Here is a 115,343-nt window from a genome sequence, read left to right as displayed (position 1 = left end):
CCCAACTCACCAAACGCCGGTTGGTTCAACCGCAGGCGCTCGCGCTCTTCTTTCAATCGATCACCAAAAGTACTCATATAAACACCAAAAAAGCTTGACAAGTACTCAATCGAGTACCACAATGTACGCAACTGAATTACACAACGGAGCTTATCACATGAAAGCAGCAGTCGATAGAGACGCGGCGCTTCACGCGCTACGAAAACAAGGCAGTACGCTCAAGCAATGGGCAAAAGACCAGGGCTACGGCTATCGCAATGCATCCAATGTTATTCGGGGCACTAGCCGCGCGCACTTTGGCGAAGGCCGCGAGATTGCGGAGAAATTAAACAAATTGATTAAGGAGGCAGCAAATGCTTGAACCGGAAATTGATTTAGGAATTGGTGCGGCACCAATCGCCAACGGCGAGCTGGATATGGAGTTGCCGCCAGTGCGTACCTTTGTTGATGGCGAGTTGGTGAATAGCGATACCCTCATGCCCGCTAATCAAACGGATGCTGAGCGCAACCAGCTGGAAATCTGCTTGGCAGACTTTGGCATGGCCGCCTTGACGGTTGAGGAATATGTGGCCGTCGGCACCGAGGCGCTGAACAACAGTTTGATGCAGGCCTGCAAAGCGGGTGCGGCGTTTTGGGCGGCGCAGGAGTCGTTAAAAATGTCGAGTGCGCCGGGCGCACTCGTTACATTTCAACAGTTTATAGAAAATCATGGCTTGACCAAGGAGCGAGTCTACGAGTGCATCCGCTTGGCTAAATACTACGCCAGGCTACCGGAAAGCCAACGTGCCAAAGCGCTAAAGCTGGGCAAGAAGCAAGTATTGCTACTCGCCAAGATGCCGCAGGAGGTGATAGACCGCGTCGCCGAAAACGGCACCGATGTGCTCGACGAAGCCGAAACCATGACCTACGACCAACTGCGCGACCTGCTGAAAACCGCCGAGCGGCGCAATCAGCAATTGAATGCAGAGGTTGAGCACCGCGACGCCCTGATCGACAAGTTCAAAAAGCGAGACAACCGCGACTACGAGTTTCACTGGAAAACCCACACGGTCCGCGAAGAATGTTTGGCGTATCAAGCCGAATGCGAAGTGGCCTTAAGCAGCCTGAAAGCGGTGTTTACCGGCGAGTTGAGCGACGATCACATCGCCGAAAAAAACCTGCGCATCGAGCAGATATGGATAGCCGCCAACGTCATTGCCGCCCGCGCCGGTGCATTGGTAGAGCATATCCGCTTGCAAAGTCTGACCGATCTGCCGAATGCCATTACCGGTTACCACATGCTCACCGACGACGAAGCGCAGCGCTGGCTGTTGGATTACCCGCTGATCGAGCGCAAACACGAAGCGGCCAAGGCCAAGCGTGAAGATGCCAGGCCCAACCGCGTCGGCCGGCCCAGCAACAAGGGCAAATGAGGGTATGACCCATGCGCAACACCAACCCACTCGTACAAAGGATGGACAGTAATAGCCCCGCCGTGCGGCCCACTGCTCAGGTTATCGCGCTACGCCAGCGCGACCCCTGGAAAGAGGCCAACGACAGCCAGCGCGCGGTCGCCACGGCGCGGTTCGACATCGTTAACACGGTGTTGGATATGGAGCGCAACGGCTTTAGCGCCAATAAGGCTATCGAGACACTTTTGGCCCGCGCGGAAACCGGCTCCTTGCATGCCTACCTACAAAACGCCATGAAAACCGCCGCCAAAGCCAACCGCACGGCACCCACACGTAGCGTGTTGTTCGAGTGGCTGAAAGTGGTCAACGCCGGTGGCGGCAGAGTCGATCTGTTGGAGCAACACAAAGGCCGGGTCGTCACCGAACAACCCGCTTGGTGGGGGCCGGCGCTGGAATATTTCAACCAGCCCAGCAACCCGGAAATGTCGGTGGTGTGGCGGCAACTGAGCGAGGTGGACGGCTTTGCCTGCACCTACGACCAAGTGCGCAACTACTTGAGCAGCGTGCCGGCCATGCTGGGCCGCCACAGCCCGGCGCGGATTGGTCGGCGCTTGTACCGCTTGACCGAGAAGGCCTATATCCGCCGCTGCACCGAGCGCGCCTTGCCGGGTGACGTCTACGTGGCCGATGGTTACATGGCCGACATCTACCTGGTCAATCCCATCGACGGCAAGTTTCCTTGGCGGCCTGAGCTGACCGTGGCGATGGATATGCGCAGCCGCTTTATCGTGGGTTGGCGGGCTGACGAGCACGAAGGCACCACGGCCGTGCAGAACTTGTGGGCAGAAACCTTCGCCCGCTGGAACCACGTACCGCTGTTTCTGTACGTGGATAACGGCTCCGGCCATAAAAACAAGCTGATGAGCGATGACATGACCGGCTTTTATGCTCGCCATAACATCGAGGTGATACACGCCATCCCTGGTAACCCGCACGGTAAAGGCTGGATCGAGCGTTTCTTTGTCGAGGTGAAACGCGACTTTTTAAAAGCCTGGCGGCCGGCGTTTTACTGCGGCGACGACATGAGTGACGAAGCCCGCGCCGACACCCTTAAGTCAGTCAAGGCCGGCCAGCTGCAAGCGCCGACATTGATGGAGTTTGCCGAGGCCTTTAACGCCTGGATAGACCGCTATGTGCAACGCCAGCATCCGGAGAACAAGCAGGTTAGCCGCGCCCAGCTATGGGGCGAATTGTCGCCGCTGCCGCCACATGCCGACCTGCTGGAAATGAAGCGCCAAGCGGTGGTGCTGACCGTCAAACGGGCCAGCATCACCCACAACAAGCGTCAGTACGGCCATCCGGACCTGCACGCCTACAACCACATGCAGGTGGTGTTGGAGTACGACCTGATGGACAACCGCGTGGCGGTGGTCCGCACCCAGGACGGCCGCTGGATCTGCGACGCGGATTTGATCAACGCCATCGACGCGGTGGATAAAACCCGCCTGGAAGAACGCCGCGATAAGCGGGTGGTGGATCAAGCCAAGCGCATCGAGAAAAAGCTGGACGAATTGAGAGTCCGCGCCGGCCTGGTTATCGACGCCGACGCCGTCGCCAGCGACGCGCAAACCTTGTTAGACCAAACCCCGGCGCTGCCGGAAACCATTGAGATTGATCTTTTTAACTTTGAGTAGGTAACCCCATGAGCACCAACACCATTACCGACGCCTTCCGCGTCAAACCCAAGCTAGTGGACCAACTGGCAATCGATCGCCTTTGGATTGTAATCACCATGAATGTCGATAACCACGAGGTGGTATCGCTGGATTACCAAAATGCCTTTGCTGAATGTTTGCGAACTGCACAAACCAAGCCGATGCATAAAGGACGAATCGAGCGCTTCATGAGCAAACTGGATCGCGAATTTCTGACGAAAACCAATGTGACTAACCTCATCGATTTTTACGATGACGCGGATAAATACATTAATACCCTCCGCGACGAGGAAGGCCGGTTATTTCTATGAGCACCTACCCCGAGCACTACACGCCGGACGACATAAGCCAAATCGAGCTGATTAAAGCGTGGCTGTCCGAGCGCGACTACAAACAAGCGGCATTGGCCCGGCTGGCACGCGTATCGTCCAGCACGCTGAGCCAGATCCTCAGCGGCAGCTACGCCACCAGCCCCAGCAAGATGCTGGTCAACGTCGCTAACGCCATGAAGCACGCCGACGACACCGCCAGCGATGCCTTGGCGCCGGTGGAAACCAGTGTCTTTAGATTGGCGCTGACTGCCTGCCAAATGGCCCGCCGCTACCGCAACTTTGCGGTGCTGAGCGCCTTTGTCGGCACTGGCAAGACCTTTGCCGTCAAGCATTACCAACGCACCACGCCCAACACCTACTTGATCGAGGCCACGCCGACCATGACCGTGCAAAGCCTGATCAAGTTGATGGCGCGCACGGTGGCCGGGTATGAAGGCAAAGGCAGCATCGACGACAAGTTTCACGCCGTTATTGCCAGCGTTAAAGATACCGACAGTCTATTGATTGTAGACGAGGCCGACACGCTAACGCCGCATGTGCTGCACACCCTGCGCCGGTTACGTGACCTGGCCAATATCGGCATCGTGCTAGTCGGTACCCAATATCTGACCGGCATCATCAAGCCAGAGCTGGGGCAGTTCCACCAAATCCGCAGCCGCACCGGTTTCTGGCCGGAAACCATCAAGGGCATCACCGCCGACGACGCCGGCGCTTTGGTGCAGGCCGCGTTTGGTGATGAGGATGTGACGGACGACGTGGTCAAGCGCCTGTATGCCTACAGCAAAGGCAGCGCGCGGATGCTGATCGAGGGCTTGGTCGCCGCGATCCAGCAATTCCGCAACGGCCGCGAGTTGAACGTGGCCCTGGTGGATGCAGTGGCCAAGCAGGCGCTGTGTTTGCAATCGGTGGCGTAGGGGGATTTATGAGTATCAAAACTATCAATCCACCCAAATTGAAACGCGACTGGAAGGGTTGCCGCATCCGGCTGACAAGAGACGCCGCCAACGCCTTTTGGCTGGTAAAAGCCGGAACGCTGGGCACGATCACTAATCAAGGTCCAAAAGGTAGCGACGTCACGTTTGATTGGTGCCCATGCTGCTGCATACAAGCCAGGATATCCCGTTTGCGCCGGGATGCTCTGGAGTTTATCGAAGAAGAGCAAATCGAGCCGCCACTGCATACCTATGCCGAGAGGTATCAGTTTTTACGCACTCGCTCGCTCGACACGATTGAGCAAGGGGGCGTCTTTGCCGGGCTGACGCCGGAAAACGTGGTGCTGAACGGTAAAGACCTCGATTTCGAAATTGATTGTGCCATAGCAAAGGAAAAGGAGGAAGCGTGAGCATCGTCATCATCACCCTACGCGACACGCCCGACGGCGTGGAGATTAACCGCTCTGAAGTGCCGGAAGTCGGCGAGGTCAATACGCCGGCCATACTCTTAGGCGCGGCCATGTACGCCAACGTTACCCAATACCTGGAGCGCCACCCGCAGTACGGCAAACAGGCCTTACCACCCAAGCAAATCCAGCAGCTGCATTAGGAGAGTCAACATGAAAACAGTTAAACCCCAAAGCCGGATTAAGAGCGTAGAAAATTTAGTGACACCCGGAGAGGCCGCCCAGCTGGCTCGTCGCTTGCCAGATGCCAACCTAATCAACGCCCGTAAAGAGCATCGCGAAGCGACCCGTGCCAACTTGCATGCCAACAAACAGCGCATGGAAACCGACCGATCAAATCGGCTGATCGCGCTGAATAAGACGATTGTCCAGCAAAACGCAGAGTTGCTGGAAAAAGATTGGCAGCTATTCACAGCCCGAGCCACCGCCTTGATTGCCGTGCTGACGACGGTTTTTATTTTGTACCGCTGGCTGGCTGCGCCGGTGATTGCCATGGCCGGCTTGGAGTGCCGATTGTGAGCAACGCTTGCGCCATTCCCTGCCCTTACTGCGGTAAGGACGTGGACATCGTCCAGGCCCTGGAAATGGTAGCCGGCAACGAGTGGACCGGCCTGCTCAACGGCTTGCCGATCAGCCTGGTCGGCGCGCTATTGCGCTACCTAGAGTTGTTCAAGCCCAACAAGCAGGAACTGCGCTGGAGTCGCCGCTTCGCATTGACCAAAGAGATTGCGCCGATGATCAAGGACGCGCAAATCAAACGTAACGGCATTGCCTACTCAGCACCGGCCGGCATTTGGGAAGCGGAGATGATGAAACTGGTTGTCAACCGTCCCGAATCGTTAGTGCTGCCGCTCAAATCCAACGGCTACCTGCTGAGCATGATCGCCGGGCGCGGCGAGCGGGCGGCAGCCAAGCTGGAGCAAGACAAGATTGAGCAGGCCCGCAACCGCGGCAACGTCGGCGGCGCGGCGAAATCGGTCGCCGAGCTGGCCGCTGAGGCGCAAAAGAAAACCAAGTCCAAGCCGCCGGCTAACTGGAAAGGCGGCGTGGCACCGCTTGACACCTCGTAGGGTACGCACCGCGTACCAAACAATCACCTCAACGGTACGCAATGCGTACCCTACCCATAGGAGCCCAACATGGCCAAAAAACACAAAGCCCCGGCAGCCGGTTACGTCTGCCAAACCAAAGAAGACACTCAGTCAACGATCTGCGAGCTGGGCTTGGTACAACGCGAGCTGACGCGTGTTGAAACCGAAATCAACGACGAAATCGCCGCGATTACCGACAGCCGCAAAGTGCAAATCGAAGCGCTGAAAACCCGCATCGATAGCCTGCTGACGGGTATTCAAACCTGGTGCGAGGCCAACCGCGCCGATCTATGTAAGGACGGCGGCAAAACCGCCAACTTGATTACCGGCGAAGTGAGCTGGCGGCAACGTCCGCCCAGCGTGTCGATTCGCGCGGTGGATAAAGTGTTGGAGACCCTGAAAGCGCTCAAGCTGGATCGTTTCATCCGCACCAAGGAAGAGCCTAACAAAGACGCGATGCTGGCCGAGCCCAAAGCGGTATCCGGCATAGCCGGCATCACCATCGTTAAGGGTGTGGAAGATTTTGCCGTCACGCCGTTCGAGCAGGAGGTGGCGTGATGCAAACCACCCAAGAACGCATTCAAGACCTGCGGACGCGCGCGGAAAAGCTGCGGACCTCTGCTGATCATGCCGATAGCCGCGCGGCGTATAGCGCCGATATGCAGGCCGCGCAACGGTGCGACGCCGAAGCCGATGAGTTGGCGGCGTCTTTAGAGAGCCGTGATGACTGACTTGGTCAAGCATTACCTCCAACAGGTCGGCATCGCCAAACGCTGGGCAGAAAAAACGCTGCCCGGCTGGGACGATGACATGCACCGCATCGTATTGCAGCGCCACGGCGCGATTGAGGTGGAAGGCCGGGTATCGGCTAAAAGCCTCAACGTGCCGCAGCTGGCCAGCGTGCTGGACGACTACACCGCACGCGGCTGGACACGCCGTAAAACGTATCAGCCGTCTACGTCAAGCCGTCCTATGGTCGTATCGCCGCAGATCAGCATGATTGTTAAGCTGTGGGGCAAGTTGGGCCACGCCGGCAGGGTGAATAATGCCAGTCGCCAAGCCCTGCTGGCGTTCTGCGCGCGTCAAACCGCGCACAACGTCCCCGACCTGGACAGCCTGACCGACGCCGAGCGGCAGGCCATCATCGAAGCACTCAAAGCCTGGATGGCAAGATAGCAATGGACCGCCCCGACGTCTCCCACGAACTGTTAGCCACACTGCCGCCCGTGTTGCGGGCGATAGTGCGTGCGCTCGGCTACGGCCGCGCGCAGGAATGGCTGCGGGACTGGGGCGGCCAAGTCGTCAACCTGCCGAAATACCACACCAATAAGCTGGGCCTCAGCGACGAAGAGTTACAACGTCTGCGCGCCGAACTAGCGCCACACCTGGATAGCAACGACCGCGTCAGCTTGCCTAAGATCGACAAGCTATGGACACGGCATCGCAACGCTTTGATCAACGCGAATAAGGATTGGCAAAGCGCCGCACAGCAAGCGCGGGCTTATCACTTGACCGTGCGCATGATTACCAACATCCGCCGCGAAGGCGACGGCGACGAGCGGCAGATGAGTTTATTTGATTGACCGACCATGCCGAGGATGACCTCGCAATGGTGATGAACAAGCCCCTCGGGGGCAATGGCTCCAGCGGGCGGTGAGCTACTAACAAAAACACCCGCAATCGACCCGGCGCACTACCTCCCGCCGGTGCATCGATCGGCATGGCCCCACGAGACGGGGCTTAGTTTATAATTATCGCAATCAATAGGAGCGCATCATGTCTGACAAGTCGCAGCTAATAATCACATCCAAAGCCGTTGGCCCCGATGCCGGCCACTGGGGACTGTTCAAGAATGCAGAGTTGCTCGCCGAAGTGTTCCGCGAGACGAATACAGGGTGGAGCTGGCGAGTCAGAAACGGCGAAGTATGGCAAAGCGGCTTTGAGCCGAGTCGAATCGATGCGCTCAACGCGGCCTATTTTTCATGCCTGGATGCTGGAATTATTGAAAAGCCGCTCTAATCGAAATACAGCCCCTCTAAGCCCCAAAAGCCAATCTCCCGCCATAACGACCCGTCCCAAAAATGTTTAAACGCGCCTTAGCGTTTTTAAACGGGGTTTTGCCGCTATTCCAAATGGATTAGTTAGCAATACTCATTCGAGTACTAACCTGTTTCCCCAGGAAACATTTCCAGCCTGAGCAAGCCCATCTAAAACCCGGACAATCGCCTCAACTGATTTGTTGAGGCCGCCATGTCCAAACCTGCTGTCAAAGTCGCTTCCCTTGCGTTTGAAATCGCTGCTACCGGTACTGTGCCGGCGGAAGCGCATTTGCTGCCGGTTGGTCCGTTCCGTGCCGCCGATGGCCGGCCGGAAGATTGCGAAGCCTGGTTGTTAGACGCCACGATTGCCGCCAACGTGATTCAACGTCTGCGCGACCGTAAGAACGACACGCTGATCGACTACGAACACCAATCTCTGCGCGCCGAATACAACGGTCAACCCGTTATCGCCGCCGGCTGGTTCCACGATATGGAGTGGCGCGACGGCAAGGGCCTGTACGCCATCGGCGTGGACTGGACGACCACTGCCAAGCAACGCATCGCCGACAAAGAGTACCGCTACATTTCCGCCGTTTTCTATTACTACAGCGCCACCGGCGAAGTGCTGGACGTCATTTCCGTTGCGCTGACCAACACGCCCGCCATCGACGGCCTGGACGGTCTGGACGATGACGACGGCCTGGCCACCCTTTCCAAACGCTTTTCTTTACCCGCTCTCAATCCGGAGACTACCGACATGCCAAGACCCGAAGAAGAACTGGCCGCGCTGCGCGTGACGCACGCCCAAATTGAAACCGCGCAGGCGGCATTGACCGCCGAACGCGACACGCTGAAAACCCAGGTTGCCGCGTTGACAACCGAGCGCGACACCGTGACTGCCGAGTTGGCTGCTTTGAACAAACAGCTCAATGAGACTAAAGCAGCTACCGAAGCGCAACAAAAAACCGACCTGATTACCGCTGCCTTGACCGATGGCCGCATGGCTCCCGCGCTGAAACCGTGGGCCGAAAAACAAACCCTGGCGGCTTTATCCGAATTCTTGGAGACCACCGCACCGTTGCCGATCACCCAGCGCCAAGCCGGCGACGGACATACCACCGGCACAGCGGCATTGACCGCCGAGCAAAAGGCTGTTGCTGAAAAAATGGGTGTGACGGAAGAAGAATTCCTGGCCACTCAGAAAAAACACGCCCGCTAACTGCCGGCACCGTCATTCAAACTAGGAGCACACGATGCTGACACAAGCGCAAATCGACGCGTTAAAAACCTCGCTCCAGGCCAATTTTGACAAAGGCCTGGTCAATACCCCGAGCAACTGGGCAAAAGTGGCTCAGCTGATGAAATCCACCAGCAAGAACACTACCTATGCCTGGTTAACCCAATGGCCGTCTTTCCGCAAATGGGTCGGCTCACGCTTGCATAAAGCTATCGCCGAAAAAGCCTACACCGTATTCAACGACAAATACGAGGCCACTATCGACGTACAGCGCACCGACATCGAGGACGATGACTTTGGCCACTACGCCAATAGTGCCACCGGCCACGGCAAAGCCGCTGTGCGGTTGATGGATGAATTGATCTTTGGCGCCTTGCTGGCCGGCTGGTCTACCAATTGTTATGACGACCAGTTCTTTTTTGATACCGATCACCCGGTGTATGCCAACACTGACGGCACCGGTGCGGTAACCGCTACCTCGAATATCCAAGCCGGCGCGGGTGCGCCCTGGTATCTGTTTTCCGATGCGGCTCCAGCGCTGTTCTTGCAAGAACGTGTACCGCCACAACTGGAAGCCATGGGCGCGGGCACAAGCAATTATTTTGAAAACGACGTGTTTAGTTTTGGTGGCCGCTGGCGCGGTGCGGCGGCGTATGGCTTCTGGCAATGCTGCTATGGCTCCAAAGCCACCTTGAACGCGACCAACTTCGACGACTTATACAACCGCATGCTGGCGCAAACCGGAGACGGTGGCGTGAAGTTGGGCACCGTGCCTACCTTGCTGGTCTGCGGCCCCACCAACCGGGTGGCAGCGGAAACCCTGCTGGCTAAAGAGATGATCGGCAACGGTGAAAGCAACACCAACTACAAACGCGTAGATCTGCTAGTCACCCCTTGGGTGGCGTAACGCCTGATTGATACTTTGCCAACCCTCTCTGCATGGAGAGGGAAACCGATTTGATTGGAGACTGACATGTTAAAACTGTATTGCCGCGTAAACCCACGCACCGAACTAGAGAAACGCGACCGAGCCGGGCTGCGTTTTACCCGCAACTGGCTGGAGCTGGATGGTGTGGACGACGCCACCATCGCCGCGTTGCAAGAAGACCCTTATCTGGAAGTCAGCGACTCGCCCACCGTGTTGGTGGAAGTAGCGGCTACGACTCAAGCCGGCGCGATTGAAACTGCGCAAGACCCGAATAACACACCCGAGAGCGAAGCAACGGATGATGGATCGACTGGGGAGATCGCGGCGGAAGGATCCGATACCGGTACCGCCTCCCCGGTGACCAATGAGGATTCCAATGATGAACAAAACCCGCTTGCTGGCGAATCTGTTAATGCTGCCGCTGTTGATGATGAGACCAGTACCGCAGCCACCGCCGATTTATCGGGCCTATCCACTGCCGCCGCTGCGACAGACACGGATGGCAGTAACACGCAAACCGAAATTCAAAAAGAAACGCCGGTGCTAGAGCGCGCGGCGGTAATCAAAGGCGTGATTGAAGTGTTGAATCCCAACTTTGCCGAAAACTGGCTGGCTGACGGTCGCCCATCAACGAAAGCGATTGAGTTTCTTCTTGGTGCGCCTTTGTCTCCGGTATCCGCCGCTGAGCGCGACGCTATTTGGGCTGAAATCCAAGCCGCCCGGAGCGCTGGCTAATGCCCTTCGCCACCCGCGCCGATCTGCTAGCCCGTACCAACGCCCGCCGCTTGTTTCAATTGGCGGTGCCTGCTGACGTGGCTATGCCGCCCGATGCCTCCTTGCGGCTTGCCATCGACGGCGGCGATTTGTCCGGCTACACGCCGGGCGAGCAAGCGGCGCTGGGTTTGGCATTAGATGCCATCGACACGGCCTTGGCCGATGCCGACCAAGTGTTGATCAGTGCTGGTGTGCCGGACGGCACTCAAACCAGTTTGCTGGCGCGGATGGCTTCGACCATTGCCCTGTTTTACCTGCAAGGCGCGGAACGCATGACCGCCGAAGTGCAAAAGGCCTACGACGGCGTGATGGACATGATCAAGATGTTCAAACGCGGCGAGCTGGACTTAGTGCCATCGCCGCCGCCTGGGCCGCTTGATCCGGTTATTTCCGAAGACCTGGTGCAGTTCGACAGCGCCGCGCGCCGTTATGGCAGCACATCCACCGTGATTGAGGACTGGTAATGATCTCGTTAACGCCGGTTATTCAGCATTTGCATAGCGCTCCGGCCGGGTTTACTCGGCCTTGGTTTCGCGATGTGGGAGGCGCTGCTGAGTATGCGCAGGCGTTTGCCGAGGCGTTGCCGCTGCCGGCCTGCTGGCTGGTACGTGCTACCGATAATTCCAAAACCGTTGATAACGAAGGCCGTGCGGAAGACATGACGCTGGCCTTTGACGCGATTGTCGCTATCGAAAACATCCGTACCCAGCGAGCTGGCGAAACCGACGACGTGCTGCTGGCTTACCGCCACGCCGTGCGCCAATTGCTGCAAGGCTGGGAGATTGAAGCCGACATCCGCCCGATCCAGTTCAAGGGCGGCAAGGTGTTGGAATACACCGCACAAGATATTTACTGGGCCGATCGCTACATGTTCAACGCCCTGATCACCAATTATTTACCCGATCCCGGCCCTTACTCTGAGCTGGTTTACACAGGAGCACCCGCACTATGACCGTATCATTTGACTATGTCCCGCAGGCGTTACGCTATCCGGGTGTGTATATCGAGATTGACGGCAGTCAGGCCGGCCTGGGCACAGACATTCCGGCAGTATTATTAGTCGGCCAAAAATTGGCGGCTGGATCTGCGGTGCCAGGCGAGATTACCCGCATTAGCTCAGTTTTCGACGCCCAACAAAAGGCCGGCGTGGGCTCCATGCTGGCCCAAATGGCGGCCCGCTATCGGGCGGTGGATACTAATTTTGATTTGTACATGTTGCCGTATGCCGATAACCCGGCCGGCGTGGCGGCGACCGGTACAATTACCGCAACTGCCGCAGCGACCGCCGACGGCACCTTAGCATTATATATAGCCGGCAAGTTGGTCAGCGTGGGCATCACAAGCACCATGACTACCGCGCAGATCGCCACCGCGATCGCTGCCGCGTTTACCGATGCCGATATTCCCGTGACCGCTGCCGCTGTGGCTAGCGTGGTGACATTGACCGCCCGCCACAAAGGCACCTGCGGCAACAACATCGATATGCGCTTGAATTTGTACGGTGAGCTTAAACCAACTGGCCTGGGTTTGACCCTGGCCGCGATGTCCGGCGGCTCCGGCGATCCAGCTCCCGGCAATTTGCCAACGCTGCTGGGCGTCAATCGCCGCTATCGCTACGTGGCGCTGGGCATCAACGATGCCGCGACATTAGCCGCGTGGTTTACCGAGAGCCAGCGCCGCTATCAGCCGCCGGTCCAAGCAGGTTTTCGGCTGTTTACGACACACAGAGGGGATTTTGCAACGGCATCCGCTTTTGGTGAGACCAAAAACTACGAGCATTTTGCAGACGTCAGCCTGGAGTTAAATCCCACCAGCACCTGGGAGGCAGCGGCGATTATTACTGCGGCGGCCGCCCCTCGCATGTGGAACAACCCGGTCGAATCGCTGGAGGGTACGCCGCTGCCTGGCATGATTGGCGTGACCTACCATGAATGGACTAACAGCAATAGCCTGTTGTTCAAAGGCATGTCGGTAATCGAGGTGGGCACGGACGGCAGTTGCTACATCAAGCGCCTGATTTCGATGCATCAATATAACCCTGATGGGTCGCCGGATGACGGCTATCTGGATATTAATATGGCTGAGGTAGCTGACCGAACCCGCGAAGAGCAAATTAAGGCCGCCAAAAAAGCGTTTGTAGGTACGGCCGCCGCCGAGAACAACGAAGGCTATAAGCCCGGTCTGAGAATTACGACCGTCGATTCCGTCACCGCGCTGTTGCTGAGCCTATATCAAAACAGGTTAATGCGCGAACTGGGCTGGGTGCAGAAATACAAGTATTACAAAGAAACGCTATATGTCGAGCAAGATCCGGACAACCCAAGCCGTTTCAATTTCGTCGATCATCCGGTGTATTTGGTGCCGTTCTACATCCTGGCCGGCCGCTCGCAGTTTTTGAAGCGGGTCTGATCATTTGCTTAGGGTGGGCACGCCGTTTGTGACCACGCGGACACGAATTAAACACGATTTACAGGAGCATCAAACATGGCCCAATTAAATAATATCCGCACCGTCTCGGTGCCGTCCATCGGTAAATTGCCGCTGTCATCACCGCCTGGCACGTTTACCCCATCAGGCGAAACTCGCGACCACAAGCCCGGTCGCCTGCCAGAAGATGGTGGCTATATGACCAACAGCAAGCCGGCAATGCTTGAGCTGAACATCAACCTGCAAGCCGGCGTGGACATCGATGCTATCAACGCGATTGAAGGTGAAGACGTGACGATCCGCCTATCCAGCGGCCAGGTGTACATGATGTCGCAAGCATTTCGATCCGGCGATCCCGCCGGCTGGGGCGATGGTGAAAGTAAAATCACCATTATGTCTAATATTTCTGAGCGGATTGCGTAGGGGGGATATATGAACAAAAATGCGCGCCAAATATGGGAATACGACAGTCTAGCTAAATTTAATCAAGTTGGTGGAGCTGTCGGGCACGGCGAGGGCCTGCTGATATGTGGTAACAAATTATACAAGTCAAACGGCATTCAATTGATTTCTCTATTTGAATCACATGCTATCTCTATTGGCGCGTCCGGATTTTTTGGCATGGCCCAAAATTTGGGCGTCAACGGCACGATGCATTTGACGTGTCGAGCACCCGGTGACTATTCGCATGTGCAGCTTATCATCCTCGGGCAAAATTGTAGTTCGATATCCGCATCGGCAGCGCCCAGCGCGGTATTTGGCAGCGGTGCGAGCGCTGGTATGCAGCCTAAGGATGCCGGCGGGGTCGCTATTGCGCCGACGTTGTTTACGTTCGGCACGACCGATGTCAATGATTTGAATAACCCTGGCGGTGGATCTGCAACCGGAGCAATTTCAAATCAGTCAGGCGGCGTTGGCACGTATCCAGCTGTGGCCGGCGCGAAACAAGGGTTTGTAGCAACCGATTGGTTACCGTTGCAATCGCTGAATCGATCAGACGGCGGCAGTAATCCGCTGACCATGTTTCGCTGGCAAGCACCATTCGACATCCCGGTCGGCAATCGCACGCCAGGCTGGCGGAACAACGGATTGACGTTAGCCGATATTGACATTGTCGAGCCAGAATTGCGGCAAACGTATGCTGGGGCATCAACAGTCAATGTAACGACGTTAAATATGGCCTCGTTCGCGGGAACATCGGGTGGCACGGTTCCGGTACCTGCTAACAACGCGCATTTTGCTGTTGCAATACCGAGATATATTTTAAAAACTGCGCCGCACTTTAGTATCGGCAGCGTCGGCGACTCGACGTCCGTCGGCTACAACGGCGGGTTTGGTCAAATATATGGACCCGGTCGGATTGCACGGGATATTTTAATAGGTCTCGGATATAGCGCGACATTCGCCGAGCTGGGTTTAGCGACCGACTTATCAGAGAATTTTCATTATCGAGCAAAATATGCGATTGAAAATAAGTTGTTTAGTCACATGCTTATACAGGCATCCTCGCTCAATGACGGGACGACAGATGACGCATTGGCACGGGCTCATCAGCGTACACGACAATTGATCGCAGATGCGCGCAATGCGGGTATTGCTGTGGTTGTCATCGTGCCCCGTCGTCAATCAGGTAGTATGTTTTCCACGTCGAATCAATTTATCGCAGAATTACGCAACGCCGCTGTGCCGACAGTGAGTCAATCCGAATTGCTATGCAACCCTGGTACGAATGTTACAAATCCGCTATACGATTCCGGCGACGGTACGCACTTTACAGCCGATGGGTATCTTATGATCGGACGGGCTGTTGCAGATTTACTGAAATAATCACAATTTTGTGCAAATCATGAAACTACTGAATCCATTAATTTTGGGAAAAACCCAAATCACCGAACTCAATTTCCGCGACTACACCGTCGCCGAGGATTATCTGTCATTCGATCAGCGTGGAGGCGTGGCGCAGCGGATTGCGTTGATTGCCGGGCTGACTGGCACCGACGTGGAATTGATCAAGCAGCTGCGCGGGCCAGATTATATCCGGGCCGAGCAGATGGCTAGCGACATGCTAGAGGCGGATGCCGCCGCCGCTGCCGAATCAAACGCTGATCGCGTCAAGTTGTTGTCTCGTCTGACTGGCGCAGCAGAAGCCGAGGTGGCTAGAATTCTCGGGCTGACGATGGGTAAGTTCGAGCCATCGCCCGGCAGTGAGGACGACACCGAAAAAAAGTCGTCCGCATCATCACAGCCATCGGCTTAGTCACCAAGGTGCTGAACCAGCCGCTACCCATCGCCAAACGCCTGCCGTTGGCCGAGCTGTTTATGTGGGCTAAAGTGGCGGCGGCGATGGATGGGCGCAAGTTTGAATAAATAGGTACGTTTCCCCCGGAAACATTTCCCGCCTGACAGCCTGCGCTTTACCTCTTTAAACTCCGGTTACATCCCGTTTCCGGAGTTTTTTTATGTCCAACGCTACCGACGTCGAATTACGCGTCAAGTTTGTCGATAAAACCGGCAACGGTATCGACAAGTACGCTAAGCACGTCGAGCAAGTCACCAAACAAACCGAAAACGTCGTCAACCAGTCCAATGCGCGGCAGCGTACCTCGTTCGAGCGTTTATCACTAGCCCGTGAAACGCTGGGCATGCGTTCTGAAAAGAAAATCCAGCTGGAAATATCCCGCACCGAAAGCTCATACAAACGCCTGGCAGCATCCGGCAAGCTCAGCCAGGACGAACTGACCCGCGCTGCCGAAAAAACCCGGCAAAAAATCACCAGCCTGACCAATGAAATGGGCAAGCTGACTAAGGAACAACAGAAAGCCGCCAAGGCTGCCAAAGACTTCGAAGCGGCACAAGGTCGGATTAGAACCGGCGTGGCGGTAGGTGCTGGCGTGGCCGCTGCGGGCTATGCGTTGAAGTCGCCGGTGATGAATGCCATGTCATTCGACGAACGTCTGGCAAGTATGGCCAATACGGCCTATCCGGAACGCAATGCGGCCGGCCGTCTGCAAGGCGCAAAAGCGCTGGAAGCAATTATCAATCGGTCAGTGGATCTCAAGCAAGGTGGCGGAGGCACGCGCGACCAGGCTGCGGAAGCATTGGACGCTTTGATTGCTAAGGGTACGCTGTCTCGCGAACAATCCATGGCATTTTTGCCAACCATCATGCGTACCAGCTACGGTTCATCAGCGGCTCCAGTCGATATCGCCAATTTGGCCAGCGCGCTGGTCGGGCAAAACATCGTCGGCAACGAGCGCGATTTGAAGCGGGCGTTGAATATGGTTACCGCCTCCGGCCAAGCCGGCGGCTTTGAGATTAAAGACATGGCCCGGTCGTTACCTGGTCAATTGGCAGTTGGTAAAACGGCTGGCCTAGTCGGTTTGCCGGGTCTGCAAAAAATCCTGACCATGAACCAGGCGGCAGTTATGACGGCCGGCGATACTTCAACCGCCGGTAACAACGTACTTAATCTGCTGACTAAGCTGTCCTCCAACGACACTGCCAAGGATTTTGACAAGGCCGGCGGCGGTGATCTCAATAAGTTTCTAATCGATCAGCGGTTAAAAGGTGTTGACGCAGTAGACGCCTGGCTGAATTTAATCGACAAGCTGTCGCTACGCGACCCGCAAATGAAAGCGGCGCTGGCCAAGCTGCAAGCTGCCGGTAATAAGGCCGATCAACAAGCGGCCATCGAGTCGATTTCGCAACTGGCCGAAGGCGGCGTGATTGGCCGGTTCTTTCAAGATATGCAAGCCCGTGGCGCACTGTTTGGCATGCGCAACAAGGCGCTGACCGACCGCGTTGGCGGCTTTATTAGCAGCAACAATACCGAATTCGGCGCCAACGACCTCAACTATCAAACCATGGCCGGCACCGGCGCGGCGGCGATGCGTAATGCCGAGCAGGAAGCGGCAATTCGCCAGAAAGCGGCAATGGATAGGCTAATTCCAACCATCAGCAAAGCAGCCGATCTATTTGTTGATCTATCGCAGAAGTATCCGGATCTGAGCGCGGCTGTGGTCGGTGCCACCCCGCCGATTATTGCGCTAGGCACCGCCGCCGGCGTGTCTGCATTAGCGATGGGCGGCGGTAATGGCATGGGCAAAATGGCCGGCATGTTGGGCCGTGGTGCGGCCGGTTTATCCGTTGGTGCCGCTGGTGCCGCCGGTTACGGCGCGGGTAGTTTGTTTATTAAGCCAGCGGTTGACAGTGCCACTCGATTTTTGACAGGCGATAAACGCGCCACTTTGGGCACGGCCGTTTTCGATTATTTCAACAAAGGCCAGCAGCAGCCCAATAAATCCGAAGTGCATCTGACGATTGAACCGACCGCGCCTGGTTTTATGGTGAAGCAAAAAACCAAGTCTGACGATGTTCGAGTAACCACCAAGGGCAATACCGGCAACATTTTTGACGGAGCACCGCGCTAATGGCCGAATCGTATCAGGACCGCTGGAGCAATGCCGTTTGGCGCGGTATCACGTTTTTGACCGATGCCCACGACGCCAAGGGTGGTCGCCGTTTAGCGGTGCATGAATTCCCCGGTGCTGAACTGCCGGAGGTTGAAGACCTGGGCGGCAAGGCCGGCGATTACCAACTGAATGCCTATTTCATCGGCCCGGATTATGACCGCGAAGTCGATGCGCTGATTGACGAGCTAAATAAGCCTGGCTCAGATTGGCTGGTACATCCCTGGCTAGGCCGCATTTGGGTGGCGCCGGTCAGTTGGACCCGGCACGAAGCCAACAGCGCCAACGGCTATGGTACCTTGGCGATTAGCTGGGTAGCCGGTGGCCAAGCGCCGGAAGTGGCGACGCAAGATCAAGTGGACGCCGCTTACGCCGGCATAGATGGTTTTGCCGATGCGTCGGTAGCGGACTTCGATCTATTGGCCATGGGCGGCGGCGTGACTGATTTTGTCGCGGCCGTGCAAAACAAGCTGGAATGGGTACGCCAGGCGATTTCGCTGGCCTCGTTGCCGTTGACCTGGTCGCAGCAAATCTTAGGTGTAGTCGGCAGCATTAAAACCGAGGCCGGCACATTGTCGGCTATGCCAGGCCGCTATGCTGCCACCTTGCGCAGTTTAACCGGATTAGTGGGTATGGGCGGCGATAGCGCCGGTTTGGCGGTGACAGATCGGCCGCGCCTGGTAGCGAGGACGGCCAGTTTGTCTGCGCAATATCAACAAAGCCCGGTCAGCAGCGCGGTGTTGATCGATAGCACCGTGCGAGCCAATCTACAAGCCGACGCGGTGTTAAACAGCCGGTTGTGGCTGTCATCCGCCTGCCAGGTAGCCTTGGCCGATTATCAATCGGAGGCCGACCGCGATGCGGTGTTGGCCACGTTGAATACGGCGTTTGATGCGTTGATCCCAACGTTGCCAGACCCGGTATTTCAAGCAGCCGTCACGGCCCGCGCGGCGGTGATAACTGCGTTGCTGGCTCAAGATCTTAAACCGCTGCAAAGCCGCGACATCGTCGCGCCGTTGCCGTCCACCTTGTTGGCGCATCGGATGCAGATCGATGAGGCGGCGCTGTTGGCCCGCAACGGTGTGCGTCATCCGTTGTTTGTACAGGGCCGGGTTTATGGTTGAGATTAAATTCAACGGCAAGCGCTATGCCTATTGGCAGCAAGTGTCCATCAGTGCCTCGGTGGACGATCTAGCCGCCAGCGTGCAGCTGGGCGTGACTCGCTCCGGCACCGGCGAGCGCCTGGGCATCAACGAAAATAGTGTGGTTGAGGTTTTGATTGCCGATACCGTAGTGGCCACGATCCGCCCGGACATGGTGAATCGGCATGTCAACGCCAATAGCCATAGCATAGCCATTGAGGCCCGCTCGTTGGGCCGCGAATTGGTCGATTGCCAATACTCGCAAACTCTGTCCGGATTGAAATTGGCTGAGATTGTAAAGCGGCTTTGCAGCACGTTTAACGTGCCTGTACAGATTGATGCTGACACCACCTTAGTGCCGGATTTTGCCTTGCAATGCGAGTCGCCGGCCAATGCCTTAATCAACGCCGCGCGCGCTGCCAATCTATTGTTGTACGCCACGCCGGATGGCGGTCTGAAATTGACCGAGCCAACATCCGCCGCGCCGGTGGCCACGCTGGTGTATGGCGAGCAGATCGAGCAGTTTAGCGTCGTGGATGAATACAAACTGCGTTTTTCCGAATACTTGGTTAAAGGCTATGACTACGCCAGCGACAAAGCCCTGAAAGGCGGTGTAAAAGATGCCGGCATTGGTTATTTCCGGCCGCTGCATATCATGGCCGACAAGGCCGGCCAAAGCCTGGGCGGCTGCGACCGCCGCGCGGAGCTGGAACGCAATCGCCGTAAGGCTCGCGCGCATCGCATTGACTTGGATGTGTACGGCTGGACCCACGCCGGCGGCGTATGGGAGATCAATACCCAAGTGCGGGTCGTTATTCCGGATGAAGACATCGACGGCGTCTATTTGATTGGTGACCGAGCCTTTTCGCTGGATGATCAGCAAGGCAGCATGACCCGCTTAACCGTGATGCGCCGCGAGGCGTTCTTAGGCGAGGAAGCACCGGCCAAAGCCAAGAAAGCCGCTAAACACAAAAAAGCTAAAAGCAAGCCGATTATTTATGCAAGCGATCTGGAATAGGCTGCAACTGTTGTTTGCCCACGGCGTGGCGACCTTGGTGGGTGCTGACAAGGTGCAAGCTAAGGTATTGGACGGTGAGGTACTGGATAACCTGGCCCGCGTTGAGCCGTATGGATTTAGTTACCGTCCGCAAGCTGGCGCCCAGGTGTATTTGGCGTTTCCAGCCGGCGACCGCAGTTATGGAGTGGCGCTGATTGTTGGCGACAAGCGTTATCAATTGGAGTTAGAGGCCGGCGAAGTGGCATTGCATGACGACATTGGCCACATCATTAAGCTTGGCCGGAATGGCATTGCGATTGACGGCGGCGGGCATGATGTGACGATTAGCAATGCGCCGACCGTGAAAATAGCGGATGCGCTTGAGGTTGGCGCTGGCGTAAAAATTACCGGTGGGCTGGAGGTTAATGGCAAGGACGTGAGTGATCTGCATACTCATATGAGTACCACTCCAGGCACACCAACTAGCGCGGTGAATTGAAATGTTGAAAGAAGAGCTGAACCAATTGCTAGGTCAATGGAAATTGCGTGCCAAGAAGCGATTAGATTGTGCGAAATTGGAAGAGGATGGAGAAAAGCGCTTAGCCATAGAGCGTACAGCCTTTTGTTATGCGAATGCGGCATTGGAGCTTGAGGCTCTGATAACTAGAGTGGAGGCTGATCAATGTTGAAACTGGTACAAGTGGATAACAGCGTATTTGATCTGGCATTTGACGATCCAGCCGCTAATGACCTACAGGCAGCGCTGGAAACGCTGGTATATGCCGCCCTGTTTACCGATGCCGAAGCACCGGAAAGCCGCGTACCAGATCGTTACGAGCGGCGCGGCTGGTGGGCCGATCCGCAAGCCGGTACCGGGCTGTGGTATTTGCGCCGGCAAGGCCTGGGTGATGCAGCCCGGCGCGAAGCCATTTATATGGTGCAGCAAGCGTTGCTGGATCATGGGCTAACCGATGTGTCAGTTATAGAAGACCCTACCGCCGCCGGAAATGTTTCCGGGGTGTTCCTAGTCATCAGCGGTTTGCATAATGGCCGCAACTTCGCGATGAGTGTCCCGCTGTGACCGATTACGTCCGCCCGTCTTACCCTGAATTAAAAACCCGTATCGAGGCCGACCTGGCCGCGCTGCCGGCTGTGCTACGCACGCCGTTGTCCGCGATGTGGGCGCGGGTGTGTCATGGCCAGCATGGCTATCTGGATTGGATCGATAAGCAATGTTCACCGTTGACCTGCGAACTGGAACGCTTATATGACTGGGCGGCGCTGTACGGCGTTGACCGGCTGGCCGCCACGCCGGCAACCGGCAATGTACTAGCCACCGGCACGCTGGGAACTGATCTACTGGCCGACAAGATTTTGCGCGGCCAAAACGGTTTGGATTACAAAGTGCTGGCGGCGGTGACGCTGGGCGCCGGTTCTACACCGGTATCGGTCCGCTGCGAGTCTGCTGGTGCCGCGACCAATTTGGCGGCGGGTCAAACCCTGACGCTGGTTGATCCGGTCGCGGGCGTTAATAGCACGTTAACCGTGGCAGTCGGTGGTTTGACCGGCGGCGCAGAGATTGAAACGCTGGAAGCCTGGCGGGTTAGAGTGTCCGACGAATGGCGCACCATGGTGACGCGGGGCGCAAGATCCGGCAAACCTGACGATTATCGGTTTTGGGCTAAAACGGCGCATCCGTCTGTGACCACCGCGCTGGTACAACCACACGTACTCGGCTTAGGCACGGTGATTGTCCGGCCAATTTGTAACGGTTTGGCGAATCGCCTACCCACTACCGCAATCATCAACGCTGTATCCGCTTTCCTGACCGATATTGCCCCGGCAACGGCGGATTGGAGCGTGACAGCGCCGATTGTGCGGCCAGTTAATGCCACTATCGATTTGATGCCCGGTTATGACACGACGGGTAATCGCAATGCGATTACGGCAGCACTGAATGCATTGGTGTTATCAGAGGTTAGCGAAACTGCCTTTCTGGCACTGGCCGAGATAGATGCGGCTATTGCTACGGTGACGACGCAATATACGCGCATCGCGCCGGTCGCCGATTTAGCTGCCGCCGCTGGCGAAGTATTTGTATTACAGCCGGTGATTTGGGCATGATCAAAATCAAGACACATTCAATCCCCGAGTTCGCCGCCGCGCACTTGGCCGAATTGCCGCCTGGTGAGGCGTGGCGTTGGCCGGTGGGCGGATTCGGACAGGAGTTATTAGCGGCTACCTCGGCAGAGTTGGCGCGCGTTGAAGCCGCGACACAAACTGTATTGGATACCGCTATAGAAACGCATATACCGGCTGTCAGTAGCTGGCATATCAGCGAGTATCGGCGGGTAGCGAACGAAGCTATTGCCGGGGTGAGCGAGACCATGCCACGCAAAATGTTGGCGGTTGGCTCGCATGTGGGCGACCGCTGTTGGAGTGCGGCTGGCCCATCGACGACTTTTCCGATTGATTTGGTGCAGGTCGATCATTTGGTAACCAAGCCGTTGCGGGTGGGTAGTCGTGTGGGTGATCGGTGTTGGAGCCATCGCAGCCGCTATATTTTGCGGGTGCGCTACTACCGTTCGGTAGTTAATCCGAAATTGTTATGGGATGCGCTAGCAGAGTTTAAGCAAGCGCACGTTTTTTTATGGTTTGAGGACATCACCGGTAGCGGTGGAGAGGTGCGCTATGCATAGAATCGATGGGGCCGGTCATGTTGGCAACTTGTTTGTCAATGAGGACCCTGACTTAAATCAGCCGCCGACCGAGATTACTGTTGCTTGGCTGAATGCGATACAAGAGGAGATTGTCGCGGTCATTTTGGCGGCCGGATTACCGCTTGTGAAAGCTGATAGCACTCAGTTGTTGCAGGCTATCAAAAAAATCAAGCAACGAAATCTGGCGAAGATAGCTAGTAGCGGAAATTTTTTGACGTCTGCAAGCATTACGCCCTCAACGGTTTTTAAAATTACTCTGGTCGGTGGCGGTGCTGGCGGCGGCGGATCAAATGCCGCGTTTACCTTGGGCCAATCGGGCGGGGCTGGTGCTGCTGTGGAGTTTTTAATCGCGGGCTTGCAGCCTAACACTAATTATGCGGTTGTGATTGGCGCGCCTGGTGCAGGCGGTGGGCCTGGATCTGACGGCGGCATGGGCCTTTCTACCCAGATCACCATCAATGCCGTAGTTTATTCCGCTGGCCCAGGCAATGGCGGTCTAGGCACGACAACAGCCATCATTAACGGTGTACAGCTCCAAGGCGTGGCAAATGCAGCTGTGCTGGCGTTGCCGCACAAAAACATATTGCAGGCGCTGCCTGCTCTTGGATTTGCGGTGTCATCGGTTTCAATCGGTGTCGGGCCTAATGGCGGTTCAACGCCGTTTGGTTCACCCGGGATTGGCGGGCAAACAGGTTTTGGAGATGGTGGTAATGCAAGCGGGTACGGCGCTGGAGGTGGAGCCGGAATAGGGCTGGGCAGTAGCGGCGGCAACGGTTCGCCTGGATTATTCATAGCGGAATGGGTGGAGTAATGCGGCTAGCACAGGTACAAAACGGATTCGTAGTGAATGTCGTCGAGTCTGACGTAGTTATTGATGGCTATTTCGAGTCTAGTACGGCAAATATTGGCGATCAGTTTATAGGGGGGCAGTTTTTTCAGCAATTGCTCGGCGTATCTCAAGTGCGTGCTGACAAATCACGCGAATTACGATCTGCTGCTCAGTCGGCTATTATCGGCGGTAAGCAATCCAATGCATTGGGTGCCATGCATACGTATCCCACCACAAAAGACGATCAAGCATTTTTGACCGCTCGTTATTCCAAGGCGGTGGCTCTTGGCGCTGCCGGCGAACCTTATAAATTTATGTGTGCTGATGCTGAAGGTGTTTGGTCGCGTCGCGAGCATACTGCCGAGCAAATCATCGCTGTAGCGTTAGCCGTCGAAGGACACATAACAGATCAGCTCAATAAACTTGATCAATTGATAGCGGATTTGAGCGCTGCAGAAGATGCAGAAGATTTGGAGGCTATTGAAGCTATAGTCTGGTAAAGACGGTGCGACCCGCGATGGTGCGCTAACACCGTCGCCGGCCACCATTCGCAGAGCGAGCTGCTTCAGGCCTTGGCACCGTGCCGTGTACACAGCATGCCAAGCCTAGTGCAAAGTGGCTATTTATGGAAATTGTACGTTGTGGCCAATGTGGCCGGAAATTGGCTGAAGCGGAATATTCCCGCTTGGCTATTAAGTGTCCTCGGTGTGGGACGATGAATGAACTGAAGGCCTGCGAGCCTCTCACCAGCGCGCCGCGAGCGCCTGACCAAGAGGTCTATGATGGCAAAACCAATTGTCCCTTGGGTGGGCGGCAAACGTCGCCTAGCTAAACATATTCTGCCTATGTTTCCTGAGCATGGCTGCTACGTCGAGCCATTCGCCGGCGGCGCGGCCTTGTTCTTTATGAAAGAGCAGGCGGAAACTGAGGTGTTGAACGACATTAACGGTGATTTGGTGAATCTTTATAGGGTCGTCAAACACCATTTGGAAGAGTTTGTCAGGCAGTTTAAATGGGCATTGATCAGCCGGCAGATATATGCCTGGTTGCGCGATACACCCATCGAAACGTTGACCGACATTCAGCGCGCTGCTCGTTTCTACTACCTGCAAAAGCTGGCGTTCGGCGGTAAGGTGTCAGATCAGACGTTTGGCACTGCCACAACCGGTAAGCCGCGTTTGAATTTATTGCGGATCGAGGAGGAGTTGTCTGCAGCGCATTTGCGCTTGTCGCGTGTGTTTATCGAGCACTTAGCGTGGGAAGAATGTATTAGGCGCTATGATCGACCGCATACTCTGTTTTATCTTGATCCGCCGTATTGGGGGACCGAAGGTTATGGCGTAGCGTTTGGGCTTGAGCAATACGATTTGATGGCGGCGTTGGCTAAGTCTATCGAAGGCAGGATGGTTATATCGGTGAATGATATTCCGCAAATGCGAGCAGCTTTTTCGGGTTTGAATATCGATGAGGTAGACATTAATTACACTGTCGGTGGCGGCGCGAAACGTAAGTCTGCGAAGGAGTTAATTATTCGCAATTGGTTCGATTAATTCTCCGTCCTGTTTTCAAGGCAAATCGGCATTAATTCTCCGTCCTGAATTCAATGCCGCTTTGTCCGGAATTCAAACGCGCTCCACTGCCTTGTTGGGTTCTTTTACCGCGCTGGCAGTGTGCGTGCCCACCGCGAATGCCACCAACGGCTATTTTGCCCACAGCTATGGCGCCCGAAGTAAAGCCTTGGCCGGGGCCAGTACCGGTTTTGCGCAGGATGCTATTGTCTCGGCGATAAATCCGGCGGTTCTGGCCTATGTGGGTGACCGTCTGGATTTGGAATTTGAACTATTCAGCCCGCATCGAGAATACCGCGTAAATGGCGCCGGCATGTTGGCGACCGGGTCGGTGGAAAGCGACAGCGAGTATTTTCCGGTGCCGACCCTGGGTTGGAGTTACCAATTGGATGCCGAGCAAACGCTTGGTTTGGCCATGTATGGCAATGGCGGTATGAATACTGATTACAAGCCGCTGGTGAACGGCAATGGCTTGTTTACCGGCGCGAACGGTACCTTCGGCGCCGGCCGCACCGGTATCGATATGGCGCAAGCGTTTATTGTGGGCACCTACGCGCATTCATTCGCCAACGGCCGGTATGCATTGGGAATTTCGCCGATTTTCGCGGCGCAGACTTTTAAGGCCAGGGGCCTGAATACGTTCGGTCAGTTCGGTTTTTCCAGTGAACCCGATCATTTATCGGATCAGGGGCGCGATTATTCTTTCGGCGCCGGCTTCCGGGTAGGTGGGTTGGCCGAGTTAACGCCGGGTTTGCGATTGGGTGCGTCTTACAAAAGCCGCATCTATATGTCCAAGTTTGAACGCTACTCCGGATTGTTTGCCCAGGGTGGTGGTTTTGATATTCCAGACAGCTTCAATGTTGGTTTGTCCTGGGACGTTAGCAAAGCGCTGACCGCCAATTTTGACGTAGAGCATATCCGCTACAGTGAGATCAAATCGGTTGGCAACACCTTTCAAGGCAATTTGCTGGGGCACGCCGACGGCCGAGGCTTTGGCTGGAACGATATGACGATCTATAAAGCCGGTGTGCAGTGGCAGCAAAGCCAGGATTGGATTTGGCGTGGCGGCCTCAGTTATGGGCAGCAGCCCATCGAAGGTTCCGAGGTGTTGTTTAATATTCTCGCGCCCGGGGTGCAGGAATGGCATTTGACCGGCGGCCTAAGTCACGCACTTAGCAAACAGGACGAACTCAGTTTTGCGTTCATGTATTCGCCACAGAAAACCATTACCGGCCCAAATCCATTGAGTCCGGGCCAATCCATCGATTTGTCGATGAGCCAGTTTTCGCTGCAATTCGGTTGGACGCGGCGGTTTTAATTCATTCAGGGCTCTCCTCCCTCTCAAGCGCCGTCAAGGCACTTCTTTTTTTAACCGACTGCTACAAAATATGCCGATGACATTCCCTGATCAAGTGGTTTTTCAGAAATTTAAAGGCTTAGAACCGCCACAATGCATGGCTTGTGCTGCCTAATAGTTGTTAAAGCAACAGCAGGTCAACAATGGCTGTACGTCAAGCAGCAATGTAGTGGCGGCGAATCAACTAAACACTATGCCAAACAACGACTTGTTAGCTGGCACATAAATTGATCTATGAAAGAAATTAAGCATTCATCAAACACCATGTCCAAACCGACCGTTTCCCGACTCGCCAGCACCCGTATCCCGACGGCGTACGGCGACTTTCAACTCTGCTATTACAGCAATACCCTGGATAACAAAGAACATCTGGCTTTTGTGATGGGCAACGTCACGGACGCAGAAAACGTAATGGTACGTATCCACTCCGAATGTTTTACCGGTGACGTGCTGGGCTCCAGACGTTGCGACTGCGGCGAACAACTGGACCGCTCCTTGCAGTTGATCGCCAGCCAAGGCACCGGTGTTTTAGTCTATCTGCGCCAGGAAGGCCGCGGCATTGGCCTGTTGCAAAAGATGCGCGCCTACAATCTGCAAGACCAAGGTTATGACACGGTGGACGCCAATTTGTTGCTGGGCCACGGTGCCGATGAACGAGATTACTCCTTGGCGGCCCGCATTCTGGACGAGCTGGGCGTCAATTCTATACGCCTGATGACCAACAATCCGTTAAAGATTCAAGCTTTGGAAAGCGAAGGCATCCTTGTCAAAGCTCGTGTTCCTTTGGAAGCTTCTGTAAATGCCGACAATCAAGGCTATTTGCTGACCAAAGTTCGGCGGATGGATCATCTATTGCAGGTTAAACCTGCCGCTATTAGGGTAACCGCACATGATTGTGAACCAGCAGATTGAGCGCTGGCTGACTGCCCAAACAGCGTTTTCCGAATCAGCGGAGCGGCCGTTTGTCACGCTAAGTTATGCGCAAAGTTGGGATGGCAGCATTACCACGCGCGCCGGCGAAACCTTGGGTTTGAGCGGTTCCGAATCGAGGCGTTTAACCCACCAACTCCGTAGTCTCCATGACGGCATCCTGGTCGGTATCGGCACGGTGCTGACTGATGACCCGCAATTAACGGTACGCGAATGGGATGGGCACAATCCGCAACCCATCGTGTTGGATAGCGGGTTACGCACGCCGCCCACCGCTCGCCTCTGCCAACGCAAGGATAAAGAGTGCTGGCTGTTAACCTGTTTGAAACCCGACGGGACATTCGGCGGAAACGCCGAAATTATCACCTTAGCCGGCGATGAATATGGGCGTGTTGATCTGTCGGTAGCACTGCAACGCCTTTGGGAAAAAGGCATCCGGACGCTGATGGTGGAAGGCGGCAGTCAAGTCATCACCGCCTTTTTAAAGGCGCAATTCGCGGATGCCTTGGTATTGACCATCGCGCCGACTTTGGTCGGCGGTTATAAGGGCGTCGGCAATCTGGATTTAGGCTGCAAAAGCCAATTGCCGCAAATTCGACCGCTACATTCGCAGATGCTGGGACAAGATTTGATCATGTGGGGCAATCTGCATTATCTCGAGCCGGCCTTAGCGTGAACGTTCAACAACTTTGGTTTACCAAGCCCCGAGAGGTGGCAATCCGCGAGCAGCGCTTGCCGCCGTTGCAGCCTGGGCAAATTCTGGTGAAGAGTCTTTGCTCGGCAATCAGCGCTGGTACGGAAATGCTGGTTTACCGTGGACAATTGCCACCAGATATTGCGCTGGATGCTTCATTGACAGTGTTGCAGCAGCAAACCGCTTATCCTTTACAGTACGGTTATGCCTGCGTAAGCAGCGTCGAACAAATTGGCGTTGGCGTCGATGCGGCCTGGCTAAATAAGCGCGTGTTTTCATTTCAGCCGCACGCCAGCCATTTTATTGCGGTGGCAGATCAATTGATCGTGTTGCCGGATGATGTCGAAGCCGAGGCGGCGGTATTTTTAGCCAACATGGAAACAGCCGTCAATCTGGTGCTGGACGGTGGGCCAGCGTTGGGGGAACGGGTGGTCGTTTTAGGGCAGGGCATCGTTGGCTTGCTGCTATCCAGCGTGCTGTCACGTTTTCCGTTGGCGCAGTTGCTGGCTTTGGATGAAATCGGCAAACGTCGCAATTTCGCTGAATGGCTGGGCGTGCATCACGCTTTCGATCCAAAGTCAGAAAGCCACATAGCGAAATTGAAAGACGCTTTACGCTTGCCGGTCGATTTGTCGGTAACCCCTAATTCCGGCTGCGATTTGATTTTTGAGGTCAGTGGTTCGCCGGAGGCATTGAATCTGGCTATCGAATTATGCAGCTATTCCGGGCGTATCGTGATCGGCAGTTGGTACGGTAACAAATCCGCACCCGTGCAACTGGGTGCGGTGGCCCATCGCAATCGAATCAAATTCATCAGCAGCCAAGTCAGCAGCATTGCGCCGGAATTAACTGGGCGCTGGGATAAGGAAAGGCGTTTCCAACAAGCCTGGCAGATGATTCGGCAAGTGAAGCCGCAAGCGCTGATTAGCCACAGAGTGCCGATTGATCAAGCCGCCGACATCTATAAACTGCTGGATCAAGCGCCGGAACAAGTCTTACAAGCCGTTTTTATTTATTAAAACCCGTATCCATTTAGGAAAGCCCACATGTACAGCGTAGCCGTCAGCCGAGACTTTATCGCCAACCATTATTTAATCGGCGGCGACTGGGGCAGCGAAAACCAGCCGCATGCCCACCATTACGTGGCCGAAGTGCGTATCGATGGCGAGCAACTCGACCGGCACGGCTATCTGGTGGACATCGTTGCCATCGAAGCGGCTTTGGATGCTGTAGTCGCCGGCTTCCGCGATCAAATGCTCAACGATAAACCGGAATTTGCCGGTTTAAATCCCAGCATCGAGCACTTCAGCCGCATCATCTGCGAAAAAATCGCCGCAGCCATTAATCCGCCCGGCACCGGCAGATTGCGGGTAAAACTCTGGGAAAATTCCACCTGCTGGGCGGCTTACCGTTTGGCGTTCTAACCGGTAAATCCCGTGCATGTTGGTCTGTTGACCGTTGGCGATATGGATAGCGTCAGCGGCGGTTATTTGTATAACCGCAAGTTGGTGGCTTACCTGCGAAGTAGGGGCGATCAGGTCAGCATCATCAGCCTGCCGCCATGCAGTTATCGGCGTCTGTTGGCGGAAAATATTACCGGCGATTTACTGGAGAAAATTGCCGCCGCCAAGCCGGATATTCTGATCCAAGACGCCATGGTGCATCCGGCGGTGTTTTATTTGAATCGGCGGATTAGCAAACAACTTAACATCCCGATAATCGCCCTGGTGCATCTGCTGGCCAGCATGGACCAAGCACCTTGGCACATCGCTTGGTTATACCGGATTGTCGAACGCTGCTATTTGCAATCGCTGGACGGCATCATCGCCAACAGCCGGACCACGCTAAGCCAAATCCAACAGCTACTTACCGGCGAATTGCCGCCGCACTGTATTGCGGTGCCGGCCGGCGACAACTTTGCCGAAGTAAATGTTGATCGTGCAGGTATCTTAAACCGCGCGCTGGGGCCAGGACCGTTAAGGATATTGCTGGTGGGCAACGTCATCCGTCGCAAGGGTTTGCATGTGCTGCTCAAAGCCCTTGGTCAACTGCCCGCACAGGACTATCAGCTCAGCGTGGCCGGGCGGCTGGATATGGAGCCGGGTTATGTCGTGTATATCAAAACCCTGCTTCAAGATGCCGGATTGACCCAAAAAGTGTCCTTTCTCGGCTCCGTGCAAAGTGAAGCGTTGGCTGATTTATACCGGCAACATCAGCTATTAGTCATGCCGTCCGCTTACGAAAGCTACGGCATTGTTTATGTGGAAGCCCAGCAATTTGGCTTGCCGGTGATCGGCACCACGGCGGGCGCGGCTTGGGAGATTATTCGCGAAGCGGAAAACGGCTATTTGATCGAACCCGAAAATCATGGCGCGTTAGCCAATTTATTACACTCCCTGCATCATGATCGGCGGCTGCTGGATCGATTGGGCGCCAACGCCTTGCAAGCCTACGCTGGCCATTCCACATGGGAGGCAAGTTGCGCCAAAATCCGCGCGTTTTTATCGGGTCAAGTAACCGGGCAAAACTGATAAACGCTCAGCCATTGGCCAACAAACGCGTGCGCCGGCTAGCAAGTCCCTGTCGAGCACAGCTATCGATGTAGTGGTTCAGCGCCACCTGAGCATTGGTTTTAGAGGAAAAAGGCCCTTTACGGCCTTCCCGAGTCAAAAAATACCAGGCGGGTAAGCCTGTGCCAGGATTAACTACAGACAAAAATCGTTCGGTGCGAAACATAAACCACTCACTCTCAAGAATTAAACAGGCGTGATGCCGATAATGTCGTATCACTATTTATGCCATGTTTATAAGCCTTGCAAAGCCTGGTTTTATTACGCCGGATTAGAGAAAAAGTGTTGCTGGAGATACTGATATTGTTGATCTGGTGTATGGTAAACAATTTAGCGGGATGGCTCGCTGAACTAAGCTTGGGCTAAACTCAATGGGCTTCGTAGGATGGGTAGAGCGTCAGCGAAACCCATCGCTAACTTCAAACGTACCCTGAAAAAAAAGATAAATGACTGAATACCGCCGCCATCGAGTCCAAGGTGGCACTTACTTTTTTACGGTAAATCTGGCGGATAGAGGCCAAACACTACTGACGGATCATATTGAGATTTTGCGAGAATCCTTCCGTATGGTTAAACAAAAACATCCATTTAGTCGCCCCTGAAAAGCCACAAATTCACGGCTAAAGCATTGAAACACAATAAATAATTGAAGAAAAAGACGGGCAATAATTGCAAGAAATTAGTAAAATAGATATTAATTTCTTGCAAATTTTTATCGAAAATGAAGCCAAAATCCCAAGAAAGTAGCGGCCAAATCGATCTATTCAACACACCACTGGCCGACCTGTTGAATCCGAAGCATGAGCTTTACCAACTGGCAAATTTGATCGATTGGAAAGTACTGGATGATGCGTTCGGTGAATTTTTTACCGAGAACCAAGGCGCTCCGGCGTTGCCAACGCGTCTTATTGCCGGGCTTCATTACCTCAAACATGCGTTTGCACGCTCGGACGAAGCGGTCGTGGCACAGTGGCTTGAAAATCCCTATTGGCAATATTTTTGTGGCGAAGAGTATTTCCAACACCAGATACCTTGCCACCCCACGTCACTGACCTATTGGCGAAAACGGATCGGAGAAGAAGGTTGCGAGTGGATGTTATCGGTGACGATCCAGGCTGGCGTAGCCAGCAAGACCGTGAAGAAACAGGATTTTGAATCGGTGACGGTTGATAGCACGGTGCAAGAGAAAGCCATCACGTATCCGACCGATGGAAAATTGTATGAACGCTGTCGCCAGCACATGGTACGTCTGGCTGAGCAGCATGAGATTACACTACGGCAGAACTACAACCGCAAAGCCCCCTATTTGCTGATGATGGCGAACCGGTACAGTCATGCCAAGCAAATGAAGCGCAAACGCAAAATGCTCAAACAGCTCAAAACTTTGGTGGGTCGGGTTTACCGAGATATCGAGCGCCAATTGACGGATCAATCCGATGCAGTCAAATTGGCTTTTAAAGAGACGCTAGAGAAAACCCAACGGATTTTGAACCAACAACCCCAGGATAAAAACAAGCTGTACAGTTTCCACGCCACGGAAGTCGAATGCATTTCCAAAGGCAAAGTCCACAAGAAGTATGAATTCGGCGTCAAAGTGGGCATCACCGTCACCAACAAAAGTAATTTTGTGCTCGGCGCCCGCAGCTTTTCCGGTAATCCCTACGATGGACACACCCTGGAATCGTGTCTGGAACAGGCGGAGATTCTAAGCGGTACACGCGCAAAAGAAGCTTTTGTGGATTTAGGATACCGTGGTGTCGAGGTCCCGAACGTGACCATTTACAAAGCCCGGCAAAAGAGAGGAATAAACACCCGGCGACTCAAACGCGCCCTCAAACGCCGCAATGCCATCGAACCCGTCATCGGGCACCTCAAAAACGACGGATTGCTGGGCCGCAATTACCTGAAAGGCGAACTGGGCGATGCCATGCATGCCATCTTATGCGGTGCTGGTCACAATATCCGTATGATCCTCAGGCAGTTGAGGATTTTTTTGCCTCATTTTTGGAGACCGCCATGTCGGATTTTGGCGCGGCCATTGAGCGCGCCGTTTTTATTGTCGGCCTGAATGCTGGTGTTCGGAAAATATCGGCTTTTTCAGGGACGACGAGGTAGAGTTTGCTGACCATCGCACTTCGGCTTCAATGACCGCAGTGGAATGGATAGCCGCCTGAGGCGGTTTGAGATTGCACGATTGGGGCAGGTCTTGCGTAGCCTTGATGCAGCGTTAGCGAAATCGAAGGTGTCGGCCATCCGTCACAAGACTAACTTCGGCAAATTGTAAGGGTGTTGGCCTTCGAATCGGAGAAATAGTCAAATCTGGTGTATAGGCAAATTGAATCAGGCGGCGATCTGCTGATTTTCTGCGGCTTTATCCGACTCAGTAATGACAGCAATGCCATCCTGAAATCGAATGCCGTTGATCACATCCGGTAGTTGTTTAAATCCGCGTATCTTGCGCCAACTTTTTTCGGCGGTCAGTGCCAACTGGAACACTAGGCCTAGCAGCGAATGCCGTGACACGCAGTTCTTGGTCCGCGTTGTCCGATGGCGAATGGTCGCAAAGCTCGATTCGATCGGATTGGTGGTGCGGATGTGTACCCAGTGTTCAGCGGGAAAATCGTAAAACGCCAGTAACGATTCACGGTCTTTTTCCAGAATATTGACCGCTTTGGGGTATTTGGCCTCAAAGTCACGCCGGAAGCTGTCAAAGGCTTTGCTGGCATGGTCTTTGGTTTCTGCCAGCCAGATATTTTTCAAGCCAGCCTTGGCTTTAGCCTGAATCGAATCCGGTAATGCAGCCAGCACATTCGCCGTTTTATGCACCCAGCAGCGTTGCGTCCGTGTCTGCGGCCAGGTTTCATTCACCGCCGCCCAGAAACCCAGAGCCCCATCGCCGGTGGCCAGTTTCGGCGCGTCCTGTAAACCGCGAGTCTGCAAATCTTGCAACACGCTCAGCCAGGATGCCTTGGATTCTCGATAGCCATCCGAGAGCGCCAAAAGCCGCTTTTCACCGTGCTCATTGACACCAATGATCACCAACAGACACAAGCGGTCATCTTCGCCGCGCAGGGTCGAATAAATACCGTCGGCCCACACATACACATAGCGCTGATTCGACAAATCCCGCCGATGCTAGGCTTGATAATCCTCGGCCCATTGCGCTTTCAAACGACTGACCACCGCTGGCGACAAGCCTTTCGCCTCTGTGCCCAGCAGGACCGACAAGGCGTCCTGCATGTCACCCGTCGATATACCGCGCAAATACAGCCAGGGCAATGCCGCTTCCACCCGCTTGGCCTTGCGAACATACGGCGGCACTAGCGACGAGTTGAACTTGACCCCGCCGCCAGAACGATCTCGAACCTTGGGGATTTTGACCGTCACGTTACCCACACCCGTCACGATTTCCCGCTCCGGCAAATAGCCATTACGCACCACCGTTTGTCGGCCCCGTAAATCGGTCACCTTGGCATATTCGCCCAGAAACGCTTGTAACTCCGCCTTAACGGCCTGTTGGATCAAGGCCTTAGCGCCCATCTTCAACAAATCTGTCAAAGGGTCGTTGAGCGCACTAGCGCTATCCCACTCTTTTGCATTATCTTTACTCATGGCGTCTCTCATTTTGCTGGTATTCGATCTCGACAATCTCATTTCAGCAGAGGGCGCCACCTTTCTTCAAGTCCGGCTGTACTCCAGATTTAGTTATAACTCTTCGAATCGTCGATTCCATCGAGGTTACTTGCTTTTCTGCAGTTGTAAAAATGCTCATATTTTATTTCCATTTAAAATTAAAAAATCTATTCAACGAACATCCTTCAGCTAGAAGGTTTTCGGGTATTTCCGCAATTTGTAACTGCAATAATATAAATACTATTGTCTGGAATCATAGGTTTATCTTTGTACATATTAGGCTCAGAGACATAAACATAGTCTGATAAATTTCCGCATAGCCGATTCGCCCATTCAAGCCATTCATCCCCAAAAAAAGCTGACCCAGAAACGCTGCAACAATTCTTATTGATTCTAAGAAAATCATCAACATCCTTATAAAATTCGCCAGATTTAGCATCATGATTTGTCAAATTATTTTTTCTGTTTTTAAGAAAATCCGCGACCGCGATTCTGATTTTTTGTTCATCCGAAATATAACGAAGCTCTTTAAAACAAATCCCCATGTAGTTTCCCATTCCCCATAAAGTAAAAAATGCAAGTATTGAAATTAACAATGCATTTACAGGAGGGACGCTTGATTTGTTGATCGATTTGTTATCAATGTCATTGATTAATATTTTAACAACAACAAAAAACAATGAAATGCCAGCAAATATATAACTATATACAAGTAGAAAAGAAGCTTCTAAGCCTAATAAAAATACAAACGCCCAGAGGAATTTTTTTGACTTTTCTTCTTGATTGTTTAAGAGAAATACTCCTAACAATAAAGGCATAAATAACGCAATCCAGGCAACCCCTCTTAATGAGGTATTATTAATCGCCGTCCAGCCTACAGGGGCAAGTAAGACCGTTATTAGCCAAATAATAAATTTCATATATTTACCTGCAACCGTAAATTACATCGAACAAGGGCCGTAGGGCGGATAAGCAAAGCGTCATCCGCCGATAATGCGTCAATTATCCGGTTCGCCGACTTCGAATGATGCCAAATTTAAGCCTACCCAATTTAAAAGATAAACATCCATCTTGACCAAGCGGTGAAAACTTGAATACGGCCAAACTTTAACCGCTGTCGCCCAACCATGCTTGACCGGATTATGATGAATATTATCCATATGTGCTGCATAGTCGGCATCATTGATAATGGTTGCTCCCAAAAACGACGTTGCCGTATGCCACGCTCATGGCGCTTTATTCTGGTTGCTGAACGATATTCGGTTTTAGGGATTGCTTTCGAAAAGGTTTTTTTATCGCCCGCCATCGGTTGGAATACAGATCGTCACCGGCCGGTAGTGTCCAAATCGCATGCATATGATCAGGCAAAACTACCCAGGCATCGATACCCATAGGGCACATAAAATGGCTGCTTCTCCCGAACCGTTCGCACAGCTTCCCGCAACGCGGCAATATGCTCGATCAACAGCGTCGATTTGCGTTCGAGTAGGTTAACGGTGAAAAAATAGGTGCCGCCGGGAATGCGATTGCGTCGATAGTTTGGCATGAAAAGAGTTTAACCGATTTGGCGGATGACGCTGCGCTTATCCGCCCTACAGCCACCTTAAAATTGTGAACAAACTGCCGGGATCAATAGGCTACTGTAAGGGCTAAATTAGTCGTTCACCAGAAATCGGGAGCTGTCCGCAACGGGTCGGTTGTGACAATTCGCTACTCTCAAAGACCGACACTTTTTACTGGTTGAATCGTATCGGAATCGATGCCCGATTTGTACCTGAACTGTCTAGTCGATGTCGCCAGCTCAGTTGCGGACATGCCGCGCATTCAGATCCTAAGAACCCAGCGCGCCAACTCGGAAATATCCTTGCCAGTCAAACCATCCGGATTGCCGGGCTAATCCTTTCGCACGCCAATCGTATAGTTTCCCGTCGAATTCATGCGGGCCGGTTACCAAGTGTCCGGTCGGCACGCAAAACCCCCTCGTGGTTGCCGCCGAGTGGTGCGTCGGTGCATCCCAATCCCGCGGAGGTGCCGACGAGGCACGCAGCGGTGTGAACCGAGGCTTGGGCCTTACCGCCGAGCACTTTGTGGATGTCCCTGTAGCCCGGCGGGTTGCCGCCAAAGACTTCGGCGGTGCCGCTGGGTATATTTCAAGCCTGCGAGCAATGTCACAGCCAATTTTGGTATCCCGGAGATGCCAGACCAAAATAGTAGGGGCGTTGGCACATAGCCGGCCTAAGCCTCATACTGTAGGCTTTGACCAGGGCTATTGCCGCGCATGACCAACAATTTACCCGATCTCGATACCTACCAAACTCAAGGCTATGTAATCGCCAGGCAGTTATTTTGCCGGGAAGCAATGGCGGAATTACGGTCCATGGTCGAACGAATACATCGGCAATGGGCGGCGGAAAATGGCGCGTTAATCCGCGACAATCGCCTGTTGAACATGCACAGCCTGACCGATAGCCGGTACTTCAAGGAACAGGCCGCGGAACGTCTGGCTTTATTTGCTTGGATCACCCAGCCAGCGATAACCGGTTGGCTGACGGGTTTATTCGGCGACAAACTGTATTTTCATAATAGCCAATTGTTTTTCAATCCGCTGGACCGCGAGCAATTGCCTTACTGGCACCGGGATCTGCAATACAGCACGGTCACGGACGAGGCGCAGCAAAGCGAGCAAGGCAAATTGTTGGCACTGCATCTGCGGGTGCCGCTGTTACCCGAGTGCGGCATGGCCGTAGTACCCGGCAGCCATCGCCGCTGGGACAATCATCTGGAACGCGAAGTGCGCTTTGAATTGAATGGTCATGGAAAACACGAAGATTTGCCAGGAAGCGTGCTGATCGATTTGCAGCCGGGCGATGCGTTATTGTTCGATGCGCAAATGTTGCATCGCGGCCATTACCAAAGCAATTCGGCGCGACTGGCTTTTGATATATGTGTCGGCAACTACCATCCATTTACGGCACAGTTTCTAAACAAAGCCGTATTGCCTGATCAAGCAGAGATGGCGCAATTGGCTAATAACGACTGGTATCGACGGGCAGGGCAAATCGCGGAAGGTCTTGGTTGAAATATCTTTGGTCTGCTAGAGCCCAATTGGCTTCTTGCTTTCGATCTCGTGGCGATATGTGTTTGGCCGCGTGTATATCCTTGACGAGATATTTGCGGCTGACTCCCTTCACGCCAGTCAGTTTCGCGCCAACTCCGCATCATGGCTAACGGCAAGACTCAAAGCGCCTTCGATAAAACACCAGAATGGTTTTTGCGCCATGAAACCGTGATTCGGCAGCACAAATTTATCGGTCTGCACCACCCGTAGCGGATCGTCCATCGGCACCTCGGCTACCCGCAGCGGCGAGAGTAGGGTGACCGCATCGTGATAGCCGTAATTGACGACCGGCCCCAGCACAATTTTGCTGGGCGCAGGCCATTGGATCTCTCCCACCGACCAGCCGGCTGGTAGATCGTATTGAATTTTGGTTGGCAGGCCCGAGTCGCCAGGATTTTTCCAGTAAGTGTGCTAATGCGGATTAATCTGCTGGTGCACGCCAATCAAGATCTCATCGCCAGGATGCACGGCAGCATGCGAGGCAATCAGGCTGACGCTTACCTGTTCCGTAGCGGCCTCCGGTCCGGGGTTTGCTTGGGTGCACGGCATCCCTAAAACCAGGGTGATGCCGAGGATTACGCGATAGACATTCAGTACGCTTGCACCCTAGCTTGGTTGAATTACAGGCATGTAACGTTCGCTGGCGACTTGGCTAGGGATAACCGGAGCCTGGGTATTGCTAACCTCAGAAAACCGCTGATCGCCGTCATTACCCGCCTTATACATTATTGGCTGCGAAAGGATGTTTGGCGTCCTTCTTTGCGGCAATCACTTCCTGAGCATTTGGAAAACTGGCGACGGCTTCATTGCCTTCGCCGTTCAAGGAATCGCCAACCAGAAAATTGGTAATTCTTGCCATTTTAAATAGTCCTTTTTTACAAAGAAATGTAAGTAATATTTTTGAAATATTGAATATCAATAATCGGTTATTCCGGGATTTATCCGGAATAACCGATTAGCTGCGTTTTGTCCGTTTTATATTGCGTTACGGTAGTTTAAACATTACCTGCCTTGAAGTGACCTACGGCTTCTTCAGCATGTTTGGTGGCCACTTCGGCATGGTTTTGTTTGCCATGCGCAATGGTTTCTTCCAGTGATTTTTTACCTGCGCTGATGTGTGCTTTGGCTTCCTCGGTGGCGGCGCTTTCCGCTTTATCGACGTGAGCCAGCGCTTTTTCCGCATGTTCCACCAATTGATCCGCATGGCCGGCTTTGCCATGGATTACCGCATGCTCGGCATGTTTTAACGATTCGGCAGCATGTTCTTCGGCAAATACGCCGCTGCTGGCAATTAACAATGCACTGGCAAATAGCGCTACAGTAGTTTTCATAATATCCCACTGGGAAATGGTTAGTTAATTTACTATTTAAAACCGAATAATATTTAATGGTTTATTGAGGATTTTAAGTCTGAATAAACTTAGGAGTTTAGCGGTTTTAACAATACGAGATAATCCAATATCTGCTGTATCGCCTAATTACTTACTCAATTTATATGCCAGTTTTCAACTTGTTGTTTGCAAAGAAAAAATGATGATTTATAGATGGCTTATGTGTTTGCCTGTCAGCAAAAGCTGCTGACTTGGTGTTGATATATCAGCTATTTTCTGACTGGTGAGGGGGTAAGCCCGATTGTAATAAGCGAATTGTGTTCTTCTCAAGACTCGAGTTTGCTAATAAATGGCTTGGTATTCAATTGTTTACATGGCCTTTGTGTGTAAGGTGTATGCCAATCCTATATAGGTGCGAATTTTGCTTAACTGTGGGTTGCTGCGAATGCGCGCCAGATAATTACAACCATCCAATCATCAATTCTTATGAGCAAATACACAGTCAACGTCAACGGTACGCAAAAAACCGTGGATGTTAATCCCGACACGCCCTTGTTGTGGGTGCTGCGCGATCATCTCAATCTGGTCGGTACTAAATTCGGCTGCGGGATTGGGCAGTGCGGCGCCTGTACCGTGCATATCGACGGTCAGCCGACCCGAGCTTGTCTGACGCCGATTGCCAAAGTCGGCCAAAGCCGAGTCACCACCATAGAAGGTTTGCATCCAACTGGCGAGCACCCCCTGCAGAAAGTTTGGCAGGCGTTGGATGTGCCGCAATGCGGTTATTGCCAGGCCGGGCAGATTATGACCGCCGCTGCGCTGTTGAAAAAAAATCCCCGCCCGACCGACGCCGAGATCGATGCCGAATTGGCCGGTAATCTGTGCCGATGCGGGACTTATTTAAGGATACGCGCGGGCATACACCGCGCTGCTGAACTGGCTGTCAAGGAGTCGATATGAACGAATACCCGTTGGAAAATGCCAGCCGCCGCGATTTTTTGCGCAAGTCCACGCTGGCCGGCGGCGGCTTGGTGCTGGGTTTTTATCTGAATGTGGCCGATAGCGCCGCCAAGCGTGTCGCTAAACCGTCTGCTATATCGGAAAGCAATCTGTTTAAACCCAATGCCTTTATCCACATCGCACCGACCGGCAAGGTGACCTTGATCAGCAAACAGCCGGAGATAGGCCAAGGCATCAAAACCTCGCTACCGATGGTGATCGCCGAGGAGTTGGAGGTTAACTGGCTGGACGTGCAAATCGTGCAAGGCGACCTGGACCCGATTTACGGTAGCCAAAGTGCCGGTGGCTCACGTTCTACACCGACCAATTACCAGGAGTTCCATAAGCTCGGCGCCACGGCCAGAACCATGCTGATCCTGGCGGCGGCGGAAATCCTGCGGGTGCCTGCCGCCGAACTAATTGCAAAAGACAGTGTCGTGCACCATCCACCTAGTGGTAAGCAGCTGAATTATGGGCAATTGGTGGAAAAGGCGGTGACGATACCGGTGCCGGCACCTGAATCGGTGAAGCTCAAAGAACCCAAAGACTATAAATTACTGGGTACGCGGATTGGCGGGGTCGATAATCCCGGTGTCGTCACCGGCAAGCCTTTGTTCGGCATTGACGTGCAATTGCCCAGTATGTTGTATGCCACTTATCAAAAATGTCCTGCCTTCGGCGGCAAAGTCGTCAGCGCTAATCTGGATAAAATTAAGACGCTGCCCGGTGTAAAACACGTGTTTATCGTCGAGGGCGGCACCAGCTTGAAAGGCTTGTTGCCGGGCGTGGCGATAGTCGCCGATTCCACCTGGGCGGCGTTCACGGCCCGCAAGCAGCTGGAGGTGGTTTGGGACGAAGGTCCGGCGGCCGCGCAAAGCTGGGCCGGTTTTAGCGCCAAGGCCAAGGAATTATCCGAACAGGCCGGCAGCGAGGTGTTGCGTAACGATGGCAACGCCAAGCAAGCATTGGAAGATGCGGACAAAACCGTGGAAGCGGCCTATAGCTATCCGTTTATCTCCCACGCCAGTATCGAGCCGCAAAATTGCACGGCCTGGTTTAAAGACGGCGGCATCGAGATTTGGGCGCCGACGCAAAACCCGGAAGCCGGGCAGAAGATCGTCACCGACACCTTAGGCATTCCTAAAGAGAAAATTACGCTGCATATCACCCGCAGCGGCGGCGGTTTTGGTAGGCGTCTAATCCCGGATTACATCGCCGAGTCCGCGGCGATTGCCAAGCAAATCGGCGTACCGGTGAAATTGACCTGGACCCGCGAAGACGATTTGCAACACGACCAATTCCGGGCCGGCGGCTTTCACTTTTTAAAAGGCGGCCTGGACGAGCAAGGCAAGTTGATTGCCTAGCATAACCATTTTGTCACCTTTGCCCATAAAGTCGTCAAGGACGGCAAGGAAATCCTGGAACTGGGCAGCGGCGCCAATTTGTCCGGCGACGAATTTCCCGGCCGCTGGGTGGAAAACTGCTTGCTGGAGCAAACGCCGCTGGAGTGCAACATCCCAATGGGGCCGTGGCGGGCGCCGCGCAGTAATGTGTTGGCCTGGGTGTTTCATAGCTTCATCGACGAACTGGCGCATGCCGCCGGCCGCGACCCGCTGGCGTTTCGTTTGGAGATCTTGGGCGACAAGGGTTTTATTCCCGGCACCGGCCAGCAAGGCATTCCTTACGATGTGAACCGGATGAAGCATGTATTGCTGCACGTCGCGGAAAAAGCCGACTGGGGCAAGAAAACTTTCCCGCGCGGCCAAGGGCAGGGCATCGCTTTTCATTTCAGCCATCTGGGGTACATTGCCCAGGTCGCTGAAGTGACTGTGTCCAAGGAGGGCAAGCTCAAGGTCGATAGAGTAGTGGTGGCTACCGACATTGGCGCGCAAATCGTCAATCTCAGCGGCGCGGAAAATCAAGTGCAGGGCTCGGTCATCGATGGTTTGGGCGCGTTGATGTTTCAGGAATTGAATATCGAAAAAGGCCGGATCGTGCAAAGCAATTTTGGGGATTATCCGATGATCCGTATCGCCGATGCGCCTACCCGGGTGGACGTGCATTTTCTGAAAACCGACTATCCGGTCACCGGTCTGGGTGAGCCGGCGCTGCCGCCCTTGGCGCCGGCGGTGTGCAATGCAATATTCGCCGCTACCGGTGTGCGGGCCCGGCAATTGCCGTTATTGCGTACCGATTTGAGCTGGAGTTGATATGGTTAGTACAATCGCCGAGACACCCACAAGCGAGTAAATCATGGCCCATAACATCAATCATCTGCTAGAAACTTACCGGCAATTGCAAGGCGACGGAGAAGACTGGGTGCTGGCGACCATCATCGAAACCTTCGGCTCGACCTACCAAAAAAAGCCGGTGCGCGGATGCTGATCACCACAACCGGCGAATGCGCGGATGCTGATCACCACAACCGGCGAATTAATCGGTTTGCTGGGCGGCGGTTGTTTCGAGCGGGATTTGGTAGAACACGCCGCTGCGGTGTTCGAAACCGGCACAGTCAAAACCCTGTTTTACGATATGCGTTCTGGAGTCGATGCGATCTGGAGCTTGGTTGTAACGGTGCGGTTAAGCTATTGCTGCAATGGTTATTTTAACGTCTGGGAGAATATCCCGCTGTCTTTCATGGCTGGCACTCATGCGCAGAGGGCTTGCAGCCAGGCAATCGAATAGTTAAGACCTAGTTCATTGGGGGAGGCCGAAGCATAACCCCAAAGATGACTGATTTTTTGGGTTATGTGCTCGGATCTGGCGACTGGCAGGACTCCAACGCTTGCGCCAGAAAGTCGGTTATGCCGAGCCAATGTCTGCGTAACGTTGACTCGTCGTAATTTTCCTCGCGCCCATCCAGATCAAGGACAATAGCATCGCCTCGGGCCATGAACACCGCAGCCAGATCTTCCACCGGCCCTGCCGCCAAGGTATGAGTGAGGGCTCGGCAGGGTCCGAAACGGGACGGTGGCTCGAACGGCATGACATTGATCTCGGTGCCGAGCAGGCCGCGCGGATAACCGGCATCTTTCAGATCGAATTCCAAATGCTCGAAACGGTAACGTTGATGTGGTCTATGTCGGGCTAAATCCCGGCGCAGGCGGCGAGCCGCATTGGCTAGATCCAGTTCCTCGACCTGCCGGAACGGCAAGGGCATGACGTTCATGGCGCTGCACGGAGTGCGGGCAACCGCCCCCGACGCGCGCAGCATCGTAGTCAGGCCGAGTACCGTGTCGCGACCGTAACCGTATCGCGCCAAATAGCCGGCAAAAGCGGCAATCAATAACTCCGGCCAACTCAATTCCAGCTCCAGTGCACGGCGCTTAAGGCTCAGGCACACCGCATCCGGCAAGGCCCCGCTGAATCGGCGGCCGCGGCCGATTCCGGGCGTGGGATGGGGTGACAGGGACTTGGGTTGCAACCCGGCTAGTTCGGCGAGCCAATAACGGCGGTCATCCTCACGATCAAACGAATTCTGATAGGCCTGATCGACTTCCAAAATGGCGTCCAGGGTGCCAAAAGCTGCCGCTGCCAAAGGCTTGCCGGATAGCAGCGCCTCGTAGTAAACGGCAACTCGCCGTGCAATGAGCTGGAAGCCGTAGCCGTCCAGCAGCAGGTGGTGCGCGCGATGTAGCCAGACGTGGCGCTCAGCCCCTCGGCGATAGAGCTTATGCTCATAAAGATAGCCGGCGGCGGGATTGAACGCTTGTTGTAGTTGCCGGAACAGTTCGGCCATGAATGCCGTCTGGCTAAGCTGTTCGGCGGGCGCTGCCGCCAAAGTCGGCGGGCGATGCTCGATGCGCTGCTGCCGATAGGCCCCGTCCATCTCGACGATGCGGACCTGTAGCGCGTCAGCTTCGCGCAACGTAGCCTGCAGGGCCTGTGTAAACAATTCGTAATCGAGTGGGCCGTCTAGTTCGGTGTATTCGGCGGCATAAAAGACGCTGGCTTCGCCGGCGAGTTGTTGGCCAAGCAGGACACCTGTCTGTGCTTGGGTTAAGGGCAGGCCGGGCTGATCGCGTATCATCGTCTGTCTGCCTTCGCGGATGCGGAGTCCTGCCACAAAGCGTGCCAGGCTCTCAGTGTCGGCAACGGCGCCAACTCTGCGAACTCGGCAGCGAATCCGCGTTGGCGCCAACGCTGCATCAATGTCATCAGCGCCAGCGAATCCAAGCCCATCAGCAATAGATCGTCGTCATCGCCCAATAGAGCCGGGTTGATTGCCATCGCTTCCGCAATTTCGCGACGTAATGCGTCCAGGCTGGGACTAAGCGATTCCAAAGCGGCCATTGCATCGCGACTGCTGAGAACGCATGCACAGCGTCCAGCGGCATAGCGCAAGGCTTGTTCGTGCTCCTCGCGTGAAAAATCGGCCAGCGCATCGCCAACCAAAAAGGCTTGGATGTCCAGCATGAAGGCTTCCGCCGCCGTCATCAGACAGCCAATATGGGCATAGACGCCGCAAATCACCAGCTGATCGCGCCCCAGCGCGCGCAGGTGCGCCTCCAGGTCGCTGCGCTTGAAAGCGCTGTAGCGCGCTTTCGGGAACACGCTGTCTTCCGGATTGGGTGCGACAGCATCGACAATACGTTCCTGCGCCGGATCGTTCGCTAAGCCAGGCCCCCAAAAATCGTTGAGCAGCCCGCGCTCGGTCGGCGCCTGTCCGCCGCGTTGCGCCGTGTACATAACCGGCATGCCGGCAGAGCGGCAGGCGGCGATCAGTTCGGTGCAGTTGCGCAGCAGCGCTGGGATCGGCGGCTGGGATGGTTCGAAAAAATCCAGAAAATACTGTTGCATGTCGTGCACGAGTAATACGGCACGGCGCGGGTCCAAGCGCCAGTTCGCTGTTCCGGTGGGTAGTTGTTCGGGAAGGTCGTATTGCGGGATGCGGGGTATGCTCATGTCGGTGTTCGTGTCAGGTTAAGCGCCAGCGCCCGCAGCTGCGGTTTCGCAATTTTGCCTGGCGCGGTAAGCGGTAAGCGGTCGATGAATTCGATTCGGTCGGGAATTTTATGCGCAGCCAGTCCGCAGTGATCGCGCAAGTGCAATTTCAGCCCTAGCGCGATTCGCGCCGGCGCTTCGTCCGAGTCCGGCTCGGCCAATTCGACGAAGGCGCAACTGCGTTCGCCCAGGCGTTCGTCCGGTATAGCCACCAGCGCCGCGTTGCGTACGCGCGGATGGCTGAGCAAATGCTGCTCCACTTCTGCGGCGGCAATCTTTTCGCCCGCGCGGTTGATTTGATCTTTGGTTCGGCCCATCACCTGTAAACTGCCATCGGCGCGACGCCTGACCAAATCGCCGGTACGATAAAAGCCGTCCACGGTAAATGCCTTGCGGTTATGCTCGTCGGCGCGCCAATAGCCTCGAATGGTATAGGGACCGCGGGTCAGCAGATGGCCGGTCTCGCCGTCGGCTAGAACTCGGTCCTCGTCGTCGACTATGCGGATCTCGTCGCCGGGCGACATAGGCCGGCCCTGGGTTTCCAGAACGGCATCGGGATCGTCGTCCAGCCGAGTGTAAGTGACCAAACCCTCGGCCATGCCAAATACCTGCTGCAGTGCGCAACCGAACACCGGTCCAATGCGGGCGGCGACTTCCGCTGCCAGACTGGCGCCGCCCACCTGGACCAGACGCAGACTGCCAAGCGGCGGACGCAGACTTGTAGCGCGCTCCAGCCACGCCAAAAGCAGCGATGGCACCAATGCTAAATGGCTGACCGCTTCGGCGGCGATTAGCATAAAAGCTGCGTCCGGCTCTGGTCGAGTCAACAATACGATGCGGCCACCGGAATATAAGGTGCCCAGCGTGCCGGGCGAACTTAACGGAAAGTTGTGTGCGACAGGCAAAGCCGCCAGATACACGGTAGCGGCGTCGAAACCGCAAATATTCACACTGGTCCTGACACTGTAAAGATAATCGTCGTGCGTGCGCGGAATCAGCTTGGGCGTTCCGGTACTGCCGCCGGAAAGTTGTAACAGCGCTACCGCTGCTGGATCCTGGTCCGGCAGCGCCAGAGGTTTCGCATAAAGGCTTTGCAAAGGCACGAATTCTTCCGCCGCGCCGACCACGATCACGTGGCGCAAACACGGCGCCAATGCCCGCGTTTCTCGGGCCAGCAAGCGGTAATCGTATCCGTCGTGGCGATCCGGTATCACGTAGGCGGCGGCTTCGGCCAGCTGGCAGAACGCGGCGATTTCGGCGCGACGATGCCCCGGCAGCGCCAGCACCGGAATCAGACCGAGGCGATAACAGCCAAAACACACCGCAAAAAACTCGGCGATGTTCGGCAATTGCACCACTAAGCGTTCGCCGGTGCGCAAACCCAATTGCGCAAACCCGGTCGCTAGCTGATCGGCCCGTTCGTCGAGCTCGCGGTACGACCAGCGCCGCGTGCCGCAGACCAACGCAATACGTTCACCGTAGCGCTGCGCCGATTCGCGTAACAAAGCGCCCAAGGTTTGGTTTTGCCACCAACCCTGTTCGCGATAGGACTTGACCAGCTCGTCCGGCCACGGCGTGAAATCGGATGCCGTCATACGCCGTCCCCCTGCAGAGCGTCCAGCAAGGTGCGAAATTTGGCCGAGGTTTCGGCTACTTCCCGCCACGGTTCGGAATCCGCGACGATGCCGGCGCCGGCGAATAGCTTGGCGCGATTGGCTTCGATTTCCGCGCAACGTATCGTGACGGCCCATTCACCGTCGCCGTTGGCGTCGCACCAGCCCACCAGGCCGGTGAATAGGCCGCGATCAAAGTCTTCCAATTGCTCAATGGCATGGCGAGCCAGATCGCGTGGTTCGCCGCATACGGCCGGTGTCGGGTGCAAGGCTAGGGCCAAGTCAAAGGAGCTGGGGGCATAGTGGTTTAATTCTCCGCGGATCCGAGTGGAAAGATGCCAGACGCGAGGCGTCGCAATCAACTCCGGAACCGGCGGCACCTCTAGGTTGTGGCAATAGGGCCGCAAGGTTTCCGCTACGGCAGTCACCACTAGCGCGTGTTCGTGGCGGTCCTTGGCGGAGTGCAACAACCGGCGGGACCGCGCCAGATCCTCGCCAGGGTCGCTGCTGCGCGGTTCGGTACCGGCAATTGGATTGGCCAATACCTGTGTGCCTTTGCGCCGCAACAATAACTCAGGACTGGCACCTATCAAGCGGCGGACACCTCCCGATACAGTGGGCAAATCGACGGCAAAGGTGTAACCGGCTGCATTGCGCGCCGCCAGATTGCGTAACACGCCGGCCTGATCGACATCGCTCTCACCCACCACTTCCAGCATTCGGGACAGCACGATTTTTTTTAAGGCCGATTGCCGTATCAAGTCCAACGCTTGTTGCACCTGTTGGGCGTAGACCGCCGGTGTTGGCCGCTCTTGAGTTACAGAACTGCGTATGGTCGCTTTCGTCCTGGCTATTGCGTGGCGCGTGAGGCGGTCCGCCGTTGCCATTTGCTGGGGAATAAACAATACCGGATCGGCTTCTGGAGCAAACGGCAGGGCACCCACTGCAATAGCCGGGCTATGCTCGTTTTGCCTGACATCGGCGAACAAGCGTTGCAGAGCGGCGGCCGTCGGCTCTCCGGGATGGCGGGTTAACCGAGCCCGGATGCCGCTACCAAGTAGGGTACGCTCGGGAGAGCCCAAGAAAAAACTGGAGCCGGCGCCATAGCGATGCAGCAGCTCAATTGCCGTGGGCTGCTCGTCGCCCATCCGCTCGGTGGTGGCGTTTACGGAAAATAACTGACTCGTGTCGGTATACATAGGGGTTCAGAACTCCAGTCTGGTTGAAACTAGTACGCTACGGCCGGGATTTTGCAGCGGCGTAATGAATCCGACTGCAGTACCGGCGGTGTAGCGATCGGTATAGTCTTCATCGGTGAGATTGTTGACTTCGGCGCGCAGCGTCAGGCCGCGGTAAAAATTCGGCTGCCATTGGGCGAAGACGTTGTAGGTGTGATAGCCGTTGAGATCGCGATTGCCCGAATCCTGTGCGAAGCGGTACTTCAGGGCGATTTCCGAACTTACCCCGGTTTTTATACCTAGTTCCGGCCACGCATAGGCGGCGTGCAGCTTGATGATTTCGCCGACGGGCGAGCCTAAGTAGAACGCCAGTGTGCCGAGTTGAGAATGATCGTAGCTGACTTCGGTATTGGTGTAATGCGCGCCGAAATCGGCATTTGCGCGTTGATAGCCTACGCCTAGATTCAAGCCTTCGGTTTTGACTGCCGGGCCGTTAACCCGGACGAAACTGTCTTCGCCCTCTTGATATGCCGGCGTATTTTGGATTCGGGTCGAAAACACTTCGCCCTCAAACTTGACGCTTGCCAAGCGGTAACTGAGCCCGGCCTTGGCGTTGGTGGAGCGTTGCGCTGCAAGATCGGCGGAATAAGCCGAATACGGCATGGTGTGGAAGAGTGCTGCTTCGGCCAGCTGGATGCCGCCGAAGACATAGGAATAACTGCCGTTCAGCGTCAAGTCCGTCAAGGGCGTGATGCTGAGCGAAACGTTGGGGCTGGCGCCGGTATTGTCGAACAGTTTCCGGTCTACCGATTCGAACTCTTGAGAATCAAGACGGACGCCGCCGGAAAATTTAAGCCAGTCGGCGGGCTCACTGCGTAATTGCGCGAATCCGCCTAAATTTCGGGCTGTTTCGGTCATCGAAGCATCGTGAAAGTTATCGGTTCGAGCTCGGTCCTGGTAAAAATCCATGCCGGCGCTGAGTTCGCCCAACGGCGTTTTGAGGCGGTTCAACGCCGTCGCCCCGACGCTTTCGATGGTGGAATCGAAATAGCCGGGACGAAATCCGCCGTTCGGATTCGGTCGGGAAAGCGACGTATCGTTATAGTAAAAGCGGACCTCCGGATCGTAAAACTTGCTCGGCTGCCGAGTGCTGTACTTGAAGTTGGCGGTATTGCGGTTGAAGATATTTTCCGACAATAAGGTCTGACCACGCACTGCGGCGAAATTGGCGCGGAACGGTCGAATTTCGTCGTCCGAAAGATGCTGAGCCGAGGCCTCGAAACGGTGTCCGCCCTCCGTGGTGTAGGCTAGTTTTCCTAAAGCGCTCAACAGGTTGGTGCCGGTGCCCAGGACTGGATCACCATTGCCGGCATCGTAGTTGCCGCCTTCGGCGTGCGAGGCATAGCCCATGGCTTCGACATCGCGATACCGCCCGTAGGCGGCGCCGGATTTGGTAAACGTGTCTAGGTTGCTGGCGAAGCCGCCGCTTAAAAATGCACCGTAATCCCGTCCGGGCTGCAACAAGTCATCGACGTCTTTGGTTTCGTAGCGCAAAGAGCCACCTAGCGCGCCGGGGCCGGCGTCCGCCGCTGCGACGCCGGCATCCACGCTGACCGCTTTTAGCACGCCGGGGTCGATCAGCAGGTTGGCGTTGTGATGCCATATATTGTTTACCTGCCGGGCACCGTCGATCTGTACGTTGAGATTGGTTTCCTCGATGCCGTTGACAAACACCTTTTGAGAAGTCGCGGTAGGGCCGCCGACGCCGACCGAGATATTTTTTTCGAATACGTCCTTGATCGACGTCGAGAGTGTGTCTTCCACCGTTTCGGTGTCTGTGTCAGTTTTGACCGCTTTACCGGTCACGTTAATCGTGTCCATGACGACAGTCTTATCCGTATCCGCTTCATTTGAGCCAGCCACCGAGTGTTCGGTTGCCGCGAGTAAAAAGAAAGTTAAGGGGAGGGTAAGTTTCGAACCGACAGGGAAGCTGGTTTTCATGATTAGTCTTCAAATAGGAATGATTTACATTAACATTAGTGGCTGCTATTATCCGACTCAAAGCAAATACGTGCGTTTGCGGGGGAACCGGATTCCTTTGCGGGCCGCGCAGATGACGGCTTGGAACATCATTCATGAATCACTCGGGCAAAATCCTATGAATCGGCTATCAACTATCACCTTATCCAAGATCGACTGCTCGGCCCTGTCGCGACCGGGTCTAAGCACCCCTGGAGGTGCGGCTGTACCCTTGGCTCCCAGCGGCTCCCCGATAGTCAGTGGTCGGCTGAGGGAGTTTCAGCTGCAGCCCGATTTGTCGCTGTACGCGTCAGATGTGCGGGACGAACTCGATATGGAAGTGACGGGAATGTTGCAGCCGGGGCTGTTGATCGTGTTGCCGCTGGCTGGAGAGGCGGATGTAAGCTACGGCGGTCAACGTTTTCTGCTGGGCGCAGGTGGCGATCATCGCGGACTGGTCGTCGCTTTAAGTCGGCGCGAGTGCTTTTCCCGTCAGTTGCGGCGCGGCGCGCGGCGGAAGGTGGTGAGTTTGGCATTCGGTACCCGCTGGCTGGCCGAGCACGAACACGTACTATCCCCACACCCGGGGCTGAACCAATTGCGCGGTACCCATCTGGCGGCACAACAGTGGCGATTGTCTGCGCGCTTGCGGGCTTTGGCGGCTAGCGTGTTCGAATTGTGCGCCTCCGGCACGCCGCTGATGAGCCTATGCTTGGAAAGTCGCTGCTTGGATATCGCCGCCGAGTCTTTGGCGGCGCTGACGGACGGCCACCGGGAGCCAGAGTGCGTGCTTAGGCCGCGCGAACGGCGGCGATTGGCCGAATTTTGCGCCTTTCTCGATAGCGGAGAGGGCGACGGCTGGTCGATGCAGGCCTTGGCCGAGCGCATCGGCATGAGTCCCAGTACCCTGCAGCGCTACTTTCGCCAATACACCGGCAGTAGTGTGTTCGCGTATCAGCGTCGCAGGCTGCTGGATCAGGCGCGCCACGCGTTGGAATGCGACGGTGTCAGTGTCAGCGAAGCGGCGCATTTGGCCGGTTACACCAACGCCGGCAACTTCGCAACGGCTTTCCGTCGCCAATTTGGCACTCCCCCCGGCAGCTTGCGCGCTCATTGCTAAGCCATCTTTGCAAAAAATGCATGCTGCTTTGCCAGCCGTTCAATCCACGGCCCCGCGCCCCAGTTACCCCATGGCCGACCGTATAATCCCACGTCAGCTTAACCACTCGATTTTTTGCATGACGACCCTTAGTACGCATACCCGCGTTCCTCAGCGCTTAACTGTACGGCAAACACTCAGTTTGGGCCCGCGTTTACGCCGTATCCGTTTTCACGGCGAGGCCTTGCAAAACATCGCGCATGCTGGGCCAGGCGCGCATCTCAAATTGCTGCTACCTGTTTCAGGCGCGAACTCGACCGGCGACGCGCAGTGGCCGGACGGCTTCCGGTCCGTAGCGCGTGCCTATAGCCTGCGCCGCGTCGATTTTGCCGAGAATTTGCTCGATGTCGATTTCGTGCTGCACGGCGACGACGGTCCCGGTTCGCGCTGGGCCATCCGTGCCGCAATCGGCGACATTATCGGTCTTGCCGGCGTTGGCGGTCCCCCGTTGTCGAGTGCCGCGGCCGATTTTCATTTGCTGGCCGGCGATTTGACCGCCCTTCCGGCTATCGCAGCGGTACTGGAAACCCTATCGGCCACGGCAAGCGGAGTGGCCTTGATCGAAGTGACGGACGCGGCGGACCAACTGGTTTTGCAGCATCCGCCGGGCGTGCAGTTGCAGTGGTTGCATGCGCGCGCTTCGAGCCCACTGACGGGCGCCGTCCGCCAAATCCGTTGGCCGGCGGAGGCACAGGTATTCGCGACGATAGCCGGCGAGAGTGCCTCTGTGCTCGCCATTCGCCAATACCTGCTGCGCGAACGAGGTTTACCCCCCGCGTCTCTTTACGCAGTGCCCTATTGGTGTCGGGGTTGGAGTGAAGAGGATTACCACGACGAGCGGCACCGCTGCATGGATGGGAATACATGAAAAGACGTATGTTTAGGGTAAGGATTGTGCTGATATTACTATTAGCAGCATGCGATGGCCCGCCGCCGGCAACGCCGGAACAGGGGGCTCGTGAGTTAATCGATGCCATCGGCCGACCGGTAAGCGTGCCACAAGCGGCGCAACGCGTGGTGGCATTGAGCGAGTTGGATTTGGACGCCGCGCTGGCGCTTGGTCTCCGGCCCGTCGGTGCCAGCAACGGTCGCGGCAGCCAGCACCCGCCGCGCTATTTGGGGGAACGGGTGAATGGGATAGACAGTGTAGGTGATTTCGCCCAGCCATCCTTGGATCGCATCGTCGCTCTGCGCCCGGATTTGATCTTGGCCGGCGGTCAGAGCGATCCTGCATTCCTGGAGCAATTACGCGCGATTGCGCCGACCATAGTCAGCTTTTATCCTGGTGAACACTGGCAAGACAGCGTAAGGCGTATTGCCGATGCGGTGGGTCGGCAGCAGGCCGGCTCGCAAGTACTCGAAGAGTATCGTACGCTGGCTGCCCGCCTGCGAGAACAGCTGAAAACGCACTGGGGTGAATCGGTGAGCATTGTTCGGCTTACGCCGAACGGCCCCATGTATATGCTGGGCGATGCGTTTGCCGGGCGGGTTCTGACAGATTTGGGTTTGACTCGGCCTGCTGCCCAACGTCAACCCGGTGCCGGACATGGAGCGCCGTTAAGCCGGGAAGTATTGGCCGACATCGACGGCGATTGGTTGTTCATCGGTAATTTTGCACCCGATCCGCGCGGCGTCGCTGCCTTGCGAGACGAACCGGCTTTTGCGGAATTGCGGGCAGCGCGGCTGCATCGAGTGCGCGAAGTGGATGCGGCTTTATGGACGGTCATCGGTGGTCCGCTGGCTGCCAAAACCCTCCTCGAAGATGTGGTATCGGCATTTGACGCGGTGGAGAGCGGATCGTGAAGGCGCCTAAATCCGCCCTTTTAGTTGTTCTGCTGCCACTTTTCGTGCTGTTGTTGGCCTTCGCATCGTTAAGCTTTGGCGCAGGTGGTGTCGGCTGGCAAGACAGTCTGCATTGGCTGCTAGGGGCGTCCAGCGACGCCCATGTCGATCTGGTACTGGGCGAATTGCGGCTGCCCCGCCTACTTAAGGCCTTGGCCCTGGGTGCGGCATTGGGCGCTGCCGGGGTTTTGTTGCAGACCGTCACGCGCAATCCACTCGCTGAAACCGGGTTATTGGGTGTCAACAGTGGTGCCGCACTTGGGGTGGCACTCGGCATCGCTTTGTTTGCCGGGCAAAGTCCTGCTGCGCAGATCGGCTGGGCGCTGGGTGGGGCAACCTTGGGCAGTCTTTTGGTCTTGCTGCTGGCGCGTGCTGGCGGTGGCCAGTCATCGCCTTTACGGCTGGTGTTGGCCGGATTGGCGCTCACCGCCACCTGCCATAGCCTGACGGCGTGGCTGGCCTTGGTCAGCACCGCCAATCTAGATCGTTATCGATTTTGGTTGTTGGGTTCCTTAGCCCATCCGCATGCTGGCTTACTTTGGCCTAGCCTGGTGCTGATAGGCGTCGGTTTGACGGCGGCCATGGGGCTGGTGCGCCCGTTATCGGCGCTGGCCTTGGGCGATGATCTGGCGCGCGCGTTGGGTCAGAGACCCGCTCCGGCTAGGGTGGGGGCGGTGGTGGTCGTGGCACTGTTGACCGGCACCAGCGTAGCACTTGCTGGCCCTATTCCGTTTTTGGGGTTAATCGCCCCGTATTGCGCCAGGACGCTGGCCGGAGTGACGATCGCCTCCCAACTTCCCTATTCTATTTTGCTGGGGTCGGCGCTGATGCTGTCGGCTGATTTAAGCTCGCGCTTGTTGCTTGCCCCGTTCGAAGCGCCAGTTAGCGCCGTATTGGCCGGCATCGGCGCGCCCTTGCTGATCTGGATGGTAAATCGCGACGCCACACTGGCTTTAATGCCGGCCGGAACTGAGCGATGACCAAGGCTGTTCGCCGCCTAGCGCCGATACCATTATTGCTGATGTTGGCCTATGCCGCGCTGGTTGCCGGCACGCCACGCTTGTCGGCATCGCAAGTGTATGCCGGCTTGTTTGGCCCAGGGGCCGACTGGCTGTCCACGCTGGTCACGCAATTTCGCTTGCCGCGCTTATGTGCGGCACTCGTGGTTGGCATCGGGCTCGGCGCCGCCGGCGCCTTATTGCAAAACTTGACGCGTAATCGCTTGGCCAGCCCCGATGTTTTGGGAATCAACGACGGTGCGTTACTGGCGTTGGCCCTGAGTTTGATGCTAAATCCGACCGGTTTGTTGGGCCCGTGGTGGTGTGCGGTGGCGGGTGCGCTGATCACCGCTGTATTCACCTTGCTGGCCGCCGGCGGTGTGGGTACGCGCGGTTACCGGGTGCTCGTGGTCGGGCTGGGCATTGCCAGTTTACTGCGCGCCGGCTTTGACATTGCCTTGGCGACATTGCCCATCTTCCATGCCACCGGTCTGTATGCGTTTAGTGTCGGAAGTTTAGCTGGACGCGCCTGGCCTGTGGTCACGGTGGCTGCGGCGCTGCTCGGCATCTTGCTGACAGCCTGTTGGGTCATCTCCCGCGCTTTGGCACTGTTATGTCTGCACGACGACAGTATTCGCGGTTTGGGGGTCAATTTAGGTCAGCTGCGCTTTACCGTGCTGATGCTGGCCGCCGCGCTGGCGGGCGTCACGGTGGGCGTCGGCGGCCCTATTGGCTTCGTCGCGCTCGCCGCGCCGATGCTGGCACAGCGATTGTCGCCGGACGGCGGCATACCGGTATGGTGTTCCGCCAGTATCGGTGCGGTACTGGTCACGGGTGCAGACTTGCTCGGGCGCATAGCGGCCGCACCGGTCGAAGTGCCCGTCGGCGTAGTATCCGGTTTTTTGGGTGGTCCTTTTTTATTGTGGCTGTTGGTGCGGCCGAAAGCTTGCGGAGCCGGGTAATGTTGGAGTTTCGGGTTGACCAAGTAATCGCCGGCTATGGTGCGGAACCCGTATTGCGCGACCTCAGCCTGCAAATTCCGGCCGGACGGGTGACCGCCATTGTCGGCGCCAACGGCTGCGGCAAGAGCACCTTGCTGCGTTGCCTGGCTCGTCTGCATCAAGCCGATTCAGGATGTATCCAGCTGGGCGAAGACGATTTGCGACTATTCTCGACCGCCGACTTGGCACGTAGCGTGGGTTTTTTACCGCAGTTTCCGCAAGCGCCGGTCGGACTGAGGGTAAACGATTTGCTAGCGCTGGCACGCCATCCTCATCGGCATTGGATGGCGAGCTGGTCAGCAGAAGACGAGGCCGCCCGATGCGAAGCCTTGCGTCTTACCGATCTGACGGAATTGGCTGGACAGCCGTTGGACAAACTTTCCGGCGGGCAGCGGCAACGCGCGTGGATAGCGATGATGCTGACCCAGTCCACGCCGGTCCTGCTGCTGGACGAACCCGGCAGCATGCTTGATCCCGGGCACCAGCTGGAATTGATCGCCTTGTTGCGGGCGTTGGCGGATGCCGGTCGCACCGTGATCGTGGTGATGCACGACCTGGTTGCCGCGCGCCATGCGGATTGGTTGGTGGCCCTGGATAACGGCCGACTAGCGGCCTGCGGTTCCCCGGTGGATGTATTGAATCCGGTTTTATTGCGGCAGCTTTACGGTATCGATAGCTATATCCTGACCGCACCCGACGGTACACCTGTCGTCGTCCCGGTAAGACAAGCCGATTTGCCGTTGCCTCAAGCACTGCCTTTGCCTGTGAGCATGGCCTCGGTCGGCTCGTCCGCCGAAGCGTCGGCTAGCGTTGCGGGGCGTCGCTTAGTGCTGTTGTTTGCGGTACTTCAATTCACGCTTTTACTTGATTATATGGTGCTGATGCCGCTGGGCGCGGCGCTGATGCGCGATTTTGACATTGGTCCGGCGCGCTTCGGATCCCTGGTTGGTGTCTATACGCTGGCCTCGGCGCTGACCAGCCTGGTCGGTGGTCGATGGATTGATCGCGGCGACCGCAAGCGCACCTTGTTGGCCTTGTACGCCGGATTTGTGGTCGCCACGCTGGCTTGCGGTTTTGCGGGGCAATTCGGCGAATTACTGGTCGCGCGGGCGTTGGCGGGTGCTTGCGCCGGGTTGATGAACGCAACCATGATGGCGATGATAGCCGACCGCATCGAGCCCGAGCGCCGCGGCCAGGCCATCGGTACCATTATGTCGGCCTTCGGCGTGTGTGCCGTGATCGGTGTGCCCTCGGGCCTGGGATTGGCGGCGTTGGGCGGCTGGCGAATTCCTTTTTTAGCGGTTGCGGCACTATCTGCCTTGTGGTGGCTAAGATTGTACCGGGCCTTACCCCGATCACCCGTTAGGGTCGGTGCCGGGCGCGGGAGTTTGCGTTCGCCGGCACTGGCCTTGGGTTGGGTGTTGAGCTTTTGCATCGTTTTTGCCGGTTTTCTGATCGTGCCTTATCTGGGCGCGCACTTGAACGGCACATTGGGTGTTGATTTACGTGATTTGTCCTGGATTTATCTTTGCGCCGGATTGGCGACTTTCGCGGTGGCGCGCGGTATTGGCCGTGCGGTGGATCGTTTCGGAGCCGCCGGGGTTTTGGCTGTATTGATGGTTGCCAGCATAATTCCGCATCTGTGGTTGACTCAGTTACAACCGGGGCCTCTATGGCAAACGACGCTGGTGTTCGTGTTGTTTATGGCTTTAACCTCCACTCGGTCTATTCCGGCCTTGGTTTGGCTGATTGGCAGGGTGCCGCCACCGTTGCGCGGTCGTTACATGGCGGTGAATACCGCGAGCACCGAGGCCGCATCCGGTTTAGCAGCCTGGTACGCGGGCTTAATGACCGGCGGGGATGGTGCCGTATTGCAGCATTTTGAACGCGTCGGCTGGCTGGCGGCGGGTGTCACCTGCGTGAGCTTGTGCTTGCTGGCCGGCTTACACCGCTTCGGCGCGTCGAAGGGGGCATCGACAACGACGACGGATTGTCTTACGCCGGTTGCCAGGGCCGAATCATGAAATCGGCAAGACAGTCGTCACCTAGCGCCGGATTCGGACCGCGCCCCGGCGTTGCACTGGTAAGCGGTGCCGCGCGCGGCATCGGCCAGGCGGTAACCGCTGTGTTGGCCGCCGAGGGCTTGACCGTAGTTGCGATCGACATCGACGCCGACGCTTTGCGTAAGGCTTATGAGTCTGTGCCGGAGCTATATCCGCTGGCGCTGGATTTACGCGACCGCGCCGGCATTGAGTCCGTGATCGCTGGCGTGGAAGCGGAAATCGGTGAAATCGACTATCTGGTGAATGTCGCCGGCGTGCTGCTTCCCGGTCATGTAGTGGATACCAGTGACGAGGACTGGCTTGAAAGCTTTGCGGTAAACTGTCATGGTGTATTTGCGCTAAGCCGCGCGGTAGCTCGTCGGATGCGCGAGCGGCGGCGCGGGGCTATCGTGACGGTTGGTTCCAATGCAGCATCGACGCCGCGGACCGGTATGGCGGCCTACGCTGCATCCAAGGCGGCCGCCGCGCAATTCACCCGCTGTTTGGGCTTGGAACTGGCAGAATATGGCATTCGTTGCAATCTGGTGTCGCCGGGCTCGACCGAAACCGATATGCAGCGCCGCTTCTGGCACGCCGGTGCCGGTGGTGCCGCGCAAGTCATCGAAGGATGCTTGGCGCAACATCGGCTGGGGATTCCGCTCGGCAAACTGGCCCAACCGGACGATATAGCTCATGCCGTGGCGTTTCTGTTGTCGGATCGGGCCGGACATATCACCCTTCAGGATTTAGTGATTGATGGTGGGGCGACGTTAGGTTAACGGCAAAATAGTCCGCGTGTGGCCATGATGAATTGCCCGTAAGAAGTTTGGAAATCGAGCGGTTCGTCTGCGCGCAAAGTGGTATGGCGGTCCCGACGCTGATGGCTACGAATGTCCGATATGAGCGAAGCTGTTTAACCTAAATATAAACCGAGAAAATGACGCCGGTGGTGTGCAATGCGATCTTCGCCGCCACCGGCGTGCGGGTCCGGCAATTACCGCTATTGCGGACCGATTTGAGCTGGAGTTGATATGGCTAGTACAATCGCCTCGACATCTGCAAGCGAGTAAATCATGGCCCATAACATCAATCATCTGCTCGAAGCCTATCGGCAACTGCAATGTAGCCAGGATGACTGTGTACTGGCAACCATCATCGAAACCTTCGGCTCGACATACCAAAAGGCCGGGGCACGGATGCTGATCACCACAACCGGCGAATTGATCGGGTTGCTGGGCGGCGGTTGTTTCGAACGGGATTTGGTAGAACACGCCGCTGCGGTGTTCGAAACCGGTGACGCCAAAACGCTGTTTTATGATATGCGTTCCGGCGAAGATGCGATCTGGGGTTTAGGCCTGGGTTGTAACGGTGCTGTCCGGGTGTTGCTGCAATTATTAAAAGCCGAGCAAAACTTTAGCCCCTTGAATCTGTTGGTCGAAGCCGCTGAAGCGCAAGCGCATGGGGTATTGGTGACAGTGTTCGAGTCTGCGCATGCGGATTTCCCGTCCGGCCGCAGCCAGTTCTTGCCGGCTGCCATTGTCGGCGAACAGCCGATATTGCCCAGCGCGCCGTTTCCCTTCGCTACAGTGGCGCTGCAAACGGCACTGCAACAAAAACCGCGCATCGAAACGCATCCGCTTGACGGCCAAGACATTAAAGCCTTTTATGATCCGGTGCAACCGCCCTGGCAGTTATTGATATTCGGCGCCGGCGCCGATGCCATACCGCTGGTGAACTACGCCAAATCCTTGGGTTGGCGCGTTACTATAGTCGATCACCGGCCCGCGCACATCAAACCCGAGCGTTTTCCGCAAGCAGACCAATTCCTTTACCTGTTACCGGAACAGGTCACGGCGCAGCTGGATGTGCATCGCTTCGATGCCATCATGCTGATGACCCATAACGTCGAATACGATCAGCGCTTTCTGCAAGCCATCGTCCACTGCCGGGCGGGGTTTATCGGCCTGCTGGGTCCGGCGCATCGTAAGCAGCGGCTGTTGCACAGCCTGGGCGACGACGCCGCGCTGATAGCCGAACGAGTATTCGGTCCGGTGGGTTTGGACATCGGCGCGCAAACCCCGGAAGAGATTGCCCTGTCCAGCGTGGCCAGCATTCAGGCCCAGCTTAATGGCCGTAGCGGCTTGCAACTGGGGAAAGATCCGGTTGCGATCAAACATGAATGCAGCCATGGATAATGGGCATGCTGCCGACTGAGAATGCCCCAGCGCTGAGCATGGATAAATGACGGGAGCGATTTATCGCGGCGTTTTGCCGATAAATATGGGCTATTTTCTAAGAATCACTCTTTTTAGAAGCCGGTGTTTGCTAGGGAAGTATTGCTTGCTTTCCCTATTTTCGGGCCATACCTAACGGTGTGGCCTAGATAAGGCGCTGTTATTCACTTTTCAGCGTTGCATGGTTTGGAAGTCACCGGCCTTAGCCGGTGACTGTGGGCTGAAATTTAAACCGCGTTAGGGTGCCAAATACGCTTCGAAAGGCTGTATCGGCGATGAATTGCCTTGGGCGCCAACAGCTTCAATGGTCAGAAATTCATCTTTACCCAGAACAGCTCCCAGCGGATTACCGCCGCTTACTGTCTGCTCCACGCCAACATGGCCGTGGGGTATTTTGATTTCGGGATGATCGAATGGCGCTTTTTCGTAGCGGACTCTGTCATCCGTCAGGGTTTTCAGGAAGGCGATCAAGTCGGCTCGGTTTTGGGCATCCAGTTGTAGATTAGGCTGCGGAAATACCCGAGTAACTTGTTTGCTGTCGTAGGCAAAATTTCCGCCTCGCGAATAAAATTCGATCGCTTGTTCCAGAGTGGCCATGCTGCCGTTGTGCATGTACGGTCCGGTTAACTCGATATTGCGGAGCGAGGGGATTTTAAATGTCGAGTCGACAGACGCTACCATTTTCCGGGTATTGGGCTTGTTCAACTCAGCTAAAGCGGCAGCTGTCGTGGGCAAAAAGGCATTGTTTGCGAGTAGGAAACAGTTCTCCGTACTTTGTGGCTGGGGTCTTATGCCATCGGTGATGGTAAACAAGCTCGGCAGCGAATAAGGCAGTTTGATATTTAGGGCAAGGGCTTCCTGAAAATCGCACGCCCTAACTTTGCTGACATCTTCATCCAGTACAGCGGCATTATTGCCCGCCAAATGCTGTAAATATTGCCGGCTGAATGATAGCGGGTTGCCAAAGTCGTCGATGCCGCCTGCGCTAATATCGGCCGTTTCTTCCGTGACGCCTGTGGAAGAAAAGCCAGTATCGAAAAACGCGGTGACTGGGGCGCTTTTGATAAGCAATGGTATGCGATTGACCACATTGGTGGATGCGCTGATGAAGAAAGTCGGTTCACCGAAGGCTTCCGGATGCGTTTTGGCAATGGCCGCATTGGCGTTGATCGATGCCGCGCTGAAGTTGGGTCCTAAATGGCAGAGCGCGCACTGATTTTTTCTGAATTGTTTTAAGCCGTTCAATTCTGACGCGCTTAGTTCTATGGGTTGATTGCCAACGTCGCGGGCGCTGTTGTCGAAGGGCGATTCGTCCGAAATCAATGTGCTTTCATAAAGTTGGATGGCCAGGCCAAAGAACATGCCAAAGTTGGCTTCGGTTTGATTATAGGGTGCAAACCCTTTGGGGGCCGGAATTGGCGGGTTACCGCTGTACGACCAGTATTTGGGATTGAATGCCTGCATGATCAGCAGCTTATACAGAGTGTTCGTGCCAGGTTTGGTATTGAGGCTGTAAGAGCCCAATACACTGTCTTCAGGATGTACTTTTTGGTTTTGCAACGGGCGGCGTAACAGCAGCTTTCTACCGAGTTCCATCAAGCTCCGGTTGCGGCAGGCCATCTCGGTGCTATTTTGCGGTGGAGCCACCGCTAATGACGCCAGCGAGGAATTGATTAAATGCAGGCGTTGCTTGGTTAGCGTCGTGGCGTTCTGTTTTACCCAGACGCCGGCGTCGGGATCTCGGTCTCCCCAAGGACTGCTGCCGTTAAACACATTGTTGGCGCGGCCGTCCCAAAAATTGCGATGATTAAACACCGCATTGATCACGCTGGGCGCATTGCGCGGCGTTACTTTGCGGGTGCCGACCGCTCCGGCATGAAATAGGCTGTCGGCGCTGCGACTGCATGTGTCGTTAGGTGCTGTGTAGCGGTCCACGGCTCTGAATTCACCGCCGAAAGTACCGGACGAACCGACTACATTGTCGGTGTCGTAGAGGATCGCAGAATGCTCTTGGAATGGATCTTCCCGTTGATGTAACGGAAAGTCGCCGATGCTGAGGGTATGATTCGGCCCTAAAGACGCACCGGTCATGGCATTGCTGAATGTTTGATCGCTTAAAGGGCTGGATTGACCGCCCGGAGCAAGCTGATTTTTTACTCTGCCGTCGGCGCCGGCGTGAAAGTGGCAGGACGCACAGGCCATGCCGTCGCTACCCACGTTAGTATCCCAGAACAGCGCTTTCCCCAAGGCAATCGCGGCATTCTTGTTGACGACAATAGGGTCCGGGCCGTCCAGTAGTCCGGGAACAGGCGGAACGGGCAACTGCTTCAGGCTTATAGGCATGGGCCCTAGTGCCAATTCGACGGCGGCGGCGCTGAAACTGAGCAGCACACTTCCGGCTAAAACAATCGCTAATTGGCTATGACGAAACAATGTCATGGTGAAACTCCACTGAGAAATGGTTAGTTGGCAAAAAAATACGGCCAAAACGCCCGCATCAGCGGGCTTGAACTATAAAAAAGGCCGATAAATCACAAAGCGTAATTTATCGGCCATCCTTTATTCCTTTGGCGAAGTCCCTCGCCAAGCTTCCTTTTTTATAGGAACATCGGCTTACGTGCTGGGTGTTGGCTTACGCTTTAACATTGCGTTTGCCTCTGCCTATAAAGCCGGCCAGTGCCGTACCGAACAGCCATACAGCGGAGGGTACTGGCACCGCCGCTGGTGTGTAGGTAGAAGGGGCGGCTGACGCGGAAATGTTCAAAGAGATGCCGGCACTGCTTCCGAGGACGTCTGCACCGCCGACGAACACGGCATACCAGCCAGCTTGCAAATCGTTCAGCGTCAAGGTCGCGAATCTTTTGGTGTTGGCAAAAGCAGGGTTGCCGGTGACGCCTATCGAGCCGGATACGCCGGTTTCATACAGGTCGTCGATACTGACATCGTGGGCGCCGGAGTCGATGACGCCACCGAAAGAGTTAACGTAGTTTTTGCTTGAGGAGCTAACGTAGCCCAGGGTTTCGACAATGCCGTCCGCGCCTGTTGCCCACATTATGCCGGGATCGCCGGCTTGGCCGACCGAGTTAAATTTGTGAATTTGGCCGGTTAGCTCAGCGGGTGAATCGACGCCGACCGTTTCACCCGAATAAGCCACATTGGTTCTGAAAATTGAAAAAGCCGGAAAGTTTGCCGCGGACGAACGCGCGTCGACAGTCACGGATTGGGCTGATGAGCTTAAATAGAAGTTGGTAAATGCACCTTGCATGCCCCAACCATCATTGGACAGAGATGGATTGCCCGCGAAGCCCAAATTGCTGGAATTAAAACTAGGGTTTGAGATGCTGGTGCCCAGCTCGAGAGTGTTATCGGCACCTGACCAAGCCGCCGCAGCAGGTTGAGCGATGGCAAGGGTTAACGCTGCGGAGGATAGGGTGATTTTAAAAATAGTTTGTAAATCGATGTTCATTTTTGAGTGTCTCCAATATCTACCACATCGTGGTTTACGATTGTGGTAGATTTAAGTTGCTGTTTAATTTGGATTTGTCTGGGTATTTCGGGCCTGGCAGCCAAAAGATAGACATCTCCAAAGGGTTTAGACATGCATTGCGAGGGGTGAGTCGACAGCTGATGTCGGCTGACCTTTTCGCTCTTGTCTGCTGGGGTTTACGCGGTGCGGCGTTTGCCGAACACTCCGAATCCCATTAATGCAGAACCGAATAACCAAACGGCCCCTGGCACCGGTACTGCGCTAACACCCTCGCCGGTTATGGTCAAAGGCAGGTTGGCGCCGGTGACGTAGTCGGTGGCGGTCAGGGTAATTTGATAGTCGAAATGATCTTGACCGGTGGCGCCCGTTATCGGGTTGACGCCAGTCGCGCCGGTGATTGTGTCGCCCTTGTTGAAACCCAGTACGGCTTCTTCAATGGTCAGAGAGTAATCGCCAAAAGCAATAATGTAATTGCCCACGTCCAATGCAGTAGCCAGGTAGGAGTCTCGGCTCAACAAGCTGCCATCGGCCCATCCGCCGGTATTGCCGGGTATGGTGTAGGCTGGACTGTCGTCGCCGCTAACGATTTCGCTAGTCAGTGAGACTGTGTCCTGAAAAATGCGGAATTGGCTATCTGCCAGTGTCAGTTCGCCGTCGCCGTTTATATCGACATAGGCGCCGGGATGCGCGCCCCAGCCCGCTGCGTAGCCTTCATTCGCCAAGACATCGATTATCACATTGGCAGCCGATGACAACGAGAACGAATAGAAATCGATTGTGGTGCCGGCGCCGTGAACCGGGTCGACGGTTTTATAGATGGTGCCGTTTACGGTCTCGGCTTGTACATTGCCGAGGCCTAAAAGTGAAATAGCAAGTGTTGCAGCGACCTTTTTCAAGGCAGGCGCATGTTTCGTGTTAACAGACATATTTCAATTCCTTTCAATAGTAAGACGTAGATTTTTACCGGTAGGTTCTACCGGCGACATTCAATGTTTCGCAATTCCCTTTGCGAGTCGTTGCCTAACGCACATGCGCCGGATGCCGCCATGTCCGGCTCTTACTTTCCGGTCCTTTGCGTACGGTAAGTGCTGGGCCAATGGCTTCCCGCGCAATTTGAACAGCCTTAAAACCGCTATGTATTTCAATATTCCTGAATTGATCACGCTACGCTATGGTTGCGAGAGAGACAGTCCAAAGAGTTTTAAATACCGGGCTTGCTTGCGTAGTGAGTTAAACAACGGGTTCAGACTAATCAGGTGATATAACAAGCTATTCCTGACTAGTGAGCGAGTGCTATGGGATAGTTGCCGTCCTATCAATCTCGACCGGCTAGACCCTTCTCTTGCCCGCTCATAAGAGGCAGCTCGACTATCTGAATCAGATCCGCAGCTTTCCGGCCCCGCCTTGCGACGAGTGTGGCGACTTGGTGGCTGCGCCCCAGGGTGCAGCACTAATTGGAAAGCAAAATATGTACCAAAAAATATTTAAACCTGGGTTGCTAGTGTTTTTCTATGGTTATATTCATATAAAACAATGGGATAAGAATTTTTGTTTGATAGGACGGAGCAGCAATAGATCTGGCGGTCTTCTGGGGCTTTAGATGGCTATAACGCTATGGAGAGTGTGTTATTTCACGTACTTTGGGTTATATCCCTTATTTTATTTAAGAGATATTGGGCGGCAGCTTTCAGTTTGCCCCGTAAGGGTAAAAGTCATCAGTTGGGGTAGTGATATACCAAGCTGGCGATGCTTTAAAACAAGGGGGCTCGGACGAAAGTTTGGAGCAAATTCAGAAACAATAATCGAAGATTCACATGCGTATCATGCCTTCGGCGGCAATCGACGACCGGCCCCACCAAAGCTTTAGTCATCTGCCAATTGCCGACGAAAATTACTCAGCTCCAGAAAACGGTTGATTCCTCTTATCGCCTTCGCCATCGGCTGGAAAATGCTTTTTTGCATTTGACGCGATGGCATGGCATAGCTACTCGTTAAGTTAAAAAACCAGCTTGGTTCTTGGCAGCCTTGCACTTACGTTGTATTGCGCTTTGGGCGGCTGCCTTGCGACGACGCTATCCAATATTTCCAACACAAAATTTTCAAACTTAAATTAAGATGCCCGACACTTTCACCGAGGATAACTATGAATAAAACCGATGCCATTTTGAACAAGGGTCAGAAGCTCTATGAAGACGATGCCTATATTTTGTTGTGGACGAAGTTTTTTGGTCTTAGCTTACTGGCGCTGACCTCTTACTATGTCTACGACAAACAAAAGCAACGGCTGATCAAGCTCATGAGTAGAGAAAAAACCTATCTGATGAGCATCAGTTACTACCTCACCCACGATTATGGATTTACCCCGACAATGGTGTTGGAAGGTATCAGTTTATTTAAGGATTTTTCGACGGCAATTGCCGATAGAGGCGGCGAGACCTGGAAGACCTTCTTTGCGGAAACCGCCAAAGATAAAGCCAGGACTTATGCGGTGCGGGGCATCCGCAAGGATAAAAAAGCTAAGGCTTGAGTTTCATTGCCTTCTGCGCTTTGTGCGATGTCTACGATGGTGCAGGCGATAGGGGGGCGTTGTGGGCGGTCAACAAATCGCGGACAAAACCCTGGCCAACTTTTAACTGCTCAAGCGGCAATCTCTTTATAAGAGTAGCCAGTGCCGGAATCATCCAATAAAAAACGCACGCCAATTTGTGGCAGCGATTTGAGCCGGAGCTGATAGGGCTAGTACAATCGCCGGCAGACCCGCAAGCGAGTAAATCATGGCCAATCACATCAATCATCTGCTCGAAGCCTATCGGCAACTGCAACGCGACCGGCAGGATAGTGTGCTGGCGACCATCATCGAAACCTTCGGCTCGACGTATCAAAAGGCCGGGGCACGGATGCTGATTACCCAGGCCGGCGAGTTGGTCGGTTTGCTGGGTGGCGGCTGCTTCGAGCGGGACTTGGTGGAGCAGGCTGCTTCGGTGTTCGCAACCGGCGCAGCCAAAACCCTGTTTTACGATATGCGTTCCGGCGAAGATGCGATTTGGGGTTTGGGCTTGGGTTGTAACGGCGCTGTCCGGGTGTTGCTGCAATTATTAAAATCCGAGCAAGAATTTAGTCCGTTGAATCTGTTGGTCGAAGCCGCCGAAGCGCAAGCGCATGGGGTATTGGTGACAGTGTTCGAGTCTGCGCATGCGGATTTCCCGTCCGGCCGCAGCCAGTTCTTGCCGGCTGCCATTGTCGGCGAACAGCCGATATTGCCCAGCGCGCCGTTTCCCTTCGCTACAGCGGCGCTGCAAACGGCACTGCAACAAAAACCGCGCATCGAAACGCATCCGCTTGACGGCCAAGACATTAAAGCCTTTTATGATCCGGTGCAACCGCCCTGGCAGTTATTGATATTCGGCGCCGGCGCCGATGCCATACCGCTGGTGAACTACGCCAAATCCTTGGGTTGGCACGTCACTTTGGTCGATCACCGGCCCGCGCACATCAAACCCGAGCGTTTTCCGCAAGCAGACCAATTCCTTTACCTGTTACCGGAACAGGTCACGGCGCAGCTGGATGTGCAGCGCTTCGATGCCATCATGCTGATGACCCATAACGTCGAATACGACCAACGCTTCTTGCAAGCCGTCGTCCACTGTCGGGCAGGGTTTATCGGCCTGCTGGGTCCGGCGCATCGCAAGCAGCGGCTATTGCACAGCTTGGGCGACGATGCCGCGCTGATAGCCGAACGGGTATTCGGTCCGGTCGGGTTGGACATCGGTGCGCAGACCCCGGAAGAAATTGCCTTCTCTATCGTGGCCGGCATTCAGGCCCAGCTCAATGGCCGTAGCGGCTTGCAACTGGGTAAAGAGCCGGTTGCGATTGAACATGCTTGCAGCCATGGATAATGTTTATGCCGTCATCTTGGCGGCCGGTGCGTCCAGCCGGATGGGCAGCCCCAAGCAATTACTGATCTGGCAAGACCGTCCCTTGTTGGCGCATGCGCTTGCCAATGCGCAAGCCGTGTTGGCGGAGCGGATGGTGGTGGTATTGGGCGCAAATGTTGAGGCGATAAAAGCCGCAGTCGATTTGAGCGGTAGTAAAGTGGTGTTGAATCCGGATTGGGCGGACGGTATGGCCGGTTCGATTCGCGCTGGTATCCAGGCTGTGCCGGAAACGGCTAGCGCGGTGTTGTTGATGCTGTGCGACCAACCCCTGATCAACGCCGCGCATCTGCAAAGTTTGCTTAGCGCCTGGCAAAACGCACCTGATCGCATCGTGGCCAGTCAGTACGCCGAATCGTTTGGCGTGCCGGCCGTGTTTCCGGCCGCATATTTTGCGCAGCTAGCCAGCTTGACCGGCGACCGGGGAGCCAAGCCCTTGTTGCTGCGCTTCGAAGACACACTGGTAAAAGTCCCGCTACAAGAAGCGGAAATGGATGTCGATACGCAGGGTGATTACCAGCGCTTGCATGCACTCAATTAGGTGCAGCCCATGATTGCCCAACCGCTTGACGCCTACTTGCAGCGTATTCACGAGCTATTCATCGAACTGGGCATTCCGGAAGAGCTGCCGGCAGCCAGAGGTTTGGCATTATGTGGTGAGCCCGCCGAATTGATCATCGCGGAAACCACGCCGCAGGGCAGGGCGTTTTATCTCACAGCGGCTGCGACAGTCGCTTGGCACGCATTGAAACAGGCCGCCGCCGAGGATGGTATTGCGCTACTGATGGTCTCGGCCTTTCGTAGTGTGGATTATCAAGCCGACATTATTCGGCGCAAGCTCGGGAAGGGTCAAGCTATCGACGAGATTCTGCGCGTCTTGGCCCCGCCCGGTTACAGCGAACACCACACCGGGCGTGCCATCGATATAGGCAGCGACGACTGCCCGGAACTGGGCGAACGGTTCGAACAGACTGCTGCTTTTCAGTGGCTATCAAGAAACGCACAACGCTTTCAATGCTTCCTGTCATTCCCGCGCGATAACCGCTTCGGGTATGTTTACGAACCCTGGCATTGGTGCTATCGGGACGATTCCAGGAATTATTGACCTTAAAATAGTAGGCCAGCCGTCGGCCGAGGCTGTGTAAAAACATAAAAATGAAATGCAAAAAATAAAATTTTGCTCCACTTGGCTGGCTATTTCCAAGATTTCTGAAATTACATTTTCCACACAGCCCGGGCCAAAAGCCGCCACAGAACACGCATTGAGGAACGACTGCAAACCGGCTCATTTCCGCCGCTCGTAACGTTTGCCAATGTGCGTCAGGGGATCATTGGCGATTAGTGAAATTTTAGGAGGCGAGGTTGCAAATCCCACCCCGCGCTCGCTTCAGTTAATGGCCGGGCTGCCAAGCTTAGGAGCTGTTGGTGGTCCCGGCTCACGGCTCGGCATTTTAAAGGGTGGCGGCTAATCAGGATTTTTTAGGTAGAATTTCACATTCGAAACTTGCAGCCCAGCTACCACAGGAACATCCATGAGCCGAAACCAAGCCTATATCGAAGCGGAACGGAAAATTAGAAAAGCGCTGCAATCGGGCGCAACGGTGCTTGATCTTAGCAATAAGTGGGATGCTCCCGATGAAGACAAACTTACCGAGTTGCCGGAAACCATTGGCAAGCTCACGCAGTTAGAGTCGCTGAATCTTTCCAACAACCAACTGACTGCGCTGCCGGAATCGCTGGAACAACTCGCGCAGTTGACACAGCTGAATATTTCCGGCAACCAACTGAAAACCCTGCCAGAGTTTATATACGGTTTTCGAAATCTTAATTACCTTAACATTGCTAGTAATCCGATAGAAGAAATCTCTCATAAAATTAGTCACCTAACAAATCTTATCAACTTTACAGCAGGTGGCACCAATCTCAAATCTTTGCCACAAGAGATTGCTGAATTACAAAACTTAAATACTCTATGGCTTATTAATTGTGAATTTTATGTATTTCCAAGCGCAATAATTAATCTTGTCAATTTAGTAACATTATCTATAGGCAAACATCTTAAAGAACTACCGACTGAGATCGGCAAATTAACTAATCTAAGAAAATTATGTGTCTTTAATAACGACTTAGCCCAAATTCCACCAACTATATCTAACCTTGCTTATTTAGAGGAATTGGAGTTGGGGGATAAATACATAGGCGGAAATAAGTTCACAGAACTTCCATTCGAAATTTGTCAATTAAGCAAACTGAAAACACTCGACCTCGACGACAACCCCCTTAACCCCGCCCTGCAAAGCGCATACGACGCTTGTCAAGAAGGCAGTTACGAAGGCTATGCGCCACTCTGGGCATACCTCATTAGCCTGGAGCTAAACGCCGAGCCTCTTTACGAAGCCAAGCTGGTGCTGGTCGGTGAAGGTAATGTCGGCAAAACTACGCTGCTCAAAGCCTTGAAAGGCACGACGGAAAACGCACCGCGACAAGGCGAGCCGACCACGCACGGCGTGGAAATTGATAGACATGCTTTGCGCCTAGCGCATCCGGATAAAGACGGCGTGGAGGTTCAACTCAACGCCTGGGACTTCGGCGGGCAGGATGTTTACCGCGTCACCCACCAGTTCTTTTTCAGCAAGCGTTCGCTGTACCTGTTGGTTTGGGAACCGCGCAACAATGTCCAACAGGGACGCTTGGACGAATGGCTGGACATGATACGCTTGCGGGTCGGCGATGAGGCGCGGGTTATCATCATCTCCACCCATTGCAAATCGGGCGGGCATCTGGCGCGGATCGATAAAGCGGATTTTCAACGCCGATACGGCGACATGATTGTCGGCTTTCACGAAGTCGACAGCCTGGTCCTTGACGAAACCAGCGGCGAGATGACCGGCATCGCCGAATTGAAAAAACTCATCGCCGCCGCAGCCGCGAAACTACCGCAAATGGGCATGGGCTTTAACCTTGCTTGGAAAGCCGCCCGCGATGAATTGCTTGACCTGCCCGAACCGCGTATCGCTTATTCGGCCTTTTGCCAAACCTGCGCCGCGCACGGCTTGAGCGAAATAGACGCCGACACGCTAGCGCATTTGATGCACGACCTTGGTTATATCGTGCATTACGCCGATGACGAAAACTTGCGCGAAGACGTGGTACTTAAACCCGAATGGCTGACCAAAGCCATCGGCTTTGTGCTGGAAAACCGCGCCACCGCCGAACGCGAAGGCCTGTTGCCCGATGACCAGTTATACCAGGTCTGGCATGAACACGGCTTCGCCGGCGAACCGCGGTACACGTCGGAACTTTACCCGTTCTTTTTGCGGCTGATGGAAAAATACGATGTGTGCTACCGCTTACTGGACGGCAAAGCCAGTCTGGTAGCGCAACACGTGCCGCAAGTACGCCCCGAACTGCCGTGGTTTCCAGAAGATGACGCACCGGCAAAACTGCGCCGCATTGCGATGATTTGCGCGATGGAAGAAGACCCGCCCGGTTTAGTGCCTTGGATGATTGTGCGCACCCATGATTACGCGGTCAATCAAAACAGTCATCGCCTGCATTGGCAAAAAGGCATGTTTTTGCGGCATGGCGCACATGGCGAGGCGATGTTGGAAAAGCGCGATCGGGAATTTCATTTGTATGCCCAAGCCGCCTGGCCTGAGCATTTTATGAATGTGCTGCATTCGACCTTGGAAAAACTGATTACCGATAACTGGCCGGGCCTAGTAGGCCGCTATCGTTTTGCCGTACCTTGCCCGGAAATTATCGGCAACCAAGCTTGTAAAGGCCGTTTCAATATCCACGCCTTGCGCGAGTTTCTGACCGATGGCGACAGCACTATCCGTTGCCAAGAGTGCTCCAAGAAACAATCCATCACCGAATTATTAATGGGCTTTGAGGAACGTGACACCAGCGCACAACTGCGCGAGATTCAGGAACAAGTTGCCCAAGCCCGAGCACAACTGGCCGGTATGGACAGCCGCATCGCCGATTATTTCATGGCAACCATGAACGCGATTGCCAACGAAGCCAAGCGCGGCCCACGCCTGTTTACTTTGCGCGAGCATAAGGTAAGTTTGTTAAAAACCGATATTTTCAAACGCCCTTTAGAACTGCAACTCTGGTGCGAAGCGGAAGGCTGCCAGCATCCAGTCACAGATGAAGGCTTAGGCGTTTATACTGTTGAGCAAAGCCGCGAATGGTTGGCGGCGGTTGCACCTTACGCCAGTTTTGCGCTGAAACTGCTTAAAACCGTCGCGCCGATTGCCGCGCCGGCTATCAATACCTTCTTCGACGGCAAAGCTACAGAAACCTGGGGCATAGACAAGCATTTGGAATTGGCAAAAGAAATTGTTGATAAGCTGCCGGAGGGAATCAAAATTGCGGAGCACGGGGATTTGCAACGCGACAGGCTCAGCGCAGCCGAGCGCTCCGGCATTCTGGCTTTACATCGCTTCCTCAAAGACATCGACCCGACCCAGGCCAAACTTGGCCTGCACCGTGTCGCTACTTACACCGGCGATTACCGCTGGTTGTGTAAGCAACATTATGATGCCCAGCAACCGTCGATACCCGATCAAATCCTGCCCGATTAGACAGCGGCGAGCTATAAGAACCCGTTGCTTTCATCCAAATCAATAACTTGGTATCGCCACACAAAGCAAGAAAGCTTGCCATCCGCTCTGTTTTTGGGCTTTGGATCCGTGGCGGTTTTGAAGGTTTGTCTGTTTTCGGCTTCGGCAACTGCGTCCATCCTCCCCGAAAGGTGCGTCCCTTCGCGCTACGTTGAACGTCAGCTCATGAAATGACTACCGACATCGAGACCAAAGCTTCGAATGTCAGGAAGGGGGCGATGACCGCCGATACCCAGGAGCTTCCTGACGGAAGTATGTGGCGAAACGGCGACAACGTCTTTGTTATCGCCGATCCGATGGCTTTATACCTCGGCGCTGTTCAACCAAAGATCGTGCTTGTTGCACAGGCTCAAGGCGTAAACGGTACCGCTGTATCCCGCCAGACTGAATTCGGAAATGGCGACCGGGTCTTTGCTGGGATCGAACATCCGCTCGTTCAGGAATTTGTAGTCTTTATCCAGCAATACGTGTTTGACGATGTAATGTTCATAGCCTTTCATTTCGTGCGGAGTGGTGATTTTAACGGTGGCTTTGCCATCGGCTTTAACGACTTCAATCACCGGCAAGTGCGTCGCGGCTTTGCCGGCCCAGCGGCCTTGCGCATCCTTGGTGTAAAACACATCGCCCGGCGGTGTAGGTTGTTTGCCGGCTTCCGCGGCTTGGGCCAGGCTGGGGGCAATGGCGCTGATCGCCGCACCGGCGGCACTCAATCGAATAAAATCGCGACGTTCCATGAAAATTCCTTGTGATGGTTTAAAAATTGTCTACTACTGAGTTAAGCCAGTATGACTTGCTCGGCAGCGTGTGTTGAACCGGTTTTTTATCCTGCCAATGCAGAAGAAGCGTTCGCAACGGCTCCGGCTCGCCTGACCGCGCGACGCATCAAAATGTATCACGATTTGTTAGATCTAAGTCCATGGGTTCTTACGTTAGCTTATATTTTTAATCCGGCCCTTTTTGCTATTGGTATTCCGTTCGGGCTGAGCCTGTCGAAGCCTGATGTGGGGCGTCCTTCGATAAGTTCAGGACGAACGGTATTTAAGGGCCGGGTTAATATCGAGGGAAACGCTAGACAATGTTCAGCATCGACAAGCCGCGCCAGCGGACATGACGGGCTGATTACTGTCAGCTATCGCCGCTAACGAAAAGTCGGCTTTTCTGCTACCAACAATGCCGAGCAGTAAACCGGCAAGTCAAATAGAATGGCTATTCGTGCAATATCAAATGAGAGGGCAGGCTATGGATCATGATTTCTGGCATCAGCGTTGGCAGCAGAACCAAATTGGTTTTCACAAGCATGAGTTCAACCCTATTCTGCAAATGCATTGGCCGCGCTTGTCTATCCCAGAAAAAGCGCGAGTGTTTGTCCCGTTGTGCGGCAAGAGCAAGGACTTGCTTTGGCTATTAGCGATGGGCTATCAGGTGGTGGGTGTGGAATTAAGTCCGCTGGCTGTCGAGTCGTTTTTCGCCGATAACAATCTGCAACCAACCGTGCGGCGCCAGGGCGATTTTTGGGTCAGTGAGGTGGACGGTTTGCAGATTTTCTGCGGGGATTTTTTTGCATTGCAAGCTGCCGATGTTGGCGAGTTTGATGCGGTTTACGATAGGGCGGCGCTGGTGGCTTTGTCGCCGGATATGCGCATCGATTACGTGATGAAGCTGTCCTCCCTGTTGTCCGTCAATGCGCAAATGTTGCTGATAGCATTCGATTATCCGCAACACGAAATGCCGGGGCCGCCGTTTAGCGTACAAGCCGACGAAGTTGAGCGTTTATACAGCCACTGGTGTGAAGTTGAGTTGTTGACCAGCGACGATGCTTTAGCGACCGAGCTGCATTTTAAAGAGCGTGGCTTAACTAAAATGGTGGAGCAAACCTATAAGCTTTTGGTTCGGTAATAAAAGACGTACCGAATTGCCAGTCGCATAGTATAAACCCGGCCCTTAAATGCCGTTCGCCCTGTCGAAGGGCACACTCGCCTGAGTTTCGACGTGCTCAGCTCGAACGGAATACCGGTGATAAATAGGGCCGGGTTGATCCTCTTTTAAATTTTCTGAAATCGTCGTTCCGGCGAAGGCTGGAATCCCTTTAAGCTCTTAGACTCCGGTGTTCCCTGGAGCGCCGGCATTTAGCGCGTCGAGTTATCAAAGCAGGAGGCTGTTGCAGAATCGGCACGTCATGTTTCATTTTTGTTTCAACTTCCTGGATATCGTTTCAATGTTTCATGTTGAAACATGTTTTTGCATCGATCCATAGCTGATCAGCCCTTACCCACCTTGATTAATCGGAGAAATTACGTTTGGCACGCAAATTGATATAGAAATATTATTGATTAATGATATTTGTGAAGTGCGTATGTTTTTCGGTCAACTCTCAGAAACTGATACCTCGAGCTCTGGAATCACGACGCCAGCGAATTTAAGGAGCCTGCCAATAAACCAGGAGGCGGCTATGACAGATACTACCCACACTGAGATACCGAAATCCGGCTTACTACGCTGGGAAATAGCCGTAGCGCTATTGATAAAAGTGATTCTACTTACCGGCCTCTGGTTTCTGATTTTCCGCTGGCAAGAGCGCCCAGTCGCCAAACCGGACATCGCCGCGCACTTTGCTTTGCCGGCTAAACCTGGCGCCACTAATCCCGTTTCTTCCCCATCCACCCAGGAGTCTCGCCATGTTCGGTGACGATATAGTCATGCTGTCTCGCATGCAGTTCGGGCTAACCGCGCTGTATCATTTTCTGTTTGTGCCCTTGACCCTGGGTATGACCTTTATCCTCGGCATCATGGAGTCGGTCTACGTGATGACCGGCAAAGAGGTGTACAAGGACATGGTCAAATTTTGGGGCAAGTTGTTTGGCATCAACTTTGCTATGGGTGTCACCACCGGTTTGACGCTAGAGTTTCAGTTCGGCACCAACTGGGCTTACTACTCGCATTACGTCGGCGATATCTTCGGGCCCTTACTGGCTGCGGAAGGTTGGATGGCGTTCTTCCTGGAATCGACCTTTGTGGGTCTGTTTTTCTTCGGTTGGGACCGGTTGAGCCGGGTTCAGCATTTGGTGGTGACGTGGCTGCTGGCGGTGGGCACCAGTCTGTCGGCGTTATGGATATTAATCGCCAACGGCTGGATGCAGTATCCGGTGGGTGCGGCGTTTAACTACGAAACGCTGCGTATGGAGATGACTAGCTTTGCTGATGTGTTTTTCAACCCGGTCGCGCAGGTCAAATTCGTGCACACCGTGGCGGCGGGTTATGTCACCGGCTCGATGTTCGTGCTGGGCATCAGCTCCTGGTATTTACTCAATAAGCGTGACATCGGCTTCGCCAGACGCTCGTTTTCCATTGCGTCGGCTTTTGGATTGGCTTCGATTTTATCTGTGATCGTGTTGGGTGACGAAAGCGGTTACACCTCCGGCGAAACCCAAAAAATGAAGCTCGCCGCCATTGAAGCCGAATGGGATACCCACCCCGCACCCGCCGGTTTTACCGTGTTCGGCTTGCCGGATCAGGACAATCAGAAAACCGATATGGCGCTAAAACTCCCTTACGTGCTGGGTCTGATAGCGACGCGCTCCATCGATGAGGACGTCAAAGGTCTTAAAGATTTGCGTGAAGAGAGTGTGGTGCGGATCGAAAGCGGCATGGTGGCTTACGACAATTTGCAAAAACTGCGCGGCGGTGATCTAAGCGCCAAGGCAGCGTTCGACGCCCACAAAGCCGATCTCGGTTACGGTTTATTGCTGAAAAAATACACCGACAAGGTCACCGACGCCGACGCCGCGACCATCCAAAAAGCGGCCAACGACACCATCCCCAAAGTGGCGCCGCTATTCTGGACCTTCCGCATCATGGTGGCTTGCGGCTTTATCATGCTGTTCATCTTTGCGATGACGTTTTACTACTGCGCTACCCGCGTTGCCGATCAAAAACGCTGGCTGTTGCGCATGGCGGTGTGGTGCATCCCCTTACCGTGGATTGCCGCCGAAACCGGATGGTTTGTCGCCGAAGTCGGCCGCCAACCCTGGACCATCTCTGGCGTGTTGCCTACCCATATGAGCGTTTCCAGCCTCAGCGCCGGGCAGCTCTGGTTCAGTATCGGCGGCTTTGCCTTGTTCTATACGATATTGCTGATCATCGAGATGTATCTGATGCTGAAATACGTCCGTCTCGGCCCCAGCAGCTTGCATACCGGCCGCTATTGTCTCGAACAGCAAGCCGCCTAATCCATTCGTCAACAGGAGTTCATTATGTTTGATTATGAAACCATCCGCCTGATTTGGTGGGTCTTTATCGGTATCGTCGGCATTGCCTTCGCATTGACCGAAGGCTTTGATTTCGGGGTGGGTACTTTGCTGCCGTTTATCGGTAAATCCGACGTGGAGCGCCGGGTGATTATCAACACCGTCGGCGCTACCTGGGAAGGTAACCAAGTTTGGTTAGTGCTGTTGGGCGGCGCGATATTCGCGATTTGGCCGGCGGTGTATGCCACGCTGTTTTCCGGGCTGTATGCGGCGATGCTGTTGGTGTTGTTTTCCTTGTTCTTTCGGCCTGCGGCGTTTGATTACCGTAGCAAGATCGAAGACCCGCGTTGGCGCACCAGTTGGGACTGGAGCTTGTTCATCGGCAGCAGCTTGCCGCCGATTCTGCTCGGTGTGTTGGTGGGCAATTTGCTTCTGGGCTTGCCGTTCCATTTCGACCAAGATCTACGCTCGTTTTACGACGGTTCGTTTTGGGCGCTGTTGAGTCCGTTTGCCTTATTGTGTGGGTTCACCGGCCTTTTGCTAACTACTTTCCATGGCGCATTATTTCTGAAATGGCGTAGCGAAGGCGTAATTCATGACCGCGCTATCAATACCGTGAATGCCCTGGGGCCGATGCTGCTGTTTGCATTGACTGCGATCACCATTTGGGTGTTCGTCGGTATTGATCGCCCGGAAATTACCCAAATGGCGGCTACAGATGCGCCGTCTAATCCGTTGCATAAAACCGTGGTTGCGCGTGGCGCTTCTTGGTTGACGCATTTTATGAGTTACCCCTGGATGTGGTTGGCGCCGCTGACGGCATTTGTCGGTATTGCTTTGGCTTGGCGGTTAGGCCAGGGCGAGTCCAGGATGGGGGCATTCGTACTCAGTAGTCTGGGCATTGCTGGTGTGGCACTGACTGTTGGTTTTGGTTTGTTTCCCTTCCTGCTGATTTCATCGACCGCGCCGGGTTCCAGCCTGACTTTGTGGGACGGTACCTCCAGTCACAACACTTTATTGCTGGGGTTTTGGATCACCATTATTTTTCTGCCCATCGTGCTGCTGTACACCCGCTTTGTATACCGGGTGATGTGGGGCAGCGTGACCGAAGCGGCTGTGCTTAAAGACAGTCACACACTTTATTAAGGAGACACATCATGTGGTATTTCGCTTGGATACTCGGCGTCGGTTTCGCGGCGTCCTTTGCCATCATCAACGCCATGTGGCTGGAATCGGTGTGCGACATCGACCATCATGGCATCGATCAATCGTGCGAGAGCTTGGCGCAACGCAGCAAAGAGAGGATGTCATGAGCACCGAACGTATTGTCCGCATCGTTGCCGGCTTGTTTGTGTTGCTTTCGTTGAGTTTGGGGGTGGAAGGCAGCCCGCTATTTCAGTCCAGCAACTGGCTTTGGTTTACCGCATTTGTCGGTGCCAACTTATTTCAAAGCGGTTTTACCCGATTCTGCCCGCTGGAAATGATTTTGAAAAAATTGGGCATAAAACAAAGCTGCCAATAACACCGGCACACCATAATTTATCTATCCTGAAGGAGTTACATCATGGCAAAAATCGTAATCGTAGGCGCAGGCATCGGCGGTATCCCGATGGCTTTGGAAATGAAAGAAAACGCTCGGAAGGAAGACGAGGTGGTGGTGATCGCCGATACCCCGACTTTTCATTTTGTCCCGTCCAATCCTTGGGTGGCTGTCAACTGGCGTAAGCCGGAAGACCTGAAAGTGGAATTGGCACCGATGTTCAAGAAAAAGAAAATCGGCTTTATTCAGAAAAAAGTCACCCGCTTTCATCCTGAAAACAATCAAGTCGAATTAGCCGATGGCGAAGTGGTTGATTATGATTTTCTGATCATCGCCACCGGTCCAAAACTGGCATTCGATGAAGTCCCGGGTTTGGGGCCGGACGGACACACGCAGTCGGTGTGCCACGTCGATCATGCCGGCGAAGCAGGGGAAAACTGGAATAAATTCGTCGAAGATCCCGGTCCGATTATCGTTGGCGCCGCGCAAGGCGCTTCATGCTTCGGTCCGGCTTACGAATACATGTTTATCGCGGAAACCGATCTACGCCAGCGTAAAATTCGCGACAAAGTGAAAATGACCTATGTCACCTCGGAACCTTACATCGGCCATCTGGGCTTGGGCGGCGTCGGCGACACCAAAGGCATGCTGGAAAGCGAATTGCGCAATAAAAGTATCAATTGGATTTGCAATGCCAAAATCGACAAAATCGAAGCCGGCATGATGTATGTCACGGAAGTGGATGAAAACGGCCAGGAAAAGAAAAAGCACGAATTGCCGTTCAAACACAGCATGATTCTGCCCGCTTTTAAAGGTGTGGACGCGTTGACCGGTATCGAAAAGTTGGTTAATCCGCGCGGTTTTGTCATCGTTGACGAAAATCAACGTAACCCAACCTTTAAAAACGTCTATTCAATCGGGGTTTGCATCGCCATTCCACCGCTGGAACAAACGCCAGTACCGACCGGTACCCCCAAAACCGGTTATATGATCGAATCGATGGTCACCGCCACCGCGCATAATATTCGTGCCGAACTGGATGGCAAGCAGCCCAAGGAAAAAGGCACCTGGAATGCATTATGTTTGGCGGATTTCGGTGATTCGGGCGTCGCGTTCCTGGCCATGCCGCAAATTCCACCGCGTAACGTGCAGTGGGCTTCCAGTGGCAAATGGGTGCATTTAGCTAAAATTGGTTACGAAAAATACTTTATGCGCAAAGTGCGTAAGGGTATAAGCGAGCCTTACTACGAGCGTTTGACGCTGAAAATGTTCGGCATCATGCGCTTGAAAGGCTAAGACAGATGTCAACAGCGGTGGTATTCAATTAATATCGCCGCTGTTGACGTGTTACCCCGTTTGCTCTAACTGAATGCAGATTACTCAATGACACATAGATATTTTTGGCGGGTATCGGTCGCCCTGATGCTGGTTTTGGCTGCGGTCTTTGCACAGGCAGAGCCCAGCCAATACAGCCTGGAGCAAGCTATTGACACCGCCTTGGCGAATAATCCGGAGTTGGGCATGATGCAAGCCCGCATCGAGCAGGCCAATGCGCAATTGGGCGAGTCCTTAGCCAGCTTCTACCCGCAGATTAAAGCCAGCTTGTCTTACCAGCACAGCGATAATCCGGCGCAAGCCTTTGCGATGATCATCGCCCAGCGTCGGCTCAGCTTTGCCGGCAACGACTTCAATCATCCCGGCGGTGTTGATAACTATCGGCCGCAAGTGACGGCAAGCTATTCGCTATTTCGTGGCGGGCAAGATTATTACCGCAAACAGGCGGCGGAACTGAATGTCGAAACCTCGGAACTGGAAAAGGCCGCGACCCGCAATCAGTTGGTGAATAATGTCACGGCTGCCTATTACGGCGAGTTGGCCGCGATGGAAGCCCATGAGATTAGTCAACGATCCATTACTGCGGTGCAGAGCGAGCTGGATCACTCGCGGATTCGCTTCGATGCCGGCACCGTCTTAAAATCCGATGTGTTGTCCTTGGAAGTGCAGTTGGCCGAAGCCAAAGACGCGGAAATCCAAGCCGCCAATGCCATTGAACTGGCACAGAGTATGTTGAAAACCTTGTTGGGTTTGTCGGTTGACGCGCCTTTTGTGATCGATCAAACCCGGCAGGCCGCCTTGCCAGGCAGTCCGGCAGTGTTTGACGAATTGCTCAATCAGGCGTTGAGTAACCATCCTGAACTGCAAGCCGCCAAGAAGCGCGTGGCGATGGCCGAACGTCAGCTTGACGTGGCCCAAGCCGCCCACTTACCCCGCGCCGACGCTTTTGTGAGTTACGGTTCCGACAGTAAAGATCTGGCGTTCAGCAGCAATCGCGATAACGTCACCGCCGGCGTGATGGTGGAGGTGGATGTGTTTTCCGGCTTTGCAACGCAAGAAAGAATCAAAAAAGCCGAGCACGAATTAACCGCCGCCCAAGAGGCGGCCAAGCAAACCCGGTTACGCATTGAAAATCAGCTGAAATCGGCGCAAGTCAAGCTACAAGACGCGCTAAGCCGCGCCGAAGTGAGCGCCGTTGCGGTTAAGGCCGCGGAAGAAGCCCTGCGTTTAGTCAATGAACAACGCCAAGCCGGCGTGGTGACCGTCACCCGCTATATCGAAGCCGAAGTGGCGCGCGATAAGGCGCATACCCGGCAAATCACTGCGCGTTTCGATGCCTTGCGGGCCGAAGCGGAACTCAAACAAGCCACCGGTTTCTGGCAATAAAGGAGTCATGATGACCGAACACTTTTCTGAATCACAGTCGCCGCGATGGCTTATCCCTGCGGCAGCGATCACAGCGCTGTTGCTGGTGATCTTTTTTGCATTAGGTATTTTGGGCGGTGAGAAAAAGACCCAACCCGGCAACACTAATTTGCCAGAAAGCAGTTTACCTGCTGGTGCCAAGACTTTAACCGTGGGTACCCAAGCGGCGGAGAATCAGCTGTCTTGGCAAGGTGTCGTCAGGTCGCGCCTGGCGGCCAAAATCGCTCCTAAATTGAATGCACGCATCCTGGAAATCGCGGTTAATCCCGGCGATAAAGTTAACAAAGGCCAAGTTATCGCCCGCCTTGATGACCGCGATTTACGGGCGGCTTACAACGCCGCCAATGCAGCACAGGTAGCGGCTCAAGCGCAGGCCGCGCAAGCCAATGCCGAAGAAAAACGCATCATCGATCTTTATAACAAGCAGGCGGCTACCCGGCAAAATTACGATGCCGTGCTGGCGCAAGCGCAAAGCGCGCGGGCTCTGGCCAATCAAGCGGCCAGTGCTGCCCAACAGAGTAAAGTCATGTTCGGCGAAAACGTACTTTATGCGCCTTTTGACGGGGTCGTCGGTGAGCGTTTGCAAGAGCCGGGTGACATGGGCTTGCCCAATCAGGCTGTCGTCACGCTGCACAAACCTGATGATTTGCGCCTGGAAGCGGCAATCGCCAGCCACTGCGCCGCAGCGATTAAATTGGGCATGCCAGTGAGTGTGCGCTTTGATACGCCGCCGCAAACGCTGGCGGCGACGGTCGACGAGATTGCTCCGGAAATTGATCCGCAAACCCGCACCCTGGCGGTAAAAATTAAATTACCCACCATGCCTGGTTTGCAACACGGTCAATTCGGCTGGCTGGAACTGGCCTGCGCTAGCGCACAACAGGCGGTGATGATCCCATCTGCTGCCGTATTGCATTACGGGCAGTTGCAAGCCGTCAAAGTGCTGGACGGGCAAAGACTGGTTACCCGCCACGTGCGCACCGGCAAACAGTATGGCGACCAAGTGGAAATTTTATCCGGGCTACGCGTTGGTGAAACCATCTTAAGCAACGTTGGGTTGGGGCAATGAGCGAGTTGAAAAACACCGTGGAAGCCAAAAAAGACAGCCTCACTGTCGCCATCGTCCGCTTATTCACCACCTCGCATTTATCGCTGCTGTTTTTACTGATTTCCTTGTTGGCGGGTGCTGCTGCGTTGACTTTGACGCCGCGCGAGGAAGATCCGCAAATCATCGTGCCGGTAATGGATGTGTTTGTGCATTATCCGGGGGCCAGCAGCGAAGAAGTGGAAAAGCGCGTGACCACGCCGCTGGAAGTGCTACTCAAGCAAATTCAGGGGGTCGAGTATGTGTATTCCGCCTCCCGGCCCGGCGAAGCGCTGGTCACAGTGCGCTATCGGGTGGGCGAGAGCATTGAAGACAGTTTGATCAAAACCCGCGACAAACTGCAAGCCAATCTGGATGTCATCCCGCCCGGCGTGAGCGATTGGGTGGTCAAGCCGGTAGAAATCGATGATGTGCCGATCTTGTTGCTGAGTCTATCGATGCCCAAGGCTAACGAAGATATCATGGCGGTGCGCCGCATTGCCGAAGAATTGATCGAGCGCTTGCGGGCTATCGACGACGTCGGTAAAAGTTGGGTCATCGGCGCAGCGCCACGGCAGATTTCGGTGTATCCCGATCCGGCCAAATTGCAAGCCAGTGGCCTCAGTTTGCCGGAGTTGCAGCAGGCTTTGGCACAGAGCAATGTCAATCTGCCGGCCGGACATGTCAATCAGAATAACAAAGAAATCTTGCTGGAAGCCGGGCCTTACTATGAAACACCCGAGCAGCTTGGTGCCACGATCCTAAAGAATGTGGGCGGTCGGTTGGTGTATTTGCGCGATGTGGCGCAGATCGTCGATGGTCCGCAAGATACGGATTATTACACCCGTATCGGCTTCGGTCCCGGTGTGGAGCAAATGCAGACGGTAGGGCAGGCCGGTGGCAGTTTGCCGCAAGTGGGTGAAGAACGGCAAATGGCTACCATCGCTATTGCCAAACGCCGCGGAAGCAATGCGGTCGGCGTGGCAGAGCAGGTGTTGGAATTGACCGAACAATTGCACGGTACGCTGATCCCGGATGAGGTTCTGGTGACGGTCACCCGCAACTACGGCGAAACTGCCGATCACAAGGTCAACGAGTTGGTGATGCATCTGAGCATCGCGATTCTCACCATCATCGTGCTGCTGGCGCTGGCGTTGGGGTTCAAGGAATCGCTGATCGTATCCTTGGCGGTGCCGATGACCTTTGCGATTACCTTGCTCTGCGATTTGATCTTTGGCTACACCATCAATCGGGTCACCCTGTTTGCGCTGATTCTATCGCTGGGCTTATTGGTGGATGACCCGATTGTCGATGTCGAGAATATTCATCGCCATTACAAGCTGCGCAAAGAGCCTCCCTTACAAGCTTTACTGAGCGCGGTGGACGAGATTCGCCCGCCGACCATCTTGGCCACCTTCGCCGTGATCATGTCTTTTGTGCCGATGTTTTTTATCACCGGCATGATGGGACCGTATATGGCGCCCATGGCGTTTAACGTGCCGATTGCGATGCTGATGTCCTTGCTGATCGCCTTCACCGTGACCCCGTGGGCCAGTTATAAACTGTTGAAAGGCGATTACGGTAAAGACCATGGACCGGAGTTTCGGCTACAGGAAACCCGTGGCTTCAGGCTTTATCAGGCCATCATGGCGCCCTTGCTGCACCACAAAGCCAAAGCCTTATGGTTTTTATTGGCGGTGTTTGTGGCGTTCGTGTTGTCCACTTTGATGGCCGTGACCCGAGTGGTGCCCTTAAAACTGCTGCCGTTTGACAATAAAAACGAGCTGCAGTTGGTGATTGATATGCCGCGCGGCTCGTCTCTGGAAGCTACGAACGAAGTTGCTGCGGAGCTGGGCCAGTATTTAGCCACAGTCAACGAAGTGAGTAGCTATCAAACCTATGTGGGTTTGGCGTCGCCGATGGATTTCAATGGTTTAGTGCGGCATTATTATTTGCGCCAGGGTGCTTATGTCGGCGACATCCGTATCATCCTGGTGGATAAAACCCGCCGCGCTCAACAATCCCACGCTATTGCCCTGCGGATGCGTCCGGATATAGAACGCATCGGCCAACAATACGGCGCTAACTTAAAAATCGTCGAAATGCCACCGGGGCCGCCGGTGTTGTCCAGCGTGGTCGCAGAAATTTATGGGCCACCGGAAGCCGGTTATCAGGATTTGGTGAGCGTATCCAAACAAGTCCGTGCACATTTACAAACGACCGAAGGCGTGGTGGATGTGGATGATTATGTGCAAGCGCCGCAAGACCAATGGCAATTTGTGCTGGATCAGGACAAAGCGGCCCTATTGGGCATCAGTAATCAACAAGTTGCCAGCAGTTTGAAGCTGGCGGTAGAAGGCGGCCTAGCGGGTACCTTGCATATCGCCAGCGAACGGCAACCGTTACTGATTACGCTGCAATACCCCAGAGCCGCCCGTTCCTCAGAAGCCGACTTATTAAATCTGTCGGTGAAGTCGGCAAAAGGCGATTTGATCCGCTTAAGCGAAATCGGTCGATTTAGCCACGAACTGGCTGATCAAACCATCTACCACAAAAACTTACGCCAAGTGTCCTACGTGCTGGGCGAAATGGCCGGTCGCAGCCCGGTGGAAGCGGTGTGGGATCTGCAAGACGCATTGGAACAGCAACCCTTGCCGCCCGGTTACAGTGCGGAAATGGCCGGGGAGGGCGAATGGAAAATCACTGTCGATGTATTCCGTGACCTGGGATTGGCGTTTGCGGCGGCCATGGTGATGATTTACATCCTGCTAGTGGGACAGACCGGCTCCTTGGGTGTGCCGCTGATCATGATGATTGCCATCCCTTTGACGGTGATAGGCATCATGCCGGGCTTTTGGTTTATCAACCTGTTCGCGTCCGATGTGGGGCAATATGCGGATCCGGTGTATTTCACCGCTACGGCCATGATAGGCATGATCGCCTTGGCCGGGATCGTGGTGCGCAACTCCATCATCCTGATTGATTTTATCGAGAACATCTATCGCGGCAATCCGGATAATAGTCTGGCCGACGCCATCATCGAAGCGGGCGCTACCCGGCTGAATCCGATCTTTTTAACGGCGGCCTCGGCGGTGTTGGGCTCGGTGATGATCGTCCTGGATCCTATCTTTTCCGGCTTGGCCTGGAGCTTTATCTTTGGGATTATCGCCTCGACCTTGTTTTCCTTGGTCGTAATTCCCGTGGTGTATTTTTTGATCAACCGCGATATGCCCAAACAAGTCACAGTCGAAGAATAGCGACTGAGCGCCCGCGAAGACAATTCAGCGGGCGTGGCGCCGAGCGTTTTTTATATACTCACTACCTATAAACCTATCCCCTAGCTTTGAGGCCACACCTATGCAACAGTCAATCCGCGTTTGCTACTTATTTGCCGTTTCAGGATTACTAACGTGTCTGGCGCCGTTCGCGCAAGCCGACGAGGCCGCCAGCAAATTCTCCCGCGACATGTTAATGACCAAGCCGGTTACCTTACCCAGCAAAGACGTGGAAACTCATGTGCTGCGGGTGCGCTTCCCCAAAGGCTACAAAACGCCGCTGCATACTCATGAGGGACCAGGCCCCAGATACGTCGTAATGGGAAAGCTGAAAGTCGTCGATGACGGCGAAACCAAAGTCTACAATCAAGGCGAAGTGTTCTGGGAAACCGGCGCGGAAATGACCGTGGAAAATGTAGGTAAAGGCGAGGCGGAAATTATCATATTCGAGCTTGCGGCGGCTAAGCCGGCTAAGCATTAAAGCCTCAACGAATTAAGCTTTCGCTCAACATAAAGTCTAATTTTGGAATAGAGAAAGCATTATGTTTAAGATTGGTATCTTGTTAGTGTCGATGGTTTTGTCATTTACGGTAGCGGCTGGTGAAGCAAAGCTTTCAAGTCAATATTCAGCATGCATGGATAAATCAGAAGGCGTTACGGTATCTATGTTGGATTGCATAGCGGATGAAACAAAACTGCAAGACGACAGGCTTAACAAAGCCTACAAATCCGCGCTCAAAAGCATTGATCCAGCAAGAGTCAAGGCGCTGCAAGATGCTCAGCGGGCATGGGTCAAATTTCGCGACAGTAATTGCGGGTTTTACGCTAACCCAGATGGCGGGACCGCTGCAACAATCAGTGCTAACGATTGTGTGATGTCATCTACCGCAGAAAGGGCGCAGGAAATTGAGTCCTTAATGCCGGATTCAGCCCCTCCAAGGCCGTAAGGCGCAATAACCAACGGGCATTGCGCTGTATGTTTTTGAGTTCATTAGGCGTATCTTGTTCGATGACCAGCCAGCCTTTCAAGCCATTTTTGATCCAGTCCAATTCGGACAAGATGTAGTTCATTTTCTTGGCCGGCAGTTCGAACTGTCGCCCCAGCACAGTGGCAGTCAATATCTACGGTGCATCAGTTTTGCTTGGCGCGCTCGGCACCTGAAAATCTTCCTGCCAGACAATTTATTGGTCATATTTCCCGGTCAGATAGACACGGCCCGCGGCAGTGCCTGCGTCGGTTAACTGCCGTTTGTCCTCGTGTTTCTCGATTAGGCCCTGCGCAGTCAGTTGCCCGAACATTTGCTCCTGGGATATGCCACGCAATTTGGCCAGCCGATTGCGCACTAAATTACCGTTTGAGTTGATGCATACCGGCCTGGGCTTCGACGAGTCCGAACCGAATACCAATGATAAGTAGGGCCCGGTTCATTGAAAGCATAAAAACAGCCTGAACAGCAGGGAAGCTGATGACGCATCTAAGACCTTAGCCCAATAGACAAAACTTAAGACTTACGTACACTTGACAAGGTTTGAAACGCGAACATTTGTATCAATTTTTACAGACTATGACACTACAGGTTTTGGATCTCGATAGATTAATCTTGGTTGCTGACCGCGAAGTCTCGTCCTTTAAAGGTATCAATCGGGTCAGAGAGAGTCTGCAAGCCAACGTGGAGTATGTTGCCAGCCGGGATGAGTTGGCTTGCTGGATCGTCGACAACAAGGCGAATTTGACTAGCAAAAATATTGCCTTTGTCATGGTGTTTGATCCGGAAGTGGTCGAAATATCGCCCTGCGGTTCCGAGTTTGGTTTATTACTGGAATACCCGCGGATTTGTATCACCCGCTCAAGCGATCTCTCAACGACCTTGCGTTCGATAAAAACCGGTTTGTTTGATTTTATTGAAAAGCCGTTCAGTCTGGAACAGATCCGCAAATGCCTTGAACTGGCGTTTTTCGAATATGAGTTCGCTACCACTATCAACAATCAATTCCGAAATCTGACCAAACGCGAAATTGAAACCTGCGAGTTGGTGGTGCTGGGGCACACCAATAAGGAAATATCCGAAAAACTGGATATTTCCGTAAAAACCGTCAAAGTGCATCGCGCTAATTTAATGCGCAAAACCAACGCTAAAACGGTTACCGATCTTCTGAGGCTGCACGATACCTTCAAGTCAAATACTCGCCAAGGACTGACTGATTTGGCTACTATCCCGCCGCTAAAAATATTGAACACCCAACAAACCAACAAGTGTGAGAAACGCCAAAAATCTCTGGCTTAGCCCCCCTTGCTACCCACCAAACCCTAATAATCGCAAGGCATAGCCAAATTTGAGACGCTCGTGACTGAATTTACAATTTTTCCAACGGTTGGGTCGATTGCGCAAAAACAACTTTTGCGCGCGACTTTAAATATGACTATTCGTTCGGTCTCGCAGTTGATAGACCAGCATAACGTCAGCAGCGTAGTGCTGGAGATCGGCGACGAATATTTTGTATTTTCCGTTGAAGATTTGCTGCAGCATCTGCACTCGGGCGGCAGCAGTGATACCACCTTGGCTGAATTGACATTACGCAAGATTACCTGCGTTTTCGAAAATGAACGGGTTCTGACTGCATTCGAAATCCTTGAAAACAATGGCGACCGGTATTTAGGTGTCGTCGATTCCACTGGGAGTCTGGTCGGGATATTGACCGATACCGACATTTTATCGGCGGTCGATCCTACCGTACTGGTGCAAAAGAAAACTATCGGCGAGTTGGTGACCAGAATAGAGCCAGTCACCTTTACCGCAGACTGGATTTTGGACGATGTGCTGAACCATCTGCAGAAAATGGAGGACTCCATTATCGTGGTCGAAGCCAAAATACCGGTAGGCATCATCACCACCAAGGATATTTTTAAACTTATTTCTGCCGCGGATACCACCGACAGACCGCTCCGGGAGTACATGACGAGTCCGGTCATCACCACCCGGGTCAGTTCGACCATTCAAGACGCGCTCGCGCAGTTAAAAACCTGTCACATCAAACGGTCGATTGTGGTGAATCAGGAAAACCAGTTGGTAGGCGTCGTTACGCAGAGCGAACTGGTGGGTTTTGCCTATGGCACCTGGATTGATTTAATCAAACATCATGCCGGTGAACTCAAAGAGCTGGTGGCGATTCTGGACGCCAAGGCCAAGGGCTTTGAAAAGTCCTCGTTGACCGACCCCCTCACCGGACTTGGCAATAGACGGATGCTGGATAAAAGGCTGGCCGATGAAATCGGGCGCATGCGGCGTTATGATGCTCCGGCGTTTTCGCTGTTGTTATTGGACATCGATTTTTTCAAACAAATTAACGATACACACGGCCATTTGATCGGCGACGAAATCTTGAAAGCCATCGGCTTCAAACTGATGAGCGCGGTCAGATGCAGCGACGATGCGATCCGTTGGGGCGGGGAAGAATTTGCGATTTTGCTGCCACATACACTTCTTGAGGATGCCGTCGAGTTTGCCAACCGCTTGCGTAACACGATAGAAGACCACTCCTTCGTCGAGCAGATACAAGTCACTATCAGCATAGGTGTTGGACAGTTTTCCATTACCGAGCACGAAAGCCAATTCCTTGATCGCGTCGACAAGGCGCTATACCTTGCCAAGCATCAAGGCCGCAATCGGGTCGTTGCCGATACCTCAACCGCTCCGGTCCAACACCTTGTCATGTCGATATGACCGGGGAGTCGCTATTTTTGCCGAAAGATTTTTTCGAGCATCCCAGCAGGAAAAAATCGGCAAAAATCACGCGACCGCTTATGCCTTCGGCGCCCCGATTCGTCCGCGTCACCTCGTTTTTCGACCCAACAAGGGGTCGAAACATCGGCTCTCGCATGACTTGACGCCGTGTCGCGATGCCTTGCAGGTTTTCTCCGCTTCGCTGCGAAAACCCGCCCGGCGCTACGGCTATCGGGGACTAAAAATCTTCACTCCGCTGGCGATCCGTTTCCAAGATTTTCAGCGAACGCATAGATACTGTTTTATTGTGTCTGGCTATTGTCATAAATAGCGTTTGCTGGATTTGGAGTCGGCAAGTACCACAAACGCCAGTTGACTTTACTTTGCTATCAGTAGCCTTATTGATGGGCGCGTTAGTTTTTTCCTATCGCGGCCGTAAACATTGGCAAGACCGGCAACAGGCGCGGCTAGACGAACTTGAGTCGGTGATGACGGAGTACCAGTTTTTGTCTGATCGCGCCATGGACTACGCAGAAAATCGCTTCAGTATTTTGGAACAAGACCTGGCTTTGGCTCGCGATACCATCCAAAGCTCCGCGCATAAACTATCCAATAGTTTGACAGGCCTGGAACAGCAATCGACCGACCAACGCAAGGTGTTGACCGCCCTAGTGGATGAAATATTGCAAATGACCGGCGCCGATGACGAGCAACAACGGCAACAGGCCGGTTTACATAAATTTTTCGACGAAACGCATGCTCTGATTGATGAATTCGTTAAAAAAATTCAGGAAGTCAATGACTCCAGCGTGGGCATAGCCGTCAGTTTTAATCAGATGCAGAGCAAGTTTTTACGCATCGAAGATTCGCTTGACGGAGTAACCAAACTCACCAGGCAAACCGATACATTGGCCTTGAATGCGGCAATCGAAGCGGCGCGGGCCAGTCACGCCGGCCGCGGTTTTGGTATTGTCGCGGATGAAGTGAGAAAGCTAGCTGCTCAGACCCGGCAATTCAGCGATGAAATCCGCGCCACTCTCGATGACATCATCCAGTCTTTGCAAGAAGTGGATAGGCAGGTATCGCAAGCAGCGCAGACTGATCTAAGCCTGGCAGAGCGGTCACGCGAAAGCCTCGGCAGCCTGGGTCAGGAATTGATCCAAATGACATCCAAGGCGAATGGGCATTCAACTAACATCACTGTGGCAAGCAATGAAATACAGAGGCTGGCTCAGGAAGGGGTGATGGCTATGCAGTTTGAAGACATCGTCACGCAGATGATGGCTAAAATAGCCGTGGATACCAAAAATGTCGGTCATTACTTGCACGCGCTTTTAAGATTGCATCACGACCGGGAAGAACGCGACGGTTTAGCGCGCTTCAAACAACGCATTGCCGCCTTAAAATTATTGCTGTCGGAAACGGAAAAACAACCGCAAGGCGAAAAGCCTAAACCCGGCCAGCGTGCCACCGAGATTGAGTTGTTCTAGATTTCACAATCGGGCGGCTTTTCTCCCCCGGGGAATAGAAAGGTAGCTGAATAGCCAAGACTGTTGTATTGCGGCTAATTTGCAAGGTCTCGATGGTCCGGTCAAAAGCGGTGATAATAAGCACACCGCTCCCCTAAATTATTTCAGCCTATCATGTCAGCAGCAGGTCACTCCCACTCCCTAGATAACGGCATAGCCGTGATTCACTCCAATCAACTGGAGGAACTTCGCGATGTGGTCGAGTATTGGCTCAGACAGCATCCCTTGCAGCTCTTGGAAAACGAGATTTTTCTGGTGCAGAGCAACGGCATGGGGCATTGGTTGAAGCAAAGTCTGGCGCAAAATTCCGCGCTGGGTATTGCTGCCGCGCTGAAGATGCAACTGCCGTCTTTGTTTATCTGGAGTGTTTACCGAGCAGTATTGGGCGAGCAGATTCCCACCGAGCAATTGTTAGCCAAAGACCCCTTGATCTGGCGTTTATATCGTTTGTTGCCGGGCTTGTTGCCACAACCGGGTTTCGAAACCTTGGCGAGTTTTTTGACCGAGGACAGCCATTGCCGCAAACGCCATCAACTTGCCGAACAATTGGCGGACCTGTTCGACCAATACCAGGTGTATCGCTCCGATTGGGTGTCTGATTGGGCGGCAGGACAAGATGTATTGCGCAACGGGCACGGCGAGAGCAAACCCTTGCCGAGCGCGCAACGTTGGCAAGCCGCTTTGTGGCGCGCCGTACTCGAGGATTTGGGTGAGGAGTGCTCACCGTTTGCCAGCAGGGCAGCGGTACATGCCCAGTTCATGGCTAAAATCGATACCTTGACTGCCCGGCCCGTCGGCATGCCGCGCCGCGTCGTGCTGTTTGGTCTGTCTTCCCTGCCGCAGCAGTCGTTGGAAGTGCTGGCTAAATTGGGGCGGTTTTGTCAGATCGTATTGTTTGTGCATAACCCGTGTCAGCACTATTGGGCCGACATCATCGAAGACAAGGAATTGCTGAAAGCAGAACGCCGCCGTCAGGCTTATAAATCCGGTATGAGTGCGGCATTAAGCGATGCGGAATTGCATTTACAGGCGCCGCCTTTATTGGCTGCTTGGGGCAAACAGGGCCGGGATTATATTCGTCTGCTGGATCATTTCGATGAAACCCAAGCCTACGCCAACTGGCATTGGCCGGACAGCAAAATCGATATGTTCAAAGATTACGGGGATGCGGGAAGTCGGAGTTTACTGCAACATTTGCAGCAGTCTATCCTGGACTTGGAACCCTTGCCCGAGCAACCGGTATGCCTGGCCAGAGCAGATACGTCTATCCAATTTCATATCGCCCATAGTCCGCAACGTGAAGTCGAAATTCTTCACGACCAACTATTGGCACGTTTCGATAACGCTCAGCGAAATGGCGACCCGCTCTATCCGCGCAATATTATTGTCATGGTGCCGGACATCAATACTTACGCGCCGCATATCCATGCGGTGTTCGGCCAAATCCAAAGTGACGATCCGCGTTATATTCCCTACAGTCTGGCCGATCAGCAGCAGCGCGGGCAAAATCCGCTGCTGCTTGCCGTGGAAGCCTTGTTGAATTTACCGGAGTCGCGGTTTGCGGTCAGTGAATTTCTCGGCTTGCTGGAAGTGCCGGCCTTGCGGGCGCGGTTTGATATTCATGAAACCGCCATCCCCAAACTGCATCAGTGGATTGAAGAATCCGGCATCCGCTGGGGCTTGAACGCCCGCCAGCGCACGGAACGAGTCAATATGCCCGCAAATTTTCAGGCCAATACTTGGCAGTTTGGGCTGCGGCGCATGTTGTTGGGGTATGCGGTCGGTGCCGGTGTGCCGTTCGATGATATTCAACCTTACGAAGAAATAGGCGGCCTGGATGCGCAATGGCTGGGCGGTTTGGCGTTTCTGTTGGAAACGCTGGAAAAATACGCAGAGCTATTGCGACAGGAATATGCTCCGAGCATATGGCTGCAAATATTATCTGAGCTGCTGAACGATTTTTTTCAAGTAAGCGACGAGCGCGAGCGAAAAACCCTGGAAACTCTAACAAGTGCCTTAACGAGTTGGGCCAGACACTGCGCACAAGCCGGTTTAAGCGAGACCGATTTACTGCCCATCCCTGTGGTACGCGAGGCCTGGCTGGCTGGCGTCGACGAACCGTCCTTGCATCAACGCTTTCTCAGCGGGCGGGTGAATTTCTGCACCTTGATGCCGATGCGCGCCATTCCGTTTAGACTCATTTGCCTGTTGGGCATGAACGACGGCGATTACCCGCGCAATCAACAAGCGCATAGTTTCGATTTGATGAGCCAGCGCGGGCAATACCGCCCCGGCGACCGCTCGCGTCGGCAAGACGATCAATATCTGTTTCTGGAAGCATTGCTGTCGGCACGCGAACAGCTGCATATCAGCTGGGTAGGGCGCAGTATCCGTGATAACAGCGAGCGGCCGCCGTCGGTTTTAATCAGTCAATTGCGCGATGTGCTGGCGCAGAGCTGGGCGCTTGCCGATCAGCCTGCATTGTTGCAATGCATAACCGTCGCGCATCCCTTGCAACCGTTTAGCGAAGCCTATGTGCAAAAACACCGCGATCCCGGCCTTTTTACCTATGCCAGGGAATGGTTTGTTCCAGCCGCCGCTCAGCCGCTTAACGGGCAAATCGTCCCCAGCTCGGATGATAAAACCTACGCTTTGAGCCTGGAATCGCTTGCGCGGTTTTTGCGCGCGCCGGTGAAAAGTTTTTGTAACCAAACCCTCAAGTTTGGCTTTGATAGCCTGGCCGTTACCAGCGAAGACTGCGAGCCGTTTGGAGTCGACAATCTGCAAGCCTATTTATTCAGCGATGAATTGCTTCAGGGTTTAACCACAGAGCATCCGGACGACTTGGAACAATACCTATCCGGGCAGCAGGCCGTGATGATGCAAAAAGGACAATTGCCTTTGGGCGGTTTTGCCCAGGCGAGTTTTCAGGCCTTGGCCGAGCCGGTCACGGCCGCCTGGAAGCGTTATGGTGAGTTGGCTTTGGTATGGTCAGAGATTTTGGAGCCGCATGTATTGCAACTGGTGCCTTTTGCATTGGCCGACGGCGTGACGTTGCAACTGACCGGCGAGCTCAGTCAACTGCGCCGGCACAACCAGCAAGCCGGTCTGTTGCATTTGACGGCGCAAAATCTGCTGAATAAGGACAAATCCATCAAGTATCCGAATTTATTTTTGCAGTGGCTACAGCATTTGGCGGCTTGCGCCGATATCTTGCCGGTAAACACCTTAGTTGTCGGGGCCGACGCGGTGCTGGAAATGCCGGTTGTCGAGCCAGACGATGCTTACCGGCAGTTACAAGACCTGGTTGCCGCTTATCACGAGGGCATGCAAGCGCCGTTGCCGGTGGCGTGCCGCACCGCATTTTGCTGGCTTGCCGCATCGCCGGAAACTGCGCGGGAAAAAGCCCAGGCCAGATACGACGGCGATGACTGGAACGCCGGCGAAGTGCAATACGACGCCTATCTGGCGCGCTTCTTTCCCAATTTTGCTAGTTTGACGGCGTTTGCCGCTGACAAGGATTTTGCACACTGGGTGGATAATTTGTATCGGCCGATACTGGCGCATATCCGGGAATTGCCTGGGGCAGGGGAGGTGTCGGTATGACCAGCGCAATCCCACTCAACCCCCTCGAATTTCCGTTATCGGCTACCCGGCTGATCGAAGCCAGCGCCGGCACCGGTAAGACTTACACGATCGCGGCTTTATATGTGCGCTTAATTCTGGGACACCATCCCGACAATGCTGAACCCAGCGGGTATCTATTGCCGCCGGATATTTTGGTGGTGACTTTCACCGAGGCGGCCACCAAGGAACTGCGGGAACGGATACGTGAGCGCTTGAGCCAGGCCGCACGCTTCTTTCGCCAGCAGTTGCCGACGACGGATGCCTTCTTGCAAGACATCCGCGCCGCTTATCCTGAAGTGGACTGGCCGGACTGCGCCCGGCGTTTGGAATTGGCGGCCAACTGGATGGACGAGGCGGCGGTGTATACCATCCACAGTTGGTGTAACCGCATGTTGCAACAGCATGCTTTTGATAGCGGCAGTTTGTTTCGCCAGGAGGTCAATACCGACGACACGGAATTGTTGAATGAGGTGGTGCGGGACTATTGGCGCAGTTTCTATTACGACATGTCCAACGATGCCGATTTTGCTAGCCTGTATGCGCTGTTTAAGCATCCGGATGAGTTATTACTGGCGGTACGTTCGCTGCTGGGTAACGCTGAGCCGATACCGATGGGCGTGGCCGACGGTCAGCCGATTAAAGAATTGATTTCTGCGGTGGCGTCTATCAGGCAGTTGGCGTTACAAGCGTTAAAGGCGCCTTGGCTCAGTTGGCTGCCTGAAGTACGCGAACTCTTGGAGGCGGCTATCGAAAGCAAAGTGCTGCCCGCAAAAAATTACAACGCCACTAACCGCCGCAACTGGCTGGACAAAATCGAGGCATGGAGCCTGGACCCGGCGCAGGATACGCTGGACATCGGCAAGGGCTTTGAGAACCTGTCGCCGGCCGGCATGGCACAATTAGCCAACCCCGGACAAACCCCGCCGGACCATCCAGGTTTTGCCGCGATAGGCAGATTACCGGCGCAACTGGCGGCGCTGCCTAGTTTAAAAGTCGAGCTGATCAAGCATGCGGTTCATTGGATCAGGCAGCGTTACGATTTTGAAAAGCAACGCATCGCCAGGATGACCTTCGACGACATGCTGATACGTTTGGATAACGCGCTGCAAGGCCGCAATGGCGACAGGCTAGCGCAGGTGATACGTGAGCAGTATCCGATTGCGTTGATCGACGAGTTTCAGGATACCGACCCGCTGCAATACCGGATTTTTTCCACGCTTTACGCCACGCCGGCCGGCGAAGATTGTGCGTGTTTGATGATTGGCGACCCGAAACAAGCTATCTACTCGTTCCGTGGCGCGGATATTTACACTTATCTTAAGGCTCACCGCGATACTCAAGGCCGGCATTACACCCTAGGCACCAATTACCGTTCCACCCAGGCGTTAGTCGATGCGGTCAATCAGGTGTTTTTGCGAGCCGATCAGCGAGAGCGGGGCGCTTTCCGCTTTAAATCCGAACAGGGCAATCCTTTACCTTTTTTACCGGTCAAGGCCCAAGGCCGCGATGAGGTATGGCTTATCGATAAGCAAGCCGCCCCGGCCTTAACTCTGTGGCATTGGGAAACCGAGGGCGCGGTCGGCATGCCGGCTTATCGGGAAAGACTGGCGGACGTAACGGCCAGCCAGATTGTTACATTACTGAAGTCAGCTGATGCAGGGCAAACCGGGTTTAGCTCGGCTTCCGGCATGCAGGCCTTGCAGCCTGGGGACATCGCTATCCTGGTCCGCAGCGGCACCGAAGCGGCGGCGATACGCAACGCTTTGGCGCGCCGCCGTTTGCGTAGCGTCTATCTGTCCGAACGCGATTCCATCTTTGCCAGCGGCGAAGCGGTTGACATGTTGCTTTGGTTAAATGCCCTGGCCGAGCCGCGTAATGAGCGCAAGGTGCGCGCGGCTTTAAGTTCGGCAACCTTTGCTTGGTCGTATCATGCGTTGCACGCATTGGCTTTGGACGAACCCGGCTGGGAATTGCATTTGGAACGCTTTCTGATGTATCAGCAACGCTGGCAACAGGACGGCATTTTGCCAGCGTTGCGGCAATTGATTAACGATTACGGATTGCACGCGCGCTTGACTGATGACAGCGAAGGCGAAAGGTCGATTACTAATCTGCTGCATCTGGCTGAATTGTTGCAACGCGCCAGCACCCAGTTGGAAGGCGAGCAAGCCCTGATTAGGTATCTGGCCGAAGCGATAGAGGCGGGCGGTAGCCAGGCCGGCGATGAGGGTATTATCAGGCTGGAGAGCGATGCCAATTTGATTAAAGTCGTCACCATCCATAAATCCAAAGGCCTGGAATACCCGCTGGTGTTTTTGCCGTTTATTTGCAGTTTTCGGGAAGTCGGCGGCCGCTTCAATGCCTATTATCGTTATCACGACGACAACCAGGATTTGCAAATCGATTTGCATAAACAAGACCGCATTAAAGCCATCAGCGACGAAGAAAGGTTACAGGAAGATTTGCGTTTGCTATATGTGGCGATGACCCGAGCCCGGCATGCTTGTTGGTTGGGCATTGCGCCGGTCAAATCCGGCAGTACCAAAGATTGCCAGTTGGAAAAATCGGCTATGGGTGCCTTACTAAATTGGCAGGCCAAAATGCCCATCAGCGCCTTGGCCGAGCGACTGATTGAACTGAAAGGCAGGTGCGCAGCAATTTCGATAACGCCCTTACCGGAAATTGACGACGCACGCTATAGCCCGGTTTTGGCCGACGAGAGTGGCGATGAGGCACGCGTCCCGCTCGGCAAAGTTTCCAGTAATTGGTGGATAGCCAGTTATAGCGCCTTGCACATCGTGGACCGCCTGACGCCTACGGCAGAACCGTCTCAGCCGTTGCCGGAGTTTGAAACTGCCCATGACGATAAGCAAAACGACGAAGCCGAAATTACTGCGACGCTCAGTAAACCCTTGTCCGGTGTCCATGCTTTGCCCAGAGGCGCCGGCCCCGGCGTCTTGATTCACGATCTGCTGGAGGAATGCGCACAATGGGGTTTTGCCAATGTGGCTGTAAATCCTGCCTTGAGACAAGATTTGATTCAAAAGCGATTTATCGGCGAATGGGAGAACAAACATGCCGTCATTGCTTCGGCCTTGGCGCACTGGTTGAACATGCCCTTGTTGGAGGACGCCAATGTTAGTTTGGCTGCGCTCGAAACTAATGCCTATCAAGCCGAGCTGGAGTTTCTGCTGGGTGCCGATACCGTGGACACTGCGGAACTGGATCGCTTGGTCAGCCGCCACACCGTCGGCGGACAAGCCCGTCCGGGCTTACTGCCCAGCCAAGTGAATGGGCTGTTAAAAGGTTTTATCGACTTGGTATTCGTGCACGATCAGCGGTACTACGTGGTCGATTATAAATTCAACAGTTTGGGTGCCGACGACGCGGCGTATACGCACGAAGCCCTGACTGCGGCCATGCTGGCTAAGCGTTACGATCTGCAATACAGCTTGTATTTGTTGGCCTTGCATCGTTTGCTGAAAGTCAGGTTGGGCGCGGCTTACGATTACGAGACGCACATCGGCGGAGGGCTGTATTTGTTTTTAAGAGGCGCGCAAGGGCCAAGGGCAGGGCGTGTATTCGATAAACCACCCAGAGCCTTGATCGAGGGTTTGGATGCTTTGTTTGGAGCATCATCATGATCCGGCCAGCGACGGCATTAGACAGTATGCAGCACTGGGTAGCGAAAGGCTGGTTGAGCCATTTGAATCGGGCCTTCGTCGGTTTTTTGCTGGATCTCGATCCGGCGGCATCTGATCCGGTGCTATGGGCAGGGGCCTTGGTCAGTCATCAGCTGGATAGAGGCGAAGTGTATTTGGATTTGGTAAAACTCTGTGAGCAGCCAGGAATGACGCTGGCTATTCCGGCCGATGATGCTTGGGTAGTCGAGCAGGACGCGGCGGCGGCCGAGTTGGCACGTTTAAAAGTATATAGTCTTGAGGTCTGGCAAGCGGCGCTATCGCAATCAAGACTTGTGTCATCAGGGGAAGGTGATACACCGCTGGTTTTAGCGGGCAACCGGCTGTATTTGCGGCGTTACTGGCGCTATGAACAAATCACGCAAGCCTGCATTATGCAGCGCTTACAGCCGGCGCGGGATAGCTTGCCGGCGTCGTTGGCGGAGCGCTTGCAAGCGATGTTTCCCGCCAGCTCGGAAAGACCGGATTGGCAAAAAATTGCTTGTATCCTGGCTTTGCGCGCCCGCTTTGCCATCATCACCGGCGGCCCGGGTACCGGTAAAACCACTACCTTGACCAAGCTGTTGGCTTTATTGATTGAACTGGCGCAACATGAAAGCGATAAACCCAAAAATCTGAATATCTTGCTGGCGGCGCCGACCGGCAAAGCGGCGGCCAGGGTCAGCGAGTCGATTGCCAAAGCGCTCGACAACTTGGCTATCGACGACACTATTAAACAAACTATTCCCCGTAAGGCCAGCACCTTGCACCGCTTGCTGGGCAGCCGGCATGATTCGCGGCGCTTTCTGCATGATCGCCACAATCCTATTGTCGCCGACATCGTGATTGTCGATGAGGCGTCGATGATCGATTTGGAAATGATGGCGTCGCTATTGGAGGCTTTACCGGCAAACGCGCAGTTGATCTTGCTGGGCGACAAGGATCAATTAGCATCCGTCGAAGCCGGTTCGGTGATGGGAGATTTATGTCGCGGCGCCGAACACGCCGCTTATGATGCGGAGACGCTGGCCTGGATTACTGCTTATGCCGGCGAATCGCTCAAACCTGCGGCAGCGCCCGGTTCTACCATCAATCAACAAACCGTCATGTTGCGGCACAGTCATCGTTTCGATGCACATAGCGGCATTGGCCAACTGGCTAAAGCCGTGAATCAGGGCGATGCTTTGCAGGCTCAGGCGATCTTAACTGACACCTCACAGTACCCCGATTTGTTACCTGAACCGCATGCCGAATATATCGCCTTACGGCAACACCCCGGCCCGGACGCCGCCAATAGTTTGTTAAGAAAACTAGTGATTAATAGCGGGGACGCTGCCCGCCGAGGGTATGGCTATTATCTGGCACAAATCAACGATGGCCGGCCGGACAATGCGGAGCGGTACGACGAATGGGCCATGCAAGTGTTGACCGCCTTCGATGCGTTTCAGGTGCTGTCCGCATTGCGGAAAGGGCCGTGGGGCGTGGAAGGCCTTAATCAGCGCATTAAAGAATGGTTGTTCGCCAAAGCCAAGCAGGCCCTGTGGTACGAAGGCCGGCCGGTGATGATCACCCGCAACGATTACAACCTGGGCTTAATGAACGGAGACATCGGGATTGCGCTGCGAGACAGTAGCGGCAAGCTTAAAGTGGCATTTCCCAGTGTCGACAACAGTGCCGAGCCAACGGCCAATCTGAAAATACGCTGGATCTCGCCAATGCGCCTGCCGGACGTGGAAACCGCTTTCGCCATCACCGTGCATAAATCACAAGGCTCGGAGTTTGCTCACGTGGCCTTGGTATTGCCGGAAAACATCAGCCCTGTGCTCACCCGCGAATTAATTTACACCGGCATCACCCGCGCCAAACAACACTTTAGTTTGCTGGAAAGTAGCGACGGGGTGTTTGCTAAAGCTATATTGACTTGCCGACAATTGTGGTGAAGCAACAACCCATGTTGGTGGTTTTTATTGGGTAACACTTTGGGCTATGGTTTCAGCGAGACTTACGCCGCTGGCGAATGATGTTTTAGACATGGGAAATTGTTGAAACCGACCCGTTGCGGCCTATCGGTAAAAATAATTCAATGGCAGCAATGCGATGGTTATCAGCCCCATCCAATTGTCTACGATGATATACTGAAAGGAAAATTATATGTCAATCAATGAATTATCGTTTCGAGGATCGTTTTTCGGTAGATATATGGAAACTATCTAATTCCTTGCTAGGCATACGGTTTACGAACTTACTAAATAGAGCCTCGGATGATAAAAGATAGCGGAAGAGAAAAGCTGTCAGACAAAAAATTTGATTCTCCAGTAAACAAGGAGAAGTTCATTAATAAGTTGTTTGAGCGATTAGTAGCGTTGAAAGTTGAGTTCAAAAATGTGGACTTTCGCTACTGTATTTTTGATGCCGCTTATATAAGGAACTGTAGTTTTGAGGATTGTGATTTTACTGGGTGTAGGTTCGTGAATTGCAATCTCGCGGGATCAAGCTTTAATGGTTGCAAATTTGATTACGCTACTTTTGATAAAACACATATTGATAACGATATTCTCGAAGCTGGCTGCCCTGGTCCCGAGAATTTAAAACTTAAATTTGCGCGTTCATTACGATTAAATTATCAGCAAATTGGCGACGCCAAATCTGCAAACAAAGCAATTACTATTGAACTGCAAGCAACAGAAGACCATCTTCACAAAGCTTGGAAATCCAAAGAATCTTATTATCGGAAAAAGTATAAGGACATTAATAGACTCAAGGTATTTGGTGAGTGGATAGAATTTAAGTTATTGGATTTAATCTGGGGAAATGGGGAGTCCACGTGGAAGCTGTGTAGAGCGGTTCTGGTGGTTTTGCTCATTATTACCGGTGTTCATGCTATTGGTTTTGGTGATCCGTCGTTAGTTAAATCATATTTCGAAGCATTGTTGGTTTCACCACAAGTATTCCTCGGAACACTGGAACCTTCGGCATATCCAAAGCTATATTTGACCGCAATTTTACTGGTTAGATTGATTATGTTTGGTTTCTTCATGTCTATTATCATCAAACGTTTTAATAGGCGGTAAGTGTGCATATCTATGCCTTTGGATCAATTTGCCGAGGTGAAGTCGATTCGTTTTCAGACATTGACATGCTTGCTATTGTGAATGGCCGTGATGACAGGTTTAGCCCAAAAGATTACTCCATTTATTCTTATACGCGAATAAGTGAACTGTGGGAGCAAGGAAACCCGTTTGCCTGGCACCTCTTTTTGGAGTCCAAGCTAATCTATTCATCAGATGGTTCTGACTACTTGCGCAGTATTGGTGAGCCAAGCTCCTATAAATCAGGTATAGCTGATTGCAACAAGTTTCGTGAAATATTTTTATCCGCCAAAAAATCAATTCAGGGATCATGCCTTGCCGAAGTATTTGATTTGTCATCCGTATTTTTAGCTATAAGAAACTTTGCAACATGTTACTCGTTACACATTGATGTAAAACCTGACTTTTCGAGAAATTCGGCTCGAAATATAGGTATTCATAGCCTACCTATTGATAATTCTACATATGAACTACTTGAGAGAGCTAGAGTTCTTTCTACAAGAGGCGAAGGTGAGCTTCTAAGTTCTTATGAGGTCGGCAAAGCGAAGATGGCATTAAATAAAATCGAATCTTGGATGAATGAAAAGATAAACACAATTACAAGTGATGGTTATGAGTGAATTTAACAACAGAATAATAGCGCAGAGGAATGCGCTAACAATTGTCAACGGATCGGGGTTATTCTTTGAGCCATTGTTGAGTTTGACAGAAAAAGCTATTGATCGGTGGTCTAGAAATAACGGGATTGAAACTCGCGATCTGTTGGTCGTATTGCTCAAATCAATGTCAGGAACTTTGTTTTTTTTGGCAAACAAGAGCCAAGAGCAAGTGACTGAAGATTACAAAGCTCTTTCCGAGAAGGTGGACAATCAATTGTCAGAATTAAAGCTTGAAGTCGCTAACAAGGCATTGCAGCGGACAAGCCGCTGAATGCGCTGTTAAACGATCAATTTCTGACATAAACCTGCCATTCAAGAATCACACCGACAGTCAGTAGTCGCCCCTGAAAAGCCACAAATTCACGGCTAAAGCATTGAAACACAATAAATAATTGAAGAAAAAGACGGGCAATAATTGCAAGAAATTAGTAAAATAGATATTAATTTCTTGCAAATTTTTATCGAAAATGAAGCCAAAATCCCAAGAAAGTAGCGGCCAAATCGATCTATTCAACACACCACTGGCCGACCTGTTGAATCCGAAGCATGAGCTTTACCAACTGGCAAATTTGATCGATTGGAAAGTACTGGATGATGCGTTCGGTGAATTTTTTACCGAGAACCAAGGCGCTCCGGCGTTGCCAACGCGTCTTATTGCCGGGCTTCATTACCTCAAACATGCGTTTGCACGCTCGGACGAAGCGGTCGTGGCACAGTGGCTTGAAAATCCCTATTGGCAATATTTTTGTGGCGAAGAGTATTTCCAACACCAGATACCTTGCCACCCCACGTCACTGACCTATTGGCGAAAACGGATCGGAGAAGAAGGTTGCGAGTGGATGTTATCGGTGACGATCCAGGCTGGCGTAGCCAGCAAGACCGTGAAGAAACAGGATTTTGAATCGGTGACGGTTGATAGCACGGTGCAAGAGAAAGCCATCACGTATCCGACCGATGGAAAATTGTATGAACGCTGTCGCCAGCACATGGTACGTCTGGCTGAGCAGCATGAGATTACACTACGGCAGAACTACAACCGCAAAGCCCCCTATTTGCTGATGATGGCGAACCGGTACAGTCATGCCAAGCAAATGAAGCGCAAACGCAAAATGCTCAAACAGCTCAAAACTTTGGTGGGTCGGGTTTACCGAGATATCGAGCGCCAATTGACGGATCAATCCGATGCAGTCAAATTGGCTTTTAAAGAGACGCTAGAGAAAACCCAACGGATTTTGAACCAACAACCCCAGGATAAAAACAAGCTGTACAGTTTCCACGCCACGGAAGTCGAATGCATTTCCAAAGGCAAAGTCCACAAGAAGTATGAATTCGGCGTCAAAGTGGGCATCACCGTCACCAACAAAAGTAATTTTGTGCTCGGCGCCCGCAGCTTTTCCGGTAATCCCTACGATGGACACACCCTGGAATCGTGTCTGGAACAGGCGGAGATTCTAAGCGGTACACGCGCAAAAGAAGCTTTTGTGGATTTAGGATACCGTGGTGTCGAGGTCCCGAACGTGACCATTTACAAAGCCCGGCAAAAGAGAGGAATAAACACCCGGCGACTCAAACGCGCCCTCAAACGCCGCAATGCCATCGAACCCGTCATCGGGCACCTCAAAAACGACGGATTGCTGGGCCGCAATTACCTGAAAGGCGAACTGGGCGATGCCATGCATGCCATCTTATGCGGTGCTGGTCACAATATCCGTATGATCCTCAGGCAGTTGAGGATTTTTTTGCCTCATTTTTGGAGACCGCCATGTCGGATTTTGGCGCGGCCATTGAGCGCGCCGTTTTTATTGTCGGCCTGAATGCTGGTGTTCGGAAAATATCGGCTTTTTCAGGGACGACTCAGTAGTTGGCTGATGGCCGTCAAACCCCACCACCAATACCGTGATCGACTGTATCCAATTCCCGAACGGATGCCATATTTTCCGCAGGGGCGGTCAGCTGTACCCCATTAGTAAGCCTTGGAGCCAAACGAGAATCGCATTTTGCTAGTCGCGAAAGCCAAATTCTCTTGCGTGCAAACCAAACTGCCTTGCGCGCCAGGCAGTTTGCCGAGCGAACAAACCAATTTGCTTTGCCTGCAAGGCTTGGTGGGCTTACGAACAAGCCTAAAAGCCTTGCGAGGATAGCAAAATAGCTTGTGCGCAAGCTGAATAGCCTGGCGCGCAAGGCGTTTTGCCCGGCGGACGCATGAATTTTGTGTTGTCCGCAAAGCTTTTAACTGAGCCAGCAAGGCTTTGGGGTTTGTGCGCAACGCTAAAAGCCTTGCGAAGATAGCGAAAAGTCTCGTGCGCGAGCTTAAAAGGCTTGCGCTTAAGGCTATAAGCAATAACGGAATGGCTCCGAGGGTTGTATGAATCGATTAAGACTGCGGCGGGCTTGCTTACTACCCGATCATGTCTGCATGCGCCCTTAGCCTTTGAGGATGCGTTAAAGGCAATCAAGCGCAGGTTTGGCGCAATAGCAGCGGTACTCACGATATCCTAAGCCTGGTTTTGGCTGGACATTTACCGGCTATGGCCGAAATCTGCATGATAAGAACATGGCTGTGCCAATAACGCTCGGCATTGGCGGTGGCAAAATCGGTAATGTTTAACCCAGCCCGGCACACCGTTCCAGCTGTCGAAGCCTGATGCGTCCTTCGACAAGTCTCTCTTGAGCGTAGCCGAAGGGCTCAGGACGAACGGTATTTAAGGGCAAGGACCGGGTTAATAAGGAACGGCCTTGAGTACTCCATGGAGTGGGCTAGTTCTTACTCAGCGTTCCCTGCAGATATTGATTGATCTGTTCGAGGTCCTGTTCATTCAGGCTGCCGGCCGCTTCTTTGAGTTTGATGCCGTTGATCAGATAGTCGTAGCGGCTTCTGGCGTAATCGCTTTTGGCTTTGTATAAATTACGCTGTTCGGTAAGCACGTCCACCATGGTGCGGGTGCCCACTTCAAAACCGGCTTCGGCGGCTTCCACGGCCATTTCCGCAGATTTGCTGGTAGCATCTAATGCTTTGACTCTACTGATGCTGGAAACTACGCCGCGAAATGCGTCTTTTACGCCGCGATTGATGCTGCGTTTTACTTTAGTCAAATCTTCCTTGGCTGCTTCATACTCGTAGGCCGCTTGGCGGCTGCGGGAAGAGGTGCCGCCGCCTTCGTATAAAGGCAGGTTGAGTTGCAATCCGAAACTTTCATTGTCGCCGCGCAAGCCGTATTGGTTGCCAGTATCCATTTCGCTATATTGCGCGACGATGTCGAGGGTGGGCAGATGCTTGGATTGTTGTAACTCGACGTTTTTGCGGACGTATTCGGCTTGATTAATCTGTGCGACGATAGAGAAGTTATTGTTCTCCGCTGCATTGGACCAGGATGACAAGTCCTCCGGTGCGGGCGGGCTGAGCGGGATTTGTGCTTGCAAACTGTTTAGTTCGGCGGCATTCTCACCTATGATTTCCCGCAAGGCTTCCTTGCTGTTATCCAAAAGGTTTTGTGCTTCGATCTCGCTGGCCAGAGCTCTGTCATAACCGGCTTGGGCTTCATAAACGTCTGTAATCGCTATGATGCCGACGTCGAAACGCTGCTTGGCCTGCTCCAATTGTTTTTCGATGGATTTTTTTTCCGAGTTGGCAAATTCCAGATTGTCTTGCGCGGCCAGTATATTGAAATACGCCTCGGCGGTTCTGCGGATCAGGCTTTGTTGTTTAGCCTGGAATTGCGCTTCCGCCTGAGCAATTTTATTATCGGCTTGATCAAGCTGTACCCAATGGTCCCAATGAAACACCGGTTGTTTTAAATTGATACCGAATTTGCTGTCCCAGTAATGCTGCAAGGTGGTTCCCAAAAAGCTGGTACTTTCCAGACGATTGCGGCTGCTGTTGGCGCTAAAGGAAAGATTTGGCAACATTTGCGCGATGCTTTGCGACTTAGTTTCGGCGATGGCGAGCTTATTGATATCCGAACTTTTAAACTCCGGATCATTTGCTTTCGCCAGCTGATAGGTTTCCAGCAAGTCCTGACTAAAAGCCAGTTTTACCGGTATCAATGCTACCAAAAAGGTGCATAACAGTCTTATCATTGCTATATCTCGTGCTGAGAGTTGGGAATAAACTTACATTATCGCCTAAAATAAAGACCTTACAGTGCTTATTTAATTTTGCCATAAGGTTAGGCACACATCATCCGTTCGTCAAAGTAAAACCTTAATCAATCGAGAGTTTATGAGTCAAAAAATTACCAAAGCTGTTCTCCGGTTGCCGGTTTGGGAACTCGTTCGTTATCCACAGTGATCCCCGCCATCAAAACCGGACAGTTCAAGAAACGAGTGATTGATAAGTAGACCAAAGCGGAATTTATATGGTGATGTGTATTCTATGTACCTTGATCATCCTCACCGATACGGAGTAGAAAATAGCAACAGCAGGTTCAAGAAAGATCGCGCACTTCACTTTTAAATTTGCCATGTTTCCAAGAAAATAAGTGTGCGGATAACAAAGCTCATTACAAATAATGTGATAAACCTTTTGAATAAATATGATTCAATAATTTTAATTAGAAACAAATTATCTTATTTTTGATGTTCAGGACGAAGCAAATCGTTCACTGTTTTTACCGGATTAAATGTTTCGATGGGAACTTCAACAAAAATTGTATTCCAATCGCTCATGGCTCCATTCCAAAGTCCGGGCAACTCTAAAGCTTTCAATTCTTTACCACCCTTGGATTTCGATGAAATAAATCCGGTTTGGTTGTCGACATAATGTAAAAGATTAAATTTTTCGCCTTTATAGTTTTTCACTCCACATACCAAATCAACAGGATTAAAATGTGTTGAATTCATCATTTTAGCTTTTTCAGCAGGATTTGATAAATCAATTTGCGAACTTTCGAGAATTTGAGTAGATACGGTTCTATCTGCATTTACAGTAAGAAAAGGACCACCACCAGGTTCTCCGGTATTTTTAACCATACCACAAACCCTAATCGGACGATTTAGCTTTGATTTCAGATACTGTTTTAATTCACTTTCATCCAATTTATCAATTTCAGGGTGAATGTTATTAAGTTCCTTTTCGCAAAACAGTGCAATTTCATGTAAGCTTGAAATAGAAGTATTCTCTTCATCCAATAATTGAAGATTTTCAAACGCTTTTTGTTGAAGTTTAATCAATAAACCTGCAATGGCTTTCTTATATTTAACTGTTTGGTTTTTAAGATAATCAGGAACTACATTATCAATATTCTTAATAAAAATTACATCTGCATTCAAATCGTTCAGATTTTCAATGAGAGCGCCGTGTCCTCCGGGACGAAAAACTAATTTTCCATTTTCGCGAAATGGTTGATTTTGTTCGTCGACAGCTATAGTGTCAGTCGATGGCTTTTGTTCTGAGAAACTGATGTTGAATTTTTTAACCAGTACATTTTCGTATTCAGGAAGCGTATCATTTACATGTTTTTCAAACAGTTGACGGTGTTCAGTCGAAACTGTGAAATGAATATTTACTTCATTCGATGCATTAGAAGCATACAATGCGCCTTCCACCAAATGCTCCTGTAGCGAAGTACGTTTTTCGTTGTTATATGTGTGAAATAAAAGTAAGCCTTTAGGCAACGCACCATAATTCAAGCCATTACTGTTTAATAAATTAGACACAATAGCTTTTGTCTCTCCATTTTCAATCAAATCATCAATACTTTTATTATTATTTTTCAAACAACATTCGTTCAAAGCATTGTAAAACGCAAAGTTTTTAATTTCAGTAATAAATTTAATTTCAGCAGGTTTTGTTGGTTCGGCATAATCGGCATCCAAAAACTCATATAAATCTTTAAACATACGACTGGCCGCACCCGATGCCGGAACAAATTTTAGTATTGAAGCATCGGATTTCAAATAAGCATCCCATGTTTCCAACAAATCATTAATTTGCGCATCCGAAGCAATGGTAATACCCCGCTCTGGTGATGCAGCATTAATTATTTTCAAAAACGGGAAACCAGTTTCAAAACTTTTAAGCTGATAAATAATTTGTGATTCTGAAATACATTTTTCGCTAATTTGCTGTAAATCGTTGATTGAAAGCATGATATTATAATTTTGATGTTGAAAATTTTGTAATATTTATCTGCACAGTTAATTATGCGACAAAAGTACAGCTACATTTGGGTGCCTCGAAAAAATCATCAGATGAGAAAATAGCCACAACCCAATGCTACAGATAACCGCCATGATCAAAGAAATCCTCTTTGCCGCCGAAGAAGGGCATTGATCTGCCCATAGTGGGGATTGTGGTTGTTCCGTAGCCTTTACCAAAATCGTCCCCACGTTAGAAAGCACTGATATCCGATTGATTCCCGTATGAGTTACCGTTCGGAATAACTCTTTATTATAATCATATGGTATACAATGCATCAGCTTTGGAACTAAACAAAATTATTCAAATTGCTGCATGAGGAAATTAAAGCCGAGTTCGCCGCGTATTTGCAGCAACGCCTCAGCAAAATTTAGTTCTCAGATGGCGGAATGGCAATTACCCGCCAATCCGTTGTTGTCGGCGATTGACGATTTCGTAAATCAACAGCGCGCACATAATCAGAGCCGTGCCGGCCATGGTTTTCACCGTCAACGGTTCGTGGTTGACGCTATAACCCAGCACCAGGGACATTATCGGTGTCATCAAATTCATCATCGCCACGTTGGTGGCTTGCATGTTGGCCAACACAAAATAATACAAAGCAAAACCCAGAGTGGTGGCAATCACCCCAAGATAAGCAATGGAATACAGGGTTTGCGGTGGAATATTTTCCGGCAATACGCCGCCATCCAACCAATACCAGGTGCAGAAATACAAGGGTACCGCGATTAACAATCCGCCCGTAACCAATTGTAAAGCCGGTAGACCTGCGTCAATTTGCTTGACCCACACCGCGCTGGCCGCGTGGATGAAGGTAGCCACCAGCACGCCGATCAGGCCTTGCAGAGCGAGTTCATCCAATTCCAGAGCCGAGCTGAACATGACCACTAACCCACCCATACCCAAACTATAAGCGAATAATTTACCCCAACCCAGGCTGCGTTCCTTCAAATATGTCGCAGCCATAAAAGCGGTCATGAACGGGCTTAATCCGAAAATTACCGAGATCCAGCCAGACGGCACGAATTGCGCGGACCAATAGGTAATCAGCATGCTGCCGTAAAGCTGTATCGCCACCGCCAGATAAGTTATCAAAGCGGGTCGGTGGAGCGGCAAACGCCGGCGCAAAAGTAGCAATAGCAACAGCAGGCAAGCCAGTCCGGTGCTCATTCTTGCCATCGCCCCGAACACAAAGCTGACGCCGATACTGCTCCATTTTATGGCTAGCGGCGTAGTGGTCCAGACTAGAATGACACTGAAATACGCTAAAGTCAGGCGGGTTTTCACCTTAAGGCAATTTCAGACGGTTGGCGATCAATTGCTCAACCACCGACGGATCTGCCAGGGTTGAGGTATCGCCGAGATCGTGGAATTCGTTGGCGGCGATTTTGCGCAAGATGCGGCGCATGATCTTGCCGGAACGGGTCTTGGGTAGGCCGGGTGCCCATTGAATCAGATCGGGCAGGGCGATGGCGCTGATTTCCTCGCGTACCAAGTCTTTCAACTCGCCTTTCAGGCTGCTGTTGCCTTCGATGCCGACGTTCAACGTCACATACGCATAGATGCCTTGGCCTTTGATCGGATGCGGAAAACCCACCACGGCGGCTTCGGCTACTAAGTCATGCAGCACCAGCGCGCTTTCGATTTCGGCCGTACCCAAGCGGTGGCCGCACACGTTCAATACGTCATCGATGCGGCCGGTAATCCAGTAATAGCCGTCTTTGTCGCGGCGGGCACCGTCGCCGGCGAAATAATAGCCGGGGAACTTGGCGAAATAAGTGTCGATAAAGCGCGCGTGATCACCATAAACGGTGCGAGCTTGGCCCGGCCAAGGATAGGTCAACACCAGCACACCTTCCGCTTCGCCTTCCAGAATGTTGCCATCCGGATCGAGTATGGCCGGCTTTACGCCGAAAAACGGCAATGTGGCTGAGCCGGGTTTTAATGGCGTCGCGCCAGGTAGAGGCGTGATGAGAATGCCGCCGGTTTCGGTTTGCCACCAGGTATCCACCAGCGGGCAGCGTTTGTTGCCGACTACTTGGTAATACCATTCCCAGGCTTCTGGATTGATTGGTTCGCCAACGCTGCCCAGGATACGTAACGAGCTGCGGTTTGTGCGGGTGACAAAATCGTCGCCCTGCGCCATCAGCGCTCTAATGGCAGTCGGTGCGGTGTAAAAAATATTAACCTGATGTTTGTCGATCACTTGCCAGAAGCGGTCCGGGTGCGGATAAGTCGGCACGCCCTCGAACATCAAGCTGGTGGCGCCATTGCATAATGGCCCGTACAGCACGTAGGAATGGCCGGTAATCCAGCCGATGTCGGCCGTGCACCAGTAAACATCGCCTTCCTGGTAATCGAATACGTATTTATGGGTCATGGCCGCATACAGCAAATAACCGCCGGTGGTGTGCAGCACACCCTTAGGTTGGCCGGTGGAACCCGAGGTATACAGGATGAACAGCGGATCTTCAGCGTCCATCATCACCGGCTCGCAGTCGGCCGACGCGGCTTGCATCGCTTCGCGATAATCAATGTCGCGGCCTGCGGTCCAGGGGATGTCGTGGCCGGTATGCTTGATCACTATCACGGTATTCAAGTTGGGGCATTGCTTGGCGGCTTTATCGACATTCAATTTGGAATGCACAACTTTGCCGCCACGAAAGCTCTCGTCGGCGCAAATCAAAACCCGGCAATCTGCGTCGATGACGCGATCGCGTAAGGCGTCAGCCGAAAAGCCGCCGAAGACAATGGAATGCACCGCGCCGATGCGCGCGCAGGCCAAAATGACTACAGCCGCTTCGGCGATCATCGGTAGATAGATACAGACTCTGTCGCCCTTTTGTACGCCATTGGCTTTTAAAACATTGGCGAATTGGCAGACTTGAGTGTGCAGCTCGCGGTAGGTCAGTTTACGATCATGCGCCGGGTCGTCGCCTTCCCAAATGATCGCTACCTGGTCGCCGCGTGTTTCCAGGTGTCTGTCCAGACAGTTGACGGTGACATTCAGTTTGCCGCCCAGGAACCACTGTATTTCGCCCTTGGGGTAGTCGTATTGCAGCACCTGCTGCCAAGGTTGCTGCCAATCCAAAAATTCGCTGGCCTGTTCAGCCCAAAAAGTTTCCGGGTCGGTTATCGATTGTTGGTAGAGACGCTGATAAGCAGCGCTATCGATGTGTGCGCTGGCGGCAATCTGCGGATTGACCGGATAAATTTTTTGGTCTGACATAACGTAACCTCCTTCTTTGAACGTTATTAATGGTGTTGTAAGGCTGAGACGGCTTGGGTGCTCGTCAAGCATCGGGCTTGCCAGTGTTCAATGGCCCATTCCAGAATACTGTCGATTGCGGCCAGCCGCAAATCGGGCGGTGGATTTTGCTGGAGTAAGGTTAGCAGCAGAAACAAGGTTGGTGCGGCTTGATTGGGATTGATGGCTTCCGCTCGGGTCTGCTTACTCAGCTTATGGCCTTCTTGGTCGACAATCAGCGGAATGTGCATGTATTGCGGCACCGGGTAACCCAGCAAATACTGTAAATACTGCTGTTTGGGGGTCGAATCCAATAAATCGTAACCTCTCACCACCCGATTAACCTTTTGCTGTTGGTCATCAACAACACAAGCCAATTGGTAGGCGATGATGCCGTCCTTCCGCTTGACGATAAAGTCGCCGTGCTCGCTTGCCAGGTTTTGGCTGATTTCACCCTGCAAATCATCAACAAAGCGCGTCGAAATATCCGCTGTTTTTACGCGTAGTGCATGTGGCGCATCAGTCGATTGCGGGTTTGTGCGGCAATAGCCCGGATAAATCAAAGGCGAATTTGCCAATAAGCTGCGGCTACAGGTACAAGGGTAAAGTGCCTGCTGCTTTTGCAATTCGCTAATGGCCTGCTCGTATTGCTCAAGATGATGGCTTTGATAATCCACCTCGCCGTCCCAATATAATCCAAAGCTTTGCAGACAATTCAGAATCGCGTCGCTGGCTCCCGGCATGTTGCGCGGCGTATCAAGATCATCGATGCGTAACAGCCACAGCCCTTTATGCTGACGGGCATCCAGGTAGCTGGCAAGTGCGGTGTATAAAGAACCGAGGTGAAGTGGGCCGGTAGGCGAGGGCGCGAACCGGCCGACGTAGGGTGCGGAATTGGGCAGAATTAACCCAATTGCTTTTCTCTGATTTCATCGAGTGTTTTGCAATCGATGCACAGGTTGGCGGTTGGGCGCGCTTCCAGGCGGCGAATGCCAATCTCGATACCGCAGGTTTCGCAATAGCCGTAGTTACCCGACTCGATTTCCTTCAGGGATTCATCGATCTTCTTGATCAGCTTACGTTCGCGGTCGCGGGTGCGCAGCTCCAGGCTGAATTCTGATTCCTGCGTAGCCCGGTCGTTGGGGTCCGGAAAGTTGGCCGCTTCGTCCTGCATGTGGTGGACGGTGCGATCCACTTCCATCATTAATTCGGATTTCCATTTGTTTAAAATGGCGGAAAAATGGCTCAACTGCGCCTCGTTCATGTACTCTTCGCCTTCTTTTTCCTCATAAGGCTTAAAAGTAAATTCCGATGCGGCAGGGTTAGAATTGTTCATCCAATGACTCCTGGCGGTCTATAAAAAAATCGGGGCTTTTTAACAGAATAGCCGGGGGCAAGCAAGAAGTTTGTTATGATGCAGGCGCTTTCTACTAACGGAATTTAGACATGAAACACCACGTCGCCGAGCGAATGCGCGGCATCAGCTCATTTTATGTGATGGAATTATTACAGCGCGCCAAGCAACTGGAACAAGAAGGCCGGGACATTATTCACATGGAAATCGGCGAGCCGGATTTCGAAACCCCGCCGGCAATATTAGCCGCTGGAAATGCGTTCATGCAGGGTAGGGAAGTCAAATACACTGCCGCGGCCGGATTGCCGGAATTGCGGCGCAGCATCGCCGATTACTACCAAGCGCAATACGGCGTAAATCTTGACCCAAAACGGGTTTTTATTACCCCCGGCGCGTCCGGCGCGTTTTTGCTGGCGTTTGGGATTAGTTTAAATCCGGGCGAACAAATCTTGATGGCCGATCCTTGTTATCCCTGTAACGATAATTTCGTGCAATTGTTCGACGGTAAGACTCAGTTCGTCAATGTTGGCGCCGAAACGGCTTATCAACTCAACGCCGAATTGATTCGACAGCACTGGCAGCCAGCCAGCAAAGGCGTGTTAGTCGCCTCGCCTTCCAATCCTACCGGCACCGTCATCGGTAACAACGCGCTGCGCGCTGCGATTCAGCAGACGCAAGCCCTAGGGGGCTGTTTTTATTCGGACGAGATTTACCATGGCCTTGTTTACGGCGAAACCGTCAGCAGCGCTTTGGAGTTCAGCGACGACGTGTTTATTATCAACAGCTTTTCCAAGTTTTTTGGCATGACCGGCTGGCGCATCGGTTGGCTGATTGTGCCGGAAGATTTTATCGATGCCGTGGAAAAACTGGCGCAAAACATTTTTATCTCCACACCTACCCATTCACAACACGCGGCTTTGGCCTGTTTCAGTGCTGAAAATATGGCGGAATTGCATAGCCGCCGTGACGAGTTTGAGAAACGCCGGGATTTTCTTTACGAGAACTTGTTACGGCTGGGATTTAAAATCGCCAGCAAACCACAAGGGGCCTTTTATATTTACGCAGATTGCAGTGCGTTTACCAACGACAGCTTTGAGTTTGCTAAACAGCTGCTCGAACAAGAGGGGGTAGCCGTAACGCCAGGCAAAGATTTTGGCCAGTATCTGGCTCACCAACACATTCGATTTGCATATACCGCCTCAATCGATAGAATGGCCGCCGCGCTTCAAAGACTGGAAAGATTCATATGCCAATAAACCAATGCACGCCAGAGCAGCTAAAACAACATTTACAGGACGACCCGTCGGTATTTTTACTGGACGTTAGGGAGCCCCACGAGTTTGCCTATGCCAAGATAGCCGGTAGCGTATTAATACCGCTGCAACAAATACCCGCGCGCTTCGACGAAGTGCCTGCGGACCGAGACGTGGTGGTGATTTGTCATCACGGTATGCGTAGTCAGCAAGCCTGCAATTTTTTGCAGCATTCCGGACTGCAAAGGCTGTTCAATTTAAAGGGCGGCATCGACGCCTGGTCCGTGACTTGCGATCCGTCCGTTCCACGTTACTAAACAACTAATAAAGCTATGTTTCTAAAAGAATACTATGCCATTCAGGATGGCAGTGTCGCCATCAGCGCTGCGCAGGCCAGCATGTTTGCGAAGGAAGTCGCTCATGACTTCAACCCCTTGCACGACGAAGACGCAAAACGTTTTTGCGTGCCGGGCGATCTATTATTCTCGTTAGTGTTGGACAAATACGGCCTTAGCCAAAACATGCACTTCATTTTTTCCGGGATGGTCGGTCATGGCGTGTTGTTGAATTTTCCCGATGATGACGCCGAAAAAATCGATGTGACCGACAGTCAAGGCAAGACTTATTTGCAGATCGAGCGCTCCGGTGATGTGATCCGCGATCCGGCTTTAATCGAAGCGTTAATTCGTGACTACGTGGCGTTTTCCGGGCAGAATTTTCCTTACGTGTTGGTGCCTTTATTGGCTAAAGAGCAAGTCATGTTCAATATAGACCGGCCTTTGGTGATCTATGAAAGCATGACCTTGAGCTTAAACCGGATGGATTTCCACAACCCGCGTCTGGAAATGCTGGAACCGAAAATGGAAGTCAATGGCAAACGCGCCACTGCCTACCTTTATTTCCAAATCAAATGCGGTGAAGAAGTGGTCGGTTCCGGGTTCAAAAAACTGGCGGTCAGCGGCTTACGCGATTATGAAGCCGAGCCGATGCAAGCATTCGTAGACGAATATCTGGCTAGAAAACACGGTTATTTAGGAAATCTTGCCGAAGCAACTGCTTAGCAGTGCGTTTCGCTGTTTCCGTGATTGATTGGTTTACGCGTTCTCCAGCCGGAGCGCTCACACCACTCCGGCAGTTACCTTGAAGAAGGCCCCGTCTATCTATAACACCGCAGAAAAGGGCTCTACCGTCACCATTTCCCCGGCGTCCATACCGGTGCTGTCAGCATCCAGCACAATAAAACAGTTGGACTGACTGGCTACTTTCAGTTGATGAGAATCTTGTTGGCCTGCGAGACGGACGGCTAATTCGCCTCCAGCCTGCTGGTACAGGATGCCGCGTTGATATTCCTGCCGCCCTGGTGATTTTTTTAACGGGCTATCGCAATGAACTCGTAAGCGTAATGCTTGCGTGGAGGGCACGCCGGCAAGCTTTTCCAAGCCTGGTTTTACGAATTTCTCGTATGTCACCAAGACTGCGACAGGATTGCCGGGCAAACCGAAAAACCAGCAGCTGCCGATTTTGCCAAAAGCCAGCGGCTTGCCGGGTTTGATCGCCAGTTTCCAGAAGTTCACCTGTCCGCATTTCTCCAGCGTTTGTTTAACAAAATCCGCATCGCCAACCGATGCGCCGCCGGTGCAAATGATGGCGTCATGTTGCTGGGCTGCGTTTTTGAAAGTTTGTTCGAGTTTCAGGGGATCGTCTGCGACGATGCCCAGATCCGAGACCGTGTGATTCGGGTCTGATATTAGTCCTGCTAATAGGTAGCGGTTGCTGTCATAGATTTGACCGATAGCTAGCGGTTCTCCGAGTGGTACCAATTCGTCGCCAGTCGAAAAAAAGCCAATTTTGAGTTTGCGTTTGACGCTGATTTTTTCGATGCCGGCGGCGGCCATTAGGCTGAGGTCGCGAGCTGTCAGCTTTTTCGGTGCGGTAATTAATTCCTCATGCTGTTTAACGTCACTGCCGGCTGCACGAATATTTTTATACGGCTGCCAGTCAATTGGAAGTGATACGATGTCACCATCGGTTTCAATTTGTTCTTGGGCAATAACGCTGTCCGCAAATTCCGGGACTACCGCCCCGGTGAATATTCTGACGCATTGGCCAGGCTTCTGCTGTACCAAGAACGGCCGTCCGGCCCACGCGATGCCGATTACTTGCAATTTAGCTGCTTGCCCGGCAGAGACATCGCCAGCAGCAAATGCGTAACCGTCCATTGCCGCTGTGCGTTGAGGTGGAATGTCTATAGGAGACACCACGGTATCGAAAAGTACCCGACCCAGTGCCTGGGGCAAATCGATTAGCTCCTGTTCGGTAACGGTCTCGATAGCTTTGCGGATTTCCAATAGCGCCTGTTCGACGCTCAATAAATCGTATTTGTTGGGGTAGCAGATATTAGTCACGTTGGTGCTTCAAAAAGATTTCAATAATGAAATTGGCTATGGCCTTTGCATCGTTTAAATCAAGGCACGGTAAGCCTGATGGTGTTAAAAGGGGTTGATCGCTTGCTATCGCGATAATCGACGGGTCTTCAGGGTAAAGCAGCGGTTTGCCTAGGCTTGGTCTGCACAGCTCTATTTTGGGGTAGCGCTCTTGCCTGAATCCTTCCACTAAAATCAAATCCAGGCCTGTATTGGGAAACAAGGTCAGTTGTTCAGTCAGTGAAATATCGCTATCTGCCGACAATTCGGTGATTACCGCACGCCTGTGCTGGGAAACCAGCATAACCGGAGTAGCACCCGCTTCGCGCAGCCGAAAACTATCTTTACCGGGTTGATCAATCTCGAAGTCGTGATGACTGTGTTTGATCACACCGATTTGCAGATTATATGCTTTGAGTATCGGGATAAGCTTTGTCAATAAACTGGTTTTGCCGGTGCCGCTGGCGGCCGCGAAGCCGAGGACTGAAGGGTGGGGCATGGACTTCTCTACATTTGTCGAACTGACCGTATTCTAAGTTATTATGACGTTCGTCGGTTGAAGCGTTTGGAGTGTGGGTGATACGAATAGTGATATTGTTGGCATTGGTACTGGCAGTTTTAATGCTGCCGGGATTCATGAAGCTACCAGCCGAATTGCGCAGCAAGCGACTTAAACAACTGGCCTGGGTTGCGGTTGCGCTGATTTTGCTTGTACTGATGCTGAGTGGAAAACTTAGCGGTCTGCTGGCGATATTCGGCGTAATATTCGCGTTTTTAGTGCGTTCTATGCCCATAATATTAAGGTACGCGCCGCAGCTTCATAGCATTTGGTTGCGGTTCAAAGCTGGCAATCCGCAATATGGTAAGCCAGGTCCTGGGCCATCTCGACAAGCCGGTATGACAACAACGGAAGCTTTTGAGGTTTTGGGGCTTACTCCCGGCGCCACCGAA

The 115,343-nt window shown here is 53.4% G+C and carries 113 protein-coding genes, 4 pseudogenes and 1 riboswitch (2 of these 118 cut by a window edge); of the genes and pseudogenes, 90 read left to right on the top strand and 27 right to left on the bottom strand.

The window, feature by feature from the left end; genetic code table 11:
* Positions 1-101, bottom strand: partial view of a helix-turn-helix domain-containing protein gene (locus EBB_RS20990; RefSeq protein ID WP_192395657.1) — the 5' end (the start) only. 340 nt of this gene lie to the left of the window's left edge; the window shows 101 of its 441 coding nt (coding positions 1-101); it begins with the start codon at positions 99-101; its stop codon lies beyond the left edge, outside the window.
* A 20-nt stretch (positions 102-121) separates the two neighbouring features.
* On the opposite strand from EBB_RS20990, the gene EBB_RS20985 reads away from it, so the two are divergent.
* From EBB_RS20985 to EBB_RS20785, 41 genes are all read left to right on the top strand, one after another.
* Positions 122-361, top strand: coding sequence for a helix-turn-helix domain-containing protein (locus EBB_RS20985; protein ID WP_223146895.1), 240 nt, complete (start codon positions 122-124; stop codon positions 359-361).
* Entirely contained in the window at positions 354-1,412 is a 1,059-nt protein-coding gene (locus tag EBB_RS20980) for a hypothetical protein (protein WP_192395656.1), read from the top strand. Before EBB_RS20985 ends, EBB_RS20980 begins: the two co-directional genes overlap by 8 nt.
* Positions 1,413-1,423: 11 nt before the next feature.
* The gene (locus tag EBB_RS20975; protein WP_192395655.1) at positions 1,424-3,085 is read left to right on the top strand and encodes a Mu transposase C-terminal domain-containing protein; all 1,662 of its coding nucleotides are present in this window, start codon (positions 1,424-1,426) and stop codon (positions 3,083-3,085) included.
* A gap of 8 nt (positions 3,086-3,093) precedes the next feature.
* Entirely contained in the window at positions 3,094-3,417 is a 324-nt protein-coding gene (locus tag EBB_RS20970; RefSeq protein WP_192395654.1) for a hypothetical protein, read from the top strand.
* A complete protein-coding gene (locus EBB_RS20965) occupies positions 3,414-4,352 on the top strand; it encodes an AAA family ATPase (RefSeq protein ID WP_223146894.1) in 939 nt (312 codons plus the stop codon). Before EBB_RS20970 ends, EBB_RS20965 begins: the two co-directional genes overlap by 4 nt.
* Positions 4,353-4,360: 8 nt before the next feature.
* Complete coding sequence (locus EBB_RS20960; protein WP_192395653.1) at positions 4,361-4,780, top strand: hypothetical protein; 420 nt, start codon at positions 4,361-4,363, stop codon at positions 4,778-4,780.
* Positions 4,777-4,980: a hypothetical protein gene (locus EBB_RS20955; RefSeq protein ID WP_192395652.1), complete on the top strand. Its 204-nt coding sequence runs from the start codon at positions 4,777-4,779 to the stop codon at positions 4,978-4,980. The genes EBB_RS20960 and EBB_RS20955 overlap by 4 nt, the downstream gene beginning before the upstream one ends.
* Before the next feature lie 10 nt (positions 4,981-4,990).
* Positions 4,991-5,356 carry a hypothetical protein gene (locus EBB_RS20950; protein WP_192395651.1) on the top strand — a complete coding sequence of 122 codons (366 nt, stop codon included), beginning with the start codon at positions 4,991-4,993 and terminating at the stop codon, positions 5,354-5,356.
* Positions 5,353-5,907, top strand: coding sequence for an HI_1489 N-terminal domain-containing protein (locus tag EBB_RS20945; protein WP_192395650.1), 555 nt, complete (start codon positions 5,353-5,355; stop codon positions 5,905-5,907). The genes EBB_RS20950 and EBB_RS20945 overlap by 4 nt, the downstream gene beginning before the upstream one ends.
* Before the next feature lie 69 nt (positions 5,908-5,976).
* Positions 5,977-6,486: a host-nuclease inhibitor Gam family protein gene (locus EBB_RS20940; RefSeq protein WP_192395649.1), complete on the top strand. Its 510-nt coding sequence runs from the start codon at positions 5,977-5,979 to the stop codon at positions 6,484-6,486.
* A complete protein-coding gene (locus tag EBB_RS20935; RefSeq protein WP_192395648.1) occupies positions 6,486-6,659 on the top strand; it encodes a hypothetical protein in 174 nt (57 codons plus the stop codon). Before EBB_RS20940 ends, EBB_RS20935 begins: the two co-directional genes overlap by 1 nt.
* Complete coding sequence (locus EBB_RS20930; RefSeq protein ID WP_192395647.1) at positions 6,652-7,104, top strand: regulatory protein GemA; 453 nt, start codon at positions 6,652-6,654, stop codon at positions 7,102-7,104. Before EBB_RS20935 ends, EBB_RS20930 begins: the two co-directional genes overlap by 8 nt.
* 2 nt (positions 7,105-7,106) lie before the next feature.
* Positions 7,107-7,511: a DNA-binding protein gene (locus EBB_RS20925; protein ID WP_192395646.1), complete on the top strand. Its 405-nt coding sequence runs from the start codon at positions 7,107-7,109 to the stop codon at positions 7,509-7,511.
* 193 nt (positions 7,512-7,704) lie between these two features.
* Positions 7,705-7,947, top strand: coding sequence for a hypothetical protein (locus EBB_RS20920; protein WP_192395645.1), 243 nt, complete (start codon positions 7,705-7,707; stop codon positions 7,945-7,947).
* A 231-nt stretch (positions 7,948-8,178) separates the two neighbouring features.
* Positions 8,179-9,186, top strand: a complete 1,008-nt coding sequence (locus EBB_RS20915) for a phage protease (RefSeq protein ID WP_192395644.1) — start codon at positions 8,179-8,181, stop codon at positions 9,184-9,186.
* Positions 9,187-9,220: 34 nt separating this feature from the next.
* On the top strand, positions 9,221-10,111 hold the full coding sequence (locus EBB_RS20910) for a Mu-like prophage major head subunit gpT family protein (protein ID WP_192395643.1): 891 nt from the start codon (positions 9,221-9,223) through the stop codon (positions 10,109-10,111).
* A 66-nt stretch (positions 10,112-10,177) separates the two neighbouring features.
* On the top strand, positions 10,178-10,867 hold the full coding sequence (locus EBB_RS20905; protein ID WP_192395642.1) for a hypothetical protein: 690 nt from the start codon (positions 10,178-10,180) through the stop codon (positions 10,865-10,867).
* Positions 10,867-11,370, top strand: coding sequence for a phage protein Gp36 family protein (locus EBB_RS20900; protein WP_192395641.1), 504 nt, complete (start codon positions 10,867-10,869; stop codon positions 11,368-11,370). The genes EBB_RS20905 and EBB_RS20900 overlap by 1 nt, the downstream gene beginning before the upstream one ends.
* A complete protein-coding gene (locus EBB_RS20895) occupies positions 11,370-11,858 on the top strand; it encodes a phage tail terminator protein (RefSeq protein WP_192395640.1) in 489 nt (162 codons plus the stop codon). The genes EBB_RS20900 and EBB_RS20895 overlap by 1 nt, the downstream gene beginning before the upstream one ends.
* Entirely contained in the window at positions 11,855-13,315 is a 1,461-nt protein-coding gene (locus tag EBB_RS20890) for a phage tail protein (protein WP_192395639.1), read from the top strand. The genes EBB_RS20895 and EBB_RS20890 overlap by 4 nt, the downstream gene beginning before the upstream one ends.
* Positions 13,316-13,390: 75 nt before the next feature.
* The gene (locus EBB_RS20885; RefSeq protein WP_192395638.1) at positions 13,391-13,756 is read left to right on the top strand and encodes a phage tail tube protein; all 366 of its coding nucleotides are present in this window, start codon (positions 13,391-13,393) and stop codon (positions 13,754-13,756) included.
* Between the two features lie 9 nt (positions 13,757-13,765).
* The gene (locus EBB_RS20880) at positions 13,766-15,160 is read left to right on the top strand and encodes an SGNH/GDSL hydrolase family protein (RefSeq protein WP_192395637.1); all 1,395 of its coding nucleotides are present in this window, start codon (positions 13,766-13,768) and stop codon (positions 15,158-15,160) included.
* A 19-nt stretch (positions 15,161-15,179) separates the two neighbouring features.
* Complete coding sequence (locus EBB_RS20875) at positions 15,180-15,590, top strand: hypothetical protein (RefSeq protein WP_192395636.1); 411 nt, start codon at positions 15,180-15,182, stop codon at positions 15,588-15,590.
* Between the two features lie 202 nt (positions 15,591-15,792).
* The gene (locus EBB_RS20870; protein WP_192395635.1) at positions 15,793-17,763 is read left to right on the top strand and encodes a phage tail tape measure protein; all 1,971 of its coding nucleotides are present in this window, start codon (positions 15,793-15,795) and stop codon (positions 17,761-17,763) included.
* A complete protein-coding gene (locus tag EBB_RS20865; protein WP_192395634.1) occupies positions 17,763-18,926 on the top strand; it encodes a DNA circularization N-terminal domain-containing protein in 1,164 nt (387 codons plus the stop codon). Before EBB_RS20870 ends, EBB_RS20865 begins: the two co-directional genes overlap by 1 nt.
* The gene (locus tag EBB_RS20860; RefSeq protein WP_192395633.1) at positions 18,919-19,962 is read left to right on the top strand and encodes a phage baseplate assembly protein; all 1,044 of its coding nucleotides are present in this window, start codon (positions 18,919-18,921) and stop codon (positions 19,960-19,962) included. The genes EBB_RS20865 and EBB_RS20860 overlap by 8 nt, the downstream gene beginning before the upstream one ends.
* On the top strand, positions 19,943-20,440 hold the full coding sequence (locus EBB_RS20855) for a phage baseplate assembly protein domain-containing protein (RefSeq protein ID WP_192395632.1): 498 nt from the start codon (positions 19,943-19,945) through the stop codon (positions 20,438-20,440). The genes EBB_RS20860 and EBB_RS20855 overlap by 20 nt, the downstream gene beginning before the upstream one ends.
* Before the next feature lies 1 nt (position 20,441).
* On the top strand, positions 20,442-20,630 hold the full coding sequence (locus EBB_RS20850; protein WP_192395631.1) for a hypothetical protein: 189 nt from the start codon (positions 20,442-20,444) through the stop codon (positions 20,628-20,630).
* Positions 20,624-21,022 carry a phage GP46 family protein gene (locus EBB_RS20845; RefSeq protein ID WP_192395630.1) on the top strand — a complete coding sequence of 133 codons (399 nt, stop codon included), beginning with the start codon at positions 20,624-20,626 and terminating at the stop codon, positions 21,020-21,022. The genes EBB_RS20850 and EBB_RS20845 overlap by 7 nt, the downstream gene beginning before the upstream one ends.
* A complete protein-coding gene (locus tag EBB_RS20840) occupies positions 21,019-22,065 on the top strand; it encodes a baseplate J/gp47 family protein (protein WP_192395629.1) in 1,047 nt (348 codons plus the stop codon). The genes EBB_RS20845 and EBB_RS20840 overlap by 4 nt, the downstream gene beginning before the upstream one ends.
* Positions 22,062-22,640, top strand: coding sequence for a hypothetical protein (locus EBB_RS20835; RefSeq protein WP_223146893.1), 579 nt, complete (start codon positions 22,062-22,064; stop codon positions 22,638-22,640). The genes EBB_RS20840 and EBB_RS20835 overlap by 4 nt, the downstream gene beginning before the upstream one ends.
* A 28-nt stretch (positions 22,641-22,668) precedes the next feature.
* A complete protein-coding gene (locus EBB_RS20830) occupies positions 22,669-23,472 on the top strand; it encodes a glycine-rich domain-containing protein (protein WP_192395628.1) in 804 nt (267 codons plus the stop codon).
* A gap of 32 nt (positions 23,473-23,504) precedes the next feature.
* Positions 23,505-23,990: a DUF4376 domain-containing protein gene (locus EBB_RS20825; RefSeq protein WP_192395627.1), complete on the top strand. Its 486-nt coding sequence runs from the start codon at positions 23,505-23,507 to the stop codon at positions 23,988-23,990.
* Between the two features lie 125 nt (positions 23,991-24,115).
* Positions 24,116-24,322: a Com family DNA-binding transcriptional regulator gene (locus EBB_RS26790; protein WP_192395626.1), complete on the top strand. Its 207-nt coding sequence runs from the start codon at positions 24,116-24,118 to the stop codon at positions 24,320-24,322.
* Positions 24,273-25,040 carry a DNA adenine methylase gene (locus tag EBB_RS20815; RefSeq protein ID WP_225587660.1) on the top strand — a complete coding sequence of 256 codons (768 nt, stop codon included), beginning with the start codon at positions 24,273-24,275 and terminating at the stop codon, positions 25,038-25,040. Before EBB_RS26790 ends, EBB_RS20815 begins: the two co-directional genes overlap by 50 nt.
* A 61-nt stretch (positions 25,041-25,101) precedes the next feature.
* A complete protein-coding gene (locus tag EBB_RS20810) occupies positions 25,102-26,376 on the top strand; it encodes an OmpP1/FadL family transporter (RefSeq protein ID WP_225587659.1) in 1,275 nt (424 codons plus the stop codon).
* A 303-nt stretch (positions 26,377-26,679) separates the two neighbouring features.
* The gene (gene ribA / locus EBB_RS20805) at positions 26,680-27,327 is read left to right on the top strand and encodes a GTP cyclohydrolase II (protein ID WP_192395624.1); all 648 of its coding nucleotides are present in this window, start codon (positions 26,680-26,682) and stop codon (positions 27,325-27,327) included.
* Positions 27,305-28,021 carry a RibD family protein gene (locus EBB_RS20800; protein ID WP_192395623.1) on the top strand — a complete coding sequence of 239 codons (717 nt, stop codon included), beginning with the start codon at positions 27,305-27,307 and terminating at the stop codon, positions 28,019-28,021. Before ribA ends, EBB_RS20800 begins: the two co-directional genes overlap by 23 nt.
* The gene (locus EBB_RS20795) at positions 28,018-29,058 is read left to right on the top strand and encodes a zinc-dependent alcohol dehydrogenase (RefSeq protein ID WP_192395622.1); all 1,041 of its coding nucleotides are present in this window, start codon (positions 28,018-28,020) and stop codon (positions 29,056-29,058) included. Before EBB_RS20800 ends, EBB_RS20795 begins: the two co-directional genes overlap by 4 nt.
* 27 nt (positions 29,059-29,085) lie before the next feature.
* A complete protein-coding gene (locus EBB_RS20790; RefSeq protein ID WP_192395621.1) occupies positions 29,086-29,463 on the top strand; it encodes a 6-pyruvoyl trahydropterin synthase family protein in 378 nt (125 codons plus the stop codon).
* A gap of 12 nt (positions 29,464-29,475) precedes the next feature.
* Positions 29,476-30,570: a glycosyltransferase family 4 protein gene (locus EBB_RS20785; protein WP_192395620.1), complete on the top strand. Its 1,095-nt coding sequence runs from the start codon at positions 29,476-29,478 to the stop codon at positions 30,568-30,570.
* A 7-nt stretch (positions 30,571-30,577) separates the two neighbouring features.
* On the opposite strand, the gene EBB_RS26785 is transcribed toward EBB_RS20785, so the two are convergent.
* On the bottom strand, positions 30,578-30,775 hold the full coding sequence (locus tag EBB_RS26785; RefSeq protein WP_223146892.1) for a DUF6316 family protein: 198 nt from the start codon (positions 30,773-30,775) through the stop codon (positions 30,578-30,580).
* A gap of 555 nt (positions 30,776-31,330) precedes the next feature.
* Here EBB_RS26785 and EBB_RS20780 point away from each other — a divergent pair.
* The gene (locus tag EBB_RS20780; protein WP_225587194.1) at positions 31,331-32,677 is read left to right on the top strand and encodes an IS5 family transposase; all 1,347 of its coding nucleotides are present in this window, start codon (positions 31,331-31,333) and stop codon (positions 32,675-32,677) included.
* A 272-nt stretch (positions 32,678-32,949) separates the two neighbouring features.
* Here EBB_RS20780 and EBB_RS20775 read toward each other — a convergent pair.
* From EBB_RS20775 to EBB_RS26535, 4 genes and pseudogenes are all read right to left on the bottom strand, one after another.
* Positions 32,950-34,221, bottom strand: a pseudogene (locus tag EBB_RS20775) (IS256 family transposase).
* Between the two features lie 206 nt (positions 34,222-34,427).
* Positions 34,428-35,162: a hypothetical protein gene (locus tag EBB_RS20770; protein ID WP_192395619.1), complete on the bottom strand. Its 735-nt coding sequence runs from the start codon at positions 35,160-35,162 to the stop codon at positions 34,428-34,430.
* A 78-nt stretch (positions 35,163-35,240) separates the two neighbouring features.
* Positions 35,241-35,444 (bottom strand): hypothetical protein, encoded by a 204-nt coding sequence (locus EBB_RS26540; RefSeq protein ID WP_306790031.1) that lies wholly within the window; start codon positions 35,442-35,444, stop codon positions 35,241-35,243.
* Between the two features lie 158 nt (positions 35,445-35,602).
* On the bottom strand, positions 35,603-35,788 hold the full coding sequence (locus EBB_RS26535) for a hypothetical protein (protein WP_306790030.1): 186 nt from the start codon (positions 35,786-35,788) through the stop codon (positions 35,603-35,605).
* 732 nt (positions 35,789-36,520) lie between these two features.
* Between EBB_RS26535 and EBB_RS20760 the strand changes: the two genes are divergently transcribed.
* Positions 36,521-37,321: a phytanoyl-CoA dioxygenase family protein gene (locus tag EBB_RS20760; protein WP_192395618.1), complete on the top strand. Its 801-nt coding sequence runs from the start codon at positions 36,521-36,523 to the stop codon at positions 37,319-37,321.
* 117 nt (positions 37,322-37,438) lie between these two features.
* Here the strand turns inward: EBB_RS20760 and EBB_RS26150 are convergent.
* From EBB_RS26150 to smbP, 4 genes and pseudogenes are all read right to left on the bottom strand, one after another.
* Positions 37,439-37,759 (bottom strand): annotated as a pseudogene (locus EBB_RS26150) (hypothetical protein); the annotation flags it as partial.
* 12 nt (positions 37,760-37,771) lie between these two features.
* On the bottom strand, positions 37,772-37,909 hold the full coding sequence (locus EBB_RS26145; RefSeq protein ID WP_225587657.1) for a hypothetical protein: 138 nt from the start codon (positions 37,907-37,909) through the stop codon (positions 37,772-37,774).
* Positions 37,910-38,078: 169 nt separating this feature from the next.
* Positions 38,079-38,219 carry a hypothetical protein gene (locus EBB_RS26140; RefSeq protein WP_225587655.1) on the bottom strand — a complete coding sequence of 47 codons (141 nt, stop codon included), beginning with the start codon at positions 38,217-38,219 and terminating at the stop codon, positions 38,079-38,081.
* 136 nt (positions 38,220-38,355) lie between these two features.
* Positions 38,356-38,691 (bottom strand): small metal-binding protein SmbP, encoded by a 336-nt coding sequence (smbP, locus tag EBB_RS20745; RefSeq protein ID WP_192395617.1) that lies wholly within the window; start codon positions 38,689-38,691, stop codon positions 38,356-38,358.
* A 486-nt stretch (positions 38,692-39,177) separates the two neighbouring features.
* Here smbP and EBB_RS20740 point away from each other — a divergent pair, with 486 nt between their 5' ends.
* From EBB_RS20740 to EBB_RS26120, 5 genes are all read left to right on the top strand, one after another.
* Entirely contained in the window at positions 39,178-39,651 is a 474-nt protein-coding gene (locus EBB_RS20740) for a (2Fe-2S)-binding protein (RefSeq protein ID WP_192395616.1), read from the top strand.
* Entirely contained in the window at positions 39,648-41,054 is a 1,407-nt protein-coding gene (locus tag EBB_RS26135) for a xanthine dehydrogenase family protein molybdopterin-binding subunit (protein WP_225587653.1), read from the top strand. The genes EBB_RS20740 and EBB_RS26135 overlap by 4 nt, the downstream gene beginning before the upstream one ends.
* Positions 41,055-41,132: 78 nt before the next feature.
* The gene (locus tag EBB_RS26130; protein WP_225587651.1) at positions 41,133-41,900 is read left to right on the top strand and encodes a molybdopterin cofactor-binding domain-containing protein; all 768 of its coding nucleotides are present in this window, start codon (positions 41,133-41,135) and stop codon (positions 41,898-41,900) included.
* Between the two features lie 43 nt (positions 41,901-41,943).
* Positions 41,944-42,075 (top strand): XdhC family protein, encoded by a 132-nt coding sequence (locus EBB_RS26125; protein ID WP_225587649.1) that lies wholly within the window; start codon positions 41,944-41,946, stop codon positions 42,073-42,075.
* A gap of 24 nt (positions 42,076-42,099) precedes the next feature.
* Positions 42,100-42,375 carry an XdhC family protein gene (locus EBB_RS26120; RefSeq protein ID WP_225587648.1) on the top strand — a complete coding sequence of 92 codons (276 nt, stop codon included), beginning with the start codon at positions 42,100-42,102 and terminating at the stop codon, positions 42,373-42,375.
* Positions 42,376-42,436: 61 nt separating this feature from the next.
* Here the strand turns inward: EBB_RS26120 and EBB_RS20725 are convergent, their stop codons facing one another.
* Genes EBB_RS20725 through EBB_RS20705 form a run of 5 tightly spaced genes read right to left on the bottom strand, consistent with a single transcriptional unit; the run spans position 42,437 to position 49,426 of the window.
* Entirely contained in the window at positions 42,437-43,720 is a 1,284-nt protein-coding gene (locus EBB_RS20725) for a condensation domain-containing protein (protein WP_192395615.1), read from the bottom strand.
* Positions 43,717-44,595 (bottom strand): isochorismatase family protein, encoded by an 879-nt coding sequence (locus tag EBB_RS20720; protein ID WP_192395614.1) that lies wholly within the window; start codon positions 44,593-44,595, stop codon positions 43,717-43,719. The genes EBB_RS20725 and EBB_RS20720 overlap by 4 nt, the downstream gene beginning before the upstream one ends.
* Complete coding sequence (locus EBB_RS20715) at positions 44,592-46,229, bottom strand: (2,3-dihydroxybenzoyl)adenylate synthase (protein ID WP_192395613.1); 1,638 nt, start codon at positions 46,227-46,229, stop codon at positions 44,592-44,594. The genes EBB_RS20720 and EBB_RS20715 overlap by 4 nt, the downstream gene beginning before the upstream one ends.
* A complete protein-coding gene (locus EBB_RS20710; RefSeq protein WP_223146891.1) occupies positions 46,226-47,446 on the bottom strand; it encodes an isochorismate synthase in 1,221 nt (406 codons plus the stop codon). Before EBB_RS20710 ends, EBB_RS20715 begins: the two co-directional genes overlap by 4 nt.
* 6 nt (positions 47,447-47,452) lie before the next feature.
* On the bottom strand, positions 47,453-49,426 hold the full coding sequence (locus tag EBB_RS20705; protein ID WP_192395612.1) for a TonB-dependent receptor plug domain-containing protein: 1,974 nt from the start codon (positions 49,424-49,426) through the stop codon (positions 47,453-47,455).
* A gap of 157 nt (positions 49,427-49,583) precedes the next feature.
* Between EBB_RS20705 and EBB_RS20700 the strand changes: the two genes are divergently transcribed.
* From EBB_RS20700 to EBB_RS20660, 8 genes are all read left to right on the top strand, one after another.
* A complete protein-coding gene (locus tag EBB_RS20700; RefSeq protein WP_192395611.1) occupies positions 49,584-50,564 on the top strand; it encodes a helix-turn-helix transcriptional regulator in 981 nt (326 codons plus the stop codon).
* Between the two features lie 118 nt (positions 50,565-50,682).
* Entirely contained in the window at positions 50,683-51,471 is a 789-nt protein-coding gene (locus EBB_RS20695; protein ID WP_192395610.1) for a siderophore-interacting protein, read from the top strand.
* A complete protein-coding gene (locus tag EBB_RS20690) occupies positions 51,468-52,406 on the top strand; it encodes an ABC transporter substrate-binding protein (protein ID WP_192395609.1) in 939 nt (312 codons plus the stop codon). Before EBB_RS20695 ends, EBB_RS20690 begins: the two co-directional genes overlap by 4 nt.
* On the top strand, positions 52,403-53,425 hold the full coding sequence (locus tag EBB_RS20685) for a FecCD family ABC transporter permease (protein ID WP_223146890.1): 1,023 nt from the start codon (positions 52,403-52,405) through the stop codon (positions 53,423-53,425). Before EBB_RS20690 ends, EBB_RS20685 begins: the two co-directional genes overlap by 4 nt.
* On the top strand, positions 53,422-54,405 hold the full coding sequence (locus EBB_RS20680) for a FecCD family ABC transporter permease (RefSeq protein ID WP_192395608.1): 984 nt from the start codon (positions 53,422-53,424) through the stop codon (positions 54,403-54,405). The genes EBB_RS20685 and EBB_RS20680 overlap by 4 nt, the downstream gene beginning before the upstream one ends.
* Complete coding sequence (locus tag EBB_RS26115) at positions 54,405-56,468, top strand: MFS transporter (RefSeq protein ID WP_223146889.1); 2,064 nt, start codon at positions 54,405-54,407, stop codon at positions 56,466-56,468. Before EBB_RS20680 ends, EBB_RS26115 begins: the two co-directional genes overlap by 1 nt.
* A complete protein-coding gene (locus tag EBB_RS20665) occupies positions 56,465-57,265 on the top strand; it encodes a 2,3-dihydro-2,3-dihydroxybenzoate dehydrogenase (protein WP_192395607.1) in 801 nt (266 codons plus the stop codon). Before EBB_RS26115 ends, EBB_RS20665 begins: the two co-directional genes overlap by 4 nt.
* 294 nt (positions 57,266-57,559) lie before the next feature.
* Positions 57,560-58,681, top strand: a complete 1,122-nt coding sequence (locus EBB_RS20660; RefSeq protein WP_192395606.1) for an XdhC family protein — start codon at positions 57,560-57,562, stop codon at positions 58,679-58,681.
* 276 nt (positions 58,682-58,957) lie between these two features.
* Here EBB_RS20660 and EBB_RS20655 read toward each other — a convergent pair whose 3' ends face one another.
* The 3 genes from EBB_RS20655 to EBB_RS26110 all read right to left on the bottom strand — a co-directional run bounded on the left by EBB_RS20655 (position 58,958) and on the right by EBB_RS26110 (position 63,133).
* Positions 58,958-61,159, bottom strand: coding sequence for a cytochrome-c peroxidase (locus EBB_RS20655; RefSeq protein WP_192395605.1), 2,202 nt, complete (start codon positions 61,157-61,159; stop codon positions 58,958-58,960).
* Between the two features lie 193 nt (positions 61,160-61,352).
* Positions 61,353-62,186, bottom strand: a complete 834-nt coding sequence (locus EBB_RS20650; RefSeq protein ID WP_192395604.1) for a hypothetical protein — start codon at positions 62,184-62,186, stop codon at positions 61,353-61,355.
* A gap of 197 nt (positions 62,187-62,383) precedes the next feature.
* Positions 62,384-63,133: a hypothetical protein gene (locus EBB_RS26110; RefSeq protein ID WP_223146888.1), complete on the bottom strand. Its 750-nt coding sequence runs from the start codon at positions 63,131-63,133 to the stop codon at positions 62,384-62,386.
* 429 nt (positions 63,134-63,562) lie between these two features.
* A riboswitch (cyclic di-GMP riboswitch) is annotated at positions 63,563-63,637 on the bottom strand.
* A 493-nt stretch (positions 63,638-64,130) separates the two neighbouring features.
* Between EBB_RS26110 and EBB_RS20640 the strand changes: the two are divergent.
* The 7 genes and pseudogenes from EBB_RS20640 to EBB_RS20615 form a co-directional block, all read left to right on the top strand.
* A pseudogene (locus EBB_RS20640) lies at positions 64,131-64,316 on the top strand (hypothetical protein); the annotation flags it as partial.
* 34 nt (positions 64,317-64,350) lie between these two features.
* The gene (locus EBB_RS20635) at positions 64,351-64,734 is read left to right on the top strand and encodes a hypothetical protein (protein ID WP_192395603.1); all 384 of its coding nucleotides are present in this window, start codon (positions 64,351-64,353) and stop codon (positions 64,732-64,734) included.
* A gap of 247 nt (positions 64,735-64,981) precedes the next feature.
* The gene (locus EBB_RS20630) at positions 64,982-66,103 is read left to right on the top strand and encodes an XdhC family protein (protein WP_192395602.1); all 1,122 of its coding nucleotides are present in this window, start codon (positions 64,982-64,984) and stop codon (positions 66,101-66,103) included.
* Positions 66,096-66,680 (top strand): nucleotidyltransferase family protein, encoded by a 585-nt coding sequence (locus EBB_RS20625; protein WP_225587646.1) that lies wholly within the window; start codon positions 66,096-66,098, stop codon positions 66,678-66,680. The genes EBB_RS20630 and EBB_RS20625 overlap by 8 nt, the downstream gene beginning before the upstream one ends.
* Before the next feature lie 9 nt (positions 66,681-66,689).
* The gene (locus EBB_RS20620; RefSeq protein WP_192395600.1) at positions 66,690-67,244 is read left to right on the top strand and encodes a M15 family metallopeptidase; all 555 of its coding nucleotides are present in this window, start codon (positions 66,690-66,692) and stop codon (positions 67,242-67,244) included.
* A 427-nt stretch (positions 67,245-67,671) separates the two neighbouring features.
* A pseudogene (locus EBB_RS26855) lies at positions 67,672-68,304 on the top strand (leucine-rich repeat domain-containing protein); the annotation flags it as partial.
* A gap of 15 nt (positions 68,305-68,319) precedes the next feature.
* The gene (locus EBB_RS20615; protein ID WP_225587819.1) at positions 68,320-70,731 is read left to right on the top strand and encodes a COR domain-containing protein; all 2,412 of its coding nucleotides are present in this window, start codon (positions 68,320-68,322) and stop codon (positions 70,729-70,731) included.
* Positions 70,732-71,072: 341 nt separating this feature from the next.
* Here EBB_RS20615 and EBB_RS20610 read toward each other — a convergent pair whose 3' ends face one another.
* Positions 71,073-71,504: a desulfoferrodoxin family protein gene (locus EBB_RS20610; RefSeq protein WP_192395598.1), complete on the bottom strand. Its 432-nt coding sequence runs from the start codon at positions 71,502-71,504 to the stop codon at positions 71,073-71,075.
* A gap of 51 nt (positions 71,505-71,555) precedes the next feature.
* On the opposite strand from EBB_RS20610, the gene EBB_RS20605 reads away from it, so the two are divergent.
* The 23 genes from EBB_RS20605 (at position 71,556) to EBB_RS20495 (ending at position 101,793) form a co-directional block, all read left to right on the top strand.
* Positions 71,556-71,912 (top strand): hypothetical protein, encoded by a 357-nt coding sequence (locus tag EBB_RS20605; protein ID WP_192395597.1) that lies wholly within the window; start codon positions 71,556-71,558, stop codon positions 71,910-71,912.
* 97 nt (positions 71,913-72,009) lie between these two features.
* A complete protein-coding gene (locus tag EBB_RS20600; protein ID WP_225587644.1) occupies positions 72,010-72,666 on the top strand; it encodes a thiopurine S-methyltransferase in 657 nt (218 codons plus the stop codon).
* Positions 72,667-73,219: 553 nt separating this feature from the next.
* Positions 73,220-73,456, top strand: a complete 237-nt coding sequence (gene cydP, locus EBB_RS20595; protein ID WP_192395595.1) for a cytochrome oxidase putative small subunit CydP — start codon at positions 73,220-73,222, stop codon at positions 73,454-73,456.
* A complete protein-coding gene (locus EBB_RS20590; protein WP_192395594.1) occupies positions 73,446-74,996 on the top strand; it encodes a cytochrome ubiquinol oxidase subunit I in 1,551 nt (516 codons plus the stop codon). Before cydP ends, EBB_RS20590 begins: the two co-directional genes overlap by 11 nt.
* A 24-nt stretch (positions 74,997-75,020) precedes the next feature.
* Complete coding sequence (gene cydB, locus EBB_RS20585) at positions 75,021-76,160, top strand: cytochrome d ubiquinol oxidase subunit II (RefSeq protein WP_192395593.1); 1,140 nt, start codon at positions 75,021-75,023, stop codon at positions 76,158-76,160.
* A gap of 11 nt (positions 76,161-76,171) precedes the next feature.
* Positions 76,172-76,327 (top strand): cytochrome bd-I oxidase subunit CydX, encoded by a 156-nt coding sequence (gene cydX / locus EBB_RS26530; protein ID WP_192395592.1) that lies wholly within the window; start codon positions 76,172-76,174, stop codon positions 76,325-76,327.
* Positions 76,324-76,536 carry a YgaP family membrane protein gene (locus EBB_RS20575; protein ID WP_192395591.1) on the top strand — a complete coding sequence of 71 codons (213 nt, stop codon included), beginning with the start codon at positions 76,324-76,326 and terminating at the stop codon, positions 76,534-76,536. Before cydX ends, EBB_RS20575 begins: the two co-directional genes overlap by 4 nt.
* A gap of 42 nt (positions 76,537-76,578) precedes the next feature.
* Positions 76,579-77,850 (top strand): NAD(P)/FAD-dependent oxidoreductase, encoded by a 1,272-nt coding sequence (locus tag EBB_RS20570; protein ID WP_192395590.1) that lies wholly within the window; start codon positions 76,579-76,581, stop codon positions 77,848-77,850.
* An 87-nt stretch (positions 77,851-77,937) separates the two neighbouring features.
* The gene (locus EBB_RS20565) at positions 77,938-79,275 is read left to right on the top strand and encodes a TolC family protein (RefSeq protein WP_192395589.1); all 1,338 of its coding nucleotides are present in this window, start codon (positions 77,938-77,940) and stop codon (positions 79,273-79,275) included.
* 10 nt (positions 79,276-79,285) lie between these two features.
* Entirely contained in the window at positions 79,286-80,383 is a 1,098-nt protein-coding gene (locus tag EBB_RS20560; protein ID WP_192395588.1) for an efflux RND transporter periplasmic adaptor subunit, read from the top strand.
* Complete coding sequence (locus EBB_RS20555; protein ID WP_192395587.1) at positions 80,380-83,655, top strand: efflux RND transporter permease subunit; 3,276 nt, start codon at positions 80,380-80,382, stop codon at positions 83,653-83,655. Before EBB_RS20560 ends, EBB_RS20555 begins: the two co-directional genes overlap by 4 nt.
* 100 nt (positions 83,656-83,755) lie before the next feature.
* Positions 83,756-84,154: a cupin domain-containing protein gene (locus EBB_RS20550; RefSeq protein ID WP_192395586.1), complete on the top strand. Its 399-nt coding sequence runs from the start codon at positions 83,756-83,758 to the stop codon at positions 84,152-84,154.
* A 61-nt stretch (positions 84,155-84,215) separates the two neighbouring features.
* Positions 84,216-84,620: a lysozyme inhibitor LprI family protein gene (locus EBB_RS20545; RefSeq protein ID WP_192395585.1), complete on the top strand. Its 405-nt coding sequence runs from the start codon at positions 84,216-84,218 to the stop codon at positions 84,618-84,620.
* A gap of 618 nt (positions 84,621-85,238) precedes the next feature.
* Positions 85,239-85,958 carry a response regulator transcription factor gene (locus EBB_RS20540; protein WP_192395584.1) on the top strand — a complete coding sequence of 240 codons (720 nt, stop codon included), beginning with the start codon at positions 85,239-85,241 and terminating at the stop codon, positions 85,956-85,958.
* Positions 85,959-86,018: 60 nt separating this feature from the next.
* A complete protein-coding gene (locus EBB_RS20535; protein ID WP_192395583.1) occupies positions 86,019-87,395 on the top strand; it encodes a diguanylate cyclase in 1,377 nt (458 codons plus the stop codon).
* 404 nt (positions 87,396-87,799) lie between these two features.
* Complete coding sequence (locus EBB_RS20530; protein WP_192395582.1) at positions 87,800-88,885, top strand: methyl-accepting chemotaxis protein; 1,086 nt, start codon at positions 87,800-87,802, stop codon at positions 88,883-88,885.
* 153 nt (positions 88,886-89,038) lie between these two features.
* Positions 89,039-92,530 carry an exodeoxyribonuclease V subunit gamma gene (recC, locus tag EBB_RS20525; protein ID WP_192395581.1) on the top strand — a complete coding sequence of 1,164 codons (3,492 nt, stop codon included), beginning with the start codon at positions 89,039-89,041 and terminating at the stop codon, positions 92,528-92,530.
* A complete protein-coding gene (gene recB, locus EBB_RS20520; protein WP_192395580.1) occupies positions 92,527-96,195 on the top strand; it encodes an exodeoxyribonuclease V subunit beta in 3,669 nt (1,222 codons plus the stop codon). Before recC ends, recB begins: the two co-directional genes overlap by 4 nt.
* Complete coding sequence (gene recD / locus EBB_RS20515; protein ID WP_192395579.1) at positions 96,192-98,171, top strand: exodeoxyribonuclease V subunit alpha; 1,980 nt, start codon at positions 96,192-96,194, stop codon at positions 98,169-98,171. The genes recB and recD overlap by 4 nt, the downstream gene beginning before the upstream one ends.
* 321 nt (positions 98,172-98,492) lie before the next feature.
* Positions 98,493-99,302: a pentapeptide repeat-containing protein gene (locus EBB_RS20510; RefSeq protein WP_192395578.1), complete on the top strand. Its 810-nt coding sequence runs from the start codon at positions 98,493-98,495 to the stop codon at positions 99,300-99,302.
* 2 nt (positions 99,303-99,304) lie between these two features.
* On the top strand, positions 99,305-99,940 hold the full coding sequence (locus tag EBB_RS20505) for a nucleotidyltransferase domain-containing protein (protein WP_192395577.1): 636 nt from the start codon (positions 99,305-99,307) through the stop codon (positions 99,938-99,940).
* Positions 99,933-100,250, top strand: a complete 318-nt coding sequence (locus tag EBB_RS20500; RefSeq protein ID WP_192395576.1) for a hypothetical protein — start codon at positions 99,933-99,935, stop codon at positions 100,248-100,250. The genes EBB_RS20505 and EBB_RS20500 overlap by 8 nt, the downstream gene beginning before the upstream one ends.
* Before the next feature lie 196 nt (positions 100,251-100,446).
* Positions 100,447-101,793 carry an IS5 family transposase gene (locus tag EBB_RS20495; protein ID WP_225587194.1) on the top strand — a complete coding sequence of 449 codons (1,347 nt, stop codon included), beginning with the start codon at positions 100,447-100,449 and terminating at the stop codon, positions 101,791-101,793.
* 943 nt (positions 101,794-102,736) lie between these two features.
* Here EBB_RS20495 and EBB_RS20490 read toward each other — a convergent pair.
* The 6 genes from EBB_RS20490 to dksA all read right to left on the bottom strand — a co-directional run bounded on the left by EBB_RS20490 (position 102,737) and on the right by dksA (position 110,698).
* Positions 102,737-104,056, bottom strand: a complete 1,320-nt coding sequence (locus EBB_RS20490; RefSeq protein WP_192395575.1) for a TolC family outer membrane protein — start codon at positions 104,054-104,056, stop codon at positions 102,737-102,739.
* Between the two features lie 489 nt (positions 104,057-104,545).
* Complete coding sequence (locus EBB_RS20485) at positions 104,546-106,066, bottom strand: DUF4301 family protein (protein ID WP_192395574.1); 1,521 nt, start codon at positions 106,064-106,066, stop codon at positions 104,546-104,548.
* A 445-nt stretch (positions 106,067-106,511) separates the two neighbouring features.
* The gene (locus EBB_RS20480) at positions 106,512-107,402 is read right to left on the bottom strand and encodes a DMT family transporter (protein WP_223146887.1); all 891 of its coding nucleotides are present in this window, start codon (positions 107,400-107,402) and stop codon (positions 106,512-106,514) included.
* A gap of 1 nt (position 107,403) precedes the next feature.
* Entirely contained in the window at positions 107,404-109,344 is a 1,941-nt protein-coding gene (gene acs, locus EBB_RS20475; protein WP_192395573.1) for an acetate--CoA ligase, read from the bottom strand.
* A gap of 26 nt (positions 109,345-109,370) precedes the next feature.
* Complete coding sequence (gene gluQRS, locus EBB_RS20470) at positions 109,371-110,264, bottom strand: tRNA glutamyl-Q(34) synthetase GluQRS (protein WP_192396419.1); 894 nt, start codon at positions 110,262-110,264, stop codon at positions 109,371-109,373.
* Between the two features lie 2 nt (positions 110,265-110,266).
* Positions 110,267-110,698, bottom strand: a complete 432-nt coding sequence (dksA, locus tag EBB_RS20465; protein WP_192395572.1) for an RNA polymerase-binding protein DksA — start codon at positions 110,696-110,698, stop codon at positions 110,267-110,269.
* A 110-nt stretch (positions 110,699-110,808) separates the two neighbouring features.
* Between dksA and EBB_RS20460 the strand changes: the two genes are divergently transcribed.
* Genes EBB_RS20460 through EBB_RS20450 form a run of 3 tightly spaced genes read left to right on the top strand, consistent with a single transcriptional unit; the run spans position 110,809 to position 113,030 of the window.
* The gene (locus EBB_RS20460; protein WP_192395571.1) at positions 110,809-111,972 is read left to right on the top strand and encodes a pyridoxal phosphate-dependent aminotransferase; all 1,164 of its coding nucleotides are present in this window, start codon (positions 110,809-110,811) and stop codon (positions 111,970-111,972) included.
* Positions 111,963-112,286 carry a rhodanese-like domain-containing protein gene (locus EBB_RS20455; RefSeq protein ID WP_192395570.1) on the top strand — a complete coding sequence of 108 codons (324 nt, stop codon included), beginning with the start codon at positions 111,963-111,965 and terminating at the stop codon, positions 112,284-112,286. Before EBB_RS20460 ends, EBB_RS20455 begins: the two co-directional genes overlap by 10 nt.
* A gap of 15 nt (positions 112,287-112,301) precedes the next feature.
* Complete coding sequence (locus tag EBB_RS20450; protein ID WP_192395569.1) at positions 112,302-113,030, top strand: DUF3581 domain-containing protein; 729 nt, start codon at positions 112,302-112,304, stop codon at positions 113,028-113,030.
* Positions 113,031-113,129: 99 nt separating this feature from the next.
* On the opposite strand, the gene moeA is transcribed toward EBB_RS20450, so the two are convergent.
* Together moeA and mobB are read right to left on the bottom strand one after the other, a co-directional pair.
* Positions 113,130-114,374: a molybdopterin molybdotransferase MoeA gene (moeA, locus tag EBB_RS20445; RefSeq protein WP_192395568.1), complete on the bottom strand. Its 1,245-nt coding sequence runs from the start codon at positions 114,372-114,374 to the stop codon at positions 113,130-113,132.
* Complete coding sequence (mobB, locus tag EBB_RS20440; protein ID WP_192395567.1) at positions 114,367-114,891, bottom strand: molybdopterin-guanine dinucleotide biosynthesis protein B; 525 nt, start codon at positions 114,889-114,891, stop codon at positions 114,367-114,369. The genes moeA and mobB overlap by 8 nt, the downstream gene beginning before the upstream one ends.
* A gap of 89 nt (positions 114,892-114,980) precedes the next feature.
* Between mobB and EBB_RS20435 the strand changes: the two genes are divergently transcribed.
* On the top strand, positions 114,981-115,343 hold the 5' portion of the coding sequence (locus EBB_RS20435) for a DnaJ domain-containing protein (RefSeq protein ID WP_229427616.1). The gene runs 117 nt beyond the window's last position; 363 of the gene's 480 nt are visible here — the first part of the coding sequence; it begins with the start codon at positions 114,981-114,983; its stop codon lies beyond the right edge, outside the window.

It is taken from the genome of Methylomonas fluvii (assembly GCF_014850975.1).
Classification (GTDB): Bacteria; Pseudomonadota; Gammaproteobacteria; order Methylococcales; family Methylomonadaceae; genus Methylomonas; species Methylomonas fluvii.
This window is presented reverse-complemented; position numbering and strand designations above follow the sequence as displayed.

Coding starts and splice junctions, on each gene's coding strand:
- EBB_RS20985 (WP_223146895.1), top strand. CDS start 122: ATGTACGCAACTGAATTACACAACGGAGCTTATCACATGAAAGCAGCA.
- EBB_RS20980 (WP_192395656.1), top strand. CDS start 354: ATGCTTGAACCGGAAATTGATTTAGGAATTGGTGCGGCACCAATCGCC.
- EBB_RS20975 (WP_192395655.1), top strand. CDS start 1,424: ATGCGCAACACCAACCCACTCGTACAAAGGATGGACAGTAATAGCCCC.
- EBB_RS20970 (WP_192395654.1), top strand. CDS start 3,094: ATGAGCACCAACACCATTACCGACGCCTTCCGCGTCAAACCCAAGCTA.
- EBB_RS20965 (WP_223146894.1), top strand. CDS start 3,414: ATGAGCACCTACCCCGAGCACTACACGCCGGACGACATAAGCCAAATC.
- EBB_RS20960 (WP_192395653.1), top strand. CDS start 4,361: ATGAGTATCAAAACTATCAATCCACCCAAATTGAAACGCGACTGGAAG.
- EBB_RS20950 (WP_192395651.1), top strand. CDS start 4,991: ATGAAAACAGTTAAACCCCAAAGCCGGATTAAGAGCGTAGAAAATTTA.
- EBB_RS20940 (WP_192395649.1), top strand. CDS start 5,977: ATGGCCAAAAAACACAAAGCCCCGGCAGCCGGTTACGTCTGCCAAACC.
- EBB_RS20935 (WP_192395648.1), top strand. CDS start 6,486: ATGCAAACCACCCAAGAACGCATTCAAGACCTGCGGACGCGCGCGGAA.
- EBB_RS20930 (WP_192395647.1), top strand. CDS start 6,652: ATGACTGACTTGGTCAAGCATTACCTCCAACAGGTCGGCATCGCCAAA.
- EBB_RS20925 (WP_192395646.1), top strand. CDS start 7,107: ATGGACCGCCCCGACGTCTCCCACGAACTGTTAGCCACACTGCCGCCC.
- EBB_RS20920 (WP_192395645.1), top strand. CDS start 7,705: ATGTCTGACAAGTCGCAGCTAATAATCACATCCAAAGCCGTTGGCCCC.
- EBB_RS20915 (WP_192395644.1), top strand. CDS start 8,179: ATGTCCAAACCTGCTGTCAAAGTCGCTTCCCTTGCGTTTGAAATCGCT.
- EBB_RS20910 (WP_192395643.1), top strand. CDS start 9,221: ATGCTGACACAAGCGCAAATCGACGCGTTAAAAACCTCGCTCCAGGCC.
- EBB_RS20905 (WP_192395642.1), top strand. CDS start 10,178: ATGTTAAAACTGTATTGCCGCGTAAACCCACGCACCGAACTAGAGAAA.
- EBB_RS20900 (WP_192395641.1), top strand. CDS start 10,867: ATGCCCTTCGCCACCCGCGCCGATCTGCTAGCCCGTACCAACGCCCGC.
- EBB_RS20895 (WP_192395640.1), top strand. CDS start 11,370: ATGATCTCGTTAACGCCGGTTATTCAGCATTTGCATAGCGCTCCGGCC.
- EBB_RS20890 (WP_192395639.1), top strand. CDS start 11,855: ATGACCGTATCATTTGACTATGTCCCGCAGGCGTTACGCTATCCGGGT.
- EBB_RS20885 (WP_192395638.1), top strand. CDS start 13,391: ATGGCCCAATTAAATAATATCCGCACCGTCTCGGTGCCGTCCATCGGT.
- EBB_RS20880 (WP_192395637.1), top strand. CDS start 13,766: ATGAACAAAAATGCGCGCCAAATATGGGAATACGACAGTCTAGCTAAA.
- EBB_RS20875 (WP_192395636.1), top strand. CDS start 15,180: ATGAAACTACTGAATCCATTAATTTTGGGAAAAACCCAAATCACCGAA.
- EBB_RS20870 (WP_192395635.1), top strand. CDS start 15,793: ATGTCCAACGCTACCGACGTCGAATTACGCGTCAAGTTTGTCGATAAA.
- EBB_RS20865 (WP_192395634.1), top strand. CDS start 17,763: ATGGCCGAATCGTATCAGGACCGCTGGAGCAATGCCGTTTGGCGCGGT.
- EBB_RS20860 (WP_192395633.1), top strand. CDS start 18,919: ATGGTTGAGATTAAATTCAACGGCAAGCGCTATGCCTATTGGCAGCAA.
- EBB_RS20855 (WP_192395632.1), top strand. CDS start 19,943: ATGCAAGCGATCTGGAATAGGCTGCAACTGTTGTTTGCCCACGGCGTG.
- EBB_RS20850 (WP_192395631.1), top strand. CDS start 20,442: ATGTTGAAAGAAGAGCTGAACCAATTGCTAGGTCAATGGAAATTGCGT.
- EBB_RS20845 (WP_192395630.1), top strand. CDS start 20,624: ATGTTGAAACTGGTACAAGTGGATAACAGCGTATTTGATCTGGCATTT.
- EBB_RS20835 (WP_223146893.1), top strand. CDS start 22,062: ATGATCAAAATCAAGACACATTCAATCCCCGAGTTCGCCGCCGCGCAC.
- EBB_RS26790 (WP_192395626.1), top strand. CDS start 24,116: ATGGAAATTGTACGTTGTGGCCAATGTGGCCGGAAATTGGCTGAAGCG.
- EBB_RS20815 (WP_225587660.1), top strand. CDS start 24,273: ATGGCAAAACCAATTGTCCCTTGGGTGGGCGGCAAACGTCGCCTAGCT.
- ribA (WP_192395624.1), top strand. CDS start 26,680: ATGTCCAAACCGACCGTTTCCCGACTCGCCAGCACCCGTATCCCGACG.
- EBB_RS20800 (WP_192395623.1), top strand. CDS start 27,305: ATGATTGTGAACCAGCAGATTGAGCGCTGGCTGACTGCCCAAACAGCG.
- EBB_RS20790 (WP_192395621.1), top strand. CDS start 29,086: ATGTACAGCGTAGCCGTCAGCCGAGACTTTATCGCCAACCATTATTTA.
- EBB_RS26785 (WP_223146892.1), bottom strand. CDS start 30,775: ATGTTTCGCACCGAACGATTTTTGTCTGTAGTTAATCCTGGCACAGGC.
- EBB_RS20780 (WP_225587194.1), top strand. CDS start 31,331: ATGAAGCCAAAATCCCAAGAAAGTAGCGGCCAAATCGATCTATTCAAC.
- EBB_RS20770 (WP_192395619.1), bottom strand. CDS start 35,162: ATGAAATTTATTATTTGGCTAATAACGGTCTTACTTGCCCCTGTAGGC.
- EBB_RS26535 (WP_306790030.1), bottom strand. CDS start 35,788: ATGCCAAACTATCGACGCAATCGCATTCCCGGCGGCACCTATTTTTTC.
- EBB_RS20760 (WP_192395618.1), top strand. CDS start 36,521: ATGACCAACAATTTACCCGATCTCGATACCTACCAAACTCAAGGCTAT.
- EBB_RS26145 (WP_225587657.1), bottom strand. CDS start 37,909: ATGCCGTGCACCCAAGCAAACCCCGGACCGGAGGCCGCTACGGAACAG.
- EBB_RS26140 (WP_225587655.1), bottom strand. CDS start 38,219: ATGGCAAGAATTACCAATTTTCTGGTTGGCGATTCCTTGAACGGCGAA.
- smbP (WP_192395617.1), bottom strand. CDS start 38,691: ATGAAAACTACTGTAGCGCTATTTGCCAGTGCATTGTTAATTGCCAGC.
- EBB_RS20740 (WP_192395616.1), top strand. CDS start 39,178: ATGAGCAAATACACAGTCAACGTCAACGGTACGCAAAAAACCGTGGAT.
- EBB_RS26135 (WP_225587653.1), top strand. CDS start 39,648: ATGAACGAATACCCGTTGGAAAATGCCAGCCGCCGCGATTTTTTGCGC.
- EBB_RS26125 (WP_225587649.1), top strand. CDS start 41,944: ATGGCCCATAACATCAATCATCTGCTAGAAACTTACCGGCAATTGCAA.
- EBB_RS26120 (WP_225587648.1), top strand. CDS start 42,100: ATGCTGATCACCACAACCGGCGAATTAATCGGTTTGCTGGGCGGCGGT.
- EBB_RS20725 (WP_192395615.1), bottom strand. CDS start 43,720: ATGATACGCGATCAGCCCGGCCTGCCCTTAACCCAAGCACAGACAGGT.
- EBB_RS20720 (WP_192395614.1), bottom strand. CDS start 44,595: ATGAGCATACCCCGCATCCCGCAATACGACCTTCCCGAACAACTACCC.
- EBB_RS20715 (WP_192395613.1), bottom strand. CDS start 46,229: ATGACGGCATCCGATTTCACGCCGTGGCCGGACGAGCTGGTCAAGTCC.
- EBB_RS20710 (WP_223146891.1), bottom strand. CDS start 47,446: ATGTATACCGACACGAGTCAGTTATTTTCCGTAAACGCCACCACCGAG.
- EBB_RS20705 (WP_192395612.1), bottom strand. CDS start 49,426: ATGAAAACCAGCTTCCCTGTCGGTTCGAAACTTACCCTCCCCTTAACT.
- EBB_RS20700 (WP_192395611.1), top strand. CDS start 49,584: ATGAATCGGCTATCAACTATCACCTTATCCAAGATCGACTGCTCGGCC.
- EBB_RS20695 (WP_192395610.1), top strand. CDS start 50,683: ATGACGACCCTTAGTACGCATACCCGCGTTCCTCAGCGCTTAACTGTA.
- EBB_RS20690 (WP_192395609.1), top strand. CDS start 51,468: ATGAAAAGACGTATGTTTAGGGTAAGGATTGTGCTGATATTACTATTA.
- EBB_RS20680 (WP_192395608.1), top strand. CDS start 53,422: ATGACCAAGGCTGTTCGCCGCCTAGCGCCGATACCATTATTGCTGATG.
- EBB_RS26115 (WP_223146889.1), top strand. CDS start 54,405: ATGTTGGAGTTTCGGGTTGACCAAGTAATCGCCGGCTATGGTGCGGAA.
- EBB_RS20665 (WP_192395607.1), top strand. CDS start 56,465: ATGAAATCGGCAAGACAGTCGTCACCTAGCGCCGGATTCGGACCGCGC.
- EBB_RS20660 (WP_192395606.1), top strand. CDS start 57,560: ATGGCCCATAACATCAATCATCTGCTCGAAGCCTATCGGCAACTGCAA.
- EBB_RS20655 (WP_192395605.1), bottom strand. CDS start 61,159: ATGACATTGTTTCGTCATAGCCAATTAGCGATTGTTTTAGCCGGAAGT.
- EBB_RS20650 (WP_192395604.1), bottom strand. CDS start 62,186: ATGAACATCGATTTACAAACTATTTTTAAAATCACCCTATCCTCCGCA.
- EBB_RS26110 (WP_223146888.1), bottom strand. CDS start 63,133: ATGTCTGTTAACACGAAACATGCGCCTGCCTTGAAAAAGGTCGCTGCA.
- EBB_RS20635 (WP_192395603.1), top strand. CDS start 64,351: ATGAATAAAACCGATGCCATTTTGAACAAGGGTCAGAAGCTCTATGAA.
- EBB_RS20630 (WP_192395602.1), top strand. CDS start 64,982: ATGGCCAATCACATCAATCATCTGCTCGAAGCCTATCGGCAACTGCAA.
- EBB_RS20625 (WP_225587646.1), top strand. CDS start 66,096: ATGGATAATGTTTATGCCGTCATCTTGGCGGCCGGTGCGTCCAGCCGG.
- EBB_RS20620 (WP_192395600.1), top strand. CDS start 66,690: ATGATTGCCCAACCGCTTGACGCCTACTTGCAGCGTATTCACGAGCTA.
- EBB_RS20610 (WP_192395598.1), bottom strand. CDS start 71,504: ATGGAACGTCGCGATTTTATTCGATTGAGTGCCGCCGGTGCGGCGATC.
- EBB_RS20605 (WP_192395597.1), top strand. CDS start 71,556: ATGACTTGCTCGGCAGCGTGTGTTGAACCGGTTTTTTATCCTGCCAAT.
- EBB_RS20600 (WP_225587644.1), top strand. CDS start 72,010: ATGGATCATGATTTCTGGCATCAGCGTTGGCAGCAGAACCAAATTGGT.
- cydP (WP_192395595.1), top strand. CDS start 73,220: ATGACAGATACTACCCACACTGAGATACCGAAATCCGGCTTACTACGC.
- EBB_RS20590 (WP_192395594.1), top strand. CDS start 73,446: ATGTTCGGTGACGATATAGTCATGCTGTCTCGCATGCAGTTCGGGCTA.
- cydB (WP_192395593.1), top strand. CDS start 75,021: ATGTTTGATTATGAAACCATCCGCCTGATTTGGTGGGTCTTTATCGGT.
- cydX (WP_192395592.1), top strand. CDS start 76,172: ATGTGGTATTTCGCTTGGATACTCGGCGTCGGTTTCGCGGCGTCCTTT.
- EBB_RS20575 (WP_192395591.1), top strand. CDS start 76,324: ATGAGCACCGAACGTATTGTCCGCATCGTTGCCGGCTTGTTTGTGTTG.
- EBB_RS20570 (WP_192395590.1), top strand. CDS start 76,579: ATGGCAAAAATCGTAATCGTAGGCGCAGGCATCGGCGGTATCCCGATG.
- EBB_RS20565 (WP_192395589.1), top strand. CDS start 77,938: ATGACACATAGATATTTTTGGCGGGTATCGGTCGCCCTGATGCTGGTT.
- EBB_RS20560 (WP_192395588.1), top strand. CDS start 79,286: ATGACCGAACACTTTTCTGAATCACAGTCGCCGCGATGGCTTATCCCT.
- EBB_RS20555 (WP_192395587.1), top strand. CDS start 80,380: ATGAGCGAGTTGAAAAACACCGTGGAAGCCAAAAAAGACAGCCTCACT.
- EBB_RS20550 (WP_192395586.1), top strand. CDS start 83,756: ATGCAACAGTCAATCCGCGTTTGCTACTTATTTGCCGTTTCAGGATTA.
- EBB_RS20545 (WP_192395585.1), top strand. CDS start 84,216: ATGTTTAAGATTGGTATCTTGTTAGTGTCGATGGTTTTGTCATTTACG.
- EBB_RS20540 (WP_192395584.1), top strand. CDS start 85,239: ATGACACTACAGGTTTTGGATCTCGATAGATTAATCTTGGTTGCTGAC.
- EBB_RS20530 (WP_192395582.1), top strand. CDS start 87,800: ATGGGCGCGTTAGTTTTTTCCTATCGCGGCCGTAAACATTGGCAAGAC.
- recC (WP_192395581.1), top strand. CDS start 89,039: ATGTCAGCAGCAGGTCACTCCCACTCCCTAGATAACGGCATAGCCGTG.
- recB (WP_192395580.1), top strand. CDS start 92,527: ATGACCAGCGCAATCCCACTCAACCCCCTCGAATTTCCGTTATCGGCT.
- recD (WP_192395579.1), top strand. CDS start 96,192: ATGATCCGGCCAGCGACGGCATTAGACAGTATGCAGCACTGGGTAGCG.
- EBB_RS20510 (WP_192395578.1), top strand. CDS start 98,493: ATGATAAAAGATAGCGGAAGAGAAAAGCTGTCAGACAAAAAATTTGAT.
- EBB_RS20500 (WP_192395576.1), top strand. CDS start 99,933: ATGAGTGAATTTAACAACAGAATAATAGCGCAGAGGAATGCGCTAACA.
- EBB_RS20495 (WP_225587194.1), top strand. CDS start 100,447: ATGAAGCCAAAATCCCAAGAAAGTAGCGGCCAAATCGATCTATTCAAC.
- EBB_RS20490 (WP_192395575.1), bottom strand. CDS start 104,056: ATGATAAGACTGTTATGCACCTTTTTGGTAGCATTGATACCGGTAAAA.
- EBB_RS20485 (WP_192395574.1), bottom strand. CDS start 106,066: ATGCTTTCAATCAACGATTTACAGCAAATTAGCGAAAAATGTATTTCA.
- acs (WP_192395573.1), bottom strand. CDS start 109,344: ATGTCAGACCAAAAAATTTATCCGGTCAATCCGCAGATTGCCGCCAGC.
- dksA (WP_192395572.1), bottom strand. CDS start 110,698: ATGAACAATTCTAACCCTGCCGCATCGGAATTTACTTTTAAGCCTTAT.
- EBB_RS20460 (WP_192395571.1), top strand. CDS start 110,809: ATGAAACACCACGTCGCCGAGCGAATGCGCGGCATCAGCTCATTTTAT.
- EBB_RS20455 (WP_192395570.1), top strand. CDS start 111,963: ATGCCAATAAACCAATGCACGCCAGAGCAGCTAAAACAACATTTACAG.
- EBB_RS20450 (WP_192395569.1), top strand. CDS start 112,302: ATGTTTCTAAAAGAATACTATGCCATTCAGGATGGCAGTGTCGCCATC.
- mobB (WP_192395567.1), bottom strand. CDS start 114,891: ATGCCCCACCCTTCAGTCCTCGGCTTCGCGGCCGCCAGCGGCACCGGC.